Origin of the sequence: Stutzerimonas azotifigens DSM 17556 (assembly GCF_000425625.1) — a bacterium.
GTDB classification, from domain to species: Bacteria; Pseudomonadota; Gammaproteobacteria; order Pseudomonadales; family Pseudomonadaceae; genus Stutzerimonas; species Stutzerimonas azotifigens.
The window spans coordinates 202,274-294,788 of the sequence record NZ_KE384409.1 but is presented as its reverse complement, the minus strand read 5'-3'; the positions used below and the strand labels follow the sequence as shown (position 1 = coordinate 294,788).

At 68.1% G+C, this 92,515-nt stretch carries 87 protein-coding genes and 1 tRNA gene (1 of these 88 only partly in view); 43 read left to right on the top strand and 45 right to left on the bottom strand.

Going from position 1 to position 92,515, the window contains the following annotated elements; translation table 11 throughout:
• Nucleotides 1–371 precede the first annotated feature (371 nt).
• On the bottom strand, nt 372–983 hold the full coding sequence (locus H610_RS0113345; protein WP_028240140.1) for a cyclodeaminase/cyclohydrolase family protein: 612 nt from the start codon (nt 981–983) through the stop codon (nt 372–374).
• Between the two features lie 260 nt (nt 984–1,243).
• Between H610_RS0113345 and H610_RS0113340 the strand changes: the two genes are divergently transcribed.
• The 6 genes from H610_RS0113340 (at nt 1,244) to H610_RS0113315 (ending at nt 8,442) form a co-directional block, all read left to right on the top strand.
• Nucleotides 1,244–2,134 (top strand): manganese catalase family protein, encoded by an 891-nt coding sequence (locus tag H610_RS0113340; protein ID WP_028240139.1) that lies wholly within the window; start codon nt 1,244–1,246, stop codon nt 2,132–2,134.
• A 226-nt stretch (nt 2,135–2,360) separates the two neighbouring features.
• Nucleotides 2,361–3,353 (top strand): SDR family oxidoreductase, encoded by a 993-nt coding sequence (locus H610_RS0113335; RefSeq protein ID WP_028240138.1) that lies wholly within the window; start codon nt 2,361–2,363, stop codon nt 3,351–3,353.
• A gap of 118 nt (nt 3,354–3,471) precedes the next feature.
• A complete protein-coding gene (locus H610_RS0113330) occupies nt 3,472–4,044 on the top strand; it encodes a cysteine hydrolase family protein (RefSeq protein ID WP_028240137.1) in 573 nt (190 codons plus the stop codon).
• Nucleotides 4,045–4,116: 72 nt separating this feature from the next.
• Nucleotides 4,117–4,854, top strand: coding sequence for an SDR family oxidoreductase (locus H610_RS0113325; protein WP_028240136.1), 738 nt, complete (start codon nt 4,117–4,119; stop codon nt 4,852–4,854).
• Nucleotides 4,855–5,358: 504 nt separating this feature from the next.
• On the top strand, nt 5,359–7,035 hold the full coding sequence (locus H610_RS0113320; RefSeq protein ID WP_028240135.1) for a long-chain-fatty-acid--CoA ligase: 1,677 nt from the start codon (nt 5,359–5,361) through the stop codon (nt 7,033–7,035).
• Nucleotides 7,036–7,329: 294 nt separating this feature from the next.
• Entirely contained in the window at nt 7,330–8,442 is a 1,113-nt protein-coding gene (locus tag H610_RS0113315; RefSeq protein ID WP_028240134.1) for a metallophosphoesterase, read from the top strand.
• 112 nt (nt 8,443–8,554) lie between these two features.
• Here H610_RS0113315 and H610_RS0113310 read toward each other — a convergent pair whose 3' ends face one another.
• Both H610_RS0113310 and H610_RS0113305 read right to left on the bottom strand, forming a co-directional pair.
• The gene (locus tag H610_RS0113310) at nt 8,555–9,244 is read right to left on the bottom strand and encodes a class I SAM-dependent methyltransferase (protein WP_028240133.1); all 690 of its coding nucleotides are present in this window, start codon (nt 9,242–9,244) and stop codon (nt 8,555–8,557) included.
• 122 nt (nt 9,245–9,366) lie between these two features.
• Nucleotides 9,367–9,576, bottom strand: coding sequence for a cold-shock protein (locus H610_RS0113305; protein WP_028240132.1), 210 nt, complete (start codon nt 9,574–9,576; stop codon nt 9,367–9,369).
• A gap of 554 nt (nt 9,577–10,130) precedes the next feature.
• Here H610_RS0113305 and H610_RS23880 point away from each other — a divergent pair.
• The 4 genes from H610_RS23880 (at nt 10,131) to H610_RS0113285 (ending at nt 13,729) form a co-directional block, all read left to right on the top strand.
• Nucleotides 10,131–11,090: a hypothetical protein gene (locus H610_RS23880; RefSeq protein ID WP_051231736.1), complete on the top strand. Its 960-nt coding sequence runs from the start codon at nt 10,131–10,133 to the stop codon at nt 11,088–11,090.
• Nucleotides 11,091–11,340: 250 nt separating this feature from the next.
• The gene (locus tag H610_RS24585; RefSeq protein ID WP_051231735.1) at nt 11,341–12,309 is read left to right on the top strand and encodes a hypothetical protein; all 969 of its coding nucleotides are present in this window, start codon (nt 11,341–11,343) and stop codon (nt 12,307–12,309) included.
• 79 nt (nt 12,310–12,388) lie between these two features.
• Complete coding sequence (locus H610_RS0113290) at nt 12,389–13,312, top strand: NADP-dependent oxidoreductase (protein WP_028240131.1); 924 nt, start codon at nt 12,389–12,391, stop codon at nt 13,310–13,312.
• Between the two features lie 84 nt (nt 13,313–13,396).
• Complete coding sequence (locus H610_RS0113285; RefSeq protein ID WP_028240130.1) at nt 13,397–13,729, top strand: thioredoxin family protein; 333 nt, start codon at nt 13,397–13,399, stop codon at nt 13,727–13,729.
• 93 nt (nt 13,730–13,822) lie between these two features.
• On the opposite strand, the gene H610_RS0113280 is transcribed toward H610_RS0113285, so the two are convergent.
• Complete coding sequence (locus tag H610_RS0113280) at nt 13,823–14,554, bottom strand: hypothetical protein (RefSeq protein WP_028240129.1); 732 nt, start codon at nt 14,552–14,554, stop codon at nt 13,823–13,825.
• A gap of 247 nt (nt 14,555–14,801) precedes the next feature.
• On the bottom strand, nt 14,802–15,152 hold the full coding sequence (locus H610_RS0113275; protein WP_028240128.1) for a GFA family protein: 351 nt from the start codon (nt 15,150–15,152) through the stop codon (nt 14,802–14,804).
• Between the two features lie 127 nt (nt 15,153–15,279).
• On the opposite strand from H610_RS0113275, the gene H610_RS0113270 reads away from it, so the two are divergent.
• From H610_RS0113270 to H610_RS0113225, 10 genes are all read left to right on the top strand, one after another.
• Nucleotides 15,280–15,645, top strand: a complete 366-nt coding sequence (locus tag H610_RS0113270) for an antibiotic biosynthesis monooxygenase family protein (RefSeq protein WP_236614299.1) — start codon at nt 15,280–15,282, stop codon at nt 15,643–15,645.
• Nucleotides 15,642–16,082 (top strand): hypothetical protein, encoded by a 441-nt coding sequence (locus H610_RS0113265; RefSeq protein WP_028240126.1) that lies wholly within the window; start codon nt 15,642–15,644, stop codon nt 16,080–16,082. Before H610_RS0113270 ends, H610_RS0113265 begins: the two co-directional genes overlap by 4 nt.
• Nucleotides 16,082–16,435, top strand: a complete 354-nt coding sequence (locus tag H610_RS0113260; RefSeq protein ID WP_028240125.1) for a hypothetical protein — start codon at nt 16,082–16,084, stop codon at nt 16,433–16,435. Before H610_RS0113265 ends, H610_RS0113260 begins: the two co-directional genes overlap by 1 nt.
• Nucleotides 16,436–16,487: 52 nt before the next feature.
• Complete coding sequence (locus H610_RS0113255) at nt 16,488–17,027, top strand: MOSC domain-containing protein (protein ID WP_028240124.1); 540 nt, start codon at nt 16,488–16,490, stop codon at nt 17,025–17,027.
• A gap of 7 nt (nt 17,028–17,034) precedes the next feature.
• Complete coding sequence (locus H610_RS24945; protein ID WP_043238554.1) at nt 17,035–17,133, top strand: VOC family protein; 99 nt, start codon at nt 17,035–17,037, stop codon at nt 17,131–17,133.
• Nucleotides 17,134–17,427: 294 nt separating this feature from the next.
• A complete protein-coding gene (locus H610_RS0113245; RefSeq protein WP_028240123.1) occupies nt 17,428–17,877 on the top strand; it encodes an SRPBCC family protein in 450 nt (149 codons plus the stop codon).
• A gap of 237 nt (nt 17,878–18,114) precedes the next feature.
• Nucleotides 18,115–19,173: an NAD(P)H-dependent flavin oxidoreductase gene (locus H610_RS0113240; RefSeq protein WP_028240122.1), complete on the top strand. Its 1,059-nt coding sequence runs from the start codon at nt 18,115–18,117 to the stop codon at nt 19,171–19,173.
• 132 nt (nt 19,174–19,305) lie between these two features.
• Nucleotides 19,306–20,928, top strand: a complete 1,623-nt coding sequence (locus tag H610_RS0113235) for a methyl-accepting chemotaxis protein (protein WP_028240121.1) — start codon at nt 19,306–19,308, stop codon at nt 20,926–20,928.
• A 385-nt stretch (nt 20,929–21,313) separates the two neighbouring features.
• Nucleotides 21,314–21,766, top strand: a complete 453-nt coding sequence (locus tag H610_RS0113230; protein WP_028240120.1) for a VOC family protein — start codon at nt 21,314–21,316, stop codon at nt 21,764–21,766.
• Between the two features lies 1 nt (nt 21,767).
• A complete protein-coding gene (locus H610_RS0113225; RefSeq protein WP_028240119.1) occupies nt 21,768–22,595 on the top strand; it encodes an aldo/keto reductase in 828 nt (275 codons plus the stop codon).
• A gap of 21 nt (nt 22,596–22,616) precedes the next feature.
• Here H610_RS0113225 and H610_RS0113220 read toward each other — a convergent pair whose 3' ends face one another.
• The 6 genes from H610_RS0113220 to H610_RS0113195 form a co-directional block, all read right to left on the bottom strand.
• A complete protein-coding gene (locus H610_RS0113220; RefSeq protein WP_152529099.1) occupies nt 22,617–22,910 on the bottom strand; it encodes a hypothetical protein in 294 nt (97 codons plus the stop codon).
• Nucleotides 22,911–23,220: 310 nt separating this feature from the next.
• Entirely contained in the window at nt 23,221–24,057 is an 837-nt protein-coding gene (locus tag H610_RS0113215; RefSeq protein WP_028240117.1) for a CsgG/HfaB family protein, read from the bottom strand.
• Nucleotides 24,058–24,074: 17 nt separating this feature from the next.
• Nucleotides 24,075–24,491 (bottom strand): curli assembly protein CsgF, encoded by a 417-nt coding sequence (locus H610_RS0113210; protein WP_028240116.1) that lies wholly within the window; start codon nt 24,489–24,491, stop codon nt 24,075–24,077.
• On the bottom strand, nt 24,488–24,880 hold the full coding sequence (locus H610_RS0113205; protein WP_028240115.1) for a CsgE family curli-type amyloid fiber assembly protein: 393 nt from the start codon (nt 24,878–24,880) through the stop codon (nt 24,488–24,490). Before H610_RS0113205 ends, H610_RS0113210 begins: the two co-directional genes overlap by 4 nt.
• The gene (locus tag H610_RS0113200; protein WP_028240114.1) at nt 24,877–25,515 is read right to left on the bottom strand and encodes a helix-turn-helix transcriptional regulator; all 639 of its coding nucleotides are present in this window, start codon (nt 25,513–25,515) and stop codon (nt 24,877–24,879) included. The genes H610_RS0113205 and H610_RS0113200 overlap by 4 nt, the downstream gene beginning before the upstream one ends.
• A gap of 248 nt (nt 25,516–25,763) precedes the next feature.
• Nucleotides 25,764–27,041, bottom strand: a complete 1,278-nt coding sequence (locus H610_RS0113195; RefSeq protein WP_028240113.1) for a hypothetical protein — start codon at nt 27,039–27,041, stop codon at nt 25,764–25,766.
• 1,112 nt (nt 27,042–28,153) lie between these two features.
• Between H610_RS0113195 and H610_RS0113190 the strand changes: the two genes are divergently transcribed.
• A complete protein-coding gene (locus tag H610_RS0113190) occupies nt 28,154–29,131 on the top strand; it encodes an SDR family oxidoreductase (protein ID WP_028240112.1) in 978 nt (325 codons plus the stop codon).
• Here the strand turns inward: H610_RS0113190 and metR are convergent.
• A complete protein-coding gene (gene metR / locus H610_RS0113185) occupies nt 29,128–30,051 on the bottom strand; it encodes a transcriptional regulator MetR (protein ID WP_028240111.1) in 924 nt (307 codons plus the stop codon). The genes H610_RS0113190 and metR overlap by 4 nt on opposite strands.
• 128 nt (nt 30,052–30,179) lie before the next feature.
• Nucleotides 30,180–30,773, bottom strand: coding sequence for an exopolysaccharide biosynthesis protein (locus H610_RS0113180; protein WP_028240110.1), 594 nt, complete (start codon nt 30,771–30,773; stop codon nt 30,180–30,182).
• Nucleotides 30,774–30,931: 158 nt separating this feature from the next.
• Here H610_RS0113180 and metE point away from each other — a divergent pair, with 158 nt between their 5' ends.
• Nucleotides 30,932–33,247 carry a 5-methyltetrahydropteroyltriglutamate--homocysteine S-methyltransferase gene (gene metE / locus H610_RS0113175; RefSeq protein WP_028240109.1) on the top strand — a complete coding sequence of 772 codons (2,316 nt, stop codon included), beginning with the start codon at nt 30,932–30,934 and terminating at the stop codon, nt 33,245–33,247.
• Between the two features lie 920 nt (nt 33,248–34,167).
• On the opposite strand, the gene H610_RS24580 is transcribed toward metE, so the two are convergent.
• The gene (locus H610_RS24580) at nt 34,168–37,305 is read right to left on the bottom strand and encodes an ATP-binding protein (protein WP_161630472.1); all 3,138 of its coding nucleotides are present in this window, start codon (nt 37,303–37,305) and stop codon (nt 34,168–34,170) included.
• A gap of 435 nt (nt 37,306–37,740) precedes the next feature.
• Here H610_RS24580 and H610_RS0113160 point away from each other — a divergent pair, with 435 nt between their 5' ends.
• Complete coding sequence (locus H610_RS0113160; protein WP_028240108.1) at nt 37,741–37,998, top strand: hypothetical protein; 258 nt, start codon at nt 37,741–37,743, stop codon at nt 37,996–37,998.
• A 40-nt stretch (nt 37,999–38,038) separates the two neighbouring features.
• Nucleotides 38,039–39,121, top strand: coding sequence for a DUF1615 domain-containing protein (locus H610_RS0113155; protein ID WP_028240107.1), 1,083 nt, complete (start codon nt 38,039–38,041; stop codon nt 39,119–39,121).
• A gap of 4 nt (nt 39,122–39,125) precedes the next feature.
• Here H610_RS0113155 and H610_RS23860 read toward each other — a convergent pair whose 3' ends face one another.
• The 11 genes from H610_RS23860 to selA all read right to left on the bottom strand — a co-directional run bounded on the left by H610_RS23860 (nt 39,126) and on the right by selA (nt 51,907).
• Entirely contained in the window at nt 39,126–40,751 is a 1,626-nt protein-coding gene (locus H610_RS23860) for a hybrid sensor histidine kinase/response regulator (protein WP_051231728.1), read from the bottom strand.
• A gap of 33 nt (nt 40,752–40,784) precedes the next feature.
• Entirely contained in the window at nt 40,785–41,426 is a 642-nt protein-coding gene (locus H610_RS0113145) for an MEDS domain-containing protein (protein ID WP_028240106.1), read from the bottom strand.
• 175 nt (nt 41,427–41,601) lie between these two features.
• A complete protein-coding gene (gene fdhE, locus H610_RS0113140; RefSeq protein WP_028240105.1) occupies nt 41,602–42,540 on the bottom strand; it encodes a formate dehydrogenase accessory protein FdhE in 939 nt (312 codons plus the stop codon).
• Nucleotides 42,537–43,235 carry a formate dehydrogenase subunit gamma gene (locus tag H610_RS0113135; protein WP_028240104.1) on the bottom strand — a complete coding sequence of 233 codons (699 nt, stop codon included), beginning with the start codon at nt 43,233–43,235 and terminating at the stop codon, nt 42,537–42,539. The genes fdhE and H610_RS0113135 overlap by 4 nt, the downstream gene beginning before the upstream one ends.
• Nucleotides 43,232–44,167: a formate dehydrogenase subunit beta gene (gene fdxH, locus H610_RS0113130; protein ID WP_028240103.1), complete on the bottom strand. Its 936-nt coding sequence runs from the start codon at nt 44,165–44,167 to the stop codon at nt 43,232–43,234. The genes H610_RS0113135 and fdxH overlap by 4 nt, the downstream gene beginning before the upstream one ends.
• A gap of 9 nt (nt 44,168–44,176) precedes the next feature.
• Nucleotides 44,177–47,245 (bottom strand): formate dehydrogenase-N subunit alpha, encoded by a 3,069-nt coding sequence (gene fdnG / locus H610_RS0113125; protein ID WP_152529098.1) that lies wholly within the window; start codon nt 47,243–47,245, stop codon nt 44,177–44,179.
• A 213-nt stretch (nt 47,246–47,458) separates the two neighbouring features.
• Nucleotides 47,459–47,554: transfer RNA gene (locus H610_RS0113115), tRNA-Sec, on the bottom strand.
• Nucleotides 47,555–47,635: 81 nt separating this feature from the next.
• Complete coding sequence (locus H610_RS26190; RefSeq protein ID WP_456243273.1) at nt 47,636–47,779, bottom strand: type II toxin-antitoxin system RelE/ParE family toxin; 144 nt, start codon at nt 47,777–47,779, stop codon at nt 47,636–47,638.
• Nucleotides 47,780–47,915: 136 nt separating this feature from the next.
• Nucleotides 47,916–48,194 (bottom strand): hypothetical protein, encoded by a 279-nt coding sequence (locus H610_RS0113110; RefSeq protein ID WP_028240100.1) that lies wholly within the window; start codon nt 48,192–48,194, stop codon nt 47,916–47,918.
• A 393-nt stretch (nt 48,195–48,587) separates the two neighbouring features.
• Nucleotides 48,588–50,504 (bottom strand): selenocysteine-specific translation elongation factor, encoded by a 1,917-nt coding sequence (gene selB / locus H610_RS0113105; RefSeq protein WP_028240099.1) that lies wholly within the window; start codon nt 50,502–50,504, stop codon nt 48,588–48,590.
• A complete protein-coding gene (gene selA, locus H610_RS0113100) occupies nt 50,501–51,907 on the bottom strand; it encodes an L-seryl-tRNA(Sec) selenium transferase (RefSeq protein WP_028240098.1) in 1,407 nt (468 codons plus the stop codon). The genes selB and selA overlap by 4 nt, the downstream gene beginning before the upstream one ends.
• 397 nt (nt 51,908–52,304) lie before the next feature.
• Here selA and H610_RS0113095 point away from each other — a divergent pair, with 397 nt between their 5' ends.
• Genes H610_RS0113095 through H610_RS0113070 form a run of 6 tightly spaced genes read left to right on the top strand, consistent with a single transcriptional unit; the run spans nt 52,305 to nt 57,764 of the window.
• Entirely contained in the window at nt 52,305–53,150 is an 846-nt protein-coding gene (locus H610_RS0113095; protein WP_028240097.1) for an STAS domain-containing protein, read from the top strand.
• A 10-nt stretch (nt 53,151–53,160) separates the two neighbouring features.
• Nucleotides 53,161–53,583: an STAS domain-containing protein gene (locus tag H610_RS0113090; protein WP_028240096.1), complete on the top strand. Its 423-nt coding sequence runs from the start codon at nt 53,161–53,163 to the stop codon at nt 53,581–53,583.
• The gene (locus H610_RS0113085) at nt 53,543–53,941 is read left to right on the top strand and encodes an anti-sigma regulatory factor (RefSeq protein WP_028240095.1); all 399 of its coding nucleotides are present in this window, start codon (nt 53,543–53,545) and stop codon (nt 53,939–53,941) included. Before H610_RS0113090 ends, H610_RS0113085 begins: the two co-directional genes overlap by 41 nt.
• Nucleotides 53,932–54,915 (top strand): ATP-binding protein, encoded by a 984-nt coding sequence (locus H610_RS0113080; RefSeq protein ID WP_043238514.1) that lies wholly within the window; start codon nt 53,932–53,934, stop codon nt 54,913–54,915. The genes H610_RS0113085 and H610_RS0113080 overlap by 10 nt, the downstream gene beginning before the upstream one ends.
• Nucleotides 54,908–56,662, top strand: a complete 1,755-nt coding sequence (locus H610_RS0113075; RefSeq protein WP_028240093.1) for an ATP-binding protein — start codon at nt 54,908–54,910, stop codon at nt 56,660–56,662. The genes H610_RS0113080 and H610_RS0113075 overlap by 8 nt, the downstream gene beginning before the upstream one ends.
• A complete protein-coding gene (locus H610_RS0113070; RefSeq protein ID WP_028240092.1) occupies nt 56,652–57,764 on the top strand; it encodes a hybrid sensor histidine kinase/response regulator in 1,113 nt (370 codons plus the stop codon). The genes H610_RS0113075 and H610_RS0113070 overlap by 11 nt, the downstream gene beginning before the upstream one ends.
• A 21-nt stretch (nt 57,765–57,785) precedes the next feature.
• Here the strand turns inward: H610_RS0113070 and H610_RS0113065 are convergent, their stop codons facing one another.
• Nucleotides 57,786–58,685: a CHAD domain-containing protein gene (locus tag H610_RS0113065; protein ID WP_028240091.1), complete on the bottom strand. Its 900-nt coding sequence runs from the start codon at nt 58,683–58,685 to the stop codon at nt 57,786–57,788.
• 43 nt (nt 58,686–58,728) lie between these two features.
• Nucleotides 58,729–59,490: a ParA family protein gene (locus H610_RS0113060; protein ID WP_028240090.1), complete on the bottom strand. Its 762-nt coding sequence runs from the start codon at nt 59,488–59,490 to the stop codon at nt 58,729–58,731.
• Nucleotides 59,491–59,656: 166 nt separating this feature from the next.
• Here H610_RS0113060 and H610_RS0113055 point away from each other — a divergent pair, with 166 nt between their 5' ends.
• Nucleotides 59,657–60,649 (top strand): 2-hydroxyacid dehydrogenase, encoded by a 993-nt coding sequence (locus H610_RS0113055; RefSeq protein WP_028240089.1) that lies wholly within the window; start codon nt 59,657–59,659, stop codon nt 60,647–60,649.
• A gap of 736 nt (nt 60,650–61,385) precedes the next feature.
• Here the strand turns inward: H610_RS0113055 and H610_RS0113050 are convergent.
• Nucleotides 61,386–62,603, bottom strand: a complete 1,218-nt coding sequence (locus H610_RS0113050) for an MFS transporter (RefSeq protein ID WP_028240088.1) — start codon at nt 62,601–62,603, stop codon at nt 61,386–61,388.
• Nucleotides 62,604–62,825: 222 nt separating this feature from the next.
• Between H610_RS0113050 and H610_RS0113045 the strand changes: the two genes are divergently transcribed.
• Nucleotides 62,826–63,788 (top strand): alpha/beta hydrolase family protein, encoded by a 963-nt coding sequence (locus tag H610_RS0113045; RefSeq protein ID WP_028240087.1) that lies wholly within the window; start codon nt 62,826–62,828, stop codon nt 63,786–63,788.
• On the opposite strand, the gene H610_RS0113040 is transcribed toward H610_RS0113045, so the two are convergent.
• Both H610_RS0113040 and H610_RS0113035 read right to left on the bottom strand, forming a co-directional pair.
• Complete coding sequence (locus H610_RS0113040; protein WP_028240086.1) at nt 63,727–64,338, bottom strand: LysE family translocator; 612 nt, start codon at nt 64,336–64,338, stop codon at nt 63,727–63,729. The genes H610_RS0113045 and H610_RS0113040 overlap by 62 nt on opposite strands.
• Before the next feature lie 130 nt (nt 64,339–64,468).
• On the bottom strand, nt 64,469–65,008 hold the full coding sequence (locus tag H610_RS0113035; protein WP_028240085.1) for an ankyrin repeat domain-containing protein: 540 nt from the start codon (nt 65,006–65,008) through the stop codon (nt 64,469–64,471).
• Nucleotides 65,009–65,214: 206 nt separating this feature from the next.
• Between H610_RS0113035 and H610_RS0113030 the strand changes: the two genes are divergently transcribed.
• Both H610_RS0113030 and H610_RS0113025 read left to right on the top strand, forming a co-directional pair.
• Nucleotides 65,215–65,541 (top strand): DnaJ family domain-containing protein, encoded by a 327-nt coding sequence (locus H610_RS0113030; RefSeq protein WP_028240084.1) that lies wholly within the window; start codon nt 65,215–65,217, stop codon nt 65,539–65,541.
• Between the two features lie 82 nt (nt 65,542–65,623).
• Complete coding sequence (locus H610_RS0113025) at nt 65,624–65,866, top strand: DUF3820 family protein (protein WP_028240083.1); 243 nt, start codon at nt 65,624–65,626, stop codon at nt 65,864–65,866.
• On the opposite strand, the gene H610_RS0113020 is transcribed toward H610_RS0113025, so the two are convergent.
• Nucleotides 65,833–66,363 carry a hypothetical protein gene (locus tag H610_RS0113020; RefSeq protein ID WP_028240082.1) on the bottom strand — a complete coding sequence of 177 codons (531 nt, stop codon included), beginning with the start codon at nt 66,361–66,363 and terminating at the stop codon, nt 65,833–65,835. The two genes, H610_RS0113025 and H610_RS0113020, sit on opposite strands and share 34 nt — an antisense overlap.
• A gap of 261 nt (nt 66,364–66,624) precedes the next feature.
• On the opposite strand from H610_RS0113020, the gene H610_RS0113015 reads away from it, so the two are divergent.
• A complete protein-coding gene (locus H610_RS0113015; protein WP_028240081.1) occupies nt 66,625–67,746 on the top strand; it encodes a beta-ketoacyl-ACP synthase III in 1,122 nt (373 codons plus the stop codon).
• 102 nt (nt 67,747–67,848) lie between these two features.
• Here the strand turns inward: H610_RS0113015 and H610_RS0113010 are convergent, their stop codons facing one another.
• Both H610_RS0113010 and H610_RS0113005 read right to left on the bottom strand, forming a co-directional pair.
• Nucleotides 67,849–68,553: a DUF2057 family protein gene (locus H610_RS0113010; protein WP_028240080.1), complete on the bottom strand. Its 705-nt coding sequence runs from the start codon at nt 68,551–68,553 to the stop codon at nt 67,849–67,851.
• A 159-nt stretch (nt 68,554–68,712) separates the two neighbouring features.
• Nucleotides 68,713–69,813 (bottom strand): porin, encoded by a 1,101-nt coding sequence (locus tag H610_RS0113005; RefSeq protein WP_028240079.1) that lies wholly within the window; start codon nt 69,811–69,813, stop codon nt 68,713–68,715.
• A gap of 378 nt (nt 69,814–70,191) precedes the next feature.
• Here H610_RS0113005 and H610_RS0113000 point away from each other — a divergent pair, with 378 nt between their 5' ends.
• The gene (locus H610_RS0113000; RefSeq protein WP_028240078.1) at nt 70,192–71,325 is read left to right on the top strand and encodes a GNAT family N-acetyltransferase; all 1,134 of its coding nucleotides are present in this window, start codon (nt 70,192–70,194) and stop codon (nt 71,323–71,325) included.
• Nucleotides 71,326–71,724: 399 nt separating this feature from the next.
• On the opposite strand, the gene H610_RS0112995 is transcribed toward H610_RS0113000, so the two are convergent.
• Entirely contained in the window at nt 71,725–71,931 is a 207-nt protein-coding gene (locus tag H610_RS0112995; RefSeq protein ID WP_028240077.1) for a DUF2905 domain-containing protein, read from the bottom strand.
• Nucleotides 71,931–72,839 (bottom strand): LysR family transcriptional regulator, encoded by a 909-nt coding sequence (locus tag H610_RS0112990; protein ID WP_028240076.1) that lies wholly within the window; start codon nt 72,837–72,839, stop codon nt 71,931–71,933. Before H610_RS0112990 ends, H610_RS0112995 begins: the two co-directional genes overlap by 1 nt.
• A gap of 126 nt (nt 72,840–72,965) precedes the next feature.
• Here H610_RS0112990 and H610_RS0112985 point away from each other — a divergent pair, with 126 nt between their 5' ends.
• Complete coding sequence (locus H610_RS0112985) at nt 72,966–73,229, top strand: hypothetical protein (RefSeq protein ID WP_236614298.1); 264 nt, start codon at nt 72,966–72,968, stop codon at nt 73,227–73,229.
• 21 nt (nt 73,230–73,250) lie between these two features.
• Here the strand turns inward: H610_RS0112985 and cmoB are convergent, their stop codons facing one another.
• The 3 genes from cmoB to H610_RS0112970 form a co-directional block, all read right to left on the bottom strand.
• Nucleotides 73,251–74,204, bottom strand: a complete 954-nt coding sequence (gene cmoB, locus H610_RS0112980; RefSeq protein ID WP_028240074.1) for a tRNA 5-methoxyuridine(34)/uridine 5-oxyacetic acid(34) synthase CmoB — start codon at nt 74,202–74,204, stop codon at nt 73,251–73,253.
• Nucleotides 74,201–74,944 carry a carboxy-S-adenosyl-L-methionine synthase CmoA gene (cmoA, locus tag H610_RS0112975; RefSeq protein WP_028240073.1) on the bottom strand — a complete coding sequence of 248 codons (744 nt, stop codon included), beginning with the start codon at nt 74,942–74,944 and terminating at the stop codon, nt 74,201–74,203. Before cmoA ends, cmoB begins: the two co-directional genes overlap by 4 nt.
• Nucleotides 74,945–75,012: 68 nt before the next feature.
• The gene (locus H610_RS0112970) at nt 75,013–75,411 is read right to left on the bottom strand and encodes a protease inhibitor I42 family protein (RefSeq protein WP_028240072.1); all 399 of its coding nucleotides are present in this window, start codon (nt 75,409–75,411) and stop codon (nt 75,013–75,015) included.
• A gap of 125 nt (nt 75,412–75,536) precedes the next feature.
• Here H610_RS0112970 and H610_RS0112965 point away from each other — a divergent pair, with 125 nt between their 5' ends.
• Complete coding sequence (locus H610_RS0112965) at nt 75,537–76,337, top strand: IclR family transcriptional regulator (RefSeq protein ID WP_028240071.1); 801 nt, start codon at nt 75,537–75,539, stop codon at nt 76,335–76,337.
• 318 nt (nt 76,338–76,655) lie between these two features.
• On the opposite strand, the gene H610_RS0112960 is transcribed toward H610_RS0112965, so the two are convergent.
• The 3 genes from H610_RS0112960 to lon form a co-directional block, all read right to left on the bottom strand.
• Nucleotides 76,656–78,152 (bottom strand): CoA-acylating methylmalonate-semialdehyde dehydrogenase, encoded by a 1,497-nt coding sequence (locus tag H610_RS0112960; protein WP_028240070.1) that lies wholly within the window; start codon nt 78,150–78,152, stop codon nt 76,656–76,658.
• Nucleotides 78,153–78,360: 208 nt separating this feature from the next.
• Entirely contained in the window at nt 78,361–79,521 is a 1,161-nt protein-coding gene (locus tag H610_RS0112955) for an iron-containing alcohol dehydrogenase (protein ID WP_028240069.1), read from the bottom strand.
• A 747-nt stretch (nt 79,522–80,268) separates the two neighbouring features.
• Nucleotides 80,269–82,674 carry an endopeptidase La gene (gene lon / locus H610_RS0112950; RefSeq protein WP_028240068.1) on the bottom strand — a complete coding sequence of 802 codons (2,406 nt, stop codon included), beginning with the start codon at nt 82,672–82,674 and terminating at the stop codon, nt 80,269–80,271.
• 142 nt (nt 82,675–82,816) lie between these two features.
• On the opposite strand from lon, the gene H610_RS0112945 reads away from it, so the two are divergent.
• Nucleotides 82,817–83,566: a helix-turn-helix transcriptional regulator gene (locus H610_RS0112945; RefSeq protein WP_028240067.1), complete on the top strand. Its 750-nt coding sequence runs from the start codon at nt 82,817–82,819 to the stop codon at nt 83,564–83,566.
• A 231-nt stretch (nt 83,567–83,797) separates the two neighbouring features.
• Nucleotides 83,798–86,959 (top strand): bifunctional proline dehydrogenase/L-glutamate gamma-semialdehyde dehydrogenase PutA, encoded by a 3,162-nt coding sequence (gene putA, locus H610_RS0112940; protein WP_028240066.1) that lies wholly within the window; start codon nt 83,798–83,800, stop codon nt 86,957–86,959.
• Nucleotides 86,960–87,362: 403 nt separating this feature from the next.
• On the opposite strand, the gene H610_RS0112935 is transcribed toward putA, so the two are convergent.
• The gene (locus H610_RS0112935; RefSeq protein ID WP_028240065.1) at nt 87,363–87,965 is read right to left on the bottom strand and encodes a LysE family translocator; all 603 of its coding nucleotides are present in this window, start codon (nt 87,963–87,965) and stop codon (nt 87,363–87,365) included.
• Entirely contained in the window at nt 87,962–88,858 is an 897-nt protein-coding gene (locus H610_RS0112930) for a TauD/TfdA family dioxygenase (RefSeq protein WP_028240064.1), read from the bottom strand. The genes H610_RS0112935 and H610_RS0112930 overlap by 4 nt, the downstream gene beginning before the upstream one ends.
• 160 nt (nt 88,859–89,018) lie before the next feature.
• On the opposite strand from H610_RS0112930, the gene H610_RS0112925 reads away from it, so the two are divergent.
• Nucleotides 89,019–89,939 carry a LysR substrate-binding domain-containing protein gene (locus H610_RS0112925; protein ID WP_028240063.1) on the top strand — a complete coding sequence of 307 codons (921 nt, stop codon included), beginning with the start codon at nt 89,019–89,021 and terminating at the stop codon, nt 89,937–89,939.
• 10 nt (nt 89,940–89,949) lie between these two features.
• On the opposite strand, the gene H610_RS0112920 is transcribed toward H610_RS0112925, so the two are convergent.
• A complete protein-coding gene (locus H610_RS0112920) occupies nt 89,950–90,177 on the bottom strand; it encodes a DUF3203 family protein (RefSeq protein WP_028240062.1) in 228 nt (75 codons plus the stop codon).
• 20 nt (nt 90,178–90,197) lie between these two features.
• Nucleotides 90,198–91,103, bottom strand: a complete 906-nt coding sequence (locus tag H610_RS23855; protein ID WP_084166449.1) for an EamA family transporter — start codon at nt 91,101–91,103, stop codon at nt 90,198–90,200.
• A 379-nt stretch (nt 91,104–91,482) separates the two neighbouring features.
• Between H610_RS23855 and H610_RS0112910 the strand changes: the two genes are divergently transcribed.
• Together H610_RS0112910 and H610_RS23850 are read left to right on the top strand one after the other, a co-directional pair.
• Nucleotides 91,483–91,779, top strand: a complete 297-nt coding sequence (locus H610_RS0112910; RefSeq protein ID WP_028240061.1) for a DUF3649 domain-containing protein — start codon at nt 91,483–91,485, stop codon at nt 91,777–91,779.
• Nucleotides 91,776–92,515, top strand: partial view of a PepSY-associated TM helix domain-containing protein gene (locus tag H610_RS23850; RefSeq protein ID WP_051231726.1) — the 5' end (the start) only. Its footprint extends 793 nt past the window's final position; only the first 740 of its 1,533 coding nucleotides appear in the window; the start codon lies at nt 91,776–91,778; its stop codon lies beyond the right edge, outside the window. Before H610_RS0112910 ends, H610_RS23850 begins: the two co-directional genes overlap by 4 nt.

Genomic DNA, 92,515 nt, shown 5'->3' with positions numbered 1-92,515 from the left:
GCTTCGACGTACAGCTGTAGGAGCAGGCTCTGCCTGCGACCACCTGGCACGCGCTCGCGGCCCGCGCAGACCAGCGACCACGCGCCGACCTGGGTCAGGCTGGAGATCGATTGACAGGCTTCGGCCTCGACGCCGGGTCGTTCACGGTCGAGACCGCTCCACAGGAGTTCCGGTGCCGGCCTCCCTCATCCGGCCCTGGCGGGCCACCTTCTCCCGGGTGGAGAAGGGAAAGCGCGCGTCTTTGGCTTCGACGTACAGCTGTAGGAGCAGGCTCTGCCTGCGACCACCTGGCACGCGCTCGCGGCCCGCGCAGACCAGCCCCCTCTCCCCAGCGGGGAGAGGGCGGGGGGTGAGGGGACGTGCACCGGCCCTCAGGCCACTCCCGCACGCCTCCGCAATTCAGCCAGGCAACGGTCGGCTTCCTCGCGGGCATGGTCGCGCGCCCGTGCCGCCTGCTCCCGTTCGGTGGCCTCGTCCAACGCCTTCAGGTCGGCCTCCACGCCGATCAGCGCGGCGCCGATGCCGGCGTGGATCAGCAGGGCCCCGGCCAGTGTGTCGCTCTGCAGTTCCGTCGTCGTTTCCGGCCAGGCGGCCAGGGCCAGGCCGAGTGCCTCCAGCCCTTCGTGCGCGGTGGCCAGGGGAACGGCGCAGGTCCGGCGAGTGGCATGGCGCAGCTCGCCCGTGAGGGCGTCCCCCGAGGCCCGTTCGCGGCGTGCCTGCAGGTACTCGGCGAAGGCCTGCGCATCGTCGTCCGCCAGTTGCGCCAGGCGGTCCTGCAGCGCTGCGGCCCGTTCGAGCAGGGCCGTCCGTTCCGGCGTCTCCTGGTGCGCCCGGGCCAGGTGCAGGCCCTTGGTCACCAGGGCCAGCCCCGTGGCCAGGGTCAGCGCTGCCGCCGGCCCGCAGCCCGGCGCCGCGCCCCCGGTGCCGGTGCGCTCCAGATAGGCCTGCAGGCTCAGCTGCCAGAGGTGCGCGGGCTCGCTCATCAAGACCTTCCATCGGATGGGGAAAAGGCCCCTGCTAGATAGGAATCCGTACAACCCGCGTGGTTCAAGGGCTGTCGGGCTTCGATAGAGAAAATCTTTCGTAGTGATAGATATTCATGCCGGAACGGGCTGGCGGGCGTCCTTCTCCATCTTCTGAGCGCCATTCGGGAGTGCTCGGCCGGGCCAGTCGGCTCGGTCTGGTCCAAAGGAGTCAAGGAGTTACGAATAGGGACTGAGAATTTTCTGAACAGGAGAACATCATGTTCGTCCATAACAAACGACTTCAGTACACCGTGAGGGTGTCGGCGCCCAATCCGGGGCTGGCCAACCTGATGCTGGAACAGTTCGGCGGGCCGCAAGGCGAGCTGGCGGCGGCCATGCGCTACTTCACCCAGGCCTTGGCCGAGGACGACCCAGGCCGCAAGGACATGCTGATGGACATCGCCACCGAGGAACTGAGCCACCTTGAGGTGATCGGCTCGATCGTCGGCATGCTCAACAAGGGGGCCAAGGGCCAGATGGCCGAGGGCGTCGAGGCGGAGGCCGAGCTGTACCGCTCGCTGACCGGCGCCGGCAACGACTCGCACGTCACCCAGGTGCTCTACGGCGGCGGCACCCCGCTGACCAACTCCGGCGGCGTGCCCTGGAGCGCGGCCTACATCGACACCATCGGCGAGCCGACCGCCGACCTGCGCTCGAACATCGCCGCCGAGGCGCGCGCGAAGATCGTCTACGAGCGGCTGATCAACATCACCGACGACCCAGGCATCAAGGACGCGCTGAAATTCCTGATGACCCGCGAGATTGCTCACCAGAAGTCGTTCGAGAAGGCGCTGCACTCGCTGCAGCCGAACTTCCCGCAGGGCAAGCTGCCGCCGGTGCCGGAGTTCACCAACGTGTACTTCAGCATGTCCCAGGGCGAAGGGGACATGCGCGGTCCGTGGAACGAGGGGCCCGAGTGGGAGTACGTGGAGAACCCGCAGCCGGCGGTTGACGGCGGCGACGGCATGCCGAGCGTGAAGCTCGCCACCGGCGAGAAGAAGGTCGTCGAGCAGATGGCCAAGCGCACCAAGTCGGATCCTTCCATCGATCCGATCACCGGTGCCGACCTTGGCTCGGGCAAGGCCGTGGGAGGCAAGAAGAAGGCCTGACCGGCGCCCGGCGGGTGTAGAGCAAAGGCCATGGAGTACGCTCCATGGCCTTTTTCGTTTCGCCGGTCGATCGGCATGCGGACCTGAACTCGTTTCCAGCGCCCGGGTCGGTTCTAACAGGCTCGCCCGTTACGCCTTTCGACCGTTCCGGTGCCGGCGACGGGCGGCCGCCGGTGGCCTGGCCCGTTGCGCAGGCCGAGGGAAGCGCTGACCACTCAGGTGACCAATGACCGAACAGACCGCCGTGATCACCGGAGGCACCGCCGGCGTCGGCCGGGCGACCGCCGTCGCCTTCGCCCGTGCGGGCTACCGGGTGGCCGTGCTGGCGCGAGGCGAACAGGGCCTGGCCGATACCCGCGCCGAGCTCGAGGGCCTGGGCGCCAGGGTGCTGGCGATCCAGACCGACATGGCCGATGCCGAGGCGGTGGACCGCGCCGTCGAGCGCATCGAGCGCGAGCTGGGGCCGATCGGGGTGTGGGTCAACAACGCCATGGTCACCCTGTTCGGGCCGATCGCCACGCTCGAGGCGAAGGACATCGGCCAGGTCACCAACGTCACCTACATGGGCGTCGTGCACGGCACCCTGGCGGCCCTGCGCTACATGCGCCAGCGCGACCGCGGCACCATCGTGCAGGTCGGCTCGGCGCTGAGCTACCGGGCGATTCCCCTGCAGGCGGCCTATTGCGGCGCCAAGTTCGCCATCCGCGGCTTCACCGATTCGCTGCGCTGCGAGCTGATCCACGACCGGAGCAGGGTGCGGGTGACCATGGTCCAGCTGCCGGCGCACAACACGCCGCAGTTCGACTGGGCGCGCAACACCGTCGGCAAGCGCCCGCAGCCGGTGCCGCCGATCCATACGCCGGAGGTGGCCGCGCGGGCCATTCTGCGCGCGGCGGGCGAGGCGCCGCGCGAGCTGTGGCTGGGCAAGGCGGCGTTCCAGGCGATCCTCGGCAACATGGTCCTGCCCGGCGTGCTCGACCGAATGATGGCCAGGCAGGCCTGGGACGGCCAGCTCACCGCCGAGGACGAGCGGCCGGGCCGCCCGGACAACCTCTACCACCCGGTCGAGGGGCTGGCGCGCGCCGAGGGCCGCTTCGGCGAGCGCGCCGCAGGCAAGGCCACCGGAATGGGTTCGGCGACGGTGGGCAAGCTGCTGGCCGGAGCGGCCGCGCTGGCGGCGCTGGTGGTGGGAACGCTGATCGCGGTCCTGGCCGGCTGAAGGCTGCGACTGCCGGCAGGCGATGTGCGGTGGCGAATCTCCCGGCCGCGTGCGTTCAAACGCAAAGGCCGGTCGCGCCGCGGCCGAAATCCCACACTCCAATCCGCAGGAGGGACGCATGAACACCGCATTCATCGGCCTGGATTACATCGTCGACATCACCCATCCCGACGGCAAGATGGCCGCGGCGGCCGAGCAGGTCGCGCAGCGCGGGGTGATCGCCAACGCCAACCGTGCACTGGACATCGCCAAGCGCAAGGGCTGGCTTTCGGTTCTGGTCAAGGTCGGTTTCGCCAGGGGCTATGCCAACCAGCCGAAGCGCTCCAAGCTGTTCGGCCAGGCGCACGAGAAGGGCGTGCTGGAGATGGGCAGCCCGGGCATGGAATTCCACCCGGAGCTGGACGCCGGAAAGGCCGACCTGGTGGTGATCAAGCCGCGGGTCAACGCCTTCTACTGCACCGAGCTGGACGCCGCGCTGCGGGCCCGCGAGATCGAGCGCGTGGTGATCGCCGGGGTCAGTTCGGCGATGGCGGTGCAGAGCGCCGTGCGCGACGCGCATGACCGCGACTACCAGGTGCTGATCCTCGAATCGGCCTGCGCGGCCGCCACCGATGAGGACCACCAGGACTCCATGCGCCTGCTCGGCATGCTCGCCGACACGGTCACGCTCGAGGAATTGGAGGCGCTGTAGCGCGGCCTGGACCGCTGCATCTGCGCGACCGCCACATCGCGGCGCATCCGACTTTGCATAGAGGGAGCCTGCATGAACGACACGACAAAGACCGCCATTGTCACCGGCGGCTCGCGCGGCATCGGCCGGGCCATCGCCCTGCGCCTGGCCGCCGACGGCTTCGCCGTGGTGATCAACTATGCCGGCAACCGCGCGGCCGCCGAGGAGGTGCTGGCGATGATCGGCGACGCGGGCGGTCGCGCCCTCGCGGTGCAGGGGGACGTCGCCGAGCCGGACGACATGACCCGCCTGTTCGCGCAGGCCAGGGACGCCTTCGGCCGCATCGACGTGGTGGTGAACAACGCCGGCAGCATGCCCTACCTGAAGATGGCCGACCTGGACATGGCAGGCTTCGACGCGGTGATTCGCACCAACCTGCGCGGTGCCTTCGTGGTGCTCGGGCTGGCCGCCCGGCACGTGGCGGCGGGCGGGCGCATTGTCGCCCTGTCCACCAGCGTGATCGCCAAGGCGTTCCCCAGCTACGGGCCCTACATCGCCTCCAAGGCCGGCGTGGAAGGGCTGGTGCACGTGCTCGCCAACGAGCTGCGCGGCCGCGACATCACCGTCAACGCCGTGGCGCCGGGGCCGGTGCCGACCGAGCTCTTCCTGCACGGCAAGAGCGAGGCGCAGATCGAGCAGATCCGCCAGCAGGCGCCGCTGCAGCGGCTGGGCACGCCGGAGGAGATCGCCGCCGTGGTGGCCTTCCTCGCCGGCCCGGACGGGGGTTGGGTCAACAGCCAGGTGATCCGCGCCAATGGCGGGTTCGCGTAAAGGCTCGCGCAGTGCAACGGCAATCTCCCTCACCCCAGCCCTCTCCCGGAGGGAGAGGGAGCGGTCACGCGTAGGCTCAGGGCCCCGCGCCGGCTCCCCCCTTCTCCGAAGGGCGAGGGGGCGGGCAATGCCGTGAGCGTGAGGCCCCGCGCCGGCTGGTCCCCCTCTCCCCACGGCAGAGGGGCCAGGGGTGAGGGAGCGTTTGCCGGCTGCTTTCCCTGCACAAAGAGCCTCGGGCAACCCGACATGCGGTCGACTGCCTCCGAACGAAAGCGGTACACAGGTTCTCAATTGCGGTTTATAAACGTGCTTGGTGAAACCCTGTTTCGCAAAGTAGGGCATTGGCAACGTCGGACGCCTTCGCCTATACCCGAAAGGGTGCAGTCAGCCCGAGGTCGCAGTGAACCGCGACGGCCTGGCCGGCCGCGTTTCGCCCGCTTCATCCAGACAATAACGCTTCGGCGGTGCCGCTTCGCCGAGGCCTGACAAGAAAAGGACGGCAGCATGTTCGAGCGTCATTACTCGGTCTGGCCCGAGAAGGTGCCAAAATTCCTCTATCTCCCGCAGACCAGCGTCTATCACAACCTGGCCGTTTCGGCGCTGCGCTATCCGCAGCGAGTGGCCATCCATTACTACGACTCGCCCATCACCTACGCCGAGCTGGATCGCCAGGTCACGGCCATGGCCGGCTACCTGCAGCACCTCGGCGTGCAGGCCGGCGATCGGGTGCTGCTGTACATGCAGAACAGCCCACAGTTCATCATCGGCTTCTACGCCATCCTGCGGGCCAACGCGGTGGTGGTGCCGGTGAACCCGATGAACCGAACCGCAGAGCTGGAATACCTGATCGGCGATACCGGCGCGGTGGCCGCGCTTTGCGCCCAGGAACTGTTCGAGTGCATCGAGCCGCACGTCGGCCGGACCGCCCTCAAGCACGCCGTGGTGACCGCCTATTCCGAGTACCTGAGCCAGCCCACCGGCTTGCCGCTGCCGGAGGCCGTCGCCGCGCCGTTGCAGCCGCTCACCGGCATCGGGCTGCACACCTGGGCACAGGCGCTCGCCGCCGGCCACCAGCCCGGCCCGGTCACCGCCGGCCCGGAAGACCTCTGCGTGATCCCCTACAGCTCGGGCACCACCGGCAACCCGAAGGGCTGCATGCACACCCATCGTTCGGTGATGGCCACCGCCGTCTACACGCCGGTGTGGAACAGCGAACAGGCCAGCCAGGTGCAGCTGATCTGCCTGCCGATGTACCACGTGACCGGCATGCAGTCGTGCCTGAACAGCTGCATCTACGTCGGCGGCACCGCGGTGCTGATGACCCGCTGGGACCGCCGCGTCGCCCTCGAGCTGATCCAGCGCTATCAGGTGACCTCCTGGCGCAACATTTCGACCATGGTGGTCGACCTGCTCTCCGCCCCGGAACTCGACCGCTACGACCTCGGCAGCCTGCAGGGCATCGGCGGCGGCGGGGCGGCCATGCCGGCGGCGATCGCGGCCAAGCTGGAGCAGACCTCCGGGCTCAAGTACCACGAGGGCTACGGCCTCAGCGAGACCATGGCGGCCACCCACATCAACCCGCCGCAGGCGCCCAAGGCGCAGTGCCTGGGCATCCCGATCACCGGGGTGGATTCGCGAGTGATCGACCCGGACACCGGCCGCGAGCTGGGGCCGAAGGAGACTGGCGAGATCGTCATGAACGGCGCGCAGGTGTTCCGCGGCTACTGGAACCGCCCGGACGCTACCGCCGAAGCCTTCATCGAGCTGGAAGGCAAGCGCTTCTTCCGCTCCGGCGACCTCGGCTACTACGACGAGGAGGGCTATTTCTTCCTGGTCGACCGGGTCAAGCGGATGATCAACGCCTCGGGCCTGAAGGTCTGGCCGGCCGAGGTAGAGTCCATGATGTACGCCATGCCGGCGGTCCACGAGGTGTGCATCATCTCCTCGCCGGACGAACGCCGCGGCGAGACGGTCAAGGCCGTGGTGGTGCGCAAGCCGGGCTTCGAGCAGACCACTGCCGAGGACGTGATGCAGTGGTGCCAGGGCCAGATGGCCGCCTACAAGTGCCCGAAGCTGGTCGAGTTCGTCGACGCCATCCCCAAGTCGCCCACCGGCAAGCTCATGTGGCGGCTGCTGCAGGAGCAGGAGCGCGAGCGGGCGAACACCCGCGGCGCGGCCTGACGCCCCTCGCGCAGGGCGTCCCCGCCGGGGCGCCCTGCGCCTGCTCGATCTCCCCCGTCAACGCTTCGCTGAGCAGCAGGGGCACGGCAGCGGCTTGAGGGCGGTGCTGGCAGGCGGGCGGGGCAGGGACAGGCTGGACTTCCGGTGAGGAACGAGCGCAAATGGTCGGACTGGTCCGCCTCGTGCCAGGCCCCCGGCCTAAACGGCGCGAGAAATGCTCCGGCACGGCGCCGGCAGTAACGGACCGTCCGCCGCGCACCGGCACCCCTCCGACTGCATCGACAAGGCGACTCCATGCGTACTCGCTTGACCATCGTGGCGCTGCTCGCGCTGCTGCACCTGTTCGTGGCCATCACGCTCGTCCCCGACCTGCCGCTGAACGCCTTCGGCCGCTGGCTGGCATGGCTCTATCTGGCCGCCTCCACCGTGCTGATGCCGCTCGGCGTGCGCCCGCCGGGCGGGCGGCGCTGGCTGGCCTGGACCGGGCTGCTGGCGATGGGGGTGTTTTCCAGCCTGGTGGTGCTGTCGCTACTGCGGGCCTGGGCGCTGGCGGTGCTGTGGCTGTTCGGCCACGACTCGCCGGCGCTGACGCAGGGTTCGGCCCTCGCCGTGGTGGTGGCGGTGGCCGTGCTCACGCTCTACGGCCTGGTCAATGCACGGCGGGTGCCGCGGGTGGTCGAGCGCGAGATCGCCTTGCCCGGCCTGCCGGCCGGGCTGCAGGGCTTCAGCATCGTCCAGCTGAGCGACCTGCACATCGGCCCGACCATCCGCCGCGGCTTCCTGCAGGCGGTGGTGGACCGGGTCAACCGGCTGCAGCCGGACCTGATCGCGATCACCGGCGACCTGGTGGACGGCAGCGTCGAGGCGCTGCGCGAGCAGATCGCCCCGCTCGCGGAACTGGAGGCGCGCCACGGCACCTTCGTGGTCACCGGCAACCACGAGTACTACGCCGGCGCCGGGCCCTGGGTCATGGAACTGGCGCGGCTCGGCCTGCCGGTGCTGCTCAACGAGCACGTGCGCCTGCGCCACGAGGGCGCCGATCTGGTGGTGGCCGGGGTCACCGACCATTCGGCCCATCATTTCGAGCCGACGCATCGCAGCGACCCGGCGGCGGCGCTGATGGGCGCGCCGCTGGGGGCGCCGAAGATCCTCCTGGCCCACCAGCCGGTCTCCGCCCTGGCGGCGCTCGACCTGGGCTACGACCTGCAACTGTCCGGGCACACCCACGGCGGGCAGTTCTGGCCGTGGATGCACCTGGTGCGCTGGCAGCAGCCGTGGGTCGCCGGGCTGCAGCGTGCGGGCAACCTGCAGGTCTACATCAGCCGCGGCACCGGCTACTGGGGCCCGCCGCTGCGCTACGGCGCGCCGTCGGAAATCACCCGTATTCGGCTGGTGCGCGAAGGCTGAGGGGCTGGTCCGGCATTGGGTCGGCAGGCGGTTGCAGGCCCCGTTCGCGGCCTTTTCCCTTCTCCCTCCGGGAGAAGGTGGCCCGCAGGGCCGGATGAGGGAAGCCTGGCGCTCAGGCCGCCCGGCCGGAAAATTCCGGCAGCGCGTCGTCATCGCGGGTGAAGCGCAGCAGGCTGCCGCGGTAGGGTTCGCCATTGCCCAGCTGCCGGCTGGCGCTGCTGCGCTCGAGGCGATACTCCAGCTCGTCCATCTCCGCACAGAACTGGCGCGCGTGGCCGCGATCCGGGTCGACGATGAGCACCTGCACCTGGTCGGTCGAGTAATAGTCGATGGCGTTGGCCAGCGCGCGCGGGTGGCTGCCGTGGTAGAGCAGGTCGCTGCCGATGATGAGGTCGAAGCGGCCGAGTTCCGGTAGCGCGGACGACCAGTTGGCGGCACGGTAGCGCAGCGGGCGCATGCCGTTGAGCTGGGCGTTGGTTTCGAGAAAGGTGGGAATCAGCGGGTGGTAGTCGCTGACGATCACCTGCGCGCCGCGGCGCTGGGCCACCAGGCTGGCCAGGGCCAGGCCCGCGCCCAGTTCGAGCACCGTCTTGCCGACGAGGTCCATCTCCAGCAGGGCCTCGGCCAGAATCATCGACGATGGCCAGACCTGGCCGAACAGCGCCCAGTTGTCCGCATCGATTCCGAGGCGGGCGGCCACCCCGTCGGGGTCGTGGTACTGCTCGGGGTCGAGCAGCGACTGAATTTCGAATTGCATGTCGCCGACCATGACGGTCTGCAGACGGGTGCGATAGCCGATCACGGCGATACCTCGGAGGGAGCCCAGGGCGAGTGCCGAAGGCCGGGGTGCCCGAAGGCCCGGGGGAAACGGGCGCGCAATAAAAAAGCCCCGACGAGCGGGGCTTTTTCGACGCCGGGAGGCGCTTAGACGATCTGGACCTGATCGGCCTGCAGGCCTTTCTGGCCCTTGACGACGTTGAAGGTCACGGCTTGACCTTCGGCCAGGCTCTTGAAGCCGGCGCTTTCGATCGAGCGGTAGTGAACGAAGAGGTCCGGGCCATCCTGCTGAGTGATGAAGCCGAAGCCTTTTTCATCGTTGAACCACTTCACGGTACCGGATTGACGAGTCGACATGTTTTGAGTCTCCAAGGAAATAAATGAGCGCCGACGCTGGGAAACAGGTCGGGACTGATTTGCAAAAGTGAAAACGACCGAGGAGATGGAACGACAGAATCAAAACATCAAGCCGGGTACGCAGTAACAGCTGCAGAGCAGTGACGGCCACTTTACGCGGTTGCGCGAGGATGTATAGCGATTTCTCGTTTTTCTTTTCCCGGCCATCGGGTTGGCCAGTGGCCGGTATGCAGCGCTGGCGACCGGATCGCGCGGAAACGATGAGGTTGCCTCGCAGCCGTGAGCCCCGTCGACGAACGGTCACGGCGGAGTAGTCCTTTCGTCGGCTGCCTCCGTTTCGGCGATCGCGGGCCGCCCGCTCTAGCGCGCGGTTTTCGGGCGGCCTTGCATACAGGCTTAAATCCGTTCGCGGGACTTCCGGGCGGGCGCCTACATCCGCGGATGGATACCAGGCGCGAGTGCTGGCGCACACACTTGTCATGCCCACCTCACGGCCGTCGCCGGCAGGCCGCTCCGGGCCTGCCGCGTGGCCGTTCAAGCAAAGGAGTGTCGCCATGATCCGCAAGCCGCTATGCATTTCCTTCGCCGCGTTGCTGTTCGCCGCTGCCGCGCAGGCCGAGAACAATTTCCAGCAGATCGAGCAGGACGGGATGGACAACGAAGCCGTCGTCATCCAGTACGACGTCGACAACCAGGCGACCGTCAGCCAGACCGGAATGGATAACCGGGTCTCGATCCTCCAGGAGAACGAAGGCTTCGGGCATACCGCGCAGGTCACCCAGACCGGAGCGGACAATGCGCTCGACCTGGCCCAGCACGGTGGCAACGGCTCGCAGGCGATCATCTACCAGGAAGGCACCGGCAACACCTTCGTCGTCGACCAGTCCGGATACGCCAACTACCTCGATGCCACCGCCATCGGCAACGACAACCGGCTGGATGCCGACCAGCTCAGTTTCGGCCAGGCCACCACTGTCCAGATGGGCAATGGCAATCGCATAGGCATCCTTCAGCAAACCGAAGCGTACGGTGGTACCGCCTTCCTGACGCAGACCGGCGACGGCAACCAGATCGACCTGCGGCAGTACACGGGCGGCCGCTACTACACGGGCGTCACCGAGTTCGACCAGGTCGGGAACGACAACCAGGCCACCCTCTACCAGGGAGGAGGCTTCAACAGCCTCGAGTTCGCCCAGGTCGGGGATCGCAATAGCGCCGACATCGAGCAGTCCACGCGGAGCGGCGTGATCACCGGCAGCTCGACCGGCAACGACAACGAAGTGGTCATTCGCCAGAACTTCGACGGTCCGGAGGCGAATGTCGTGCAGCAGGGCAATGGCAACCTGGCCGACGTGGAGCAGGCCGCCTATGACGTCACCGCCTCGGTCCAGCAGTTCGGCGACTTCAACCAGGCCAGCGTGCTGCAGAACAACAGCGCTTCGTTCACCGGCAACGACTTCGCCGCCATCCTGCAGCAGGGCTCCGGCAACGTCGCGACCGTGATCCAGCAGTAGCGCCCTGACGGCGGGCGTGGCCGCCCGTTCGTCGGCTCGACCGGCTCCATTTGTCTTTGCAGTCACCGCGCTCTGGCACGCGGTTTCGCACCCAGGCATTAAGCCGTCGGGCGCCTTGGTGGACGCCAGGCTACACCGCGCGGCGGATGGCGAGCGAAGCGGGGAGATGGCCAGAATCATCGCGTAGTGCCATCGCATGCCGCCGCGCCTCCATCAGGGGGCGCGGCGGCCCAGCAAAGGAGTGTTCCCCATGACTCGTCAGCCGCTTTGCGCCTCCCTGGTCGCCTTGCTGTGCGCCACCGCCGCACAGGCCGAAGACAATTCCCTGCAGATCGAACAGTCAGGCGAAAACAACCGGGCCAGCGTCACCCAGCAGGACGTCCACAACGACGCCCGCATCCACCAGGCCGGCAGCGACAACCAGGTCACGATCGACCAGTCCAACGACGGTGGTCCCGGCAGCACCGTCGGGCAGATCGCCCAGGTGACCCAGGTCGGCGTCGACAACGGCGTCCAGCTCGCGCAGGACTCCGGCAATGGCTCGAGTGCCATCCTCTACCAGGAGGGCACGGGCAACCGCTTCGTGGTCGTCCAGCAGTACTACGCCAACGAGCTGAACGCGACCGCGATCGGCAACGGCAACCAGCTGGAGGCGCAGCAGCTCGGCTTCGGCGGCGCAACTACGCTCCAGGTCGGCGACGGCAACCGCATCGGCCTGCTGCAGCAGACCTTTCCGTACGGTGGCGACGCCTACCTGACCCAGACCGGCAACGGCAACCAGATCGACCTGCTGCAGGTCGCCGGGCGCTACCACACCGGCACCGTCACCTTCACCCAGACCGGCAACGACAACCTGGCGGACCTCGAGCAGAGTGGCGGGCCGGCCACCCTCACGTTCACCCAGCAGGGCGAGCGCAACGTCGCCGACATCGACCAGTACAGCCGCTCCGGGGAACTGACCGGCGGCTCGTATGGCAACGACAACCGGGTGACCGTGTCGCAGGGCCAGGATTTCACCGAGCTGGCGATCCTCCAGCAGGGCAACGAGAACCTGGCCGACGTGCTGCAGTATGCTTTCGGAGCCAGCGCGTCGCTGACCCAGCTGGGCGACGGCAACAGCGCCAGCATCGTGCAGACGTCCGTCTCGATGGCCGGTAACGACATCGCCACTATCCTGCAACAGGGTGTCGGCAACACCGCCACTGTCATTCAGCAGTGAACCTCCGGGCCGGGTTGCCGGCCCAATCAGGACGATTCGACGCGCGGCCGTTCGGCCTCGCCATTTCGAGGAGTCCTGCATGAAAGCGATGACCTACGATCGCTACGGCGATCCCGACGTACTCCAGCTGACCGAGCAGCCGATGCCGCGCGTCGGGCCCGGCGAGGTGCGCATCCAGGTGCACAGCGCCGCGGTCAACCCGGTGGACTGGAAGCTGATGGCCGGCAAGCTCGACGGCCTGATGCAGGCCGTGTTCCCGGTCATTCCCGGCTGGGACGTGACCGGCACGGTGGAGAGCGTGGGCCTGGACACCCCCGAGTTCCAGGTGGGCGACGAGGTGATGGCCTACGCCCGCAAGGACTTCGTGCACGGCGGCACCTTCGCCGAATACGTCACCGTCCCGGTCCGCGCGGTGGCGCGCAAGCCCGAGGGGCTGGACTGGGACCAGGCCGCCGGCCTTCCGCTGGCCGGGCTGACCGCCTACCAGCTGCTGTCGCGTCTGGGCCTGCGCCAGGGCGAGACGGTGCTGATCCATGCCGCTTCCGGCGGGGTCGGCGTGCTCGGCGCGCAGATCGCGCGCAACCTGGGCGCGCGGGTGTTCGGCACCGCCTCGCCGCGCAACCACGAGTTCCTCCGCTCGCTCGACATCGAGCCGGTGGCCTATGGCGAGGGGCTCACCGAAACCCTGCAGGCGCTGGTGCCGGAAGGCTTCGACCTGGTCGCCGACTTCGTCGGCGGCGTGCTGGACGTCACCCGCGCGGTGCTGCGCGACGGCGGCCGCCACGGCTCCATCGTCGACGACGGCGTGAAGCAGGCCGACGGCCTGTACATGTGGGTGCGGCCCAGCGGCGACGAGCTGCAGGTGCTGGCCGACATGGCCGCGCAGGGCCGGCTCGAGGTGCCGGTGGCGCAGACCTTCGGGCTCGAGCAGCTGCCGGACGCCTTCCGCCTGAACCAGACCGGCCACGTGCGCGGCAAGGTGATCGTTCACGTCAGGCGCTGAGCGCCTCGGGATGCGACCGTCGGCGGCCGGCAGGGATCGGCCGGCCGGGCTCGGGGTCGATAAAGGACAAGAGAGGAGGCGACCATGGCTGAGCTGTACAAACCCGAAACCATCACCCGCGCGCAGGTCGATGCGCGCGACGACATCACCGTGCTGGATTTCGGCACCAACTGGTGCGGGCACTGCCGCGCGGCCGTACCGCACGTGGAGCGGGCGCTGGCCGAGTATCCGCAGATCGACCACATCAAGATCGAGGACGGCCAGGGCCGCCCGCTGGGGCGCAGCTATCGGGTCAAGCTGTGGCCGACGCTGGTGTTCGTCCGCCATGGCCAGGAGCTGGCGCGGGTGGTGCGGCCGACCGATTCCGAGGCGGTGAAGGACGCCATCGCCCAGGCGCTCGGGCAGGTCAGCGGCTAGCGGGGCGCCGCCGAGTTCGACGGCCGGGCGGACGATCCCGGGACCCGAACGAGACTGCCGGCGCAAGGCCGGCAGTCCCTGGGCTGGATGAGCTTACTGCTGCGAGACGATGGCCAGGTTGCCGGTACCGCTCTGCATGACCGAAGCGTAATCGCCCATGCCGCTGCTCTGAGTGACGTTTGCCACGTTGGCGATGCCTGCCTGCACGACGTCGACCACGTTGTAGGAGCCCAGGTGGTTGACGATGGCGATATTGCCTTCACCGTCCTGGTCGATGTCGGCAATGTTCACGAATACTTCCTGGTTGACGTAGGCCTGGTTACCCGCGCCGTTCTGGGTGATATAGGCTTCGTTCGCCGCGCCTGCCTGGTTGAGGGCGGTGTAGTTCCCCGTGCCGGACTGGTCGACCACGGCCTTCTGGAACTCTCCGGCCTGCTCGAGGTGGGCCTGGTTCGCAACGCCGTCCTGGGTGACAAGCACGTCCTGGTAGTAGCCGGTCTGATAGACCGAGGCAAGGTTGGTCTCGCCCGACTGAACCGTATGGGCCCAGGTGTCGCTGCTGTCCACCTGGGTGATGGCGCTCTGGTTGGCCGTTCCCGATTGATCCACCAGGGCGTTGTTCCACTCCGATCCCACCTGGGTCACGGCGGCGTTGTTGGCCTGGCCCTCTTGCCGGACCTGCCCCCAGAGCATTGTCCCGCCCTGGGTGACAGAGGCCACCTGGTCGGTACCGGTCTGGATGACGTCGGCAGTGTTGTCCTCGGCAAAGGCATTGACGGTGGCGGAGGCGGCGATGATTGCAGCGAGCAGTGTTTTGACCTTCATGGTGTAACCCCATCGATTAGAGTTGTAGTGCGACGACTTCCTGTTTTCCACTGCAAAGGCGCCGGGCCCCGGCGCTTTTAGGAACTGCGGGCAAGCGCCGGCCGCTGCCTGACGGGCGAGACGAATCTGGCCGTTGTCAGGGCATCGTGTACGGCTGCTTGCTGGAATGGGTCGACCTTACGTGATGATCCTCGGTGGGGAATCCATCCAACGGTTGAAAGCGCAGCACCGCCTCCGGGCCGGCCCGCTAGGCCGATCTGCCGTCGAACTCGGTGACCGGCAGCGCCGCGAGATCGACGCCCTCCAGGCAGCGCACGTTGATCGCGGCCATCCGGTTGCCCTGGGGGTCGGTCCCTTCGCCGTACGGGTGAATGCCGCACACCGGGCAGAAGCGATGCTTGGCGACGTGCCTGTCGAAGGTGTAGGTGCTGGCGTTCTCGTCCGGCGTGAGCAGGTGCAGGCTCTCGCGCGGGACGAACCACATCAGGATGCCCTTGCGCTGGCAGATCGAGCAGTTGCAGGCCATCACGCCCTCGAGCGTGCCTTGCACGTCGAAGGCCACGCGTCCGCAATGGCAGCTTCCGTTGTAGGTGGTCATCCTGTCCTCCGTCTCTGGTAGTGAATGAACCGGGCATGTCGGCCGGCCGCCCTGCCTGAGCCTAGCTCAAATCCCCGTGGGCCTTGCCGGTCGCCGCCGGGCTCGCCGTACGCCCGGCGAGGCGGCTATGCTCTGGCGACATCAGGCGCAGGGCAGGGACGGACAGATGCACGTGGTGATCTTCAGGGCGAGGGCCCGCGCGCTCGACGAGGCCTATCTGGAAACCGCCGCGCAACTGCGGCAGCTGGCACTGGACTCGTTCAACTGCATCGCCTTCGAGGCGGTGACCGAAGGCGACCGCGAGATCGCCCTGTCGTACTGGCACGACGAGGACGACATCCGCCGCTGGAAACGGCAAGCCGACCACCTCGCCGCCCAGCGTTTGGGCGCCGCCCGCTGGTACGTGCACTACAGCGTCGAGGTGGCGCGCATCGAGCGAAGCTACCGCTCCGACGAACGGGTGGCTGTCGGGCCGGGGCAGGGCGAGCCATGAGACGACTCGCCTGGCTGCCGGTGCTGGCCAGCCTGGTCGCCTGCTCCGAGCGCGCCGCACTCGACGATGCCCTCGCCGAAGGGCTCGCTTCCGGCCAGCCGGTCGATCTCTCCGCCTTGCAACCGGGCCCGTGGGACCGCGCCTGCGTCCTGCCGCCCTACACCACCGACCCCGCCGCCGAAACCATCCTCGGCACCCCCTGGGAGGCCGGGCGCTACACGGATATCGCCATGAGCGACGCCATCGCCGTGCTGGTGTTCCTCGATGGCCGGCGCGTGGCGGCCCATGTCGAGATGCCCCGGCGCAGAGGCGACCTGGCGGGGCTGGTGCCGAGATGCATGGATCGCTCGAACGCCAGGCTGCAAGAACGCGAGGAGCGGGTGAGCTGGCTGACGGGACGGGGCGCCGCGCAGAACGAAGGGAGCGCAGACCGCTGATGGCCTGGTGGCAGTTCAAGCTGCTGCTCAGGCTGGTGCTGGCCGGTTTCGCGGCGTTGTCGGCCTGGGAGCTGCAGACACGCCTGAGGGTCCGCAATCGCAGGCTCGACCAGGCGCTGGATGCCGGAGTGGTAAAGGCGTCGATCGTTCAGGCGGTCGAGGGCGGCTACCGGAAACATCATGCTGCCGTGACCCGGGAAGAGAGCGGCTTCGTGCTTTCGGTAACCTCGTTGAATGAAAGGGGTGATACAGAGCGGTTGGTCGAGCGCTTCGATTCGAGGCAAGGCCTCGAGCGCTTCCTGCAAGAGAAAACGGTTTTCCGGATGGGCGACTTCGTTCGCGGTCGCGAATGAAGGACGGCGGGCCCTTCCATTTCCACAATCGTCAGCGAGGGCAACGGCGAACATGAGCAAGGTGTTATCGGTCAGCCAGTCGGCGAATCATCGCTTCTCCAAGGAGGTGGTGGAGGCCATTCGACTCGTGGAGGGCGAAGGCGTCGAAGGGGACGCCCACCGCGGCAGGACGGTGAGGCACCGTTCGCGGGTAAAGCGCGACCCCAGCGCGCCCAATCTGCGGCAGGTCCATCTGCTTCACAACGAGCTCGTCGAGCAACTGCAGGCGGCGGGCTTCCGCGTCGGCCCGGGCACGATGGGCGAGAACATCACCACTACGGGTATCGACCTGCTGGCGTTGCCGACGGGCGCGGTGCTGGCCATCGGGCCGCAGGTCCGGCTCGAGGTCACCGGCCTGCGCAACCCCTGCGCGCAGCTGGACGGCTACCAGCCGGGCCTGACGGCCGCCGTGCTGGATCGCGACGCGCATGGCAATCTCGTCCGCAAGGCCGGCATCATGAGCGTCGTGCGCCAGGGCGGCACCGTGCGGCCGGGGGACGCCATCCTGGTGCGCTATCCCGACGCGCCGCATCGGCCCTTGCAGCCCGTCTAGGTCCCGCATGGACCTGCTGGTGAACATCGACGTCGACGACCTGGACAGGGCCGTGCGCTTCTACACGACGGCGCTCGACCTGCGTGTCGGGCGGGCGAGCCCCTGAAGCGCCGCATTCCTTGTAGGAGCGAGGTCGCGAACGAGACGGGCACGCTGCCGCGGCCAGCACCGGACAGCCCCTCTCCCTCATCCGGCCCAACGGGCCACCTTCTCCCGCAGGGAGAAGGGAAAGGCACGGCGCTGCCGTGGTTGCGACGACCGCTGCAGGAGCAGCCTCTGCCTGCGACCGCATGCACGGGTCGGCAAACCAGCATGCGCCCGAACCTTGCCGGTCTGTCGAATTCCCAAGTCGCCGAACGACCAGATAACGCCACTTCCCATCCTTCGACAGGAGCCTCCCATGCCCGGCACCATTCACCTTCACCGCGTCTTCCGCGCGCCGCCCGAGCGCCTCTACCGCGCCTTCCTCGACCCGGACGCCTTGGCCAAATGGCTGCCGCCGAACGGCTTCACCGGCCAGGTGCATGAAATGGATGCCCGCGTGGGCGGCGGCTATCGGATGTCCTTCACCAACTTCACCACCGGCACGCGCCATTCGTTCGGCGGCGAATACCGCGAGCTGGTGCCGCACGAGCGCATCGTCTACACCGACCGCTTCGACGACCCGAACCTGCCCGGCGACATGCAGACGACGGTCGTCCTCAGGGCGGTGTCCTGCGGGACGGAGGTGAAGATCACCCAGGAAGGCGTGCCGGACGTGATTCCCCCCGAGGCCTGCTACCTCGGTTGGCAGGAGTCGCTGCAGCAGCTGGCCGGGCTGGTCGAGGCGGATATCCCCGACGAGACGTGACAGGCCGCGGCGCCCAGATCCCGGCGGCTTCCAGCAGCCGCTCGGGCTGCGGCGCGCCCATCGCGGTGTCGCCGGTGCGCGATCAGTTGGCCATCGATGCGGCCTGCATAGCGCCCGCTCGGCGCCGCCGCCGCCGTTGCCGAGCCAGCTCCGCCATCCGATTTCTATCCGCACTGGGTGCAATAGCGGCGCCGCGTTAGCATGGGCCGCAACGACACCAACGGACGAGGACGGACCATGCGACACGCCATCACCCGCCTGCTCGGCATCGAGCACCCGATCATCCAGGCGCCCATGGTCGGCGTGTCCACGCCGGCGCTGGCCGCGGCGGTCTCCGATGCCGGTGCGCTGGGTTCGATCGGCATCGGCGCCAGCTCGGTCGAGCAGGTGCGGGCGATGATCGAGAAGACCCGCTCGCTGACCTCCCGGCCGTTCAACGTCAACCTGTTCTGCCACCGCCCGGCCGAGGCCGACCCGGCGCGCGAGGCGGCCTGGCTGGCGTTTCTCGCGCCCTTGTTCGCCGAATTCGGCGCCACGCCGCCGGCGACGCTGAAGGAGGGCTACCGCAGTTTCCTCGACGACCCGGACATGCTCGACCTGCTGCTGGCGCTGCGGCCGGCGGTGGTCAGCTTTCATTTCGGCCTGCCCCCGCAGGATTGGATCGCCAGGTTGAAGCGGGCCGGCATCGTCCTGCTGGCCAGCGTCACCACGCCGGCCGAGGCCGAACTCGCCGAGGCCGCCGGGGTGGACGTGCTGGTCGCGCAGGGCATCGAGGCCGGCGGCCACCGGGGCGTGTTCGAGCCGGAGCAGGGCGATGCCGGGATCGGCACCCTGGCGCTGGTGCGGCTGCTGACCGCCCGTTCGCGACTGCCGGTGTTGGCCGCCGGCGGCATCATGGACGGACAGGGCATCGCCGCGGCGATGTCGCTGGGCGCGGCGGGCGTGCAGATGGGCACGGCCTTCATCGGCTGCCCGGAGTCCTCCGCCAGCGACCACCACCGGGCGGCGCTGACCGGCCCGCGCGGCCATCGCACCACCATCAGCGCGGCGATTTCCGGGCGTCCGGCCCGCGGCATGAGCAACCGGCTGTTCACCACGCTCGCCGCTCCCGGGGCGCCCGCGCTGCCGGACTATCCCATCTGCTACGACGCCGCCAAGGCACTGGTCTCGGCCGCATCGGCCGCCGGCAGTTCCGACTTCGCCGTGGAATGGGCCGGGCAGGGCGCACCGTTGGCGCGCAGGCTGCCGGCGGCGGAACTGGTACGTGTGCTGGTGGCGGAAATGAACATTTTGTGAAATCTGTCGCAAAACGCTCAAGAACGCCGCTGGCGGGCCGATAGGCGGGCAACAGCGCACCATCGAGGTGATGGGACAGGATGTCCACGGCTTGCATGCCGATGCGCAGGGCCCGTTCTTTCGAGGCAATTCATGCTCAAGACATCCCTCCGTGCCCAGATCCTGACCCTGCTCGGCGGCAGCCTGCTGCTGGTGCTGGTCATCGGTCTGACCGCGTTCCAGTTCCTTTCCCAAGAGCTCGACGGTTATCGGCGCCTGGTCGACGGGCCGCTGAAGGCCGTCCAGCGCATCGACCGGGCGAACCTGGAATTCAAGATCCAGGTCCAGGAATGGAAGAACGTTCTGCTGCGCGGCAAGGATTCCGACGCCATGGCCCGCTACTGGGGGCAGTTCGAGGCGCAGGAGCGGCTGGTGCAGCAGACGCTCGGCGAACTGGCCGAGCTGCCGGCGCTCGCCCCGGCCATCCATGCCCAGGTCGAGACGCTCAAGGCCGAGCACCGCGCGCTCGGCACCGCCTACCGCCAGGGGCGCGATGCCTTCGTCGCCGCCGGCGCCGATCCGGTGGCCGGCGACAATGCGGTCAAGGGCGTGGATCGCGCCGCCAGCGAGCAGATGAGCCGGCTGGTGGAAACCCTGCGCCAGCAGGCCGAAGCCGATTCGGCCGTCATCGCCGCCTCGGTGCAGCGCGTCAACCTGTTCGGCACCCTGCTCATGCTCGTCGCCAGCGTGCTGGTGGCGTTGCTGGCCGTCTGGCTGATCGACCACAAGGTGGTCGCGCCCATTCGCCAGATGATCGAACACGTCGCCCAGCTCAGCCGCGGACGCTTCGGCGAGCGCGTCGACAGCACCCGGCAGGACGAACTGGGCCGCCTGGCGGCGGCGGCCAATACCCTGCGCGATTTCCTCGCCGACACCTTCAGCCGCCTGCAGCACAGCACCGCCGAGCTGGACCAGGCCAGCGGCGAGCTGAACGCCATCGCCACGCGCATGGCCGAGGGCAGCCGCGAGCAGTTCGAGCGTACCGACCAGGTGGCGACTGCCACCGAGGAGATGTCCGCCACCGCGCAGGAAGTCGCACGGCATGCGGCGAGCGCGGCGCAGGCGGCAGACGAGGCCGACCGTTCCGCCCAGGACGGCGAGCGCTTCATGCAGGTGACGGTGCGCACCATCACCGACATGCGCGCGGACATCGCCAGCACCGCCGAGGTCATCCGCCGCCTGGAAGGCGACAGCGAACGGATCGGCAAGGTGCTGGAGGTGATTCGCGGCATCGCCGAGCAGACCAACCTGCTGGCGCTCAACGCGGCCATCGAGGCCGCTCGCGCCGGCGAGGCCGGGCGCGGTTTCGCCGTGGTCGCGGACGAGGTGCGCTCGCTGGCGCAGCGCACCGGCGCCTCGATCGCCGAGATCAACCAGATCATCGAGACGGTGCAGGGCGGCGCGGAAGCCGCGGTGCGCGCCATCGAGACCGGGCAGGCGCGCAGCGACGAGGGCGTGCAGCAGGTGACCCAGGCCAGCGAGGTGCTGCACAGCATCACCCTGGCGGTCGAATCCATCCGCGACATGAACCGGCAGATCGCCACCGCGGCCGAGGAGCAGACGGCGGTGGCCGAGGACATCTCGCAGAACCTCACCGAGATCACCGCCATCGCCGGTGCCAACCAGGGCGACGTCGAACGCACCGAGAGCGCCAGCGCGCACCTGCACAGGCTGTCCGGCGAGCTTGGCGAGGTCACCGCGCGCATGAGCGCCTGATCCGTCCCAGCCAGGGGAATGGCCTGCTTCTGCAGGAAGCCCAGGCCGGCAGCGCCGTAGGGTGGGCCGCGGGCGGCGCTCCGTTTCAGCCCACGACATACCGAGGCATGGCTCTGGATCGGCGGCAGTAGCGCGGCGCGGGGCGGCCGGCCCCTCACCCCAGCCCTCTCCCCGGAGGAGAGAGGGGGTGTTTCGGCACAGGCTGTGCTGCCGTGCAGGCCGTGTTCGCGAGCAAGCTCGCTCCTACGGGCAGCCACCGGCTTTCCCTTCTCCCCTCGGGAGAAGGTGGCCCGCAGGGCCGGATGAGGGTGAATTCCCGCAGAGCCTTTTGCCGTCCTATGCTGTCGGAACGATGAAGCATCCGTCTCTCGCACAAGGAGCTTCCATGCCGACCCTCAGCAAGCATACGCAGGCCAACCTGATTCCCTGCCTGCGCTACCGCGACGTCCCCAAGGCCATCGACTGGCTGCGCGTGGCCTTCGGCTTCGAGCCGCAACAGGTGTATTCCGACAGCGAGGCGGGCATCCTGCACGCGCAGCTCACCTTCGGCAGCAACGGCATGTTGATGCTCGGGCCGATGAGCGATTCGGCCGCCGGGCGGCTGATGACCCACCCCGACCAGGCCGGCGGCCTGTCCACGCAGAGCATCTATGTGATCGTCAGCAGTGCCGACGCGCTCTACACCCAGGCCAAGGCGGCCGGCGCGGAGATCGTCGTCGAGCTGAAGAACGAGGACTACGGCGGCCGCGGCTTCAGCTGCCGCGACCTGGAAGGTCACCTGTGGAGTTTCGGGACCTATGATCCCTGGGTCGAACCCAACCGAACGGAGGAACCCTGACATGCGCCGCCTCGAACTGGCCGACGGCACGCCCGTCCCGGTGATCGGCCAGGGCACCTGGCACCTGGGCGAGGACCCGGCGCGGCGCAGGCAGGAGGTCGCCGCGCTGCAGCTCGGCATCGAGCACGGCATGGCCCTGATCGACACCGCCGAGATGTACGCCGAAGGCGGCGCCGAGGAGGTGGTGGGCGAGGCGATCCGCAACCGCCGCGAGCGGGTCTTCATCGTCAGCAAGGTCTACCCGCACAACGCCAGCCGCGCGGGTGTCCCGCAGGCCTGCGAGCGCAGCCTGCGCCGGCTCGGCACCGACTGCATCGACCTCTACCTGCTGCACTGGCGCGGCCTGCATCCGCTCGCCGAAACGGTGGAGGCCTTCGAGCGGCTGAAGGCACAGGGCAAGATCCGCCGCTGGGGCGTCTCCAACTTCGATGTCGACGACATGCAGGAATTGCCCGCCGTGGAACACTGCGCGACCAACCAGGTGCTCTACAACCCGGCCGAGCGCGGCATCGAGTACGACCTGCTGCCCTGGTGCCAGGCGCGGCGCATGCCGGTGATGGCCTACTGTCCGCTGGGCGAGGGCGGCAGCCTGCTGCGTCACCCCGCGCTGCTCGAGGTCGCCCGCCGCCAGGGTGCCTCGCCGGCGCAGGTCGCGCTGGCCTGGGAGCTGCGCCAGCCGGGGCTGATCGTCATCCCGAAGGCGGCCAATGCCGAGCACCTGCGGGCCAACGCGGCGGCGGCCGAGCTCCGCCTGAGCGAGGAGGAGCTGGCGATACTCGACGACGCCTTCCCGCCGCCGACCCGCAAGCAACCGTTGAACATGGTCTAGCTGGCCGCGCGTCGCGGCCCCTCACAGCCGCGTATCGAGCGACTGCGCCAGGATCTGCCCGAGCCCCTGGCGGGCCAGATCCGCCAGGCTGTCCGGGCGCTCGTTTTCGTCGATCAGCCGCAGCTCGGCGAGCGCAGCGAAGCGCCCCGGCTCCAGGGGCAGGGGGCTCAGATGCCGCCCGCTATCCACCGGGCTGGCGTCCACCGCATCGAGGCTATCCAGCACATCGTTGGCGACTCGGGTGAAAACCATGCTGCAGACGAGCACAACGCTGACCAGCAGCAACCCATAGGCATTCCATCTCGGCCGCTTCATGGGGTAACCCCTTCTTATTGACATTGTTATGACAGCCATCGTGCCGAGCGTGTTTCGGCCGCGGCATCCATCCAACGATTGAAAGGGCCGGATGGCAGGCGCCGGTGTCATGAAGGGAAAAGAGGAAACCGGCGCTCGGCAGGATCGGTGCAGTCGAGCGCCGGCCGCGGTCAGGCGGGAAGGCAGGCCGGGGGCTGGGTGAACGTCCGTGTTCGTTGGGGGGCTCCTGTTCTTGTCGTACTGGCATGGTGCCCGTGGCGGGCCGGGCGCAAATCCATCGAAGGATTGAAAGTGCGCTTCGTTTCGACGATCAGTCGGCAGCCGGTGGGGTTAGGAATTTCGCCAGCGAGCTCTGCTCGGACGGCCTGTTGTCGGCGGTCTGCCACAGGCGACGCTCGACGCCCTGGGCGACCAGATGGCCGACGGCCGCCTCGATCGCCGAGAGCACGCACAGCTGCGCCGGCTCGTTGGTGGTGTAGCCGGCCTCGGCCTCGAGCAGCTCCTTGAACTCGACGAACTTGTAGACGTTGGCGCTGCGACCGATGGAGTAGATCGTCTTGGTGGTCATCACGTTGGCCAGCACCTGGCCGCTGCGAACGTCCACCGCGCGCAGGTTCACCGTGACCTGGTCGACCCGGTACTCCTGCGACAGGCCGATGCCCAGGTAGCGTGCGCCGGCGCCGCCGCTGCGCACGTTGGTCTCGTAGGCGACGATGGCGCCTTCCATGATCAGGTTGGCGGCCAGCAGGGAGGGCAGGTCGTCGGCGATGTTGGCCGGTACGTCCGGCTTGTTCTGCGAGGCGCGGACGATCTTGCGCTCGGTGAGCACGTTCTGCAGGCCCTCGCGTTCGAGGACGATGAACCAGCCGCTGGCCTGCATGGCGTCGACCAGCATGCTGGCGGCGCCCTGGGTCACGGCGGTGGAGAACGAGCTGGCCGGGCTCGGCTTGTATTGCCCGGTCTGGTCGCGGAAGCCGTACACGGCGGCGACCAGCCGGCCCTTCGGGCGTGGCAGCTGGAGCAGATCCTGATAGCTCGAGGTGCGCGGGGTAAGGCGCGGCGCCTCGGCGTCGGCCGGCATCGGTTCGCGCACCGAGCAGCCCTGCAGCGTCGCCAGTACGGCGAGGGCGAGAATGACCTTGTTCATGTGCGAGCGCTCCCTGCTCAGTTGATGGCGCCCAGGCCGTTGACGACGATTTCCGACACCTCGCCGGTCAGCCGGTCGGTGATCACCACGCTGAGATTTCCCGAGTCGTTGAGGATGTCGATGATGAAGTCATCGGTGGTCAGCGAGCCGGTGTTGGCGCTGCCCAGGTCGCTCAGCAGCTGCGACAGCAGGCGCGACTGCAACTGGCTGGTGAAGCGGTCGAGCGCCGAGGTGCCGGTCAGCGAGGAGCGGTCGAGTGCGTCCGGGTCCTTGTGGTCGTTCTGCGCCTGGGCGTTGCCGAGCAGCCAGGCGCCGTTGAGCGGGCTGCCGCCGAACGAGGGGTTCACCGGCGTGTAGACCAGTTCGGTGGCGCCGGCGGCGTGGCTGAGCAGGAGTGCGAGCAGCAGTCCCGTGCGGGTGGTCGTGCGTGTCATAGCTCATCCTTGGCGAGGTCGAAGGTGTCTTGGAAAAGGGCTTGCACCCGGGCGCGGTTCACCTGCTCGACGACCTGGTCGGCGGCGGCATGGGCGATTTCCCGCATGTCCGCGACGTTCGGCTGGAGGAAGCGGCGATACAGCATGGCGTTGCCGAACTCGACCCAGAGCAGGATTCCCCAGTGGGCCGAGGGGCGCTCCTTGACCGCCAGGTTGAAGTCCAGCGGGCCGATGTCGCCCAGCCGCTCGCAGAAGCTGCGGTAGAACGCCTGCCCGGTGCGCGAAACCGTGCTGTTGGTGACCAGGCCCTGCAGCTCCGGCTCCGCGGCCCGAGCGCCCGGGGCGAGCAGGTGCAGGGCCAGCAGCGCGCCGATGACCGAAGGTCTCATGAGGCGGACTCCGAGGAATGGCCGAGCACCATGGCGGCGCCCTGGGCGCGGTTGGTCGCGCCGAGCTTGCGCAGGGCGTTGTGGACGTGGCTTTTGACCGTGTGGGTGCTCAGGTGCAGCTTCGCCGCGATGGCGGCGTTCGACAGGCCCTTGCCGGCGAGCAGCATGATCTGCCGCTCGCGCGTCGACAGCTCGTCCAGCGCCTGGCTGCTGTGCACCACCTGGCGATAGTGCTGGACCAGCGTTTCCAGCAGGGCGCGCGGCAACCAGTCGCCCCCGTCGAGAACGGTCTTCACGCCCTGGACGAAGTGCTCCGGCGCGGCGTCCGGGTAGAACACGGCCTTGATCGAGGGCGCCTTCTCGATCAGCCGGCGGGCGCGTTCCGGCGAGGTATTGATCAGCGCAATGGCGGTGCCGCTCAGTTGCCGGAGCAGTTCGAAGCATTCCTCCAGGGGGAAGCTGCTCGAATCGAACAGCAGCAGCTCGCAGTTGCCGCAGCCCGGCTGCACCGAGCCGTTGTGGGCCAGGGCGTAGTGGGTTCGGGCATGCAGATGGCGGCGGACGGAACGTACCAGCGATTCGTTTCTCGAGAGTACGACAAGACGGACGGATGAAGCGGGACAAGCGTCGATCATGAGCGGTCCTTGCGTGGCATTTTCTTCTTGTTGTCTTTCGCCCCTTACTCCGTGGGACGTCGCCATCTGATAGTAGGGGCGCATCCGGATCATGCTGGCCGAATGACCTCATCTTGGCGTTTATGGCGTTGTGCATGGCCGTTAAAGCCGCTTTTCGCTGTAAATGAATCTTTGAAATGTGATCGATTCGGTCGATTTTTCGTTTATCTGAAAGGCTTGCCGGTATTCGCCGGCAAGCCCTCGCGCCCTCAGTTCTGCGTGACGGTGGCGATATTGCCGCTGCCGCTCTGCATCACCATGGCGGTATCGCCCATGCCCATCTGCGAAACGATCGCCTGGTTGGCGACGCCCGCCTGGGTGATGTCGGCCAGGTTGGCTTCGCCGCCCTGGGTCAGCACCACCTCGTTCTCGCTGCCGGACAGCTGGGCGATCTGTGCGAGGTTGAGGGTGCCTTCCTGGGTGATGTCGACCACGTTCAGCTCACCCGTGCTGCTGCCGACGATGCTGTTGCCGCTGCCGGTCTGGTAGGTGCTCAGCAGGTTGGCGGTGCCGTTCTGTTCGAAGGTGACCGAATTGCCGCTGCCTTCCTGGACGGCATAGGCCTCGTTGTCGGTGCCGCGCTGTACCAGGGTCGCGCTCTGGTCGATGCCGCTCTGGTCGATCAGCGCGTACTGGGCGGTGCCGTTCTGGTCGATCTCGGCGATGTGGTCGCTGCCGGCCTGGTAGATGTCGCCGACGTTGTCGTCGCCCACCTGGAACACGTAGGCGTACTGGTTGGTGCCGGTCTGGTCGACATAGCCCTCGTTGCGGTTGCCTTCCGAGGAGATATTGGCGGAAAGGAAGGCGCCGTCGTGCTGGTCGATCAGGGCGTAGTTGTCGTTGCCGACCTGGGTGACCTGCGCATCGGCATTGTCCACGCCTTCCTGATAGATCTGGCTGATGTTCTCGCTGCCGCTCTGGTAGACACCGGCGGTCGCCATGCTGGCGGCGCCCTGGATGACGGTACTGTCGTTGTATTCGCCGCTCTGCTCGACGAAGACGCTGCCGTCGTTGACCGAGGTCTGCAGGGTCTCGGCATAGTTGCCGGTGCCGGTCTGCCCGGTATAGGCCTGGGTGCCGCCGACGGAAGCCTGCGAGGTCACCGCGATGTTGCCGGTGCCGTCCTGCTGCTGCTCGATGTGGCCGGCGTTGGTGCCGGTCTGGTCGGCGACGGCCTCGTTGTCCTGGCCGAGCTGCGACTGGACGATGCTGCTCTGCTGGGCACCGGCCTGATCGGCGGTGGCGAAGTTGTATTCACCCTGCTGGGTCTGGCTGGCAGTGCTGCCGACCGAGAGGGTCTGCGTCACATCGGCGTCGTTGAAGTTGCCGGTCTGGACCTGGAGCGCCGAATTGGCACTGCCGCCGCTTTGCGTCACGCTGGCGAGGTTCTGCTCGCCGGTTTGCTGCTGGTCGGAGGTGTTGTCGGCGAAGGCCTGCAGGGCGACCACGCTGAGGATGGCGGCGGCGAGCGGTTTGCACTTGAACATGTCGTTCTCCATCGAGGGGTTCAGGTTTTACTGCCGTACTTCCTTTCACAGGTGCCGGAGGACCGGCCCTTCGGGCGCCGGCTGCGACGCGTCGCGCGTGCTGCGGCAGGCTGTTCCAAGGGAGTGCGCATGTCCTGGACGCTGGCCACCGCCGCGGCTGCACGCTCGCAAGGGGCGGAAAGCGGGCGAGCCGGGCCCACCGCGGCGGCGTGCCTGCACGCGCCTGACAGGGTGGGAAAGGGAGGGGCTCGCACCGGGCGGTGCGTCGGGTCGGGGCTCGGAGGCCAGGCAGGCCGGGGACTGGTCGGACATGGGCACATCCCTGCTGAAGGTGGCGACCCTCGGAATCCGTGCGGGTCGCTCTTGATGTTTTCAATGGAGGGTAGTGGCTTCATGTGACGTAAAGACGTCATTGGGTACGCCGTTCGTCGGTTTATTGTCGCTACGCTGGGCCGGCCGCTTCGGATCGGTGTTCTGGGCCGAGGTCCGCCCTGTCGCCGCGAGGGCGCACAATCCACAGGGATGTGGTGAATGCTGCAAGCCCGTCGGGAACGGGCGCGGCCTCCCACGGGTACGGTGTGGCTGCGGGCTTGGCTGAAGGAGGCCCGACCTCGGGGCAAGCTTTTGGGCGCCGGGTAGGCGGGGCCTGCCTGACCGCCGCGAGGGCGCGCCTCCCACGGATACGGTGTGGCTGCGGGCTTGGCTTGGCTGTGGGAGGCCCGACCTCGGGGCGAGCTTTTGGGTGGTCGGGTAGGCTGCGCCTGCCTGTCGCCGCGAGGGCGCGCCTCCCACGGGTACGGTGTGGCTGTGGGGCTTGGCTTGGCTGTGGGAGGCCCGACCTCGGGGCGAGCTTTTGGGTGGCCGGGCAGGCTGCGCCTGCCTGTCGCCGCGAGGGCGCGGCCTCCCACGGGTACGGTGTGGCTGTGGGGCTTGGCTTGGCTGTGGGAGGCCCGACCTCGGGGCGAGCTTTTTTGGGCGGGGCCTGCCTGACCGCCGCGAGGGCGCGCTCCGGCAGCGCAGGGCGACCATTGGGCGGCCGCCCGGAATGAACGGGCGGCTGCGGCGGTCAGCTGGCAGGTGACCCTCTGTCCCTTCGTACCCAGGAGAGCGAGATGAGCGAACGCACACTGGCCGGCGCAGTGGTGGTGATAACCGGCGCCTCGAGCGGCATCGGCCGTGCCGCGGCGCATGCCTTCGCCCGGCGCGGCGCGCGCCTGGTGCTGGCCGCGCGCGATGCCGAAGCCCTCGAGGACGCGGTGCGCGAGTGCCGCGAGCGGGGCGCCGAAGCGCTGGCGGTGCCCACCGACGTGACGCTGAGCGACGCCCTCGAACGGCTCGCCGCCGCGGCCTCCGAATTCGGCCATGGACGCATCGACGTGTGGATCAACAATGCCGGCATCGGCGCGGTGGGCAGCTTCGACGAGACGCCGCTCGACGCCCACGAGCAGGTGGTGCAGACCAACCTGCTCGGCTACCTGCGCGGCGCCCACGCGGTGATGCCGTACTTCAAGCAGCAGAAGGCCGGCGTGCTGATCAACACTCTGTCGATCGGCAGCTGGCTGGCGCAGCCCTATGCGGTGGCCTATTCGGCGAGCAAGTTCGGGCTGCGCGGCTTCTCCGCGGCGCTGCGCGGCGAGCTGACGCGCTGGCCGGGGATCCACGTCTGCGACATCTACCCGGCGGTGATGGACACCCCCGGCTTTCGCGACGGCGGCAACTATGCCGGGCGCACGCTGCAACCACCGCCGCCGGTGTACGACCCGCGCCGCGTGGCGGAGGCGATGGTCAGCCTGGCGCTGCACCCGCGGCACACCACCTCGGTCGGCGCGGCGGCGACCTTGCTGCGCTTGCTGCATTTCGTCACGCCGGGTTTCGACCGCCTGAACGGGCTGATCGTCGGGGCCGCGCTCGGACGTGCCGAGCGCGCGCCCACCTCGTCCGGCAACCTGTTCCATCCGCCCGGCGGCCAGCGCCGCATCGACGGCGGCTGGCGCCACGCGCACGAGTCGCAGGGGCTCAAGCTCGCCGCCGGGGCACTGGCGGTCGGTGTGGCGGGCCTGTATCTGTGGCGGGAGCTGAATCGCCGCTAGCGGGCACGCACCGCGCTGACGCCTTCGAGGGTGGCGAAGGAGGTGTCCTTGGCGGTCAGCAGGAAGTCGCGCATGAAGGGTGCATCCAGCATGTCGCTGCGGATCGCCGCATAGAGCGTCGCGTACAGGCCCTTTTCGCCGAGGCGGCGCGCCGTCACGTAGCCGCGCGCGCTGTACTCGTGCAGCGCCCAGTTCGGCAGGCTGCACACCCCGCGGCCGGACGCCACCAGCTGCATCATCATTACCGTCAGTTCGGAGGTGCGTACCTGCGCCGGCTCGACGTCGGCCGGTTCGAGGAAGTGGTTGAAGATGTCCAGGCGGTCGCGTTCCACCGGGTAGGTGATCAGGGTCTCGCGCTCCAGGTCCTCCGGGCGGATGTAGGGGCGGCTCGCCAGCGGATGCTGGTTGGCCACCGCCAGCAGCGCCTCGTAGGTGAACAGCGGTACGTAGGTGATGCCGGGCAGTTCGATCGGGTCGGAGGTCACCACCAGGTCCAGGTCGCCGCGTGCCAGGGCCGGCAGCGGCGCGAAGGAAAAGCCCGAGGCCAGGTCGAGCTCGACCTCCGGCCAGGCATCGCGGAACTGGTCGATGGTCGGCATCAGCCACTGGAAGCAGCTGTGGCACTCGATGGCCATGTGCAGGCGTCCGGCGGTGCCGCCGGCCAGTCGCGCCAGGTCGCGCTCGGCGCTGCGCAGCTGCGGGATCACCGTGTCGGCCAGTTGCAGCAGGCGCAGGCCGGCGCTGGTGAAGCGCACCGGCTTGGTCTTGCGCACGAACAGCTGCAGGCCGAGGCGCTCCTCCAATTCCTTGAACTGGTGCGACAGGGCCGACTGGGTCAGGTGCAGGCGCTCGGCCGCTTCGACCAGGCTATCGGTCTCGCGCAGGGCGTGCAGGGTCTTGAGATGGCGGATCTCCAGCATGCCGGGCTTCCCTTGGCAGCAGTGCCGACGCCGTGGGAGGCGTCGCGCGAGTGGACGGTGGCATGAGCATCGCTCAAGTGCCCGGAGTGTCGCGCAGCCGTCCGCCGCTGTCGATAGCGGACCGCCGGCTAGAGCAGGATCACCCGGCCGACGAAGAACACCAGCAGCGCGAAGAAGCCCACGGCGACCAGCGTCATCACCCCGTCGCGCGCCATCAGCCCCAGCCCGAGCACGCTCAGGGCCGCGCCGGCCGTCGAGTTGCCGAAGGGCACCAGCTCCAGCGGGGGCATGGTGCTGGCGATCAGGATGCACAGCACGGCGTTCAGCCGTATCGCGATGCCGCTGTTGAGGAAGGTCAGGCGACGGCGCAGCAGGCGGTCCACCACGCGCGCGATCTTATGGAGAAAGGCCAGCGCCTTGTTGAATTTATCTCGCGATGCGCTGCGCTTGAGCAGCCACTGCGGCAGCCAGAAGTGCTGCCGCCCGATCAGCAGCTGGCCGGCGATCAGCACCACCATCACCGCGAACACGCTCGGCAGCCCCGGGATGCCCGACAGCGGCGAGAGCACCAGCAGGCCCGGGATCAGCAGGATGACGCCGAAGCTGCGTTGCCCGGCAGCTTCGAGCATCTGCCCGATGGTAACGGGCTGGCGATCTTTGCCGGCCTTCTCCAGGCGCTGCAGGAGTTCTTCGAGCGTTTGCGGATCACGATCGGCCGTCATGGGTGGTCCTTTTTCCGGGGCACAGAGATTTAGAGACCGTCAGCGCCGCTGGGCTTCATGAATAATTCGAAAGTTCATGACGAATAAAATGAGTTTTTCTAAATCTGTGGCGCCCGGAACAATGCCTGCCATTCGAAAACGAACATGGAGATTCGATGATGGCGTTGGCACATTCCCTGGGGTTTCCCCGTATCGGCCGTGACCGCGAACTGAAGAAGGCGCTCGAGGCCTACTGGGGTGGCCGGCTCGACGAGGCCGGCCTGCGTCAGGTGGGCAGCGAGCTGCGTGCCGAGCACTGGCGGCTGCAGCGCGACGCGGGCCTGGACCTGCTCCCCGTGGGGGATTTCGCCTGGTACGACCAGGTGCTGACCCACTCGTTGATGTTCGGCGTCATCCCGCCGCGCTTCGCGTCCGCCGGGGCGCAGCCGACGCTCGACACCCTGTTCGCCATGGCCCGCGGCGTGACCCACGCCTGCTGCGACGGGCATGGCTCGGCCGGCGGCGCGGCCAGCGAGCTGACCAAATGGTTCGATACCAACTACCACTACCTGGTCCCCGAGTTCGCCGCGGACCAGGCCTTCAGTCTTTCCTGGACGCAGCTGTTCGAAGAGGTGCAGGAAGCCCAGGCGCTTGGCCACCGGGTGAAGCCGGTGCTGATCGGCCCGTTGACCTACCTCTGGCTCGGCAAGGCGCGGGGCGTGGCCTTCGACAGGCTGGAGCTGCTCGACCGCCTGCTGCCGGTGTTCGGCGAGGTGCTCGAGCGCTTGGCGGCGCTCGGCGTCGAGTGGGTGCAGATCGACGAGCCGATCCTCGCGCTGGACCTGCCGCAGGCCTGGAAGAACGCCTTCGAGCGGGCCTACAACCTGCTCAACCGGGCGCCGCTGAAGAAGCTGGTCGCCACCTATTTCGGCGGGCTGGACGACAACCTCGGGCTGGCCGCCGGGCTGCCGGTGGACGGCCTGCACATCGACCTGGTGCGCGCGCCGGAGCAGTTCCCGGCGATTCTCGACCGGCTGCCTGCCTACAAGGTGCTGTCGCTGGGGCTGGTCAACGGGCGCAACGTCTGGCGCTGCGACCTCGAGCGGGCGCTGGCGGTGGCAGGCGAGGCGGCGGCGCGGCTGGGCGAGCGGCTGTGGATCGCGCCGTCCTGCTCGCTGCTGCACAGCCCGGTCGACCTCGACGCCGAGGACCGCCTGGACCCCGAGCTGAAGCAGGGGCTGGCCTTCGCCGTGCAGAAGTGCCGCGAGGTGGCGCTGCTGGCCCGCGCCATTCGCGAACCGGATGCGCCGGCGGTGCGCGAGGCGCTGGCGCAAAGCGGCGCGGCGCTGCGTGCCCGCGCCGATTCGGCGCGCATCCACAAACCGGCCGTGCAGGCGCGCATCGCCGCCATCCGCGAGGAGGATACCCGGCGCAGTCTGCCGTTCGCCGAACGCATCGCCCGCCAGCGCGCGCGGCTGCAACTGCCGGCGTTCCCCACCACCACCATCGGCTCCTTCCCGCAGACCGGCGACATCCGCCGGGCGCGTGCGGCCCTGCGCCAGGGGCAGTTGTCGCCGCAGGCCTACGTCGAGACCATCCGTGCGGAGATCGACCACGCGATCCGCGTGCAGGAGCAACTCGGGCTGGACGTGCTGGTGCACGGCGAGGCGGAGCGCAACGACATGGTCGAGTACTTCGCCGAACAGCTCGACGGCTACGCCTTCACCCGCTTCGGCTGGGTGCAGAGCTACGGCTCGCGGTGCGTCAAGCCGGCGATCATCGTCGGCGACCTGAGCCGCCCGGCGCCGATGACAGTGGACTGGATCGGCCATGCCCAGCGGCAGACCGCCAAGCCGGTCAAGGGCATGCTGACCGGGCCGGTGACCATGCTGATGTGGTCCTTCCCGCGCGAGGACGTCAGCGCCGAGACCCAGGCGCGGCAGCTGGCGCTGGCGATCCGCGACGAGGTACGCGACCTCGAAGCGGCGGGCGTGGCGATCATCCAGATCGACGAGGCGGCCTTCCGCGAGGGCCTGCCGCTGCGCCGGGCCGCGCGTGAGCACTACCTGCGCTGGGCGGTCGAGGCCTTCCGCCTGTGCAGCGCCGGCGCCGCGCCGGAAACGCAGATCCACACGCACATGTGCTACAGCGAATTCAACGAGGTGATCGAGGCGATCGCGGCCATGGATGCGGACGTCATCACCATCGAGACCTCGCGCTCGCAGATGGAGCTGCTCGACGCCTTCCGGGCCTTCCGTTATCCCAACGACATCGGCCCCGGTGTCTACGACATCCACTCGCCGCGGGTGCCGGCGCCGGAGGAGATGATCGCCCTGCTGGAACGGGCGGTGGAACACATCCCGGCGGAGCGGCTGTGGGTGAACCCGGACTGCGGCCTGAAGACCCGCGCATGGCCGGAAACCGAGGCGGCGTTGGCCAACATGGTCGCCGCCGCCCGCGAACTGCGCCGGCGGTACCGGGCGGAAGTGGCCTGAAGGCGACGGCGGCCCTCATCCGGCCTGCGGCCACCTTCTCCCGGGGGAGAAGGGAAGGGCACCGCGTCCACACAAGGCCGATCGCCCCGGGGGCGGGCCTCCCACAAGAGCAGGCGGTGCTGCACCGGACCCCTGTGGGAGGCCCGCCCGTTCCCGACGGGCTTGCGGCATTCACCACATCCTTGTGGATTGCGCACCCTCGCGGCGACATCTCAGCCGAGGCCGGGCTAGGCCTCTTGGTGGTAGTGAGGGCAGATGCACATGGCTCATGTCACCCCCATCCGCTTTGCGGGCCTGCGGCAACGAGGTCGCAAGCAGAGCTTGCTCCTACAGGCGTAGGGCTTGCCTGCGATCGGGGCCTTGGGCGAATCGCGGTCGAGACCGCACACATTGCAGGGGCGGCCGTGCCGCGTACTCCTTGTAGGAGCGAGCTTGCTCGCGAACAAGCCGGGCACGGTGCCGCGGCCGACACCGCCAGGCCACTCCCTCTCCCTCCGGGAGAGGGCTGGGGTGAGGGCAGATGCAGATGGCTTTTGTCCCCATCCGCTTTGCGGGCCTGCGGCAACGAGGTCGCAAGCAGAGCTTGCTCCTACAGGCGCAGGGCCTGCCTGCGATCGGCGCCTTGGGCGAGATCGCGGTCGAGACCGCACACATTGCAGGGCGGCCGTGCCGCGTACTCCTGGTAGGAGCGAGCTTGCTCGCGAACAAGCCGGGCACGGTGCCGCGGCCAACACCGCCAGACCACTCCCTCTCCCACCGGGAGAGGGCTGGGGTGAGGGCAGATGCAGATGGCTTTTGTCCCCATCCGCTTTGCGGGCCTGCGGCAACGAGGTCGCAAGCAGAGCTTGCTCCTACAGGCGCAGGGCCTGCCTGCGATCGGCGTCTGAACGATGCCTGGCATCAACGGGCGGCCACTCCGCTCAGGCGCTGTCGGGCATGCGGTCCGGCGCTTCGGCGATGAGCGCGTAGACCTCGTCGATGTTCGCCGGCTTGGTCAGGTGGCGGTCGAAGCCCGAGGAGAGGGCACGTTCCCGGTCGAGCGCCTGCCCCCAGCCGGTGAAGGCCACCAGCAGCACGTCGTGGCCGCCGGGCAGCGACCGGATGGCGGCCGCCACCTCGTCGCCGCGCAGCCCCGGCATGCCGATGTCGAGCAGCGCCACGTCCGGACGGAAGCGCTGGTACGCGTCCAGCGCCTGGCGACCGTCGAAGGCGGTGCACACCTCGTGCCCTTCCATGCGCAGCAGCTCGGCCATGGTTTCGGCGATGTCATGGTTGTCGTCGGCCACCAGCACCTTGCGCCGCACGTGGCGCAGGGTGGGCGCCGCGGGCTCGGAGCGCGGCACGGCGAGGCGCTTGGCCAGCGGCAGGGTGACGGTGAAGCGGCTGCCGTGCCCGAGCCCCTCGCTGCTGACCCGCAGGTCGCCGCCGTGCAGCCGGGCCAGTCCGCGCGCCAGCGCCAGGCCGATGCCCAGGCCGCTGGCCGCCTGGCCGTCCGGCGAGGGGATCTGGGCGAACATGCTGAACACCGACTCCAGGTTCTCGGGGGCGATGCCGATGCCGTTGTCGGCCACGGTGACGTGCGCCTGGTTGCGCTCGAAGGCCACCTCGATGCTGATCTCGCCACCGTCGGGCGTGTACTTGGCGGCGTTGGTGAGCAGGTTGGTGATGATCTGCTCGACCCGCAGCGGATCGGCGTCCAGCTGCAACGAGCGGGTCGGCGGACGGTAGTACAGTCGGTGGCCCTTGGCGTCGAGCAGCGTGCGGGTGGTCTGCATCGCCCCCTCGATGGCGTCGGCGAGCGGCACCGGCTGGCGGCGCAGGACGATCTTGTCGTGGGTGATGCGCGAGACGTCCAGCAGGTCGTCGAGCAGCAGCGCCATGTGCCGCACTTGACGCTCGATCACCTCCTGGCTCCAGCGCTTCTGCGCCTCGCTGGCACCCGGCGAGCCGACCAGCGCGGCGGCCTGGCGGATGGGCGCCAGGGGGTTGCGCAGCTCGTGCGCCAGGGTGGCGAGGAAGGCGTCCTTGCGCCTGTCCGCCTCGAGGAGCTGGCGCTCCTGCTCCTTGCGCTGGGTGATGTTGGCGAACCAGAGCGCGACGCCGCTCTGGAACGGGTTGACGACGATGTGGAACCAGCACTCGCAGCTGTGGCGCTGCGCCTGCCATTCCAGCTCCTGCGTCTCGCGTCGCTCGACCACCTCGACGCAGCAGGCGAACACCGCGTCCCGTTCCCAGCCGGCGACGATGTTGCGCAGGGGCTCGCCGAGCAGTTCGCCGACGCTGCGCCCGAGCGCATGGGCCCCGGCCTCGTTGACGAACTCCATGCGGAAGTCGACCAACTGGCCGTCGCCGGCGCGGATCGGCTGCAGGATCACGAACGGCATGGTCGAGGAGTCCAGCGCCACGCGCAGGCGCTGGGCCGAGCGGCCGGCCTCTTCCTGGGCGCGGGCGCGCTCGATGAATACCGAGGCCATTCCGGCGCACAGGTCGGCCATGCGGACTTCTCGCATCGAGGGCTCGCGCGGCGAGACTATCTGCACCGAGATCGAGCCCATGACGGCGCCGTTGGGGTCCAGCACCGGCGTGGTGTGCACGGCGCGAAAGCCGACCCGGCGCGCCAGCGCCAGAAAAGGCGCGAAATCGGGGTCGGTTTCCACGTCGCGGATCACGATGCGCCCGCCCGAACGCATCGAGCGGCTCGTGGTGCCAGAGGGGACGACCTCCGGGCCGAAATCGGCGAAGGCGTCATCGGCGTAGCCGCGGCTGGCGTGGAGTTCCAACGGGCCGCCGTCGAAGCTCAGGGTCACGGTGCCGTGGCTGGCATGGTGGAAGTTGCACAGCGCCTCGAGAAGGGCGCCCAGCTGCTCGCGCAGGGTCGGCAGCTGCAGCAGGCGCTGGCTCAGGGTCTGCAACAGCTGCAGGTCGTCCACCTGTTCCTTGAGTTCCAGGCGGGTCGCCTGCAGGCGGGTGAGCAGCGCATCGCGTTCGTGCTCGCTGTGCTGCCGGGCCTCGGCGGCGGCCACCAGGGCGTTGCCGACTTCCTGGACCTCGACGATGTCGCTGACCGGCGGCTGCGGCACCTGCTTCTGCCCGATCGCCCGCGCCGCGCGCGTCAGCTGGCGCATCGGCCGGTTGATGCGGCGCGCGGCGAACAGTGCGGCCGACAGCGCCAGCAGCAGCGACAGCAACAGCCCGCCGCCATAGGTGATGAACGCCTGCCGGGCGCTTTCTTCCACCTCGGCGGTGGGAATGCCGGTGACGACCGCCCAGCCGGCTTCGGGCAAGCGCACGAAGGCAGTGTGCATCGACTCGCCTTCGAGGGTCTCGGTCAGGCCGGTGCCTTCGGGAAAGGGATTCTCGGCGAGCAGGGAGGCCAGGCTCGGCGACGCCGGGCCACCCAGCGTGGCGCTGTGCCCGCCGGTGCGGGCGACGCGGATGCCGTTGGCGTCGAGCACGGTGGTCATCCAGCCCGGCGGCTGGCCGCGCATGGTGATCGCCTGGAGCACCGCCTCGGGCTCGAGCACGGCGGTGATCACAAGCTTAAGCCTTCCATCGCGCAGCACCGGCGCGTGCAGGGGCACGCCCCAGCGTCCGCCTGGCCCGCGCGCGAGCTGGCCGATCACCGGCAGCTGGCTCTGCAGCAGCAGTTCGAAGCTCTGGGCCTCGGGCATCCTGCCCAGCCCCTCCGGCGCTTCGTGCGGAACGTGCGCGATGACGCGTCCATCCGGGGTGTTGACGATGACCGCCCGCCAATCGGGGACCAGCGGCAGGACTCGGCGCAGCTGGCTTTCATAGTGGGCGATGTCGCCGTTGTCGAGCAGCGTCGATTCGGCCAGCGCCTGCAGCACGTTGAGCGAACGGCCGAGCTCGAGCTCGATGGCATTGGCCGCCATGCGCGTCGCCTCCAGGCTCCGCTCGCGGGCCTGCTCGGTCTGATGCTGGGTGATCTGTGAGAGTGCGAACCCCGCGGTCACGGCCAGCGGAGCGATGCTCGCCAGCGCGATGGCCAACAGGCGCCTGCGCAGCGGAACGGGGTGCGGCGGCCTGAATGATCCCAAGCTGGCTCTCCACTGCCATGTCTTCGTGGCGGCCGCTGTCATGCGGCTCGTTCTTATGAGTGGCCGGCACTGTCCGGGCGGCCGTGGCACGATCATACGCTCGGCGCAGGTGCCGTAGGCAACAGGATCGAAGGGCGCGGCGACGCCCGGAGCGGCGGCGAACTCCCGCGCGGGCGCCGGGTCCATCCATAGGGTCTGTTGCCATTCGTACGCGGCCGCGCCGGAGCCTGCTTTTTGGTTGCGCGGCAAATGGCGCCATGCGGCGTTGCGGACTTGGCAAGGGATCACCATTGCCTGCGTCCCACGCCTGGCAGATCGCCGCCCGGCCTGGCGCCATTTGACGCGGCAACGCGGCTCGCGATGAAACGGCAACAGACCCTAGGGCCGGCGCATTGCGTTCGGCCGCCAGGAAAGGGCCCGAAAAGGAATGCAACCATGACGATTGCCGAGTTGATCGAGGTGCTCAAATCCTTCCCGCCGGAGCACCAGGTGCTCGTGGAGTCTTCCGACGGCGGTTTCGACGGCGTGGGGCTGGTGCACGAGGTCGAGATCGGCTTCATGCCTTCGCCGCGGCCCTGGAACGGCCAGGTGGGCGGCGCGGTGCTGGCCGGCGAGCTGTGTATCCGCAGCGGCTTCGGCAGCGAGGCCGAGCTGCTGGACAAGGCGGTGGTGATCGAGGGCCTGAGTGGCTAGCCATTCATCCGCCTGGTCGGGAGCCGCCGGCGGCTCCTCGTTGCTGCGTCATGGGTTACTGGCGGCGGCCGTGCTGCTGCTCGCCGGCTGCGGCCTGCGCGAGCCGCGCCCGGCGGCGCCCGAGCCCGCCGAGGTGCGCGCGCAGATCGTCCGGCTGATGCCGGGCAGCGTGCGCGACCGCGAGGGCTGGGCGCGCGACATCCAGGCGTCCTTCGAGGCGCTGGACATCGAGCCGAGTACCGAAAACCTCTGCTCCGTGCTGGCGGTGACCGAGCAGGAATCGACCTTCCAGGCCACCCCGTCGGTACCGGGCTTGGGCCGCATCGCCCGCGCGGAGATCGACCGCCGCGCCGCCAGCCTGCACATCCCGCAGTTCGTGGTGCGCACCGCCCTCGGCCTGGAGTCGCCCACTGGCCAGAGCTACAGCGAGCGGCTGGCCGCGGTGCGCACGGAGCAGCAGCTCAGCGACATCTACGAGGACCTGATCGGCGTGCTGCCGCTCGGCAGGCAATTGTTCGGCAGCCTCAACCCGGTGCGCACCGGCGGGCCGATGCAGGTGAGCATCGACTTCGCCCGCGAGAACGCCCGGCTCTATCCCTGGCCGATCGGGCAAAGCGTGCGCGACGAGGTGTTCAGCCGCCGTGGCGGCATGTTCTTCGGCATCGCCCACCTGCTCGGCTACCCGGCGCACTACGACCGGCCGATCTACCGCTACGCGGACTTCAACGCCGGCTGGTACGCCAGCCGCAATGCCGCCTTCCAGGCCGCGGTGAGCCGCGCCTCGGGCATCGACCTGGCACTGGACGGCGACCTGATCATCCACGGCTCGACGCAGGCGGGCGCCACGGAGCATGCGGTGCGTTCGCTCGCCTCGCGGCTGAAGCTGGACGATCGGCAGATCCGCCGTGCGCTGGAGCGCGGCGACCGCCTGGATTTCGAGGAAACCGAGGTCTACCGGCGGGTCTTCGATCTGGCCGAAACGCGCGCCGGCAGGGCGCTGCCACGGGCCGTGCTGCCGGGGATCACGCTCAAGAGCCCGAAGATCACCCGCAAGCTGACCACCGCCTGGTTCGCCAACCGGGTGGACGAGCGCCGCAAGCGCTGCATGGCGCGCGCCGGGTGAGCCTTCACGGGCCAGTCGAGATCGGGTCGTGGCGGCTCGGCAGCGTGCCTTCCAGCGCGGCGTCGAGGCGGTCGAGCGGCACCGGCTTGACCAGGTGCACGTCGAAGCCGGCGGCGCGCGACTGCTGCAGGTCCTTGAGCTGCCCGTAGCCGGTGAGCCCCACCAGGCGCAGCGCATCCGGCGCGAACCGCGTGCGCAGTGTCCGCGCCAGCTCGTAGCCATCCATCACCGGCAGGCCGATGTCGAGCACGGCGACCTGCGGGCGAAAGCGCTCGGCGAGGCGCAGGGCGTCCAGCGGATCGCTGGAGGCCTCGACGTCGTGGCCGCGCTGGCGCAGGTATTCGCGCATGCTGGCCAGCGCGTCGAGGTTGTCGTCGACGACCAGCACGCGCCTGGGCGCAACCGAGCGGGGCCGGGGCGCCGGTGCGACGGGCTGCGCCAGTGCGTCGGCCGGCTCGAGGACGGGCAGGGTGACGGTGAACACTGATCCGCGCCCGACGCCCTCGCTGTGGGCGGCGACGCGGCCTTCGTGCAACTCGACGAAGGTCTTGACCAGCGCCAGGCCGATGCCGAGGCCGCCCTTGGCGCGGTCGATGGTCGCCACGCCCTGCTCGAAGATCTGGAACAACCGCGGGAACAGCTGCGGGCTGATGCCCGAGCCGTTGTCCTGCACGGCGACCGCCACCTGGCCGTCCTCGACTGTCATGCGCACCTGGATCCGGCCGCCGGGATCGGTGTACTTGGCGGCGTTGCTCAGCAGGTTGGAGAACACCTGCACCAGCCGGGTGGGATCGCCGAACACCCAGACCTGGGCGTCCGGCAGTTCGGTGGTCAACCGGTGATTGCGTTCCTGGAGCAGGCCGCTGGTGTCCTCGATGGCGCGGGTCAGCAACGCGGTCAGCTCGGCCGGTTCCTTCTTCAGCTCCAGCCTGCCGCGGGTCATGCGGGTGACGTCGAGCAGGTCGTCGACCAGCCGCGACAGGTGCTTGGCCTGGCGGTCGATGATCTGGCATTCGCGCGGCAGCCCCTCCTTGTGGCGCAGCTTCAGCAGCTCCAGCGCCATGACGATCGGGGCCAGCGGATTGCGCAGTTCGTGGCCGAGCATGGCGAGGAATTCGTCCTTGGCGCGGCTGGCCTGCTCGCGTTCGTAGTTGGCCCGTGCGGCCTGCACGCCGGTGAGCGCCAGCGAGGCGGCCGCGCGCATGATCGCCAGCTGGGTGACCGAGGGAAAGTCCGGGTCGCCGGAGCCGAACCAGATCTTCCCGCCGTGGCTACCGTAGCCCATGCTCAGGTGCACCAGGCGCATCGGCCCGAGCGGCGTGCTGGCGTCGTAGGCGCGCCCGTCGGGCATGCGGGCGTTCTGCCAGTCTTCGGTATAGGCCTGCCAGGCCTGGTATTCGCCGGACGACAGATAGTTCCCGCCGACCCGCAGCAATCCCTCGAACTCCGGATTCTCGACGATGTTCAGCTGCACGCAGACGAGCTGGACCAGGGCCAGGCGCTCCACCGCCTCGACGGTCAGGCGCAGTACCGTCTCGCTGTCGCGGCCGGCCCAGAGCGCAGGCAGGGCGAGCAGGCCCATGAGGTCGCGGATGCCTTGCTCCTCGCCGTTCTTGCCGGGCTCGCTCATCGAGCGGCCCGCGGTTCGCCTGGCAAAGCCGGATCAGACATGGACGGGCCGTTCCGCCGCCTGGGCCTTGCGCCGTTCGAGTTCGGCGATCATTTCCGATGCCGGCGTGTAGAAGGGGTTTTCCTGAACCACGCCGTTGATCAGCGTCAGCGGGTGGGTGCGCAGCAAGTCCATCATCATCGAGCCGGAGAGCTTGGCCACGTCGTAGACGCAGATGGCGGGCTGGCGCATGTCGGCGAGGATCTCGTTCACTTCCGCCTCGTAGGCGAGCAGGCTGTCGATGCCGGGCACGTCGCCGAAGATCCAGTCCATGTTGCCCATCAGGCGCACCCGCGGATAGCCCGCCTCGGTGGCGGCGCGGCAGACCTGCTGCAGGGTGGAGATCATGCGGTCCTTGTCGAAGGTGCCGTCGTCGCCCAGGTAGGCGCCGTGCCAGGTCTGCACGTCCAGCTGGCCGCAGGCCTCGCAGCCGTGCGCGTCGATGCCGGCCTCGATCAGCCGCTGGCGATGCTCGTCGACGCTGGCCGGGTTGATGATGTGGACGTTCTTTTCGCCCTGCTCGATGGCCTCCTTGAAGAAGGGCACCAGCACGTCGTACTCCTGCTCGCGACTGTCGAAGAAGGCGCAGATGTGGAAGTGCTCGATCTGGGTACCGGCCAAGGATAGATCGTTCATGTGATGTGCCTCGTAGCTGGCGCCTGCATGGAATTGGCGAAGAATCCACTGGCGGGGGTTTGCGGGCCGCCCGGGCATCATACAGGCGGAGGCGGTGGCCTGTAGCCACCGCAGCATTTTATTGCCGTGACGGCCGGTCTGCCTCGGCAGCCGACTGCCGGCGCCTTTGCGGGCGTCAGGCGCCGGCGATGAGGAACGGGTTGTAGCCGCTGCGGGTGTACTGCCCGGCTTCGTCCAGCATCAGGTCCAGCGCCAGGCTGGCCAGGTCGTCGGCGAGCGGATCGGCCTCGGCGTCGAATTCGCGCGGCACGATCTTCAGGTAGCCGTGGCAATGGTCGCAGGCCTCGGCGCGGGCGACGAAGGCCGACTGGTCGCCGTCCTCCAGCCCGAGGTAGTGCAGCTGCCCGCCCTTGTGACAGATCGTGCAGGTTACCCGTTCCAGATGCCATTCGGTAGCGCAGATGGCGCAGTGCAGGTAGCGCACGCCGTTACGTTCGGGCGCCACGTGGACGATGCTGGCCACCGGCTGCGAGCCGCAGCAGGGGCACAGCGCGTAGACGTCCCCCGTCGGCCGCTCCGGCGGGCGGGGCAGGGCGCGGGTCAGGCGAACCCAGGCCACCTGCAGCGCGGCGGCCACCAGCGGCATCTGGCCCCGGCTGCCCGAGTCGCCGGGGTCGGCGTCGAGCACCTGCTCGGCGAGGTCGTCCAGCGCCTGCACCGACAATCCCCGTACGCTGGCCAGCAGCGGGCGCTGGCGTTCCCCGGCCTGCAGTTCGAGCGCATCGAGCAGCGCGGCCAGGTCCTGCTGCCAGTCGATGTCGCGCCGCAGCGCCTGCGCGCCGAGCGGCGGCATGCCGTGCTCCAGCGCGGCGTCGAATGCACCCGCGGCCGGCACCCAGGCCGGTTCGCGGGTTTCCAGCACCTGTTGCTGCGCCTGCACCACCGAGGCGATGAAGGCGAGGAATTCGCCCAGCCCCGGCGTGTTCTCCGATAGCGTGCGCAGGCGCGCGGCGCGCCGGGCGAACAGCTGGTGGTCGGGCAGGACCACCCGGGGCGGCTCCATGATGCCGCTGGGGGCGCTTCCGAAGGCGTGGTTGACGGCAGGTCCCTTCATCGATCCTTTCCTGTTTCTATGTGCTTGCCGGTGGAGGGCAGGGCGGTATCGTCGCCGCGCTCCTTGCCGCGCATGATCTCGTCGTACCAGAGCCCGTGGTGGTGACGGGCCCAGGCATGACTGACGCGGCCCTGGGTCATCGCGCGGATCGAGCCCTTGACCCAGATCGCCGAGTAGACGTGGATCACCAGCGTGATGATGGCGATGAACGCGGCGTAGGCGTGCACCATCGCCGCCGTGCGGTGCAGCCAGAGCGGCACGCCGTCGGCGAACCAGGGCCGCCAGATGATCACGCCGCTGACCAGCAGCACCGGTACCGTGGCGAGGAACAGCCAGTAGACCAGCTTCTGCCCGGCGTTGTTCTTGCCCACCGGCGGCAGGCGCTCGTCGCGGTTGGCGAGCAGGTCGGGCATCTGCTTCATCCATTGCACGTCGTGCCGGCGGATCAGGTTGTCGCCGAAGAAGCGCACCGCCTGGATGAGGAAGAACAGCGTCATGAACACCCCGAGATAGGGGTGGAAGATGCGCGTTTCCTCGGGCCCGCCGAACAGCCCGGTCAGGCTGTAGAAAGTCGGGTAGAACAGCGCCAGGCCGCTGAGCGCGAGCAGCACGAAGCTGATGGCGATCAGCCAGTGGTTGGTGCGTGTCCACCAGCCGTAGCGCAGGATGCCGTGCTTGACGTTGGAGTGGCTCATGGTCGGTCTCCCTCGCGGCGGTCGAGCTCCCGGTCGGCCGCGGCCTTTTCCGGATCGGGATCGTCTTCGGGCTCTTCCTTGGGACCCTTGATCATGTAGTGGAAGAAGCCGGTGAGCACCGAGAGGCCGAGCACCGCCGACATGAGCGGCTTGGTGATGCCCTTCCAGGCCTCGACCACCGGGCTGATCTGCGGATCCTTCGGCAGGCCGCTGTAGATCTCCGGCTTGTCCGCATGCTGCAGCACGTACACCACGTGGGTACCGCCGACGCCGGCCGGGTCGTAGATGCCGGCGTTCTCGTAGCCGCGCTCCTGCAGGCTGGCGACGCGCTTGGCGCCGTAGTCGAGCATGGCCTCCTTGGTACCGAACATGATCGCCGAGGTCGGGCAGCTCTTCACGCAGGCCGGCTCCAGGCCGTGGTACACGCGGTCGGAGCAGAGCGTGCACTTGTAGGCCTTGTTGTCCTTCTCGCTGTAGCGCGGGATGTCGAACGGACAGCCGGCGCGGCAGTAGCCGCAGCCGATACAGTGCTCGGAGTTGAAGTCGACGATGCCGTTGGCGTACTGCACGATCGCCCCCGGCGCCGGGCAGGCCTTGAGGCAGCCCGGCTCGGCGCAGTGCATGCAGTTGTCCTTGCGGATCAGCCACTCGAGGTCGCCTTCCTCGTTGACGTACTCGGAGAAGCGCATCACCTCGAAGGATTCGGCGGACAGGTCGATGGGGTTGTCGTACACGCCGTGGCAGTGGCCCACCTCGTCGCGCAGGTCGTTCCATTCGGAACAGGCGACCTGGCAGGCCTTGCAGCCGATGCACACCGACACGTCGATGAGCTTGGCCACCTGCTGGATGTTGCCCGAGCGCACGTGCGGCGACGGCGTAGGGCTGGCCGAGCGGGCGACGATGTCCTGCAGGTTGATCTGGTCTCCACGCATGGGCTTCTCCTAGAGCTTCTCGAGGTTCACGAGGAACGACTTGAATTCAGGCGTCTGCGTATTGCCGTCGCCGACGAAGGGCGTCAGCGTGTTGGTCAGGTGCGCCTTGCGTGCCACGCCCTTGAAGCCCCAGTGCAGCGGAATCCCGATCTGGTGGACCGTGCGCCCGTCGATTTCCAACGGCACCATGCGCTTGGTGACCACCGCCACCGCGTCCATGTAGCCGCGCTTGGAGCGCACCCGCACCCGCTCGCCCACGGCGATGCCCAGTTCCCCGGCCAGCTGCTCGCTGATCTCGATGAACTTCTCCGGCTGGGCGATGGCGTTGAGCCGCGCGTGGGTGGTCCAGAAGTGGAAGTGCTCGGTCAGCCGGTAGGTGGTCGCCGCGTACGGAAACTCCTTGTTGCTGCCGAAATCGTCCTTGTCCTCGTCGAACACGCGGGCGATCGGGTTGTGGAACGCCAACGGGTTATCCGGGCTCAGCGGGTTGCGGTCGATCGGCGACTCCATCGGCTCGTAGTGCTCGGGGAAGGGCCCCTCGTTGAGCCATTCGCTGGCGAACAGCTGCCCGCGGCCGGTCTGGGTGAGGATGAACGGCCCCACGCCCTCGGACGGCGGCGAGGTCACCGCGAAGTCCGGCACGTCGGCACCGACCCAGCGCGAGCCGTTCCACCAGATGAACGCCTTGTCCTGCGACCAGGGCGTGCCGTCCGGCCTGGCCGAGGCGCGGTTGTACAGCAGCCGCCGGTTCATCGGCCAGGCCCAGGCCCAGCCCAGCGTCATCCCGACGTCGTAGGGGTCGGAGTTGTCGCGCCGATCCATCATGTTGCCTTTTTCGGTGAAGGCACCCGAGTAGATCCAGCATCCGCAGGCGGTGGTGCCGTCCTCGCGCAACTGGCTGAAATCGTCCAGCTGCTCGCCGGCACGGCGGATGACGTTGCCCTGCGGATCGGTGAGGTCGACCAATGCGCGGCCGTTGTACTCCTTGGCCAGCTCTTCGGAAGACGGGTAGGCCGGGTTGGTGTAGTTCCAGGCCAGGTTGAGTATCGGCTCGGGGAAGGCCCCGCCTTCTTCCTCGTACAGCCGTTTGATGCGCAGCATCACCTGCGCCAGGATCTCCGTGTCGGTCCTTGACTCGCCGGGTGGCGGCGCGGCCTTGTGGTGCCATTGCAGCCAGCGCGAGCTGTTGGTGATCGAGCCGTCGTCCTCGGCGAAGCAGGTGGTCGGCAGGCGGAACACCTCGGTGGCGATCTGCGAGGGATCGACCGGATGGAACTCGCCGTGGTTCTGCCAGAACTCGCCGGTCTCCACCTTCAGCGGGTCCATCACCACCAGCCACTTGAGCTTGGACAGGCCCTCGGTGACCTTCGCCTTGTTAGGGAAGGCGGCGAGGATGTTGAAGCCCTGGCAGAAGGCGCCGGTCATCTCGCCACGGACCATCTGGTTGATCGCGTAGAGGATGTCGTAGAGCGGTGCCGACAGCTTCGGCAGCCAGTCGTAGCACCAGTCGTTCTCGGCGGTGGCCACGTCGCCGTACCACTCCTTCATCATGCTGACGAAGAAGCGCTCGTAGAACTTCCAGTACGACACCTCGCCCTCCAGCAACGGCTGCTTGATGCGAGTGCGCATGTAGTCCTGGTAGGTCTGCAGGTTGGCCGACGGCAGGTTCATGTAGCCCGGCAGCAGGTTGGACAGCAGGCCGATGTCCGTGAGCCCCTGGATGTTGGAGTGGCCGCGCAGGGCGTTCACCCCGCCGCCGGGCATGCCCATGTTGCCCAGCAGCAATTGCACCATGGCGCCGGCGCGGATCATCTGCGAGCCGACCGTGTGCTGCGTCCAGCCGAGCGCGTAGAGGATGGTCATGGTCTTGTCCGGCGCCGCCGTCTGGGCGATCACGTCCCAGATCTGCAGGACCTTCTTGCGCGGCATGCCGGTGATGTTCTCGACCTGCTCCACCGTGTAGCGGCTGTAATGCTGGCGCAGCAGTTGGAACACGCAGCGCGGGTGCTGCAGCGTCGGGTCGGTGCGGGCGAAGCCGTTCTCGTCGAGCTCGAAGTTCCAGGTGCTGCGGTCGTAGGTCCGGTTGTCCGGGTTGTAGCCGCTGAACAGCCCGTCCTCGAAGTCGAAGCCCTCACGCACGATCAGCGGCGCGTCGGTGTAGGCGAGCACGTAGTCGCGGTTGTACAGCTCGTTCTCGATCAGGTAGCTGATCAACCCGCCAAGCCAGACGATGTCCGTCCCGGTGCGCAGCCAGGCATGGATGTCCGACACCGCGGTGGTGCGGTTGTAGCGCGGGTCCACCGAAATAAGAATCGCCTTGCTGCGTTCCTTGGCATGGATCACCCAGCGGAAACCGACCGGATGCGCCTCGGCGGAATTGCCACCCATCGAGAGGATGACGTTGGCGTTGCGGATGTCGACCCAGTGGTTGGTCATGGCACCGCGACCGAATGAAGGGGCAAGACCTGCCACCGTCGGTCCGTGTCAGACGCGTGCCTGGTTATCCAGCGTGAGAATGCCCAGTGCCCGGGTGATCTTCTGCGTGAGATACGCCGTCTCGTTGGTACAGGCCGAAGCGGCGACCATCGAGGTGGTCATCCAGCGGTTGACCAGCCGGCCCTGGTCGTCGTGCGTCTGGAAGTTGCGGTCGCGGTCGTCCTTCATGTGACGGGCGATGCGATCGAAGGCTTCGTCCCAGCTGATGCGCTTCCACTCGTTGGTGTTCGGCTCGCGCACCTCCGGGTACTTGACCCGCGACGGGCTGTGGATGAAATCCAGCACCCCGGCGCCGCGAGGGCAGAGCGAGCCGCGGCTGACCGGATGATCCGGATCGCCCTCGACGTGGTAGATGTTGTCGATCACGTTCGCCCCGCCATCGCCACGGGCGTAGAGCAACATGCCGCAGCCGACCGAGCAATAGGTACAGACGTTGCGGGTCATGGTGGCGCCGGACAGCTTGAAATGGCGGACGGATGCAAGGGCCTGGTCAGGGGCGAACCCCATCATGGCCATGCTCGACGCGCCCAGGCCGGCTGCCCCCAACTTGAGGAAATTGCGCCGGGATACGCGCACTGACATGGGTATCTCCTTTCTTATGTATTCGGCTATCACGCTGATGGTCGACTGCCGCCCGGCTTGAGGGTTCCCGGTGCAGACGAACGCATCTTGAAGACTAGACGGCGTTCGCAGTTCACGCCTGCACGCCGGGATGGGCGGTGACACGCCTGTGCGGTCGGTCACGCTTGGCGCGGCAGGCGGCGCATGAACCCGCGGGCGTGCCAGAGAGGAAGGTGGCGGAAGGCAGTGAGAGTCGAACTCACCCGGGAACGGCTGCCGTCCCCAACCGGGTTTGAAGCCCGGCCGCACCACCGGGTGCGATTGCCTTCCTTATTGGGCTCACAAGGACTGCAGAAACAAGCGAAGCGTTGGACAACGAACTGCTGGAAATAGGTCGGAGGCCTCGGAAATTCAGTCGCGTAACGGTGGCCACATCCTGGCTGTATGAACCAGCGCGAGCACCCATACGGTGCCTTCGTCGATCTGGTACACAAGCCGGTAGTTTTCGTGTGGGATCAGCTCGCGGGTGCCTGGAATCTTCCCGGGCTTGCCCATGGCAGGGAGGTCGGCCAGCTTGCTCGCAACGCTGGCAAAGAGTCATCCATACGCGCGGCGGCATGGGCATTGTCGAGGGCAATGAAATCCCATATATCCAAACGGTCCTGCTCAGCTTCGGGCGTCCAGACAACCCTCATTCGTGGCCCAATATTCGGGCGCGCCGCGCCGCGAAGGCCGCCTCGATCTCTTCATTGGAGCGACCACGCCCCGCATCGACGGAGGCGCGTGCGACTTCGACCTTGCGGTGCAGGAAGTCGTCGTAGTCCCTGGCTTGTTGCTGTTGTCGAATGAAGTCGCGCATGAGTTGGCGCATGACTTGGGAAGCAGGCCGGTGGACGGCCTCCGCTGCGGCCATGAACTCGGCACGGAGTTCAGGCTCCAGTTTGAGGTTGAAAACCGCTTCTTTGGCCATGACGGCGCCTCTACGGAACATACAGCTTTTGTATATACGATGTGCCTACATCTTAGCCAGGCAGCGTTCCGAGGGGAACGGGGGCGAGCCGTTGTGAGAGGGCCCGGCCGGGGCGTAACGCTGTTCACTTAGGCAAGCTCGCCCCGAGGTCGGGCCTCCCACAACAGCGGAGTTGCCGACCTGAGCCCCGCGACAGCCAAAGATTTCCGGGTCGTCCTCAGCTAAGTGAACTGCATTACGGCCGGAGCGAGCCCTTCCGAGCCGCCGCGCCTCTGCCTTGTCGTCAGGAGGGCACGTCTCTGACAGGGAAGGAAGGCGACGTGCAGGCACGTTCGTCGAGACCGCTTCAGGTGCGCACGGCGCACCTTGGCACGCAATTGCCGCATGTAAACGTCAACCGTCCGGCTGGGGGGCGAGCAGGGCGCTGTCCGGGCGCAGGCGCCGGCCTTCGCCGGTGCGGCGAGTGAGGCCGATGCGGTCGAAGTGCTCGAGCAGCTGGATGCTGCGCTTGCGTCCGATGCCGATGCGATCGCGAAACGCAGCGGGAAGGACGACGCCGTCCTGGCCCGCCAGTTCCTCGGCGCAGTGCGCCAGTTCGCGCAAGGTCTGCTCCGGATAGAACAGGTCGCGGACCACCTGCTGCAACAGCCCCAGGCGCGCCAGCTTGCGTAGCAGGTGGCGTACCTCGGCCTCCTCGCGGTCCAGCGCACGCGCCAGGTCGCGTACCCAGGGCGGATCGTAGCGGCCTTCGAGCAGCAATGGCCAGAGCCGTTCCTTGAGCGCTTCCTCTTCCTCGGCCAGTTGCACCCGGTGATCGGGCCGGTGCAGCCAGGGGCCGCTGGCCTGGATGTGGCCGTCAGCCAGCGCCTGGTCGAGCAGGGCGATGAACACCGGGCGCTCGAGTTCGGGCAGGGCGTAGCGGCGCAGGCGGTCGCGGTCCGGGCCGAGTTCGTCCGGCTGTTCGCCGTGGAAGCGTTCGAGCGCGGCCACCAGGCGTTCGTGCAGTTGTTGCCACAGGCGTGCGTCGAACAGCCGGACGCCCTGGCGGGTGACGATCTCCCGCGTGCGCTGCGGCAGCTGCCAGTGTTCGCGCGGACGGTTGAACTGCCGTTCCAGCCGCGCCGGCTCCAGGCCGTTGTGCGCGCTTTCCAGCAGCACCGGCAGGGCCTCTTCCAGCGTGCCCGCACGCAGGGCCTGGAGCTGCGCCAGGCGCTGTTCTCCGCGGCGGTTGCGGGCCGGGGCGAAGGGGTCGAGCACCCGGCCGCCGCCGAGGGTGCGCTGCGCCGACTGGTCGCGCAGCACCAGGGCGTCGCCGTGCACGGCGTGGGTCGGCGCATTCAGCAACACCTGCGCCAGCGCGCGGGCGCCGGGTTTCAGCGTTTCGCCTTCGAGCAGGGCGACGCGGCCGGTGACGTCCTGCGCGCCGAGGTGCAGGTGCACCGGCGTCCAGTGCCGCAGCGCGCGGGGCTCGGAGGGCAGCAGGTTGAGTTCGATGTCGATCCGGGTGGTGGGGGCGTGCAGGTCGGGGTGCAGCAGCCATTCGCCGCGGCGGATGCTGTCCACCGAGAGCCGCTCGCCGGCGATGTTCAGCGCGACCCGCTGGCCGGCGTGCGCGTCGGCGGCTTCGCGATTCTGTGCGTGCAGCCCACGGACGCGCACGCGCCGGCCGGAGGGGCTGAGCATCAGTTCGTCGCCCACCGCGACCCGCCCGGCGAAGGCGGTGCCGGTGACCACCACGCCACTGCCGGCCACGCTGAAGGCCCGATCCACCGGCAGGCGGAAGCCGCCCTGCGCGCTGCGTGCCGAGGCTTCGGCGGCCTCGGCACGCAGCGCATCGCGCAGGGTTTCGACGCCGTCGCCGCTGGCGCTCGACAACGGGTACAGCGGCGCATCGGCGAAGGGGCCGGGGGCCAGCAGCGCGCGTATCTCCTCGGCGACCGCGGCCACGCGTGCGGCCTCGACCCGGTCGGTCTTGCTGATCGCCACCAGCGCACGGTGGATACCGAGCAGTTCGGCGATGGCCAGGTGCTCGCGGGTCTGCGGCATCACCCCGTCGTCGGCGGCGACCACCAGCAACAGCAGGTCGATGCCCGAGGCCCCGGCGAGCATGTTGTGCACGAAGCGCTCGTGGCCGGGGACGTCGATGAAGCCGGTGAGCGCGCCATCGCCGAGGTCGGCGTAGCGGTAGCCGAGGTCGATGGTGATGCCGCGTTCGCGCTCCTCGCGGCGCTGGTCGCCCTCGGCGCCGGTCAGGGCGCGGAGCAGGGCGGTCTTGCCGTGGTCGATGTGCCCGGCGGTGCCGACGATCACGGTGCGGCGACCTCCAGTTGCTCGAGCTGGGCGAGGAACGCCGCTTCGTCGTCGAGCTGGCGCAGGTCCAGCCACAGGGCGTCGTCGTCGATGCGGCCGATCACCGGGATCGGCAGCGTCCGCAGCGCCTCCTCGAGATGCCGCAGGGCGCGACCGCGCAGCCGTTTGGGTTGCAGCGGGCGCAGGCAGAGTGCCGCGCTGGCCAGCCGTGCGACCGGCTGCGCGCCGCTGCCGATCATCCCCAGCGCCTCGCCGGCGGTCGCCTGCCAGCGCTCGCCAAGGCGCGCCGCCAGCGCCGGAGCCAGGCGTTCGGCCTGCCGGCGGATGTCGTCCTGCGGACGGGCGAGCAGGCGCAGCGTGGTCAGCCGCTCGCCCAGCCGGTCGGGGTCGCGGTAGAGGCCGAGCACCGCCTCCAGCGCGGCGAGGGTCAGCTTGTCGACACGCAGGGCGCGCTTGAGCGGATTCTTCTTGATCCGCTCGATCAGCTCGCGCTTGCCGACGATGATCCCGCACTGCGGGCCGCCAAGCAGCTTGTCGCCGCTGAAGGTCACCAGATCGGCACCGTCGCGCAGCGCCTGCTGCACCGTCGGCTCGGCCGGCAGGCCCCAGCGGGTCAGGTCGACCAGGGTGCCGCTGCCGAGGTCTTCCAGCAGCGGCAGACCGTGCGCGTGGGCGAGCTTCGCCAGGTCCGCGGTGGCGACACTGGCGGTGAAGCCCTGCACGCTGTAGTTGCTGGTGTGCACGCGCATCAGCAGGCCGGTACGCGGGCCGATGGCGGCCTGGTAGTCCTTCGCGTGGGTGCGATTGGTGGTGCCCACCTCGACCAGCTTCACGCCGGCGCGGGCCATGATGTCGGGAATGCGGAAAGCACCGCCGATCTCGATCAGCTCGCCACGCGAAATCACGCCTTCCCGGCGCGCGCCCAGACTGTTCAGTGCGAGCAGCACGGCCGCGGCGTTGTTGTTCACCACCGTTACCGCTTCGGCACCGGTGAGTTCGCACACGAGCCCGGCGATGAGGTCGTCGCGGTCGCCGCGCTTGCCGGTGGCCAGGTCGAATTCGAGGTTCAGCGGATGGCGCGCGGCCTGGGTGATCGCCTCGATCGCCGGCTCCGGCAGCAGGGCGCGGCCGAGGTTGGTGTGCAGCACGGTGCCGGTGAGGTTGAACACGCGCCGCACGCGGCTGCCATGGCGGGCAGCCAGACGTTCGCCGGCGCGTCCGGCGAGCACCGCTTCGGACAGTTCGATGGCGTCGAGGCGGCCGTGCCGGGCCGGTTCGCGCAGCTCGTCGAGCAGGTCGCGCAGGGTATCGAGCAGGGCGTTGCGGCCGTAGCGGCGGGCCAGCGGATCGCAGGCCGGGCTGCGCAGCAGGCGGTCGATGGACGGAAGGCGGGCGCTTGACATCGTGGGCTTCCTGGCAGCGGCATCCGGCGTCGCATGGGCTCGGCGCGACCGGACGCGTCCTGTTTCGCGATGGATGATCGACAACTCGCCGCCGGCGGCGTTCCGGCGGCATCGTCCGATCGTACACCAGGGGTGAACACCGGCGTTGGTTTCGGGTCATAGGCGAGCGAGAGGGGGCGCCCGTCACTCGGCCGCTCTGTAAGTAAATCGCGCACGCAGATGTGTGAAACACAAGAAACCGCGCGCGGGGGATACCGCCGAACGCGCAGGATGATAGATTCAGCGGCCGCATGCGCCGGTGCCCGCCGGGCGCAGCGATCATGTCGTTATCGCTTCGACTCAATGCCTTACGGGCGGCGGGATAGCCGCCTTCGATACCTGTCCGAGGAACACTTCGATGTCTTCACCGATTCTTGCCAGCTTGCTGCAACAGCACGAACCTGAGGTTCTCGCCAATTGGGTGGCCGCGCAGCGCGCGGCGGGTATCCGTGCGGACCTGATCGACGAGCAGACGGTACAGGCCAACTCCCAGGAGCTGCTGCGCGGTTTCGCCGCCGCCCTGGCACAAGGCAGCGACTCGCTCGAGGCGCCGCAATGGAAGCCCGTGAAGATGCTGCTCGATCGCCTGTCGCAGGTGCAGAGCCGGCAGGGTTTCTCGCCGTCGGAAACCGCGACCTTCGTGTTCTCGCTCAAGGAGCCGCTGTTCACCCTGCTGCAGAAGCATGCGGAGAACCCGCTGGAGCACATCTGGACCACCACCCAGCTGATCGACAAGCTCGGCCTGTACAGCATGGAGTCCTACATGACCGGCCGCGAGACGGTGATCCGCGAGCAGCAGGAAAGCATGCTGGAGCTGTCCACCCCGGTGGTCGAGCTGTGGCGCGGCGTCCTGGCGATCCCGCTGATCGGTTCGCTGGACAGCAACCGCACCCAGATCGTCATGGAGGCGCTGCTGCAGAAGATCGTCGAGACCGAGTCGGACATCGCCATCATCGACATCACCGGCGTGCCGACGGTCGACACCATGGTCGCCCAGCACCTGCTCAAGACGGTGACCGCCGCCAAGCTGATGGGCGCCAAGTGCATCATCAGCGGCATCCGTCCGCAGATCGCGGCCACCATCGTTCACCTGGGCGTGGAGCTCGGTGACGTGGTCACCAAGTCGTCGCTGGCCGATGCCTTCCGCCTGGCGCTCAGGGAGCTGGACGTCCGGCTGGTGGCGAACACCAATACGATTCGTTGAGGGGCCTGCCATGGTGGATCGCATTCCCATCCTGAAGATGGGCCAATACCTGTTGCTGAGCATCCAGGTCGACATGCACGACCAGCTGGCCATCGACCTGCAGGAGGATCTGACCGAACAGATCGTCCGGCACAAGGCCAAGGGCGTCCTGATCGACATTTCGTCGCTGGAGATCGTCGACTCCTTCATCGGGCGCATGCTCGCCCACATCGCCAACGTATCGCGCATTCTCGATGCCAAGGTCATCGTCGTCGGCATGCAGCCGGCCGTTGCCATCACCCTGGTCGAATTGGGGCTCTCCCTGGAGGGCATCGCCACCGCACTCAATGTCGAAAAGGGTATGCGCTGGCTGGAACGCACCGTCGACCGAGACATGAGCCTGGAGCCCGAGAGTGACGACGACACAGACATTTCCGCTGAAGCAGGAAACTGACATCGTCGTCGTCAGACAGCAGGTCCGCAAGGCTGCCGAACAGGCACGCCTGGGCCTCGTTTCACAGACGAAGATCGTCACGGCGGCGAGTGAGATCGCCCGTAATGCGTTGATCTACGGAGGTGGGGGAGAGTGCCGCATCGAGCAGCAGATGCGCGACGGGCGCACGGCAGTGTGCCTGATCATCAGTGACCAGGGGCCCGGCATCGAGGACCTCGACAAGGCGATGGTCGACGGCTACACCTCCGGCAACGGGCTCGGTCTCGGGCTCAGTGGCGCCCGGCGCCTGGTCGACGATTTCGTCATTCGCAGCGAGCCGGGGAACGGTACCGTGGTGGAGTTGTGGAAATGGCGCTGAAGGCGAGTCCCTGCCGGCAGAGCATCGAGATCAGCGAGCCGATCCACGTGGATGCGGCGCGGCGCGCGGTGGTGCGCGCCGCGTCCGCGCTCGCTGGCGACGAGCAGTGGTTCGGGCGGCTGACCGTGGTGGTCCAGGAACTGGCGCGCAACCTCGTCAACCACGCGGGGCAGGGCACGCTGCTGTTCAGTGCCGACGAGCAGGGAATCGAACTGCTCGCCGTCGATCGGGGCCCGGGCATGACGGACGTCGCCCGCTGCCTGGCCGACAACTATTCGACGGCCGGCACCATGGGCGCCGGCCTGGGCGCGATCCGGCGCATGTCCGACGGCTTCGACATCTACTCGCAGCCGGGCGGCGGGACGCTGGTACGTGCCCGTCTGGCGCTGGGAGCGCAGGTGCCCGAGCCGCTGATCTCGGGCGCGGTTTCCACGCCGCACCCGGCCGAGGAGGTCTGCGGCGACGGCTGGGCAGTCAAGGGCTCGCGGGTGATGGTCTGCGACGGCCTCGGCCACGGGCACGCCGCGCACGCGGCCAGCAGCCGGGCGTACGAGCTGTTTCTCGATCACGACCCGGCGGTGCCACTGCCGGAACTGATGCAGCGCACCCACCGGGTGCTGTCGAGCACCCGCGGCGGCGCAATGGCCTTCGCCGAGATCCAGGCCGACCGGGGGCAGGTGCTGTTCTGCGGCGTCGGCAATATCGCCGGCACGCTGCTGGCCGACCGTTCGCGGAGCATGGTCTCGGCCAACGGTACGGTGGGCTACAAGGTCGGTCGCATCCAGACCTTCAACTATCCTTGGGACTCGGCGACCGTGCTGGTGATGGCTTCCGACGGCATCGGCAGCAAGTGGTCGCTGGACAAGTACCCAGGAATCCTGGCCAGGCACCCGACGATCATCGCCGGGTTGATCCATCGCGAATTCAGGCGTGGCAACGACGATGCCACGGTGGTGGTGGTGAAAAGTGAGTGAGCGACAGTTGCTGACCACCGTGAGCATTCGCGAGGAGGTCGATGTGGTGGCCTGCCGGCAATGCGCCAAGCGGGCGGCGAGCTGGCTGGGCATGAGCCCGCTCGAGCAGATCCGGGTGGCCACCTCGGTGTCGGAGCTGGCGCGCAATATCTATCAGTACGCGGGGCAGGGCGTCTTCCATTTCTATCTGCTGAGCGACGGCCGCGGCCTGCTCAGCGCGCTCGGTTTCGAGGCGCGCGACAAGGGGCCGGGCATCGCCAATCTGGACCGCATCCTCGACGGCAGCTACGTCTCCAGCACCGGCATGGGCATCGGGCTGCGTGGCGCCCAGCGGCTGATGGACGAGTTCGAGATCGAAAGCTCGCCCCAGGGGACGCTGATCCGCGCGCGCAAGCGGGTGCTACCCTCGCGCCCACTGCCGAGTCGCGCCAGCATCCAGGCCTTCCAGGACGAGCTGCGCCGCGAAGGCGCGGTCGACCCCTTCGAGGAAATCCAGGTCCAGGGCGAGGAGCTGGTCATCACCACCGCCGAACTGCTGGCCAAGCAGCAGGAGCTGGAGGCGACCAACCTCGAACTGGAGAACACCAACAAGGGCGTGGTGGCCCTCTATTCGGAGCTGGAGAAGACCGCGCAGGAGCTCCAGGAAGCGAGCGAGTCGAAAAGCCGCTTCTTCTCCAACATGACCCATGAATTCCGCACGCCGATCAACATCATCGAGAACATCTCCAAGATGCTGCTCAGCGGGGTCGATGGTGCGCTCAATTCCGAGCAGCTCAAGCAGGTCCGCTTCATCAGCGACGCGGCCACGGAACTGTCGCAGCTGGTCAACGAACTGCTCGACCTGGCCGAGGCCCAGTCCGGGCGCATGGACGTCATGCCTGCAAGGTTCAATCTTGGCGGCTTCATGCAGCAGCTGCAGCAGTTCAGCGCCAGTCTGGCACCGCGCTATCCGCAGGTGACCTGCCGGGTGCATCCGCCGGTGCAGGACGTCACCCTGAACACCGACGGCAACCGGCTGTTCCAGATCCTGCGCAACCTCATCAGCAATGCCTTCAAGTACACGCCAAAGGGGCATGTCGAGGTGCGCGTGTTCCAGCCGGACGCCGACCACCTGGAGTTCGTCGTCGAGGATTCCGGGGTGGGCATCGCCGAGCAGGACCAGGCGCGGGTGTTCGAGGAGTTCTGCCGCATCCGCTCGCCGGGCCTGACCCACATCGAGGGGACCGGGCTGGGCCTGCCGCTGGCGCGCAAGCTGGCCACCCTGCTGCGCGGGAGGCTGTCGCTGACCAGCACGCTGGGCCAGGGCAGCCGCTTCTACCTGACCTTGCCGATCAGCTACGAGCAGGGCGAGGTGGAGCTGTCGCTCAGCGGCACCACCGTGCTGGTGATCGACGACAACGAGGCCGACCGCTACGTCGTCAGCCGCCTGCTCGAACCCTACGATCCGGTCATCATCGAGGCGGAAGACTCCCGCTCCAGCATCGACAAGCTGCAGGGCGTGCGGCCGGACATCATCCTGCTCGACCTGGACCTGCCGGACATCTCCGGCGAGGACCTGCTCGCCAGCATGGACGAGGGGATGCGCCGGCGGGTGATCGTCAACACGTCCAAGACCCTGAGCGAAGCCGAACGTGCACGGCTGGCACCGCTGTGCCACGCGATCCTGAGCAAGCCGCAGCCGGACTACGACGAGGCGTTGTTGCGCAGCATGGATAATCTGTCACGGAGGCATGCGCATGAACGCTAGACGACGCATCGTGATCATCGACGACACCGCGGCCAATCGCTACGTGTTGCGCAAGATCCTCGAAACCGACACCTCCTATGACATCCTCGAGGCCGGCAACGGCGCGGCGGGGCTGGACCTGATCGACGGCACCATCGACCTGGTCATCGTCGACATCAACCTGCCGGACATGAGCGGCTTCGAACTGGTCCAGGCGATGAAGAACCGGCTCGGCGAGGAGCGCCTGCCGGCGGTGATCAACATCTCGGCGACCTTCATGTCCGGCAAGGACAAGGCCGCCGGGCTGAACCAGGGCGCGCAGGCCTATCTCACGCACCCGATCAACCCGGACGAAGTGCTGGCTACCATCGCCCTGCTGCTGAACGCCACCAACCGCATGCAGAGCATCGAGCAGCAGCGCAACGAGGCGCTGGCCGAAAGCGAGAGCCTGCGTACCGAGAAGATCATGCTCGAGCGCTTCATGCGCTCGCTGAACCACGACCTGCGCTCGCCGCTGTCGTCGGCGATGATGGTCGCCAGTCTGATGCGCAAGAATCCGGCGCGACGCACAGAGGAACTGTTCAAGGTGCTGGAGGACAACCTGCACCGCATCAACGAGATGATCAGCAACGTGCTCGACATCTCGCACATGAACCTCGGCGGCGGCATCCGTCTGCACGGTGAGTCGCTGTCGCTACGCCGGCTCATCGACGAGGGGCTGGAGAACCTGCGCTACCAGGTCGCCAACCCCATCCACCTCGATGCCGAGGACCAGGACCGCCAGGTGTTCTGGGACCGCTCCAGCTTCCTGCGGATTCTCGACAACCTGGTGGGCAACGCCGCAAAGCACGGCGCACCGGGCCAGCCGATCGAAGTCACCCAGCGCTCGCTGGGCGACACCGTCAGCGTGCGGGTGAGCAACGTCGGCCAGCTGCCCGACGAGGTCCTGACCAACCTCGCCACGCCCTATTTCATCTCCACCCGCAGCGAGACCAAGGGCTGGGGCCTCGGCCTGCCGATCGTCAAGGCGCTGAGCGAGAGCTTCGGCGGGCGCCTGCTGTTCCACAACGAGGACGACCGGGTGGTGGTCGAGGTGCAGCTGCCGCAGGCGATCGGCGAGTAGCCGCGCGGGCCGGCCCGGCGGTCAGGCCGTGCGGGCCAGCTTCCAGTAGCGTTGCCAGCGCTCGCGCAGGGCGCCGGGCGATTCCGCGTAGAGCCGCCGGCCGAGGCGCAACGCCCGACCTTGCAGGTGCTGCCGCCGTTCGGCGATCAGGGGGGCGAGTCCGCCGCGGGTATCCTCGTCGCCGAACAGCTCCGGCTCGTCGCGCATCAGCGCCTGGAGCATGGCCAGGTCATGATCGTCCCCCAGCCAGTCGGACAGCTGTTCGAGCATCCCGATGCGTGCCTTGAACAGCCGCGGCCAGGCAGCCTGCAGCAGGCGCGTCTGGTACCACTGGTCCTTCACCCGCTTGCGCCACTCGTGAAGGTGCTCGTCGCTCGGGTCGCGCCGCACGACGGCGAGCGCCTTGCGGCCCTGGCGGTAGCTGCGCTCGACGCCGGCGGCGTAGAGCCCGAAGCCATCGCGCCGCAGGGCCCAGGCCGCCACCTCGCGCCCGGCTTCGGCCACCTCCGCCAGGACCCGCTCAATGGCCTCGCCGCTGCCGCCGGCCTCGTCATCGGCTGGCTGGCGCGCGGCGAGGCGGTCGCGAACGGCCTTCAGCCCGGGCGTGCCGAAGCGTTCCGGATCGCTGGCGGCGAGCGCGTCCCAGCCTTCCACCAGGGCGATGACGTCACGCAGGTCGGCAAGCGCCCGGCCGGCATCGCGCAGGCGCCGGTTCTGCGGGGCGAAGCGCTTGCCCAGCGGGTCGCGGACCAGCCGCAGCAGGGCGCGCAGCTCCTTGAAGCGCTTGCGCGCCTGGTGCACGGCTTCGGCGTGTCGGGATTCAGGCAGGGACAGCGCTTCGCGGGTCTTGGCCAGGCGCTGCAGGGCGACGCGCTGCACCTCCTGGCTCGCGGGCTGGCGGGGTTTGAGGCGGTACGACATGCGATCTCCTTTGGCGCGATACGAATCGGACCGGCGCCCTCGTTCAGTCTTCGAGGGCGTGGAACAGCGCGACGAATTGCCGGGTGAGCTTGTGATTGGGGTCCAGGTGGATCAGCGGGCGACAGGCATGATGGGATTCCTTCATCTTCACCGAGCTCATCAGGCGCTCGTCGAACACCGGAATCCCGCGTTGCTCGAGCTCGGCGATCAATGCCTCCGGCAGCGCGCCCCGCGCCGGGAACTGGTTGACCACCACGCCCTCGATCTTCGCCGCGCCGTCGTGGTCGTCGGCGATGTCCTCCAGTTCGGCGAGCAGGCGATCGATCGCCGTCAGCGAGAAGCTGTCGCAGTCGAACGGCACCAGGCAGCGGTCGGCCGCCAGCAGCGCGGACAGGCTGTAGAAGCCGAAACCGGGCGGGGTGTCGAGGTAGATGCGGTCGTAGTCGGCGGCCAGCCGGTCGAGCAGCTTGGCCAGCTTGCGGATCTTGAACTTGGCTTCCAGCTTGGGCTGCAGCTCGGCAAGTTCCGGCGAGCCGGCGATCAGAAAGAAATTGTCGAAGGGGGTAGGGTGGACGTTGGCCTGGGCCTTGCCGCTGCCGGGAAACAGGGTCTGGCGAAAGAAGTCGGCGATGCCGCTGGGCGTGTCATCCGGGCCGCAGCCGGTCAGGTACTGGGTGGCGTTGGCCTGGGCGTCGAGGTCGACCAGCAGGGTGCGATAGCCTTCGGCGGCGCTGATCGCCGCAAGGTTGCAGGCGATGCTGGTCTTGCCGACCCCGCCCTTGTTGGTGAACACCACCCGTTTCATGCCCTTCCTCCATTATCCGGCCCGCCGGCTGCGTTTCGCGTGGCCGCGCTACGTTAGCAGGCTTGTGTAACAGCCTGATGACGGTTGGATGACAGTGGCGGGGCGGCCGCGTCATGTGCACGGGTGGCTAGACTGATCTCCAAAGGCCCGCTCAAAAGGTATCGCCATGCAGATGACCGTTTTCAGCACCCAGCGCTATGACCGCCGCTTTCTCAACGAAGCCAACCTGGCGCTCGGCGAGCGAGGCTTCGGCCTGCATTACCAGGAGGCGGCGCTCTCGGCCGACACCGTGGCGCTGGCGCAGGGGACCGATGCGGTCTGCGTGTTCGTCAACGATCATCTCGAGGCGCACGTTCTCGAGGCGCTGGCGGGCTATGGCGTGCGCGCCGTGCTGCTGCGTTGCGCCGGGTTCAACAACGTCGACCTGGACGCCGCGCGCCGGCTGGGCATTCGCGTCGCACGGGTGCCGGCCTACTCGCCGGAAGCGGTCGCCGAGCACACGCTGGCGCTGATCCTGACCCTCAACCGGCGCACGCACCGGGCCTTCAACCGCGTCCGGGAAGGCAACTTCATGCTCGAGGGGTTGCTGGGCATGACCCTGCACGGCAAGACCGCCGGCCTGGTGGGGCTCGGGCAGATCGGCCTGGCCACCGCGCGCATCCTCAAGGGCTTCGGCTGCCGCGTGCTCGGCTACGATCCGGCGCCGGTCGGGGAGTTCGACGCGCTCGGCGAGCGGGTCGAGTTGCCGGCGCTGCTCGCCGAGTCGGACATCGTCTCGCTGCACGCGCCGCTCAACGATCGGACCCGCCACCTGATCGACGCCGAAAGCCTGCGGCTGATGAAGCCCGGTGCGATGCTGGTGAACACCTCGCGCGGTGCGCTGATCGACACCGGCGCGGTGATCCACGCGCTCAAGCGTCGCCACCTGGGCGCACTGGCGATCGACGTCTACGAGCAGGAGGCGCAGCTGTTCTTCCACGACCGTTCCGGCGACATCATCGACGACGACGTCTTCCAGCGTTTGCTGACCTTTCCCAACGTGCTGGTGACCGGGCACCAGGGCTTCTTCACCACCGAGGCGTTGCGTGAGATCAGCTCGGTGACCCTGGCCAACCTGGCGTGCATCCGCGACGGTCGCGAGTGCCCGAACGAGTTGTAGGGGGCAGGGTGTGCGCGGGTATCGTGCGTTGCACCCGTGTTTTCCCTTCTCCCCTCGGGAGAAGGTGGCCCGCAGGGCCGGATGAGGGTGTTGTGGAAGGTCCGACCTCGGGTGAGCCTTTGGGGCAGCTTGTCGCCGCGAGGGCGCGCCTCCCACAGGAAATAGCTACGCCGTGCGGATTCTGGTCTGCCCCTACAGGGATTGTGCCGCGCTTTCCGGCCGCGCCGGCTCTTCCCTTCTTCCCGCGGGAGAAGGTGGCCCGCAGGGCCGAATGGGGGTGTTGTGTGGGAGGCCCGGCCTCGGGGCGAGCCTTTGGGGGCAGCTTGTCGCCGCGAGGGCGCGCCTCCCACAGGGAATAGCCATGCCGTGCGGATTCTGGTCGCAGGCAGAGCCTGCCCCTACGGGGATTGTGCCGCGCTTTCCGGCCGCGCCGGCTCTTCCCTTCTCCCCGCGGGAGAAGGTGGCCCGCAGGGCCGAATGGGGGTGTTGTGTGGGAGGCCCGGCCTCGGGGCGAGCCTTTGGGGGCAGCTTGTCGCCGCGAGGGCGCGCCTCCCACAGGAAATAGCTACGCCGTGCGGATTCTGGTCGCAGGCAGAGCCTGCCCTGCAGAGGATTGTGCCGCGCTTTCCGGCCGCGCCGGCTTTTCCCTTCTCCCCGCGGGAGAAGGTGGCTCGAAGAGCCGGATGAGGGTGCGTCATGCTCCTCACCCCAGCCCTCTCCCCGGAGCGGTTCTGCCTCAGGCACCCGCTGGTGCCGTGCCGCCTGCCTGTGCGCCGCTGCGGCGTTCAAGCCGCCACGACCAGCCGAACACCAGCAGCCCGCATACCGCGGTGGCGGCGCCTATGTAGCCGGTGGAAGTCCAGCCGAGGCCGGCGCTGATGGCCAGGCCGCCGAGCCAGGGGCCGAGCGCGTTGGCGATGTTGAAGGCCGAGTGGTTGGAGGCGGCGGCCAGCGTCTGGGCGCCGGTGGCGACGTCCATCAGCCGGGTCTGCAGGGCCGGCGCCAGGGACACCATGGTGCCCACCGCAAACACCGAGGGCAGGATAGTCCACAGCGAGCCGGTGGCGAGCGGGAAGACCAGCAGCACCAGGGTGCTCCACATCAGCAGCCAGGCCACCGCGCGGAACTGCAGGCGATCGAACAGCCAGCCGCCGACCAGGTTGCCGACGATGCCGCCCAGCCCGAAGGCCGCCAGCGCCACCGGAATCCACTGCGGGCCGACGCCGGTCACGTCCAGCAGGGTCGGCGCCAGGTAGCTGAACACGCAGAACATCCCGGCGAAGCCGATCGAGCCGATCAAGAGCGCCAGCCACACCTGCGGGCGGTTAAAGGCGCGCACCTCGTGCATCGGGTCATGCCGCTCCTCGCTGCGGTCGAGCGGCAGGAACAGCGCCACCAGCACCACTGTCAGCAGGGCGATCAGACCCACCAGGCCGAAGGCCCAGCGCCAGCTCAGCCACTGGCCGAGCCAGGTGGCCAGCGGGTTGCCCACCAGCATCGCTATCGTCAGCCCGGCCAGCACGCGGGACACCGCCTTGGCGCGCTGGTCGGGGGCGACCATGGAGGCGGCCACCAGCATGGCCACGCCGAAGTAGGCGCCGTGCGGCAGCCCGGTGACGAAGCGCGCGAGCATCAGCGAGGCGTAGCCGGGGGCGAGCGCGCTGGCGAAGTTGCCGAGGGCGAAGAAGCCCATCAGCCACAGCAGCAGGTGGCGGCGATACAGGCGCGCGCCGAGGATCGCCAGGATCGGGGCGCCGACCACCACGCCCAGCGCGTAGGTGCTGATCACGTGGCCGACCTGCGGCTCGCTGATGGCCAGCCCCTGGGCAACGTTGGGCATCAACCCCATGATCGCGAATTCGCCGGTGCCGATGGCGAAGCCACCCATGGCCAGCGCCAGTTCGATCAGCAGGATGGCGCGCGCGGACAGGCGCGCGGGTGCTTGGTCCGTCATGCGGGAGCCTCTGGGAAAAGACGCGGATTATTCCCCGATTCGCCCTGGCTGTCAGCGGCAGCCGCTCTGCTTCGGGCATTCGGGGCGACCGGACCTCCTCAGGCCATGCGTCCTGCACTTGGTTCACTGGCCGCCGACTGTGCCCGTTCCTCGACCAACTGTCGATGGCCGCGGCCGCCGCTGCGGTGCACAGTAGTCCCGGGCATCCGACGGACCGACGACATGAACAACAACGAAGACGTCATCCTGCCGTGCCGCGACGGCTACCGCCTGGCCGGCCAGCTCCACGAGCCCGCCGGCGCGGTTCGCGGCAACGTGGTCATCAGCTGCGCGACGGGCGTCGCGGCGCGCTACTACGGGCGCTACGCGGCCTTCCTGGCCGAGCAGGGCTATCGCGTGCTGAGCTACGACTACCGCGGCATCGGCCGTTCCCGCCCGACGGCGCTGAGGCGGTTGCGGATGCGCTGGCGCGACTGGGGCGAACTGGACTTCGACGCGGCGGTGCGCTGGCTGCGCGAGCGGGCGCCCGAGGGGCCACTGCTGGCGGTGGGGCACAGCATCGGCGGCTTCCTGCCCGGCTTCGCGCCCGCGGCGGTGGAGGTCGACCGCTTTCTCGGCGTCGGCGCGCAGTACGCCTGGTGGCGCGACTACGCCGCCGCACAGCGCGGGCGCATGTTCGCCAGGTGGCACCTGGCGATGCCGCTGCTCACCGCCGTGTGCGGCTACTTTCCCGGCCGCCGGCTCGGCTGGCTGGAGGACCTGCCGGCCGGCGTCGCCTACGAATGGGCGCGGCGGCCCGAGCGGATGGAGGAGAGCTATCCGGCTGCGGAGCGCGACGAGGTGCTGGCCCGGTTCGCCGCGATACGCGCGCCGATCCTCGGGGTGAGCATGAGCGACGATCCCTACGGCACGCCGGCGGCCATTCGCCGCGGCCTGAGCTATTACCGCAACGCGCCGCGGCAGCGCGTGGAGCTCAGCCCCGCCGCGCTGGGGCGGGAAGCGGTCGGGCACTTCGACCTGTTCCGCGAGCACCACCGCGCCGGCTTCTGGACGCAGACGCTGGCCTGGTTCGACGAGGGCCGCTGCCCCTGGCCGGTGGCCGAGGCCTGGCCGGCCGGCACGCTCAGCGCGTCAGCGGCAGCGCCACGCCCATCAGCGCGAACAGGCCGCCGCAGCAGCGGTTGAAGGTGCGGCCGCTGCGAACCAGCCAGGGACGGATGCGATGCGCCAGGCGCGCCAGCAGCCATTCGACGAGGCCCTCGACCAGCGCGAAGGTCAGCGCCATCACCAGGAACTGCACCCAGATGTCGCCCTGCGGATCGAGGAACTGCGGCAGGAAGGCGCCGAAGAACAGGATCACCTTCGGATTGGACAGCGCCGAGAACAGGCCCTGGCGGAACAGCGCCCGCCCGGGGCGCTGCACCGCGTCGTGTGCGTGGCCGACACGCACGCCCGGCGTGCGCCAGAGCTGGATGCCCAGCCACACCAGGTAGGCCCCGCCCAGCCATTTGAGGATCACCAGCGCCTGCGCGGACGCCTGCAGCAGGGCGCCGATGCCGAACATCGACAGCGCCATCAGCAGCACGAAGCCGAGCACGCCCCCGGCGATGGTCCAGAGCGTGCGCTGGTGCCCGTAGAGCGCGCCGTGGGTGAGGGCGAGCAGGCCGTTGGGGCCGGGGGTCAGCGCCAGTCCGGTGACGGCGGCGAGATACAGCAGCCAGGTGTCGAGGGCCATGCGAATCTCCCGGTGGCCGGTGAGGGATGTTCGAACGTGCCGGCGCAGCGGCTGCCGAATCGCGCCACTTTACCCGTCCGCCCGAGCCTGCGCTCGGTTATCGCGCCGCCACCGCGCGCATGCCGGGTGGTCAGCCTTGCGCCTGCAGCACGGCGCCCAGCTGCGCGGGCGTATGGGTGGCGCCCATCGCCTGCGCGGAGGCCAGCGCGTCGAGCCCGCGCGCGTCGGTGCGGGTCGGGTCGGCGCCGTGTCGCAGCAGCAGGTCGACGATTTCCGTGCGGTCGAACATGGCCGCCATCATCAGCGCGGTCCTGCCGTCGGGGCCGCTGGCGTCGACCTCGGCGCCGTGTTCGAGCAGCAGCGCGGCCATCGCCGTGTGGCCCTTGAAGCCGATGCCGGCCAGCGGCGTCTGGCCGGCATCGTTGGCGATGTTCGGGTCGGCGCCGCGCTGCAGCAGGCAGCGACAGGCGTCGAGGTGGCCGTGGTAGCTGGCGAGCATCAGCAGGGTATCGCCTTTCTGGTTGCGCAGGTTCGGCGGCAGGCCCTGTCCGAGCAGGGCGTCGAGCATCTCGGCATCGCCGCGGCGGGCGAGGTCGAACACCTGGGTGGCGAAGGCCTGCAGCTCCTCCTCTTCCTGGGTGGTCATGGGCGGGCGGGTGGATTGTTCCATCGAGGGCTCCTTCGTCGGGGCTCTGGCCGTATCGACCGTGAGGGCCCGATCTTCGACCATGCCCTGGGCAAACCGATACCCATGGCTATCTATGGTTCCCATAGCCAGGTCGCGTTCGTCGGATAATGCTCGCGCAGCGGCGGCGCCGACCATACTTCCAGTCCGCTTTCCAACCTTGCGAACAACCTGCAGAAAGGACAGGACCGATGAGCATCGAACTGGAAATCGAGCGCCGCATCGCCCGGGAGGTCGCGGCCTGGCAGCAACGGGTGGTCGGCAAGGGGCGGCCGCTGGAGGTGGACGAAGGCTGGCTGCACACGCCGAAGGGGCTGCGCATGCCGTTCCGGGTGCTGAAGAACGCCAACATCCCGCCCTACGAGGTCGAACTGTTCCACCAGCGGGCCCGGTTGCGCGAGCGCCTCGACAGCGCCACCGAGCCAGGCGAGCGCGCGCGCCTGCGCCAGCACCTGTCCGACCTGGACCAGAGCCTGGCGTGCCGCCTGGAGGGACTGTTGCGGCTGGGCAGCGGCTAGCCGGCACGCGTATCAGGCGGTCGGGCTACGGCACGGCCGGCGTCTGTGGCAGTATCGGTCGCCCGTCATCCGGAAAGGCGCCATGAACCCGCAAGACCTCGAACGCCTGGTCACCCTGCAGATGCCCTACGGCAAGTACAAGGGCCGGCTGATCGCCGACCTGCCGGGGCATTATCTCAACTGGTTCGCCCGCGAAGGTTTTCCCAACAACGACCTGGGTCGCCTGCTGGCTCTCATGCACGAGATCGACCACAACGGCCTGTGCGCGCTGCTCGAGCCCCTGCGCCGCCGTCATTCCTCCAGCGCGGCGCGCAGGCTCTCGTAGGCCGGTGCGGCATAGATGCCGACGTCCACGGCCAGTTGCAGCAGGCGCTCGAGGTCGCAGGCGTACACCAGCACCGTCTGCAGCTCGTCGTCCAGCGGTTCGCTGAAGTCGACCAGCACGTAGCCGCCCTTTTCCGGATAGAGCGCCGACAGCTGTACCTGGATGCGATTGAGCGCCTTGAGCGGCTCGGTGCGCGCCAGCTGTTTGGTCGTCAGCACGAAGTTCACGTCCGGGCCGAAGGAGGCGCGGATCTCGCCGAACAGTTCTTCGTAGTCGTCGGCCTGGAACAGCACCGTATCGGGCAGGCTGCCAACCACCACCCATTCGCCGAGCGGGATGGGAAAATCGTCGTCGTAGTTGATGTCGGGGTTGCGCTGCAGGAACCCCTCGGGATCGGCGTAGGCCTGCGCGGCCTCGTCGGCGATGCGCTCGATCTCCGAGTCGTCCAGGCAGCCGGAGCTGATCAGGTGGATGAATTCGGTGAGTTGGGCTTTCATGAGGCCGTCCTGCGAGTGGGTGTTGCAGCATAGCGAAAACCTGCCCGCCGGGTGCGGGCGGCCATCCGGTACCCGCTCACGCAAGCGTCTGCTGGCGATGACTATTACGCCAATAAACGGGCTGGACTGGGGAATTAACCCCGTTTTCGTGCACAATGGCGCCCTTACGCGCGCGGTACCGAATGCCTGCGCGCCTTGCCATCCTTGAGCAGCCACCGCGCTAACAAGCCCTACGTACAGCCCGACAAGAGAGGAACGACTGTGTTTGACGTCGTGATCAGCGGCACCGGCCTTTATACCCCTGCCAACAGCATTTCCAATGAAGAATTGGTGGCCTCCTTCAACACCTACGTGCACCGTTACAACGAGAAGCACGCCGCGGCCATCGAGGCAGGGGAGCTGCAGCCGCTGGCCGAGTCCAGCGTGGCCTTCATCGAGAAGGCGTCGGGCATCAAGAGCCGCTACGTGATCGACAAGGACGGCATCCTCGACCCCGAGCGCATGGTTCCGCGCATCCCGGAGCGCAGCAACGACGAATGGGGCATCCTCTGCGAGATGTCGGTCAAGGCCGCCCAGGAGGCGCTGGCCCGCGCCGGGCGCACGCCGGCCGACATCGACGGCGTGATCGTGGCCTGCTCCAACCTGCAGCGCGCCTACCCGGCGGTCGCCATCGAGGTCCAGGCGGCGCTGGGCATCAAGGGCTTCGGTTTCGACATGAACGTGGCCTGTTCCTCGGCCACCTTCGGGCTGCAGAACGCGGTCAATGCCGTGCAGCTGGGGCAGGCGCGGGCGATCCTGATGGTCAACCCGGAGATCTGTTCGGGCCATCTGAATTTCCGCGACCGCGACAGCCACTTCATCTTCGGCGACGCCTGCACCGCGGTGATCGTCGAGCGTGCCGACCAAGCCACCTCGGCGCACCAGTGGCAGGTGGTCGGCACCAAGCTGCTGACCGAGTTCTCCAACAACATCCGCAACAACTTCGGCTTCCTCAACCGCGCCGCCGAAGAGCAGATGAGCAACCCCGACAAGCTGTTCGTCCAGGAAGGCCGCAAGGTATTCCGCGATGTCTGCCCGATGGTCGCCGAGCTGATCGCCAGCCATCTCGAGGAGAACGGCATCGGGGTCCAGCAGGTCAGGCGCTTCTGGCTGCACCAGGCTAACCTCAACATGAACCTGCTGATCGCGCGCAAGCTGCTCGGCCGCGACGCCACGCCGGAAGAGGCGCCAGTGATCCTCGACACCTACGCCAACACCAGTTCGGCCGGCTCGGTGATCGCCTTCCACAAGCACCAGGACGACCTGCCGGCCGGCAGCCTGGGCGTGCTGAGCTCCTTCGGCGCCGGCTACTCGATCGGCAGCGTCATCCTGCGTAAGCGCTAAGTGACACAGGCGGCGCTTGTAGCGATTGCCACTCAGCACCCAAGATCGGTGCTGAGTGGCAATGATTGCACTGGTACGCGTGATGGGTGCCCTGTCTGGTGCTTACTGTTGAGCCCATTTCAGGAAGGCGCTGCGACTTTCCGGGGTCAGCAGGTTCCACATTTGCTGCAGAGTAGTCAGGGTGGCATCGTTGTGCGGCAGGGCAGCGGCCTGGGCCGGTGACGGATTCAGCGCGACTGGCTGCCGGGCTGCAACAGGCGTCTCGGAAGTCGTGCCCAGCGGTGCAACGCTGGTGGCCTGCGGCGCGACTTCGCTGGAACCCATCATGACGCTGAATGCCGAAACGTTACGGTTGCCGGCCTGCGCTTGCTCACGTTCGCCGGTGCGGGTGTTCACGGCCCAGGCGGGAAATTCGTCCTCGAACTTCTTGGCCTCGGCCAGGTTGTCCGGGCGATTGAACTCCAGGCGCCACAGCTCGCCGGCCTTGCCGTTGATGTCGAAGATGGCGGTGCGGCCGCGAACCACTTCGTGGCTCATGCCGCCAGCGATGTCGAAACCGTTCTTGTAGAACGCCTGAACCTGATAGGTGCCCGGCTGCAGGAGCAGTTGCTTGTCGTCCAGGCCGAACGAGGCGTTGGGGGCAGAGTAGGGCTGGCCGTTGATACTGCGAATCTCCAGCTCGCTGGGAACCACCAGCGTCAGCACTTCGCTCTGCGGCTGTGGTGCGCCGGAATACAGTTGGACTTTGGGTTGCTGGGCGCAGGCGGCCAGCAGGCCGACCAGGGCGATAACGAACAAGCGGCGCATGAAAACTCCTAGGTGCAAAGGCCCCGCCGGTGCCCGGCGGTTTGGGTCGATTACATTCCGGAAACAAGAATAAGACTGAGAGGTGTCGGTTAAATGACAAACCGGGCTGTCCCTGAGGGAGCAGCCCGGTTTGTTTTACCCTGATCCCTGAAGGGGGGGTCAGAAGTCGTAGCGCAGACCTACGGTGAAGCCAGAAGCTTTCTCGCCCAGCGCCTGATTCACGCCGTTCTCGTCGATCGACTGGTTGCTCGGGGTGGCAGTGCGGGACTGCATCCAAGGGGAGTAAGCAACGTTGTCGTCGTTGTCGACTACGGCGTAGTTGGCGTAAACGCGCACGGCCTTGTCCAGCTTGTGCTCGACACCTACGACCAGCATGTCAGCATTGGCGTCGTCCGCGTCGCTGTCGTGAGTCATCCAGGTGGCTTTCAGTGCGGTGTTCTTGGCAATCGCCAGTTCGCCGCCCAGGCCGTAGACGTTGAAGGTGCCGGAGTCACGAGCGGCACTGGTGGTATCGCTGTAGCCGGTATAGTCGGTGGTCTGATAGAAACCGACCAGCTTGAAGGTATCGGTGAGCTTATAGGCGGCGGCGGCGCGAATGGAATCGGCCTCGCCACGCAGGGTGTCTTCTTCTACCTTTTCGTACGCCAGGGAGGCTTCCAGCGGGCCACCGATATAATTCAGCGACGTGCTGAAGGCATCGCTGTCTTCGTTGTTGCTGTCACTGTCGGTGATGTTGAGCGACTGGCCCTTGTACATCGAGTAGGCCACTTTCACGTTGAAGCCGCTGAAATCCGGCGTGGTGTACTGGATGGTGTTGTCGTAACGCTCGTCGAGGCGGCCGTTGGTTACGCGGGCCAGGTTGTTCATGTCGCCGACCTGGTCGCCGAACAGGTTGAACGGGCCACGGGCTACCTTGAACGGGCTGTCGAAGCGGCCGATCTGCACGGCACCGAAGTTGCCGCCCAGGCCTACGAAGGTGTCACGGGTGGCGAAGTCGGTGCCGCCGCTCGAGGCGCCAGTGGTGAAGTTGATCTGCTGCTCGATCTGGAAGAAGGCTTTCAGATCGGGGTTGATTTCGTGGTTGCCTTTGAAGCCCAGACGCGAGGAGTTGCTCGACAGGTTGGTTTCGGAGTAATCGGCGCCATCATCAAGGTAGTCCACCGATACGTGTGCACGGCCATAGACGCTGACATCGGCCAGTGCAACAGCCGGGATCGACAGCGCAGAGCCAACGGCAATCGCAATCAACTTCTTCTTCATCAAAAAGCTCCTTCGTTTAATGAAACGCCGTCCTGCGAATGCGATGACGTCGTCTGTTTGGACGGAGGCGATTATGGAAATGCGATATGACAGAAGGCTTTCTGCCATATGACATTTTCGAGTTGACGGAACTTTTTCAAAAACAAACGTTTACGTCGTATTACGGGCGTGTTCGAAGGGCGCGGAAAGATGATTGGGGGGTGTAGATGGGCCCGCGGGACGTTATAGGTTGAATGTTAAGGTTTCGAGAATGACGGCAAGTTGTAATGGTGAATTTTGAACTGCATCATGGTTTGCCAGCTAATTGGACAGGCTCTCGTTCATCAATGTCTGCGAGCGGAAGGCCGTAAAAAGAGTCCCTTTTACCGGAGTTCTGTTGTGAAGCTGCTTCTCACCGATTCCTTGCGTTCTTTACCGGCGGCTCGCTGGGATGCGCTATTGCCCGTGGCGCAGCCGTTTCTGCGCCACGCTTTCCTCAGTACGCTGGAAGACAGCGGCTGCGTCGGCAGACACAGTGGCTGGCAGCCGGCGCACCGTTTGTGGCTGGATGAGCGTGGCGATCTGCTTGCCGCTATCCCGGCCTACCGGAAGCGACATTCCTACGGCGAATACGTATTCGATCACAGTTGGGCCGATGCCTGCCGTCGCGCTGGCATAGCCTATTACCCCAAGCTGCTGGTTGCCGTTCCCTTCTCGCCTGTCAGCGGCCCGCGTCTGCTCGGTCACCCGCAGGCCGCCGCGGCCTTGCTCGACGAACTACAGGCAGGCTTGGCGCAGGAGGGACTGTCGAGTCTGCACGTCAACTTCACCAGCCCTGCCTGTGACGAACTGATGCGGACTCGCTCGGGCTGGCTCGAGCGGATCGGCTGCCAGTTCCACTGGCATAATCGCGGCTACCGGGACTTCCAGGACTTTCTCGATGCGCTCACCTCGCGCAAGCGCAAGCAGCTGCGCAAGGAGCGCGAGCAGGTCGCCGGGCAGGGCATGAATTTCGAATGGCGCCAGGGTGGCGAGCTGGACGAGGCCGAGTGGGATTTCGTCTACGCCTGCTACGCCAGCACCTACGCGGTGCGGGGGCAGGCACCCTACCTCACGCGCACCTTCTTCAGCCTGCTGGCCGAGCGCATGCCCGAGGCGATCCGCGTGGTGTTCGCCCGCCAGGGCGCGCGGCCGGTGGCGATGGCCTTCAGCCTGGTCGGCGACGGCAAGCTGTACGGGCGTTACTGGGGCTGCCTGAAGGAATTCGACCGGCTGCACTTCGAGACCTGCTTCTACCAGGGGCTCGACTACGCCATTGCCGAAGGCCTGAGCGAATTCGACGCTGGCGCCCAGGGCGAGCACAAGCTCATCCGCGGCTTCGAGCCGACCATCACCCGCTCGTGGCACCGCCTGGTCCACCCCGGGCTGCAGGCGGCGGTGGCCGGCTTTCTCGAACAGGAGCGCGCCGGCGTACTGGCCTACGCCGAACAGGCGCGCGACGCCTTGCCCTATCGGCAGGCGGATGGTGGCTGATTCGTGACATCGCGAGCCGGTTCCCCTCATCCGGCCCTGCGGGCCACCTTCTCCCGGGGGAGAAGGGAAAAGCACGGCTTTCGCGATCCCTCGTAGGAGCAGGCTCTGCCTGCGACCGCAATCGCCACTACGGCGGCGGGTCGCGGTCAAGATCGCTCCCATAGAAGCGACGCCGATTCCCATGGGCGCGGTCTCGACCACGAACTGGCATGCGCCATGCCCAGGCAACTGCCGCGCCATCCCCTCTCCCTCCGGGAGAGGGTCGGGGTGAGGGCTTGCGGGCATGCCTCCCTCATCCGGCCCTGCGGGCCACCTTCTCCCGAGAGGAGAAGGGAAAGGCAGGGTGCTGCGGCCGCGGCGCAATCGCAGGGTGCGCCGTGCGCATCTTCGTTTTGCACCCTAGCGCCGAAACAGATTCAGCAGCACGCTGGCGACGATGCTGATCAGCAGCATCGAGGTGATCGGGATGAACACCCGGCTGCGCCCGGACTCGATGCGGATGTCGCCCGGCAGCTTGCCGAACCAGCCGAACAGCCCCGGCACGAAGTGCAGCGCCACGCCGAGCAGCAGCACGGCGGCGCCAACGATCATCAGCCACTTGCCCATCAGCCCCGCCCCTGCTCGCGGCGGAAGGCCGCCACCACATGCTCGGCGAGTACGCTGGCCGGCGCGCTGCCGCCCGTGCCGAGCACCAGCTTGACCTGGTAATCGCCGAGCGTGGGCAGGTCGTGCTCCGGATCGAGCCTTCGCAGCGGTGGCTTGATCAGGCCGAGCGGGAAGGGCGCGATGGCCAGATCCGCGATCATCGCCGCCTCCTGTCCCGCGTACTGCTCGCTGGAGTAGGCGATGCGGTAGCTGCGCCCGGCGCGGTCGAGCGCATCCAGCGCCTGCCGGCGCCAGGGGCAGTCGGCGCTGGTCAGGGCCAGCGGCAGGGGCGTGCGCTCGACGGCGACCCCGCCGGCACGCCCGGCCCACACCAGTGGTTCGCTGTGGATGGTCTGGCCGCGACTGTCGTCCTGGCCGGCGTTGCCGACGGTGACCAGCGCCAGGTCCAGTTCGCCGGCGTCGAGGCGCGCGAGCATCTCCATGCTGCGCCCCGCCGACACATCCACCTCGACGCCCGGGTGGCTGTGGGCGAACAACGCCAGCAGGCCGGGCAGCACGCGCCCGCCGATGTCGCCGGGCGTCCCCAGGCGCACCCGGCCACGCAGGCTCGGGGCGATGAACTGCGCCATCGCTTCCTCGTTCAGCCTGAGCAGCCGCCGGGCATAGCCGAGCAAGGTCTCGCCAGCCTCGGTCAGGCGCACGCGGCGGGCCTCGCGGACGAACAGCGGCTGGCCGAGCGTTTCCTCGAGACGCTTGATCTGCATGCTGACGGCCGAGGTGGTGCGGAATATCTGCGCCGCGGCGCGGGTGAAGCTGCCGGTGTCGGCGATCACCACGAAGGTGCGCAGCACGTCGCTTTCCAGCAGCGGCAGCGTCCGGGACGCGATCGGAGAGGCGAGCTGGTTCATGGTCTGCCTTCAGCTACATTGAACGGATGGTTCGATTTTAGTCGTTTGTTTGAACGATTGGTAGCCGCTCATCCTGTATTCGAAGGCGGGGCAACCGGTCCTGCCGTTGCGCACGGGAGACGAGCCATGACGATTCATCGCGAGCGAACCCCGAAACGGCCCCATCGGGAGCCGTCGGTGCCCGACGTCTACATGCCGGCGATGTGGCCGCTGGACCTGCAGCGTTGCCTCGGTGCCTGGTGGCGGGCCTGGCAGCGCCGACGCCTCTACCGGCAACTGCTGGAGCTGCAGGACCACGAGTTGTTGGCGCGCGACCTCGACGTGCTGACGCTGCGGCAACTGGCGCGCCAGCCGCTGCGGCAGCTGGCGGAGGAATGCCGGCGTGAATAGCAGGGCGTGCCGGATCTGCCCTCAGGGCTTGCGCGCGAGCATTACCGCGCGGCGCGGTGCCGGCAGGCCTTCGACGGTGCGGGAGCGGTCCTGCGGGTCGAGGAAGTCGGGGAGCGACTGGTAGCGCATCCACTCGGTGCTGCGCTGTTCTTCGACACTGGTCAGGCTGACGTCCACGCAGCGCACCTCGACGAAACCGGCACGGCGCAGCCACAGCGCCAGCGCCGGCACCGAGGGCAGGAACCAGACGTTGCGCATCTGCGCATAGCGGTCCTCCGGCACCAGCGCGGCCTGTTCGTCGCCTTCGATGACCAGCGTCTCGAGCACCAGCTCGCCGCCGCGCACCAGGCAGTCCTTGAGGTCGAGCAGGTGGTCGATCGGCGAACGGCGGTGGTAGAGCACGCCCATGGAGAACAGGGTGTCGAAGCCTTCGAGCCTGGCCGGCAGGTCTTCCAGGGCGAACGGCAGGTGCCAGGCCGGCAGCTCGGGCAGGTAGCGCTTGATGGCGTGGAACTGGCAGAAGAACAGCCAGTTCGGGTCGACGCCGACCACCGCCTCGGCGCCGGCTCCGAGCATGCGCCACATGTAGTAGCCGTTGCCGCAGCCGACGTCGAGCACGCGCTTGCCGGTCAGGTCGAGGTGCGGGGCGACCCGCTCCCATTTCCAGTCCGAGCGCCATTCGGTGTCGACCTGCACGCCGAACACCTCGAACGGCCCTTTGCGCCAGGGGATCAGGCCCTGCAGCGCCTCGCGGGTGCCCTGGGCGTCGGCCTCGGTGAACAGGCGCACGCCGTCGCGGATGTCGTAGCCGGCCAGCGGCACGTCGGGCAAGGCCTCGACCGCTCGCCGCCAGCGCGGCAGGTCGCCGTGCCCGGTGGCGAGCCTGGCGTCGAACTGCGCCTGCAGGCCGTTGGCCCAGGCGGCCAGGGGTGTGCCGGCCAGCTTCCAGGCCAGGGCGGTGAGGTCGAGATTCATGGCAGGGCGATCAGCGAGGCGAAATTCAGGCATTGGAACCAGGGCACCACGCGCGCGAAGCCGGCCTCGAGCAGGCGCTGGCGATGGGCTTCCAGGCTGTCGGGCTTCATCACGTTCTCGATCGCGCTGCGCTTCTGCGCGATCTCCAGTTCCGAATAGCCGTTGGCGCGCTTGAAGGCGATATGCAGGTCGGTCAGCAGCGCCTGTTCATCGTCGTCCTCGAAGCGCAGCTTCTCGGAGAGGATCAGCGCGCCGCCGGGGCACAGCGCCTGGCGGATGCGGGCGAGCAGCGCGCCGCGGTCATTGGGCGCGACGAACTGCAGGGTGAAGTTCAGCGCCACCAGCGAGACCGTCTGCAGCGGCAGCTCGAGGATGTCCGCCTCGATCACCTCCACCGGCAGCAACTCCTGGAACATGGCGTCCTGCGCGTGCAGGTATTCGCGGCAGCGCTGGACCATCGCCGGCGAGTTGTCGACCGCGACCACCCGGCAGCCGTCGACCTTCACGTGGCGGCGCAGCGCCTGGGTCACCGCGCCCAGCGAGGCGCCGAGGTCGTACAGGCAGGTGTCGGGCTGGGCGAATTGCGCGGCCAGCACGCCAATGTTCTCGACGATGGTCGGATAGCCCGGCACGGAGCGCTTGATCATGTCGGGGAACACGCGCGCCACGTCCTCGTTGAACACGAAGTCGGGAACCTCGGCCAGAGGGGCGGCGAACAGGCGGTCGGAGTCGTGGGTCACGGCGGTCGGCTGGCAGCGGGAAAGGCGCGCATTTTAACGGACGCCGGCGCCCTGCCAAGCGGGCTCCGTCAGCTGGCTTCGACGTGACACTCGAAGGCGTCGGCGGGCACCGGCTCGGCTTCCCAGGGGCGCTTGTAGTTCAGCACCAGCTCACCGCTGCCGGTCCCGGTGACCTCGAAGCGCCAGGTCGACAGGCCGTCGCCGCCGATCAGCGCGTTCTCGTCCGGGTTGCTGAACACTTCCGGGCCGAGCGGCGTCAGCACCTCGGGCGCGGCCTCGAGGACGGCCCAGCGAAAGCCGCTGGCAGGATTGCTCGGCAGGCTCAGGATCAGCGTCTGCCCCAGGTGCAGGTCCAGCGGGCAGTTGCTGTCGTCGCGCAGCGCGACGCTGCTGGGTGGGGTGCTGCTGCAACCGGCCAGGCCTGCGAGCAGGCCGGCGGTCAGGTAGAGGCGAGGTGTGGAGGTCATCGCTGAAAATCCGTGAACCAGGGCTCGCTTCAGCATAGCCTCCCGCTGCGCTGGGCCCAAGCGGTGCGCGCAACGTCGGACTGGGCGACAATGCAGCCTTCGCGCAGCAGAACAGGCAACCGCAGATGGACGACAAGGCGACACGGCGCAGCAAGGGTTCGTCGATTTCCCGTGTGCTGGAGATCATCGAGGCGGTGGCCACCGCCGAGCGCTCGCCATCGGCCGCCGAGCTCGCCTTCATGCTCGACATCCCCAAGCCCAGCCTGCACCGGCTGCTGCAGCAACTGCAGGCCGACGGCTACCTGCAGGTGAACATGCGCGGCACCCTGGTGCCGAGCCAGCGGCTGCACCGGATGGCCATGGGCGTGCTCTACACCGGGCGGCACAAGGCAGTGCGCCAGGCCATCCTGCGCCGGCTGGCCACCGAGATCGACGAGACCTGCGGCATCGCCATTCCCGACGGCATCGACATGGTCTACTACGACCGGGTGCAGAGCAGCTGGCCGCTGCAGATGCACCTGCCGGTCGGCGCCCACGTGCCGATCTGGTGCAGCGCCAGCGGCAAGCTCTACCTCAGCACCTTCCCCAAGGCACGGCGCGAGCAGATCCTGGCGAACCTGCCGATGCAGAAGCTCTCGCGCAACACCCTGACCGATCCCGAAGCGCTGGAAAGGGCGCTGCAGCGCATCCGCGAGACGGAGCTGGGCATCGACGACGAGGAGTTCGTCGATGGCATGGTAGCCTGTTCGGTACCGGTGAAGGACCGCGACGGACGCCTCTTCGCCTGCCTGTTCACCCATGCGCCGACGGTGCGCAAGAGCCTCGCCGAGCTGTGCCGGTTCGAGCCGCTGCTGCGCAAGGCGGCGGCGGACCTGGGCGAGCTGATCGGCGAACTGCCGGCCTCGGGGGAAAGCAGCGAGTACTGAGCGGGCGCGCAGACAACCCCCTCTCCCTCCGGGAGAGGGCTGGGGTGAGGGCCCTGTGCACTGCCCTCATCCGGCCCTGGTCCCTTCTCCCGGAGGGAGAAGGGACGTCCGTAGCGTTGGCGCATTGCCCGGCCAGGTCGCAGGCAGAGCCTGCTCCTACAAGGAGTGGCGCGGGCTATGTAGGAGCGGTCACCGTGACCGGCATTCGCGAGCAAGCTCGCTCCTACGAGGCGTCGGTCTCTGCAGGCGCGAACGCCTTCTGTAGGAGCAGGCTCTGCCTGCGACCGCTTTGCGGGCAAGCGATCGCAGGCTCGGGGCTCACTTCATCGTCGGCATGGAGAACTGGGCGCCTTCGCGCAGGTTCGCCGAGGGCCAGCGCTGGGTGATGGTCTTGCGCCGGGTGTAGAAGCGCACGCCGTCCGGGCCGTAGGCGTGCAGGTCGCCGAACAGCGAGCGCTTCCAGCCGCCGAAGCTGTGGTAGGCCACCGGCACCGGCAGCGGGATGTTGACGCCGACCATGCCGACCTGGATGTGGTCGCAGAAGTAGCGAGCCGCCTCGCCGTCGCGGGTGTAGATGCAGGTGCCGTTGCCGTACTCGTGATCATTGATCAGCTGCATGGCTTCCTCCATGGTCTTCACGCGCACCACCTGCAGCACCGGGCCGAAGATCTCTTCCTTGTAGCTGGTCATCTCCGGGCTCACCCGGTCGATCAGCGTGGCATCGACGAAGAAGCCATCCTCGTAACCGGCGATCCGCGCGCTGCGGCCGTCGACCACTACACTGGCGCCCTGGGCCTCGGCGCTGTCGATGTGGCCGACCACCTTCTCCTTGTGCTGGCGGGTGATCAGCGGGCCGAAGTCGTTGCTCATCTCCGAGTAGGCGCCGACCTTGAGCTTGCCCATGGCCTCGGTCATCCGCGAGATCAGCGCGTCGGCGACCTGGTCGCCCACCGCGACCGCCACCGAGAGCGCCATGCAGCGTTCGCCGGAGGAGCCGAAGGCGGCGCCGAGCAGCGAGCTGACGACGTTGTCCAGGTCGGCGTCAGGCATCACGATGGCGTGGTTCTTCGCCCCGCCGAGCGCCTGGCAGCGCTTGCCGTGCGCGGTGGCGGTCTTGTAGATGTACTCGGCGATCGGCGTCGAGCCGACGAAGCTCACCGCCTGCACCCGTGCGTCTTCGAGCAGGGTGTCGACCGCTTCCTTGTCGCCGTTGACCACGTTGAGCACGCCGGCCGGCAGGCCGGCTTCATGCAGCAGCTCGGCGATGAACAGGGTGGAGCTGGGGTCGCGCTCGGACGGCTTGAGCACGAAGGTGTTGCCGCAGACGATGGCCATCGGATACATCCACAGCGGCACCATCACCGGGAAGTTGAAGGGGGTGATGCCGGCCACCACGCCCAGCGGCTGGAACTGGCTCCAGGAGTCGATGTCCGGGCCGACGTTCTTGCTGTACTCGCCCTTGAGCAGTTCGGGCGCGCCGCAGGCATATTCGACGTTCTCGATGCCGCGCTGCAGCTCGCCGGCGGCATCGTGCAGGATCTTGCCGTGCTCCTGGCCGATCAGCTCGCAGATCCTGTCGGCATTCTTTTCCAGCAGTTCCTTGAAGCGGAACATGATGCGCGCGCGCTTCATCGGCGGGGTGTCACGCCAGGCGGGGAAAGCGGCCTGCGCTGCGGCGACGGCTTCCTCGACGGTGGCCCGGGAGGCCAGCGCCACCTGCTTGCTGGCCGCGCCGGTGGCGGGGTTGAACACGTCCTGGGTGCGGGCGCTGTCTTCGCGGAGCTGGCCGTTGATCAAATGTCCTATGACGCTCATGGGAGGTTCCTCTTGTTGTCCGTGCGGCCGGGGGCCGGTGTCCTGTTCGGTTGAAGGGCGCTGGCCTCAGAACCTGTTCACGATCTGCTGCGCGTCGGCGCTGCTGCGTTAAAAACAAACTCAAAATGCTCATTTACAACTCGTAAACTCCGCTTCTTCGTTTGTTTTGCCTTGCATCGCTCTAGCTCGCGAAATCGTGACCAAGTTCTCAGGGCCAGATCTTGCGGTACAGCTCGATGATTTCCTCGGCGCTGGGCACGCGCGGGTTGTTGCCCGGCGAGCCGGACGCCAGGGCCTGCTCGGCCATGGTCGGCAGCAACTGGTCGAAGCGCGCCTTGTCGGCGCCGAACTCGGCGAGCGTCGGCACCTTCAGGTCGCGGTTCAGGGCTTCCAGCGCCTCGAGCAGCTTGCCGTTGGCGGTGTCGGTGTCGTCGTCGTGACCGGCCGCGCCGATGGCGCGGGCGCAGGTGGCGTAGCGCTCGGGCGCGGCCGGGATCGAATAGGCCGTCACGGTCGGCAGCAGCATGGCGTTGGACAGCCCGTGCGGTACGTGGAAGAAGGCGCCGATCGGCCGGCTCATGCCGTGCACCAGGGCCACCGAGGCGTTGGAGAAGGCCACCCCGGCCAGGGTCGCGCCGAGCATCATGGCCTCGCGGGCCTGGCGGTCGTCGCCGTTGTGATAGGCGCGCTGCAGGTTCGGGCCGAGCAGGTGCATGGCGGCGATCGCCTGGCTGTCGCTGTAGGGGTTGGCCTTGCGGCTGACATAGGCCTCGATGGCATGGGTCAGCGAATCGATGCCGGTGTCGGCGGTGGTGCGTTGCGGCACGCTGAGGGTCAACTCGTAATCCACCAGCGCGGCGACCGGCATGAAGCCGATGCCGACGCAGAGCATTTTCTCGTCGCTGGTCTCGTCGGTGATGATGGTGAAGCGGGTCACCTCCGAGCCGGTGCCGGCGGTGGTGGGGATGGCCACGATCGGCAGCCCGGCTTCGTTGACCACGCGCGGGAACTTGTAGTCGCGCACCTTGCCGCCGTGCTTGCCGAGGATGGCGATGGCCTTGGCGCTGTCGATCGGGCTGCCGCCACCGAGCGCGACGATGGCGTCGTAGTCGCCGCCACGAACCTTGTCCACGCCCGCCTGGATGGAGGCGGCGGTGGGTTCGGGCACGGTGTCGTCGAACAGGTCGCTGGCGATGTCGGCGCTGGCCAGGGCGTCCTGCAGACGCCCGGCATAGCCGAGCTTGACCATCATCTTGTCGGTGACGATCAGCGGCTTGCGGCAGTCGAGGGCGCTCAGGATGGCTGGCAGCTTCTGGCTGGCGCCGGCACCGACCTCGAGGATGCGGGGAAGAATTACCTGGGTGGACATGGGGCGTCTCCTGCCTGTCGGGCAACCCGTGGGGCGGCGGGCTGCTGGTGAAGGAGAAGTATGGACGGCGATGGCGAAACTGCCGGATCCCTGCTTCGTTGTTTTTATAACGAGACGATTTGTATCGTTTAAAGAGGGCGGTGGCAATAGTCACTTGGTCGAAGGCTGCTAGGTCGCCGCGGGCGCGCGCCTCCCACAGGATTCGGTGGGCACCGCTCGCTTTTGTGGGAGGCCCGCCCTCGGGGCGATGCTTTTGTGTGGGTCTCGACCGCGAAGAGTCTTCACGGCCCATTCGCGGCCAGGGCCGCTCCCACCAAGCGCCGTGCCGAGCCTCCTGGCCGGCGATTCGCCGCGAGGGCGCCTCCCACAGGATTCGGTGGGCATTGCTCGCTTTTGTGGGACGCCCGCCCTCGGGGCGAGGCTTTTGTGTGGGTCTCGACCACGAACGAGTCTCCTCCACCCATTCGCGGCCAGGGCCGCTCCCACCAGGCGCCGTGCCGAGCCTCCTGGCCGGCGATGTCGCCGCGGGGGCGCGCCTCCCACAGGATTCGGTGGGCACCGCTCGCTTTTGTGGGAGGCCCGCCCTCGGGGCGACGCTTTTGTGTGGGTCTCGACCGTGAACGAGTCTCCACCACCCATTCGCGGCCAAGGCCGCTCCTACCAAGCGCCGTGCCGAGCCTCCTGGCTGGCGATGTCGCCGCGAGGGCGCGCCTTCCACAGCGCGCCTTCCGGGCAAGTGATGGGCGATCAGGTGGGGAAGAGGATCTTCACCACTTCGCTGAAGCGCTTGGCGAAGTGCACGGTCAGGCCTGCCTTGAGGTAGTCCGGCAGCTCTTCGAAGTCGCCGCGGTTGGCTTCCGGCAGGATGATCTCGAACAGCTTCTGCCGTCGCGCGGCGATCACCTTCTCGCGCACCCCGCCGATGGCCAGCACCTGGCCGGTGAGGGTCAGCTCGCCGGTCATGGTGACGCCCTTCTTCGGCGCCTGGTTGCGCGCCAGCGAGAGCAGGGCGCTGGCCATGGTGATGCCGGCGCTGGGGCCGTCCTTCGGCGTGGCGCCTTCGGGCACGTGCAGGTGTACGAAGGCCTGGTCGAAGAACTTCGGGTCGCCCTTGTACTGCTTGAGGTTGGAGCTGATGTAGCTGTAGGCGATGTCGGCCGACTCGCGCATCACGTCGCCCAGCTTGCCGGTGAGCTTGAAGCCACGGTTGAGCGTGTGGATACGCGTGGCCTCGATCGGCAGCGTGGCGCCGCCCATGCTGGTCCAGGCCAGGCCGGTGATCACGCCGATGCCGTGTAGCGTCTGCTCCGAGCGCCAGAACGGCATGCCCAGCGCGTCCTCCAGGTCCTTCGGGCCGATCTTCAGCTTCGCCTTGCTCTCGGGGTTCTCCAGCATCTTGACCACCGCCTTGCGCACCAGCTTGCCGAGCTGCTTGTCCAGCTGGCGCACCCCGGCCTCGCGGGCGTAGCCCTCGATGAGGATCTTGAGCGTCGAGTCGCTGATGCTCAGTCGCTGCTTCGCCACCCCGGCCTTCTCCAGCTGCCGCGGCCACAGGTGGCGCTTGGCGATGGCCAGCTTCTCCTCGGTGATGTAGCCGGACAGGCGGATGATCTCCATGCGGTCGAGCAGCGGACCGGGAATCGAGTAGAGGGTGTTGGCCGTGCAGATGAACAGCACCTTGGACAGGTCCAGGCGCATGTCCAGGTAGTGGTCGAGGAAGTTGACGTTCTGTTCCGGGTCGAGCGTCTCCAGCAGCGCGGAGGCCGGGTCGCCCTGGTAGCTCGAACCGAGCTTGTCGATCTCGTCGAGCATGATCACCGGGTTCATTACCTCGACCTCGCGCAGCGCCTGCACCAGCTTGCCCGGCTGGGCGCCGATGTAGGTGCGGCGGTGGCCCTTGATCTCCGCCTCGTCGCGCATGCCGCCGACGCTGAAGCGGTAGAACGGTCGGCCGAGCGATTCGGCGATGGATTTGCCGACGCTGGTCTTGCCGACCCCGGGCGGGCCCACCAGCAGCACGATGGAGCCGTCGATGGAGCCCTTGTAGGCCCCGACGGCGAGGAATTCGATGATCCGGTCCTTGATGTCCTCGAGCCCGGCGTGGTGCGACTCGAGCACCTTGCGCGCGTGGGCCAGGTCGAGCTTGTCCTGGCCGTACACGCCCCAGGGCATGGCGGTGACCCAGTCCAGGTAGTTGCGCGTGACGGCGTATTCGGGCGAGCCGGTCTCGAGGATCAGCAGCTTGGCCAACTCGTCGTCGACGCGCTTGCGCGCCGCCGGCGGCAGCGTCTTGCCCTCCAGCCGCGAGCGGAACTCGTCGGCGTCGGCGTGGCGGTCGTCCTTGGTGATGCCGAGTTCCTGCTGGATGATCTTCAGCTGTTCCTTGAGGAAGAACTCGCGCTGGCGCTCGCCGATCTTGCGGTTGACCTCGGCCGACAGCTCCTTCTGCAGCTTGGCGACCTCGACTTCCTTGCGCAGCAGCGGCAGCACCTTCTCCATGCGCTTGAGGATCGGCACGGTGTCCAGCACTTCCTGCAACTCGGCACCGGGTGCGGTGGTGAGCGCGGCGGCGAAGTCGGTGAGCGGCGACGGGTCGTTGGGGCTGAAGCGGTTCAGGTAGTTCTTCAGCTCCTCGCTGTACAGCGGGTTGAGCGGCAGCAGCTCCTTGATCGCGTTGATCAGGGCCATGCCGTAGGCCTTCACCTCGTCGCGCGGGTCCTGCTCGCTCGTGGGATATTCCACCTCGACCAGGTACGGCGGCTTGCGCCGCAGCCAGCCGCGGATGCGCACCCGTGCCAGGCCCTGGGCGACGAACTGCAGCTTGCCGCCTTCCTGGCTGGCGTGGTGCACGCGGGCCAGGGTGCCGTGCTCGGGCAGGCTGTCGGGATCGAAGGAGGCGGCATCCTGCGGCGGCGTCTCCACGTAGAAGAGGGCGATCTGCCGGTGCGGCGTCTTGGCGACCAGCTGCAGGGTTTCCGCCCAGGGGTCTTCGTTGACGATGATCGGCAGCACTTGCGCGGGGAAGAACGGCCGGTTGTGGATCGGAATGACATAGAGCTTGTCCGGCAGCGCCTGGTCCGGCAGAACCAGGGTGCCGCTCTGTGGAACGTCACCTTCGATGATCTCGGCAGTCTCGTTGTCCTGATCGCTCATGGGGCACCTGTCTCGAATACGTGCTCGGTTAGATGGGTCGCCGCCGGGAAGATTTCAAGAAGTTGGCCATTCGCGCTCTGGCCGGCCGTGTGCAAGGCGCGCGCCCTGGAGTAAAGTGCGCCGATCCACCCGGGTATCCGCCATGCTGCATGCACGTCTGCTCCGCCTCGACGACCGCCCCCACGAACACGCGCACGACTACCACCAGCTGGTGATGTCGCTGGCCGGCCGTGCCGAGTTCGAGGTCAACGGCACCGGCGGCGAAGTGTGCCGGATGCGCGCCTGCCTGGTGCCCGGAGACGCCGGGCACCAGTTCGCCGGGGTGGGCGACAACCGCATGCTGATCCTCGATCTCGACGAACGCGACCTGCGCGAGGAGGACCGCGACCTGCTGCTGCGGCTGTTCGAGAGCCCGCGCTATCCGGCGCTGGATGCCGATTTCCTCAACCTTTTGAACTACGCCGGTGCCGAGCTGGCGCGCTACGGCAGCGACCCGCAGCTGGCGCGTACCCTCGGCGGCGTGCTGCTGCACGCCCTGCACCTGCGGCTGTTCGGCGAGCGCAAGACACAGCCGGGCGGCCCGCTGGATCTGGAAACCCTGGATTCGCACATCCGCGACAACCTGGCCCGGCGCATTACCGTGGCCGAGCTGGCGCAGGTGGTGTGCCTGAGCCCGAGCCACTTCCACGTGCAGTTCAAGGACAGCGTCGGGCTGACGCCGCACCAGTACCTGCTCAAGACCCGCCTCGACCATGCCAGCCGCCTGCTGCGCGAGAGCGGCCTGCCGCTGGTGCGCATCGCCGAGGAGTGCGGCTTCTCCAGCCAGAGCGCGCTGACCACCGCGATGCGCCGCTACCTGGGGCTGACCCCCGGGCGCCTGCGCCAGGGCTGAACCCACGCGCGACGGCGGCCGACCGGCTGTGACCGCCGGCCGCGGGCGGGGGTTCGCCGGCCCGTAGGTTTTCGAAAGAAGTCCGTAGCTTCCTGCAAGAAAGCCGCTTCGCGCTGGCCGTACAGTCGGCCGACCGCGTTCCGCGCCGGCGCCCGTATCCCTGTGCAACACCCACGGCGCCGCGCGGGACTAAACCTGTATCGACACAGCACCCAACGAGAGGAGGGCGTGATGTTCAAAGCCAGTCACGTCTTGCAGGACGACTTCTTCGCTCAGCTCGCCGCGCAGAAGGCCGAAGGTTTCTTCCCCACCATCAGCGCCAACTACAGTGTCGACGAGGCCGCCTATCTCGGCGAGCTGCTGCAGCTTGCCGACCCGGGCGAAGCCGGCATCGCCGCCGTGCGCAGCCAGGCCCGCTCGCTGATCGAGGCGGTGCGCGCGCGCGACGACGCGGTCGACACGCTTGATGCGCTGCTGCGCCAGTACAGCCTCGATACCCAGGAAGGGCTGATGCTCATGTGCCTGGCCGAGGCGCTGCTGCGGGTGCCGGACTCGGCCACCGCCGACGCGCTGATCCGCGACAAGCTCAACGCCGCCGAATGGGAGCGCCACCTCGGCCAGAGCGACAACGTGCTGGTCAACTTCGCCGCCTGGGGCCTGGTGATGACCGGCAAGGTGGTCGATCCCGAGACCGCCGACGGTCGCCCGAAGAACGTCATCGGCCGGCTGCTGCAGCGTTCCGGAGAGCCGGTCATCCGCGCCGCGATGAACCAGGCGATGAAGCTGATGGGCAAGCAGTTCGTCCTCGGCCGGACCATCTCCGAGGCGCTGAAGAATGGCCGCCCGCAGCGCGAGAAGGGCTACACCTATTCCTTCGACATGCTCGGCGAGGCGGCGCTGACCGCCGAGGACGCCGCCAAGTACATGGCCGACTACCGCCAGGCGGTCGAGACCGTCGGCGCCGAGCCGCAGGTCGGTCCGGGCCCGCGGCCGTCGGTGTCGATCAAGCTGTCGGCGCTGCACCCGCGCTACGAAGTCGCCCAGCGCGAGCGGGTGCTGACCGAGCTCTTCGCCAGCGTTCGCGACCTGGCGGTCATGGCCCGCCGGCTGAACGTCGGCATCACCATCGATGCCGAAGAGGCCGACCGCCTGGAGTTGTCGCTGGAGCTGTTCGAGAAGCTCATGCGCGACCCGGCGCTCCAGGGCTGGGGCGAGTTCGGCCTGGTGGTGCAGGCCTATTCCAGGCGCTGCCTGCCGGTGCTGGTGTGGCTGACGCTGCTCGGCCGCGAGCTGGGCGCGCGCATTCCGCTGCGGCTGGTCAAGGGCGCCTACTGGGACAGCGAGATCAAGCAGTGCCAGGTCCAGGGCCTGGACGGCTACCCGGTCTACACCCGCAAGGAAGGCACCGACACCTCCTACCTCGCCTGTGCCCGCTACCTGCTGTCGGAGCACACCCGCGGCGTCATCTACCCGCAGTTCGCCACCCACAACGCACACACCGTCAGCAGCATCCTGGCGATGGCGGGCGAGCGGGAGTTCGAGTTCCAGCGCCTGCACGGCATGGGCGAGGCGCTGTACGACACGGTGATCGAGCGCTTCGGCAAGCACGTGCGCATCTACGCGCCGGTGGGCGCGCACAAGGACCTGCTGCCGTACCTGGTCCGCCGCCTGCTGGAGAACGGCGCCAACTCGTCGTTCGTGCACCAGCTGGTCGACCCGCGGGTGCCGGTCGATTCGCTGATCGACCACCCGGTGACCCAGCTGCGCCGGTTCCGCACGCTCGGCAACGAGCGCATCCCGCTGCCGGCCAACCTCTACGGCGAGCGCAAGAATTCAAAGGGCATCAACATGAATATCGGACATCAGTGGGACGAACTGGCGGGTGCCTTCGGGGCTTTTCTCGACAAGCAGTGGCAGGCCGCGCCGGTGATCGGCGGCACCCGCCTGGATGGCACGCCGCAGGAGGTCCGCTGCCCGTATGCGCTGGACAGGGTGGTGGGCCGTGCGCAGTTCGCCAGTGCGGAGCAGGCCCGCCAGGCCATCGACGGCCTCGCCGCCGCCTGGCCGCGCTGGAACGCCACCCCGGTCGACACCCGCGCCGGCATTCTCGAACGCCTGGGCGACCTGCTGGAGGCCAACCGCGCCGAACTGATGGCGCTGTGCACCCTGGAGGCCGGCAAGAGCCTGCAGGACGGCATCGACGAGGTGCGCGAAGCGGTCGACTTCTGCCGCTACTACGCCCAGCAGGCGCGCCTGAAGCTCGGCCGCGAGGAGCTCAAGGGCCCGACCGGCGAGCGCAACGAGCTGTTCCACGAAGGGCGCGGCGTGTTCGTTTGCGTCAGCCCTTGGAACTTCCCGCTGGCCATCTGCCTCGGCCAGATCAGCGCCGCGCTGGTGGCCGGCAACACCGTGCTGGCCAAGCCGGCGGAGCAGACCAGCCTGATCGCCGCCCGTGCGCTGGAGCTGATGTTCGAGGCCGGCCTGCCGAAGGAGGCGATCGCCTTCCTGCCGGGCGAGGGCGCGACCCTGGGCGGCGTGTTCTGCCGCGACCCGCGGGTGGTCGGCGTGTGCTTCACCGGCTCCACCGAGACCGCGCGGCTGATCAACCGCCAGCTGGCCGACAAGGAGGGCGCCATCGCCACCCTGATCGCCGAGACCGGCGGGCAGAACGCGATGATCGTCGACTCCACCGCGCTGCCCGAGCAGGTGGTCAAGGACGCCATCGGCTCGGCCTTCACCAGCGCCGGCCAGCGCTGCTCGGCGTTGCGCGTGCTCTACCTGCAGAGCGACATCGCCGACCGGGTGATCGAGCTGATCAAGGGCGCGATGGCCGAGCTGAAGGTCGGCCCGACCCACCTGCGCGAGAACGACATCGGCCCGGTGATCGACGAAGGGGCGCGCGAAAGCCTGGTGGCGCACATCGACCAGCTCAAGGCCGAAGGCCGGATGATCGCCGAGGCGCGCCTGCCGGAAGGGGCGAACGGCCATTTCGTAGCGCCGATCGCCTTCGAGATCGGCAGCATCGCCGAGCTGAAGAAGGAACACTTCGGCCCCGTGCTGCACGTGGTGCGCTACGACGCCGCCGAGCTGGAGAGGGTGGTGGCCGACATCAACGCCACCGGCTTCGGCCTGACGCTCGGCGTGCACAGCCGCAACGAGGAGACGGCACGACGCATCGAGGCGCTGTCTCGGGTTGGCAACCTGTACGTCAACCGCAACCAGATCGGCGCCGTGGTGGGTGTGCAACCCTTCGGCGGCTGCGGCCTGTCCGGCACCGGGCCCAAGGCCGGCGGCCCGAGCTACCTGCTGCGTTTCACCAACGAGCGCACCACCTCGGTGAACACCACCGCGGTCGGCGGCAACGCCTCGCTGCTGGCGCTGGTGGACGACTGACGGTCTGAGGCCTGCTCCAGGCAGGCGAGGCCGGACGTGTGGCCACAGGCAGAGCCTGCTCCAACAGGATGTACGCCGCGGTTGCAGAACGGCGCCGGAGCGCTTTTCCTTCTCCCCGCGGGAGAAGGTGGCCCGCAGGGCAGAGAGCGAACCGCGGGCCCGCCAAGCCCTCACCCCGGCCCTCTCCCGGTGAGGGGGATGTCTGGCGTCGGACGCGGCGCCGTGTGGGGGCCGGTCGCAGGCAGAGCCTGCTCCTACAGGGCCATGCCCGGCCTGCTGGCAGTGCGGTGCCTTTCCCTTCTCCCCGCGGGAGAAGGTGGCCCGCAGGGCCGGATGAGGGAGCGAGCAGCGGCCCGCCAAGCTGTTCCTGCAGGAGCAGGCTCTGCTTGCCACGCTCGGCCATTCAATTGAACAACCGCTGCAATCCGCTGACGCAGGACAGCAGGCCCAGCGCGATGAGGATGTAGCCCGGCGCGTGGCCCAGCGCCAGCCGGCCGAAGCGGCTGGCCATCACGCGCCGCGAGAGCAGGCTGTAGCAGACCAAGATGGACAGGTCGATCGCGCCCCAGATCAGCAGCAGCGTCAGCGCCTGCTGGAAGAACGGCTCTACCGGCAGGATGAAGCTCGGCAGGAAGGCGAGGAAGAACAGGATGTCCTTGGGGTTGGACAACCCGACCTTCAGCGCGCGCCAGAAATAGGCGTTCGGACGCTCGCCGATGCGCATCTCGCCGTCGTCCTCGTCGAGCAGGGCGTTGTAGCCGAGCCAGGCGAGGTAGACGCCGCCGAGCACCTGGCCGGCGTGCAGCACCGCGGGGTCGATGTCGAGCGCGAGGTAGATCAGCACCAGCGCGGTGACGAGCAGGATCTGCGCCGAGAGCACGCCGCCGAGGATGGTGCGGCCCGGCCACCTTCGGCGCGAGTCGCTCATCACCAGGGCGACCACCGGCCCGGGCGAGGCGATCAGCAGCGTGATGGCGGCGGCGAAGGCGATGTAGGTGGTGATCATAGGTTGGCCACCAGCTCGAAGACCTGGCTGCGGGTGCCCAGCTTCTCCACCAGGAAGCGCCGGTTGCACACCGCGAAGGTGCGCTGGATCCAGCGGTCGGTGCCGTCGAAGCGCGCGCTGAAGGCGCTGCGCGCGTGGGCGGTCTTGCGGTTGTCGATGATCAGCAGGTTGCCGGCCCTCAGGCGCAGCGGCTCGGCGGCCTGCCAGGCGAGGTCGCGCAGCATCGCCAGCTTGGTCTGCGCCTGGTGGCTGCTGGCGACCATGAAGTAGGGGTCGAAGCGGAAGTAGGGCGCGGCGATGTCCCCGTAGAGCACGGGCTGGCGCTTGTTGATGTCGATGCGGCAGTTCTTCTCGCGCTTGCAGTAGTCGGAGAGGAAGTTGTACTGCTCGTGGGCGAAGTAGTGGATGTCGGCCGGTTCCAGCTTGTCGAGGATGTTGTCGATCGAGGCCACGTAGGTGACGGCTTCCTCGCCCGGGTCCTGGCGCAGGCAGAGCAGCACCAGGTAGTCCGGCTGCACCGCGTGGAAGGCGTTCTCGGTGTGCAGGTCCAGCTCGGTGTCGAAGCTGTCCGAGGACATCTTGCGGGCCTGCGAGGGGTGCGGGAAGAAGTTGTTGATCAGGCTGCCCTCGGACTCCTGGATGTAGCCGATGGGGTCGCCCAGCAGGGCGGTGGCCTGCAACAGCAGCATCTCGCTGCGTACGTCCTTCTTGTTGATCGAGTCCCGGCTCAGCGGCGTGTCCGGGACGGCACCGATCGGCATGTTTTCCAGCAATAGAAATCCCCGGCGATTTCCGAACACCCGAAACTGAATGATCCTGGCGATATCGTCCTGGGACAGCCCGCCCAGGTTGATGCTGGCCGTGATAAGGTCATTCATGCGTGCTTGGTCCATTGCTTCTTGTTCCTTCTCCAGGAGCGGCGGTAGTGGATCCCTCGTTCGCGGACTGCGAAGCACTCCGGATTTTTCATTTATCCTCGGCCACCCAAAAACGGAAAAAAGGGCGGGCTGGCATGAGTTTTACTCATGGAGACAAGGGGGAGGGCGGGAGCCCATGAGCGCGAGGATGCCGCCGCTCTATGCCTTGCGGGCGTTCGAGGCCGCCGCCCGCTATGGCTCGTTCACCCTGGCGGCCGACAGCCTCAACATCACCCAGAGCGCGGTCAGCCGGCACGTGAAGACGCTGGAGCAGTCGCTCGGCTGCAAGGTGTTCGAACGCAAGGGCCCGCGGCTGTCGCTGACCGAGCCGGGGCGGCTGCTGGCCGAGGAACTCAAGCTTGGCTTCAAGATCATCGAGAACGCCTGCAGCGCCGTCGGCGCCGGCAACGGTGCGCTACGCCTGAAGGCGCCTTCGACCCTGACCGTGCGCTGGCTGCTGAACGTGCTGGAAGGCTTTCACCAGGCCTTTCCCGATCACCGTATCCAGCTGACCAGCGCCTGGATGGACGTCGATGCGGTGGATTTCCACCTGGAGCCGTTCGACTGCGCGGTGCTGCTGTGCAGCGGCAGCCCCTCGGGCGAAAGGGAATCGCTGAAGCTGTTCGACGAGTGGCTGGTGCCGGTCTGCACGCCCGCCCTCGGCGGCGACGCGCCCTGGACGCTCGAGCGCCTGCGCGCGGCCGACCTGATCCACCCCTCGCGCGACCGGCGCGACTGGAAGCGCTGGCTCGAGCGCACCGGCTATGCCGCCTCGGTGCCCTGGCAGCGCGGCAAGCTGTTCGACACCCTGGAGCTGGGCATCTCCGCGGCCGCCCAGGGGCATGGGGTGTCGATCGCCGACCTGTCGCTGGTCGCCCCGGAACTGGCCCGCGGCACCCTGACCCTGCCGTTCAGGCAGGCGGTGCGCTCCGGTGACAGCTACCACCTGATCTGGCCGCGCCACATGCGCGACCACCGCGCCTTGCAACGGCTCAGGAGCTACCTGCTGGAACTGGTGCCGGACCAGGGCGCGATCGAGGTGGAGCGGCTGAACTAGCCGCTGAGCCTTATTCGTCGTCCGCCATCAGGTTCTCGCGCGCATCCTCGGCGCCGCCGTTGATCAGGCTGATGACCTGTTCCTCGGTCACGTGGGCGCTGGCACCGTCGATGTTCAGGACCGACATGCGCGCCTGCGGGTCGGTGGTGATGCGCGCATCCATCATCGCGCTGTGGTAGGTCTCGCCGTTCTGGGTGATCGAGCAGGTGCGGTTGACGTTGTCGATGCTGACGCTCATCGCTGGTCTCCTGTTGCCGTTCATGGGCGCTCTTCGTGTGAGACCACGCTGCTGCGCGGAGGATCGATCGAACGTCCCAACGGTCGGGGTGACGCCGGTCGGGCGAACAGCACCAGGGCGATCCCGCCGAGGATCGCCACGCAGGCGGCCAGCAGCCGCAGGGTCAAGGGTTCGGCGAGCAGCAGGGCGCCGGCCAGGGCGGTCAGCAGCGGCACGCTGAGCTGCACGCTGGCCGCCTGCATCGCCGCCAGCCCCGGCAGGGCGCTGTACCAGATGGCGTAGCCGATGCCTGAGGTCAGTGCGCCGGAGAGCAGCGCATAGACCAGCCCGGGGCCGTCCCACTCGCGTTGCCCGAGCAGCGCCAGGGCCAGCAGCACGGCGAAGGGGGCGGCGCGGATGAAGTTGCCGGCGGTCGCTGCCAGCGGATCGGCGGCGCCCTTGCCGCGCAGCGAGTAGGCGCCCCAGGCGACGCCGGCCAGCAGCATCAGCAGCGCGGCTTCCAGCCCCGGCGCACTCGCCCCCGGAAGCAGCAACACCAGCAGGCCGGCCACGGCCACCAGCAGCCCGAGCGTCTGCCAGCGATGCAGGCGCTCGCCGCACAGCAGCCCCCAGGCGATCATCGACAGCTGCACCGCGCCGAACAGCAGCAGGGCACCGGTGCCCGCCGCGAGGTCGACATAGGCGAAGGAGAACGCCACGGCGTATAGCAGCAGCGCGCCGGCGCCGGCCCAGTCGCCGCCCCGCGAGGCCTCGCGCTGGCGTAGCCAGACCAGCAGCCAGAGGGTGATCGCGCCGGCCACCAGGCGCATGGCGGTGAAGCTTGCCGGGTCGATCGCGGTGTCGCGCAGGGCCAGGCGGCAGAGCAGCGAGTTGCCGGCGAAGGCGAGCATGGCAAGGAGGGTGAGCGACAGCGTTCGGACGGTCATGCAGCATTTCCGGACAGGAGCTTGTGAAACAGGCAGCGGTGGCGTCGCAGGCTGGATGCCAGGCGCGGCGAGCCGTTGCCCCTGAGTGTAGGCGACCGCCGGTCGGTTCGTGCGCATGTTCTGGGGGACGGTGAGGGGGACTGCCCGCCACGCCTGCCTCTCCGAGCCTGCCGGGGCCGGGAGGAGAGAGGAAGAGCTTGTCTGGAAAACGCAAAGCATTCGCATTAACATCAGCGTTTCATGCCTCATGAATAAGGATGCGCCCGATGCGTTGCCGACCCTTCGTTCCGCGCCAGCCCGGCCTGGAGGACTGCCGCACCGGCAGCGGGCCCGTCGGCACCCCGAGCCACCGCTTCCGAGCGCCCGGGAGGACACCTCGATGATTCCCTTTGCATCCCTCGAACGCTGGAGCCTGGCCGGGCGCATCAGTGCCGCCCTGCTGGGTGGTTACGGCCTGGCCTACGGCTTCACGGCGTTCTTTTCGGTGTACCTGCCACTGGCACGCCCCGACCGGGTGGTGGTCGCCAGCCTGTCGTGCTTCGCCGTCTGGGTGGCCGCGGCGGTCTACGCCTTCGCCGCGCGCAGCGCCGGGCGCGCCTGGCTGGTGCTGGGCGGCCTGGCCCTGGTGCTCGGCCTGGCGGGCTTCCTGTCGGGCGAATGGAGGACCCGGCCATGACGCTGCGTCAATCCATGGCGGGGCTGCACACCTGGGGCGGGCTGCTGCCCAGCTGGCTGCTGTTCGTCATCCTGTTTGCCGGCACGCTGGCCTGCTTCGACAAGGAACTCGAACGCTGGATGCGCCCCGCGCTGCACGAGCCGGTGGCCGGCTCGATGACCGCCGACGACGTCAGCGCCTGGCTCAGGGCCAACGTCCACGAGACGCTGCACGCCTACTGGATGCACGGCCCGACCGAGCGAGCGCCCTACTGGAAGCTCGGCTGGGAAGAGGATGCCTCCGAGGTTCGCGGCAAGGCCGCGTTCGACCCGCGGACCGGCGAACCGATGCCGGAAACGGTGGGCGGCGACTTCTTCTTCACCCTGCACTACAACCTGCAGGCCGGCACGCCGGGCATGTACATCGTCGGCCTGGCCGGCATGTTCATGCTGGTCGCGCTGGTCAGCGGGACCATTGTGCATCGCCGCCTGTTCAAGGATTTCTTCACCCTGCGGCCACAGGCCAACGGCCAGCGCGCCTGGCTCGATGCGCACAACCTGTTCGGCGTCATCGGCCTGCCGTTCCATCTGGTGCTGGCCTATACCGGCGTCGCGGTGTTCGTCTCCTTCTACATGCCGGCGGGTGCGAAGGTGGCGTACGGCGGGGATCCGCTGGCGTTCTTCCACGAGGTGCAGGGCGGCTACCACCGCAACGAACTGGATCGCCCGGCCGAGCCGCCGGTGCCGCTGAGCGGTCT

Bases quoted from the DNA above. Each gene is read 5' to 3' on its own strand.
- H610_RS0113345 (WP_028240140.1), bottom strand. From the start codon at position 983: ATGAGCGAGCCCGCGCACCTCTGGCAGCTGAGCCTGCAGGCCTATCTG.
- H610_RS0113340 (WP_028240139.1), top strand. From the start codon at position 1,244: ATGTTCGTCCATAACAAACGACTTCAGTACACCGTGAGGGTGTCGGCG.
- H610_RS0113335 (WP_028240138.1), top strand. From the start codon at position 2,361: ATGACCGAACAGACCGCCGTGATCACCGGAGGCACCGCCGGCGTCGGC.
- H610_RS0113330 (WP_028240137.1), top strand. From the start codon at position 3,472: ATGAACACCGCATTCATCGGCCTGGATTACATCGTCGACATCACCCAT.
- H610_RS0113325 (WP_028240136.1), top strand. From the start codon at position 4,117: ATGAACGACACGACAAAGACCGCCATTGTCACCGGCGGCTCGCGCGGC.
- H610_RS0113320 (WP_028240135.1), top strand. From the start codon at position 5,359: ATGTTCGAGCGTCATTACTCGGTCTGGCCCGAGAAGGTGCCAAAATTC.
- H610_RS0113315 (WP_028240134.1), top strand. From the start codon at position 7,330: ATGCGTACTCGCTTGACCATCGTGGCGCTGCTCGCGCTGCTGCACCTG.
- H610_RS0113305 (WP_028240132.1), bottom strand. From the start codon at position 9,576: ATGTCGACTCGTCAATCCGGTACCGTGAAGTGGTTCAACGATGAAAAA.
- H610_RS23880 (WP_051231736.1), top strand. From the start codon at position 10,131: ATGATCCGCAAGCCGCTATGCATTTCCTTCGCCGCGTTGCTGTTCGCC.
- H610_RS24585 (WP_051231735.1), top strand. From the start codon at position 11,341: ATGACTCGTCAGCCGCTTTGCGCCTCCCTGGTCGCCTTGCTGTGCGCC.
- H610_RS0113290 (WP_028240131.1), top strand. From the start codon at position 12,389: ATGAAAGCGATGACCTACGATCGCTACGGCGATCCCGACGTACTCCAG.
- H610_RS0113285 (WP_028240130.1), top strand. From the start codon at position 13,397: ATGGCTGAGCTGTACAAACCCGAAACCATCACCCGCGCGCAGGTCGAT.
- H610_RS0113280 (WP_028240129.1), bottom strand. From the start codon at position 14,554: ATGAAGGTCAAAACACTGCTCGCTGCAATCATCGCCGCCTCCGCCACC.
- H610_RS0113275 (WP_028240128.1), bottom strand. From the start codon at position 15,152: ATGACCACCTACAACGGAAGCTGCCATTGCGGACGCGTGGCCTTCGAC.
- H610_RS0113270 (WP_236614299.1), top strand. From the start codon at position 15,280: ATGCTCTGGCGACATCAGGCGCAGGGCAGGGACGGACAGATGCACGTG.
- H610_RS0113265 (WP_028240126.1), top strand. From the start codon at position 15,642: ATGAGACGACTCGCCTGGCTGCCGGTGCTGGCCAGCCTGGTCGCCTGC.
- H610_RS0113260 (WP_028240125.1), top strand. From the start codon at position 16,082: ATGGCCTGGTGGCAGTTCAAGCTGCTGCTCAGGCTGGTGCTGGCCGGT.
- H610_RS0113255 (WP_028240124.1), top strand. From the start codon at position 16,488: ATGAGCAAGGTGTTATCGGTCAGCCAGTCGGCGAATCATCGCTTCTCC.
- H610_RS24945 (WP_043238554.1), top strand. From the start codon at position 17,035: ATGGACCTGCTGGTGAACATCGACGTCGACGACCTGGACAGGGCCGTG.
- H610_RS0113245 (WP_028240123.1), top strand. From the start codon at position 17,428: ATGCCCGGCACCATTCACCTTCACCGCGTCTTCCGCGCGCCGCCCGAG.
- H610_RS0113240 (WP_028240122.1), top strand. From the start codon at position 18,115: ATGCGACACGCCATCACCCGCCTGCTCGGCATCGAGCACCCGATCATC.
- H610_RS0113235 (WP_028240121.1), top strand. From the start codon at position 19,306: ATGCTCAAGACATCCCTCCGTGCCCAGATCCTGACCCTGCTCGGCGGC.
- H610_RS0113230 (WP_028240120.1), top strand. From the start codon at position 21,314: ATGCCGACCCTCAGCAAGCATACGCAGGCCAACCTGATTCCCTGCCTG.
- H610_RS0113225 (WP_028240119.1), top strand. From the start codon at position 21,768: ATGCGCCGCCTCGAACTGGCCGACGGCACGCCCGTCCCGGTGATCGGC.
- H610_RS0113220 (WP_152529099.1), bottom strand. From the start codon at position 22,910: ATGAAGCGGCCGAGATGGAATGCCTATGGGTTGCTGCTGGTCAGCGTT.
- H610_RS0113215 (WP_028240117.1), bottom strand. From the start codon at position 24,057: ATGAACAAGGTCATTCTCGCCCTCGCCGTACTGGCGACGCTGCAGGGC.
- H610_RS0113210 (WP_028240116.1), bottom strand. From the start codon at position 24,491: ATGACACGCACGACCACCCGCACGGGACTGCTGCTCGCACTCCTGCTC.
- H610_RS0113205 (WP_028240115.1), bottom strand. From the start codon at position 24,880: ATGAGACCTTCGGTCATCGGCGCGCTGCTGGCCCTGCACCTGCTCGCC.
- H610_RS0113200 (WP_028240114.1), bottom strand. From the start codon at position 25,515: ATGATCGACGCTTGTCCCGCTTCATCCGTCCGTCTTGTCGTACTCTCG.
- H610_RS0113195 (WP_028240113.1), bottom strand. From the start codon at position 27,041: ATGTTCAAGTGCAAACCGCTCGCCGCCGCCATCCTCAGCGTGGTCGCC.
- H610_RS0113190 (WP_028240112.1), top strand. From the start codon at position 28,154: ATGAGCGAACGCACACTGGCCGGCGCAGTGGTGGTGATAACCGGCGCC.
- metR (WP_028240111.1), bottom strand. From the start codon at position 30,051: ATGCTGGAGATCCGCCATCTCAAGACCCTGCACGCCCTGCGCGAGACC.
- H610_RS0113180 (WP_028240110.1), bottom strand. From the start codon at position 30,773: ATGACGGCCGATCGTGATCCGCAAACGCTCGAAGAACTCCTGCAGCGC.
- metE (WP_028240109.1), top strand. From the start codon at position 30,932: ATGGCGTTGGCACATTCCCTGGGGTTTCCCCGTATCGGCCGTGACCGC.
- H610_RS0113160 (WP_028240108.1), top strand. From the start codon at position 37,741: ATGACGATTGCCGAGTTGATCGAGGTGCTCAAATCCTTCCCGCCGGAG.
- H610_RS23860 (WP_051231728.1), bottom strand. From the start codon at position 40,751: ATGAGCGAGCCCGGCAAGAACGGCGAGGAGCAAGGCATCCGCGACCTC.
- H610_RS0113145 (WP_028240106.1), bottom strand. From the start codon at position 41,426: ATGAACGATCTATCCTTGGCCGGTACCCAGATCGAGCACTTCCACATC.
- fdhE (WP_028240105.1), bottom strand. From the start codon at position 42,540: ATGAAGGGACCTGCCGTCAACCACGCCTTCGGAAGCGCCCCCAGCGGC.
- H610_RS0113135 (WP_028240104.1), bottom strand. From the start codon at position 43,235: ATGAGCCACTCCAACGTCAAGCACGGCATCCTGCGCTACGGCTGGTGG.
- fdxH (WP_028240103.1), bottom strand. From the start codon at position 44,167: ATGCGTGGAGACCAGATCAACCTGCAGGACATCGTCGCCCGCTCGGCC.
- H610_RS26190 (WP_456243273.1), bottom strand. From the start codon at position 47,779: ATGGGCAAGCCCGGGAAGATTCCAGGCACCCGCGAGCTGATCCCACAC.
- H610_RS0113110 (WP_028240100.1), bottom strand. From the start codon at position 48,194: ATGGCCAAAGAAGCGGTTTTCAACCTCAAACTGGAGCCTGAACTCCGT.
- selA (WP_028240098.1), bottom strand. From the start codon at position 51,907: ATGTCAAGCGCCCGCCTTCCGTCCATCGACCGCCTGCTGCGCAGCCCG.
- H610_RS0113095 (WP_028240097.1), top strand. From the start codon at position 52,305: ATGTCTTCACCGATTCTTGCCAGCTTGCTGCAACAGCACGAACCTGAG.
- H610_RS0113090 (WP_028240096.1), top strand. From the start codon at position 53,161: ATGGTGGATCGCATTCCCATCCTGAAGATGGGCCAATACCTGTTGCTG.
- H610_RS0113080 (WP_043238514.1), top strand. From the start codon at position 53,932: ATGGCGCTGAAGGCGAGTCCCTGCCGGCAGAGCATCGAGATCAGCGAG.
- H610_RS0113070 (WP_028240092.1), top strand. From the start codon at position 56,652: ATGAACGCTAGACGACGCATCGTGATCATCGACGACACCGCGGCCAAT.
- H610_RS0113065 (WP_028240091.1), bottom strand. From the start codon at position 58,685: ATGTCGTACCGCCTCAAACCCCGCCAGCCCGCGAGCCAGGAGGTGCAG.
- H610_RS0113060 (WP_028240090.1), bottom strand. From the start codon at position 59,490: ATGAAACGGGTGGTGTTCACCAACAAGGGCGGGGTCGGCAAGACCAGC.
- H610_RS0113055 (WP_028240089.1), top strand. From the start codon at position 59,657: ATGCAGATGACCGTTTTCAGCACCCAGCGCTATGACCGCCGCTTTCTC.
- H610_RS0113050 (WP_028240088.1), bottom strand. From the start codon at position 62,603: ATGACGGACCAAGCACCCGCGCGCCTGTCCGCGCGCGCCATCCTGCTG.
- H610_RS0113045 (WP_028240087.1), top strand. From the start codon at position 62,826: ATGAACAACAACGAAGACGTCATCCTGCCGTGCCGCGACGGCTACCGC.
- H610_RS0113040 (WP_028240086.1), bottom strand. From the start codon at position 64,338: ATGGCCCTCGACACCTGGCTGCTGTATCTCGCCGCCGTCACCGGACTG.
- H610_RS0113035 (WP_028240085.1), bottom strand. From the start codon at position 65,008: ATGGAACAATCCACCCGCCCGCCCATGACCACCCAGGAAGAGGAGGAG.
- H610_RS0113030 (WP_028240084.1), top strand. From the start codon at position 65,215: ATGAGCATCGAACTGGAAATCGAGCGCCGCATCGCCCGGGAGGTCGCG.
- H610_RS0113025 (WP_028240083.1), top strand. From the start codon at position 65,624: ATGAACCCGCAAGACCTCGAACGCCTGGTCACCCTGCAGATGCCCTAC.
- H610_RS0113020 (WP_028240082.1), bottom strand. From the start codon at position 66,363: ATGAAAGCCCAACTCACCGAATTCATCCACCTGATCAGCTCCGGCTGC.
- H610_RS0113010 (WP_028240080.1), bottom strand. From the start codon at position 68,553: ATGCGCCGCTTGTTCGTTATCGCCCTGGTCGGCCTGCTGGCCGCCTGC.
- H610_RS0113005 (WP_028240079.1), bottom strand. From the start codon at position 69,813: ATGAAGAAGAAGTTGATTGCGATTGCCGTTGGCTCTGCGCTGTCGATC.
- H610_RS0112995 (WP_028240077.1), bottom strand. From the start codon at position 71,931: ATGGGCAAGTGGCTGATGATCGTTGGCGCCGCCGTGCTGCTGCTCGGC.
- H610_RS0112990 (WP_028240076.1), bottom strand. From the start codon at position 72,839: ATGAACCAGCTCGCCTCTCCGATCGCGTCCCGGACGCTGCCGCTGCTG.
- H610_RS0112985 (WP_236614298.1), top strand. From the start codon at position 72,966: ATGACGATTCATCGCGAGCGAACCCCGAAACGGCCCCATCGGGAGCCG.
- cmoB (WP_028240074.1), bottom strand. From the start codon at position 74,204: ATGAATCTCGACCTCACCGCCCTGGCCTGGAAGCTGGCCGGCACACCC.
- H610_RS0112970 (WP_028240072.1), bottom strand. From the start codon at position 75,411: ATGACCTCCACACCTCGCCTCTACCTGACCGCCGGCCTGCTCGCAGGC.
- H610_RS0112965 (WP_028240071.1), top strand. From the start codon at position 75,537: ATGGACGACAAGGCGACACGGCGCAGCAAGGGTTCGTCGATTTCCCGT.
- H610_RS0112960 (WP_028240070.1), bottom strand. From the start codon at position 78,152: ATGAGCGTCATAGGACATTTGATCAACGGCCAGCTCCGCGAAGACAGC.
- H610_RS0112955 (WP_028240069.1), bottom strand. From the start codon at position 79,521: ATGTCCACCCAGGTAATTCTTCCCCGCATCCTCGAGGTCGGTGCCGGC.
- lon (WP_028240068.1), bottom strand. From the start codon at position 82,674: ATGAGCGATCAGGACAACGAGACTGCCGAGATCATCGAAGGTGACGTT.
- H610_RS0112945 (WP_028240067.1), top strand. From the start codon at position 82,817: ATGCTGCATGCACGTCTGCTCCGCCTCGACGACCGCCCCCACGAACAC.
- putA (WP_028240066.1), top strand. From the start codon at position 83,798: ATGTTCAAAGCCAGTCACGTCTTGCAGGACGACTTCTTCGCTCAGCTC.
- H610_RS0112935 (WP_028240065.1), bottom strand. From the start codon at position 87,965: ATGATCACCACCTACATCGCCTTCGCCGCCGCCATCACGCTGCTGATC.
- H610_RS0112930 (WP_028240064.1), bottom strand. From the start codon at position 88,858: ATGGACCAAGCACGCATGAATGACCTTATCACGGCCAGCATCAACCTG.
- H610_RS0112925 (WP_028240063.1), top strand. From the start codon at position 89,019: ATGAGCGCGAGGATGCCGCCGCTCTATGCCTTGCGGGCGTTCGAGGCC.
- H610_RS0112920 (WP_028240062.1), bottom strand. From the start codon at position 90,177: ATGAGCGTCAGCATCGACAACGTCAACCGCACCTGCTCGATCACCCAG.
- H610_RS23855 (WP_084166449.1), bottom strand. From the start codon at position 91,103: ATGACCGTCCGAACGCTGTCGCTCACCCTCCTTGCCATGCTCGCCTTC.
- H610_RS0112910 (WP_028240061.1), top strand. From the start codon at position 91,483: ATGATTCCCTTTGCATCCCTCGAACGCTGGAGCCTGGCCGGGCGCATC.